Annotated in this window: 101 protein-coding genes (1 of these 101 only partly in view); 48 read left to right on the top strand and 53 right to left on the bottom strand. The window is 73.3% G+C overall.

Annotated features, from left to right (window positions below):
* Positions 1-168 precede the first annotated feature (168 nt).
* Positions 169-1,269 (bottom strand): calcium:cation antiporter, encoded by a 1,101-nt coding sequence (locus ACZ4NB_RS22355; RefSeq protein WP_467664016.1) that lies wholly within the window; start codon positions 1,267-1,269, stop codon positions 169-171.
* Positions 1,270-1,355: 86 nt separating this feature from the next.
* Complete coding sequence (locus tag ACZ4NB_RS22350) at positions 1,356-2,099, bottom strand: hypothetical protein (RefSeq protein ID WP_467664014.1); 744 nt, start codon at positions 2,097-2,099, stop codon at positions 1,356-1,358.
* 145 nt (positions 2,100-2,244) lie between these two features.
* Between ACZ4NB_RS22350 and ggt the strand changes: the two genes are divergently transcribed.
* Both ggt and ACZ4NB_RS22340 read left to right on the top strand, forming a co-directional pair.
* A complete protein-coding gene (ggt, locus tag ACZ4NB_RS22345) occupies positions 2,245-4,077 on the top strand; it encodes a gamma-glutamyltransferase (protein ID WP_467664012.1) in 1,833 nt (610 codons plus the stop codon).
* A gap of 173 nt (positions 4,078-4,250) precedes the next feature.
* Entirely contained in the window at positions 4,251-5,732 is a 1,482-nt protein-coding gene (locus ACZ4NB_RS22340) for an amidase (protein WP_467664010.1), read from the top strand.
* A gap of 15 nt (positions 5,733-5,747) precedes the next feature.
* Here ACZ4NB_RS22340 and ACZ4NB_RS22335 read toward each other — a convergent pair whose 3' ends face one another.
* The 3 genes from ACZ4NB_RS22335 to ACZ4NB_RS22325 all read right to left on the bottom strand — a co-directional run bounded on the left by ACZ4NB_RS22335 (position 5,748) and on the right by ACZ4NB_RS22325 (position 8,156).
* Positions 5,748-6,302 carry an isochorismatase family protein gene (locus ACZ4NB_RS22335; protein ID WP_467664008.1) on the bottom strand — a complete coding sequence of 185 codons (555 nt, stop codon included), beginning with the start codon at positions 6,300-6,302 and terminating at the stop codon, positions 5,748-5,750.
* Between the two features lie 79 nt (positions 6,303-6,381).
* Positions 6,382-7,728, bottom strand: a complete 1,347-nt coding sequence (locus ACZ4NB_RS22330) for an MFS transporter (protein ID WP_467664006.1) — start codon at positions 7,726-7,728, stop codon at positions 6,382-6,384.
* Complete coding sequence (locus tag ACZ4NB_RS22325) at positions 7,725-8,156, bottom strand: MarR family winged helix-turn-helix transcriptional regulator (protein ID WP_467664004.1); 432 nt, start codon at positions 8,154-8,156, stop codon at positions 7,725-7,727. The genes ACZ4NB_RS22330 and ACZ4NB_RS22325 overlap by 4 nt, the downstream gene beginning before the upstream one ends.
* A gap of 184 nt (positions 8,157-8,340) precedes the next feature.
* On the opposite strand from ACZ4NB_RS22325, the gene ACZ4NB_RS22320 reads away from it, so the two are divergent.
* Together ACZ4NB_RS22320 and ACZ4NB_RS22315 are read left to right on the top strand one after the other, a co-directional pair.
* Positions 8,341-9,183 (top strand): nitrilase-related carbon-nitrogen hydrolase, encoded by an 843-nt coding sequence (locus ACZ4NB_RS22320; protein ID WP_467664003.1) that lies wholly within the window; start codon positions 8,341-8,343, stop codon positions 9,181-9,183.
* The gene (locus tag ACZ4NB_RS22315) at positions 9,180-10,502 is read left to right on the top strand and encodes an aspartate aminotransferase family protein (protein ID WP_467664002.1); all 1,323 of its coding nucleotides are present in this window, start codon (positions 9,180-9,182) and stop codon (positions 10,500-10,502) included. The genes ACZ4NB_RS22320 and ACZ4NB_RS22315 overlap by 4 nt, the downstream gene beginning before the upstream one ends.
* Before the next feature lie 204 nt (positions 10,503-10,706).
* Here the strand turns inward: ACZ4NB_RS22315 and ACZ4NB_RS22310 are convergent, their stop codons facing one another.
* Complete coding sequence (locus ACZ4NB_RS22310) at positions 10,707-11,591, bottom strand: ABC transporter substrate-binding protein (RefSeq protein ID WP_467664000.1); 885 nt, start codon at positions 11,589-11,591, stop codon at positions 10,707-10,709.
* A gap of 299 nt (positions 11,592-11,890) precedes the next feature.
* On the opposite strand from ACZ4NB_RS22310, the gene hydA reads away from it, so the two are divergent.
* On the top strand, positions 11,891-13,300 hold the full coding sequence (gene hydA / locus ACZ4NB_RS22305; RefSeq protein ID WP_467663998.1) for a dihydropyrimidinase: 1,410 nt from the start codon (positions 11,891-11,893) through the stop codon (positions 13,298-13,300).
* Positions 13,301-13,311: 11 nt separating this feature from the next.
* A complete protein-coding gene (locus tag ACZ4NB_RS22300; RefSeq protein WP_467663996.1) occupies positions 13,312-14,313 on the top strand; it encodes a TIGR03842 family LLM class F420-dependent oxidoreductase in 1,002 nt (333 codons plus the stop codon).
* Between the two features lie 130 nt (positions 14,314-14,443).
* Here the strand turns inward: ACZ4NB_RS22300 and ACZ4NB_RS22295 are convergent, their stop codons facing one another.
* The 13 genes from ACZ4NB_RS22295 to ACZ4NB_RS22235 form a co-directional block, all read right to left on the bottom strand.
* The gene (locus tag ACZ4NB_RS22295; protein ID WP_467663994.1) at positions 14,444-15,190 is read right to left on the bottom strand and encodes a hypothetical protein; all 747 of its coding nucleotides are present in this window, start codon (positions 15,188-15,190) and stop codon (positions 14,444-14,446) included.
* Positions 15,191-15,463: 273 nt separating this feature from the next.
* Positions 15,464-16,327, bottom strand: a complete 864-nt coding sequence (locus tag ACZ4NB_RS22290) for a class I SAM-dependent methyltransferase (protein WP_467663992.1) — start codon at positions 16,325-16,327, stop codon at positions 15,464-15,466.
* Positions 16,321-17,112, bottom strand: coding sequence for an alpha/beta fold hydrolase (locus ACZ4NB_RS22285; RefSeq protein WP_467663990.1), 792 nt, complete (start codon positions 17,110-17,112; stop codon positions 16,321-16,323). The genes ACZ4NB_RS22290 and ACZ4NB_RS22285 overlap by 7 nt, the downstream gene beginning before the upstream one ends.
* A complete protein-coding gene (locus tag ACZ4NB_RS22280; protein WP_467663988.1) occupies positions 17,109-17,771 on the bottom strand; it encodes a LysR substrate-binding domain-containing protein in 663 nt (220 codons plus the stop codon). The genes ACZ4NB_RS22285 and ACZ4NB_RS22280 overlap by 4 nt, the downstream gene beginning before the upstream one ends.
* Entirely contained in the window at positions 17,755-18,513 is a 759-nt protein-coding gene (locus ACZ4NB_RS22275) for a DUF6182 family protein (protein ID WP_467663986.1), read from the bottom strand. Before ACZ4NB_RS22275 ends, ACZ4NB_RS22280 begins: the two co-directional genes overlap by 17 nt.
* Complete coding sequence (locus ACZ4NB_RS22270; RefSeq protein ID WP_467663984.1) at positions 18,510-19,637, bottom strand: hypothetical protein; 1,128 nt, start codon at positions 19,635-19,637, stop codon at positions 18,510-18,512. The genes ACZ4NB_RS22275 and ACZ4NB_RS22270 overlap by 4 nt, the downstream gene beginning before the upstream one ends.
* On the bottom strand, positions 19,634-21,091 hold the full coding sequence (locus tag ACZ4NB_RS22265) for an FAD-dependent oxidoreductase (RefSeq protein ID WP_467663982.1): 1,458 nt from the start codon (positions 21,089-21,091) through the stop codon (positions 19,634-19,636). The genes ACZ4NB_RS22270 and ACZ4NB_RS22265 overlap by 4 nt, the downstream gene beginning before the upstream one ends.
* Positions 21,088-21,945, bottom strand: a complete 858-nt coding sequence (locus ACZ4NB_RS22260; RefSeq protein ID WP_467663980.1) for an SAM-dependent methyltransferase — start codon at positions 21,943-21,945, stop codon at positions 21,088-21,090. Before ACZ4NB_RS22260 ends, ACZ4NB_RS22265 begins: the two co-directional genes overlap by 4 nt.
* A complete protein-coding gene (locus ACZ4NB_RS22255) occupies positions 21,942-23,639 on the bottom strand; it encodes a GH3 family acyl-acid amido synthetase (protein ID WP_467663978.1) in 1,698 nt (565 codons plus the stop codon). The genes ACZ4NB_RS22260 and ACZ4NB_RS22255 overlap by 4 nt, the downstream gene beginning before the upstream one ends.
* Positions 23,636-24,265, bottom strand: coding sequence for a hypothetical protein (locus ACZ4NB_RS22250; protein WP_467663977.1), 630 nt, complete (start codon positions 24,263-24,265; stop codon positions 23,636-23,638). Before ACZ4NB_RS22250 ends, ACZ4NB_RS22255 begins: the two co-directional genes overlap by 4 nt.
* Positions 24,262-25,767, bottom strand: a complete 1,506-nt coding sequence (locus tag ACZ4NB_RS22245) for a class I adenylate-forming enzyme family protein (RefSeq protein WP_467663975.1) — start codon at positions 25,765-25,767, stop codon at positions 24,262-24,264. The genes ACZ4NB_RS22250 and ACZ4NB_RS22245 overlap by 4 nt, the downstream gene beginning before the upstream one ends.
* The gene (locus ACZ4NB_RS22240) at positions 25,764-26,654 is read right to left on the bottom strand and encodes a holo-ACP synthase (RefSeq protein ID WP_467663973.1); all 891 of its coding nucleotides are present in this window, start codon (positions 26,652-26,654) and stop codon (positions 25,764-25,766) included. The genes ACZ4NB_RS22245 and ACZ4NB_RS22240 overlap by 4 nt, the downstream gene beginning before the upstream one ends.
* Positions 26,648-27,715, bottom strand: coding sequence for a ketoacyl-ACP synthase III family protein (locus ACZ4NB_RS22235; protein WP_467663972.1), 1,068 nt, complete (start codon positions 27,713-27,715; stop codon positions 26,648-26,650). Before ACZ4NB_RS22235 ends, ACZ4NB_RS22240 begins: the two co-directional genes overlap by 7 nt.
* A gap of 333 nt (positions 27,716-28,048) precedes the next feature.
* On the opposite strand from ACZ4NB_RS22235, the gene ACZ4NB_RS22230 reads away from it, so the two are divergent.
* From ACZ4NB_RS22230 to ACZ4NB_RS22215, 4 genes are read left to right on the top strand one after another with little or no spacing between them, the layout of a single operon-like run.
* Complete coding sequence (locus tag ACZ4NB_RS22230) at positions 28,049-28,486, top strand: nuclear transport factor 2 family protein (protein WP_467663971.1); 438 nt, start codon at positions 28,049-28,051, stop codon at positions 28,484-28,486.
* Positions 28,483-28,965 carry a hypothetical protein gene (locus ACZ4NB_RS22225; protein WP_467663969.1) on the top strand — a complete coding sequence of 161 codons (483 nt, stop codon included), beginning with the start codon at positions 28,483-28,485 and terminating at the stop codon, positions 28,963-28,965. Before ACZ4NB_RS22230 ends, ACZ4NB_RS22225 begins: the two co-directional genes overlap by 4 nt.
* Positions 28,966-29,012: 47 nt before the next feature.
* The gene (gene fabG, locus ACZ4NB_RS22220; protein WP_467663967.1) at positions 29,013-29,753 is read left to right on the top strand and encodes a 3-oxoacyl-[acyl-carrier-protein] reductase; all 741 of its coding nucleotides are present in this window, start codon (positions 29,013-29,015) and stop codon (positions 29,751-29,753) included.
* Positions 29,750-29,893, top strand: a complete 144-nt coding sequence (locus tag ACZ4NB_RS22215) for a hypothetical protein (protein WP_467663965.1) — start codon at positions 29,750-29,752, stop codon at positions 29,891-29,893. The genes fabG and ACZ4NB_RS22215 overlap by 4 nt, the downstream gene beginning before the upstream one ends.
* A gap of 157 nt (positions 29,894-30,050) precedes the next feature.
* On the opposite strand, the gene ACZ4NB_RS22210 is transcribed toward ACZ4NB_RS22215, so the two are convergent.
* The 6 genes from ACZ4NB_RS22210 to ACZ4NB_RS22185 form a co-directional block, all read right to left on the bottom strand.
* Positions 30,051-30,650, bottom strand: coding sequence for an RNA polymerase sigma factor (locus ACZ4NB_RS22210; RefSeq protein WP_467663963.1), 600 nt, complete (start codon positions 30,648-30,650; stop codon positions 30,051-30,053).
* 83 nt (positions 30,651-30,733) lie between these two features.
* Complete coding sequence (locus ACZ4NB_RS22205) at positions 30,734-31,903, bottom strand: beta-ketoacyl synthase N-terminal-like domain-containing protein (protein WP_467663961.1); 1,170 nt, start codon at positions 31,901-31,903, stop codon at positions 30,734-30,736.
* Positions 31,900-33,132, bottom strand: coding sequence for a beta-ketoacyl-[acyl-carrier-protein] synthase family protein (locus tag ACZ4NB_RS22200; protein ID WP_467663959.1), 1,233 nt, complete (start codon positions 33,130-33,132; stop codon positions 31,900-31,902). The genes ACZ4NB_RS22205 and ACZ4NB_RS22200 overlap by 4 nt, the downstream gene beginning before the upstream one ends.
* Positions 33,129-33,401, bottom strand: coding sequence for an acyl carrier protein (locus ACZ4NB_RS22195; RefSeq protein WP_467663957.1), 273 nt, complete (start codon positions 33,399-33,401; stop codon positions 33,129-33,131). The genes ACZ4NB_RS22200 and ACZ4NB_RS22195 overlap by 4 nt, the downstream gene beginning before the upstream one ends.
* Positions 33,402-33,435: 34 nt before the next feature.
* Positions 33,436-34,683: an NAD(P)/FAD-dependent oxidoreductase gene (locus ACZ4NB_RS22190; RefSeq protein ID WP_467663955.1), complete on the bottom strand. Its 1,248-nt coding sequence runs from the start codon at positions 34,681-34,683 to the stop codon at positions 33,436-33,438.
* Positions 34,680-35,558 carry an alpha/beta fold hydrolase gene (locus ACZ4NB_RS22185; protein ID WP_467663954.1) on the bottom strand — a complete coding sequence of 293 codons (879 nt, stop codon included), beginning with the start codon at positions 35,556-35,558 and terminating at the stop codon, positions 34,680-34,682. Before ACZ4NB_RS22185 ends, ACZ4NB_RS22190 begins: the two co-directional genes overlap by 4 nt.
* Positions 35,559-36,172: 614 nt before the next feature.
* Here ACZ4NB_RS22185 and ACZ4NB_RS22180 point away from each other — a divergent pair.
* The 9 genes from ACZ4NB_RS22180 to lpdA all read left to right on the top strand — a co-directional run bounded on the left by ACZ4NB_RS22180 (position 36,173) and on the right by lpdA (position 45,836).
* Positions 36,173-37,375 carry a macrolide family glycosyltransferase gene (locus ACZ4NB_RS22180; RefSeq protein WP_467663952.1) on the top strand — a complete coding sequence of 401 codons (1,203 nt, stop codon included), beginning with the start codon at positions 36,173-36,175 and terminating at the stop codon, positions 37,373-37,375.
* A 46-nt stretch (positions 37,376-37,421) separates the two neighbouring features.
* Positions 37,422-38,420, top strand: coding sequence for an NAD-dependent epimerase/dehydratase family protein (locus tag ACZ4NB_RS22175; protein ID WP_467663950.1), 999 nt, complete (start codon positions 37,422-37,424; stop codon positions 38,418-38,420).
* 14 nt (positions 38,421-38,434) lie between these two features.
* Entirely contained in the window at positions 38,435-39,388 is a 954-nt protein-coding gene (locus ACZ4NB_RS22170; RefSeq protein ID WP_467663948.1) for a 3-oxoacyl-ACP synthase III family protein, read from the top strand.
* A gap of 3 nt (positions 39,389-39,391) precedes the next feature.
* Positions 39,392-40,660 carry a type III PLP-dependent enzyme gene (locus tag ACZ4NB_RS22165; RefSeq protein WP_467663947.1) on the top strand — a complete coding sequence of 423 codons (1,269 nt, stop codon included), beginning with the start codon at positions 39,392-39,394 and terminating at the stop codon, positions 40,658-40,660.
* Between the two features lie 72 nt (positions 40,661-40,732).
* On the top strand, positions 40,733-40,984 hold the full coding sequence (locus tag ACZ4NB_RS22160; RefSeq protein ID WP_384436271.1) for an acyl carrier protein: 252 nt from the start codon (positions 40,733-40,735) through the stop codon (positions 40,982-40,984).
* Positions 40,984-41,823 carry a hypothetical protein gene (locus ACZ4NB_RS22155; protein WP_467663945.1) on the top strand — a complete coding sequence of 280 codons (840 nt, stop codon included), beginning with the start codon at positions 40,984-40,986 and terminating at the stop codon, positions 41,821-41,823. Before ACZ4NB_RS22160 ends, ACZ4NB_RS22155 begins: the two co-directional genes overlap by 1 nt.
* A complete protein-coding gene (locus ACZ4NB_RS22150; protein WP_467663943.1) occupies positions 41,807-43,099 on the top strand; it encodes an MFS transporter in 1,293 nt (430 codons plus the stop codon). Before ACZ4NB_RS22155 ends, ACZ4NB_RS22150 begins: the two co-directional genes overlap by 17 nt.
* A 42-nt stretch (positions 43,100-43,141) precedes the next feature.
* A complete protein-coding gene (locus ACZ4NB_RS22145) occupies positions 43,142-44,374 on the top strand; it encodes an MFS transporter (RefSeq protein WP_467663941.1) in 1,233 nt (410 codons plus the stop codon).
* Positions 44,375-44,432: 58 nt separating this feature from the next.
* Entirely contained in the window at positions 44,433-45,836 is a 1,404-nt protein-coding gene (gene lpdA, locus ACZ4NB_RS22140; protein WP_467663940.1) for a dihydrolipoyl dehydrogenase, read from the top strand.
* 78 nt (positions 45,837-45,914) lie between these two features.
* Here lpdA and ACZ4NB_RS22135 read toward each other — a convergent pair whose 3' ends face one another.
* Complete coding sequence (locus tag ACZ4NB_RS22135; protein WP_467663938.1) at positions 45,915-46,688, bottom strand: SIR2 family NAD-dependent protein deacylase; 774 nt, start codon at positions 46,686-46,688, stop codon at positions 45,915-45,917.
* 191 nt (positions 46,689-46,879) lie between these two features.
* Between ACZ4NB_RS22135 and ACZ4NB_RS22130 the strand changes: the two genes are divergently transcribed.
* The 7 genes from ACZ4NB_RS22130 (at position 46,880) to ACZ4NB_RS22100 (ending at position 55,264) form a co-directional block, all read left to right on the top strand.
* A complete protein-coding gene (locus ACZ4NB_RS22130) occupies positions 46,880-48,733 on the top strand; it encodes a gamma-glutamyltransferase family protein (protein ID WP_467663936.1) in 1,854 nt (617 codons plus the stop codon).
* Positions 48,734-48,862: 129 nt separating this feature from the next.
* Positions 48,863-49,759, top strand: a complete 897-nt coding sequence (locus ACZ4NB_RS22125; RefSeq protein ID WP_467663934.1) for an inositol monophosphatase family protein — start codon at positions 48,863-48,865, stop codon at positions 49,757-49,759.
* Positions 49,760-49,799: 40 nt separating this feature from the next.
* Positions 49,800-51,221: a phytoene desaturase family protein gene (locus tag ACZ4NB_RS22120; RefSeq protein ID WP_467663932.1), complete on the top strand. Its 1,422-nt coding sequence runs from the start codon at positions 49,800-49,802 to the stop codon at positions 51,219-51,221.
* Positions 51,222-51,400: 179 nt separating this feature from the next.
* The gene (locus ACZ4NB_RS22115; RefSeq protein WP_467663930.1) at positions 51,401-51,940 is read left to right on the top strand and encodes an O-acetyl-ADP-ribose deacetylase; all 540 of its coding nucleotides are present in this window, start codon (positions 51,401-51,403) and stop codon (positions 51,938-51,940) included.
* Between the two features lie 123 nt (positions 51,941-52,063).
* Positions 52,064-53,068, top strand: coding sequence for a prolyl aminopeptidase (gene pip, locus ACZ4NB_RS22110; protein ID WP_467663928.1), 1,005 nt, complete (start codon positions 52,064-52,066; stop codon positions 53,066-53,068).
* Positions 53,069-53,158: 90 nt separating this feature from the next.
* The gene (locus ACZ4NB_RS22105) at positions 53,159-54,631 is read left to right on the top strand and encodes an AlkA N-terminal domain-containing protein (RefSeq protein ID WP_467663926.1); all 1,473 of its coding nucleotides are present in this window, start codon (positions 53,159-53,161) and stop codon (positions 54,629-54,631) included.
* A gap of 9 nt (positions 54,632-54,640) precedes the next feature.
* A complete protein-coding gene (locus ACZ4NB_RS22100; protein ID WP_467663924.1) occupies positions 54,641-55,264 on the top strand; it encodes a methylated-DNA--[protein]-cysteine S-methyltransferase in 624 nt (207 codons plus the stop codon).
* Here ACZ4NB_RS22100 and ACZ4NB_RS22095 read toward each other — a convergent pair.
* Complete coding sequence (locus ACZ4NB_RS22095) at positions 55,242-55,901, bottom strand: TetR/AcrR family transcriptional regulator (RefSeq protein ID WP_467663922.1); 660 nt, start codon at positions 55,899-55,901, stop codon at positions 55,242-55,244. The two genes, ACZ4NB_RS22100 and ACZ4NB_RS22095, sit on opposite strands and share 23 nt — an antisense overlap.
* A 118-nt stretch (positions 55,902-56,019) precedes the next feature.
* Between ACZ4NB_RS22095 and ACZ4NB_RS22090 the strand changes: the two genes are divergently transcribed.
* Positions 56,020-56,655, top strand: a complete 636-nt coding sequence (locus ACZ4NB_RS22090; protein WP_467663920.1) for an NAD(P)-dependent oxidoreductase — start codon at positions 56,020-56,022, stop codon at positions 56,653-56,655.
* Positions 56,656-56,673: 18 nt separating this feature from the next.
* On the opposite strand, the gene ACZ4NB_RS22085 is transcribed toward ACZ4NB_RS22090, so the two are convergent.
* Both ACZ4NB_RS22085 and ACZ4NB_RS22080 read right to left on the bottom strand, forming a co-directional pair.
* A complete protein-coding gene (locus ACZ4NB_RS22085) occupies positions 56,674-57,513 on the bottom strand; it encodes a nucleotidyltransferase domain-containing protein (RefSeq protein ID WP_467664039.1) in 840 nt (279 codons plus the stop codon).
* A 108-nt stretch (positions 57,514-57,621) separates the two neighbouring features.
* Positions 57,622-58,125 (bottom strand): NUDIX domain-containing protein, encoded by a 504-nt coding sequence (locus tag ACZ4NB_RS22080; RefSeq protein ID WP_467664037.1) that lies wholly within the window; start codon positions 58,123-58,125, stop codon positions 57,622-57,624.
* 193 nt (positions 58,126-58,318) lie between these two features.
* Between ACZ4NB_RS22080 and ACZ4NB_RS22075 the strand changes: the two genes are divergently transcribed.
* Positions 58,319-59,443, top strand: coding sequence for a glycerate kinase (locus tag ACZ4NB_RS22075; RefSeq protein WP_467663918.1), 1,125 nt, complete (start codon positions 58,319-58,321; stop codon positions 59,441-59,443).
* Positions 59,444-59,535: 92 nt separating this feature from the next.
* On the opposite strand, the gene pssA is transcribed toward ACZ4NB_RS22075, so the two are convergent.
* From pssA to ACZ4NB_RS22025, 10 genes are all read right to left on the bottom strand, one after another.
* A complete protein-coding gene (gene pssA / locus ACZ4NB_RS22070) occupies positions 59,536-60,405 on the bottom strand; it encodes a CDP-diacylglycerol--serine O-phosphatidyltransferase (RefSeq protein WP_467663916.1) in 870 nt (289 codons plus the stop codon).
* A complete protein-coding gene (locus tag ACZ4NB_RS22065; RefSeq protein ID WP_030079423.1) occupies positions 60,392-61,039 on the bottom strand; it encodes a phosphatidylserine decarboxylase in 648 nt (215 codons plus the stop codon). The genes pssA and ACZ4NB_RS22065 overlap by 14 nt, the downstream gene beginning before the upstream one ends.
* Before the next feature lie 170 nt (positions 61,040-61,209).
* On the bottom strand, positions 61,210-62,415 hold the full coding sequence (locus ACZ4NB_RS22060; protein WP_467663914.1) for an acyl-CoA dehydrogenase family protein: 1,206 nt from the start codon (positions 62,413-62,415) through the stop codon (positions 61,210-61,212).
* Positions 62,416-62,420: 5 nt separating this feature from the next.
* The gene (locus ACZ4NB_RS22055) at positions 62,421-62,945 is read right to left on the bottom strand and encodes a MaoC family dehydratase (RefSeq protein WP_399148918.1); all 525 of its coding nucleotides are present in this window, start codon (positions 62,943-62,945) and stop codon (positions 62,421-62,423) included.
* Between the two features lie 5 nt (positions 62,946-62,950).
* Positions 62,951-63,922, bottom strand: coding sequence for an HpcH/HpaI aldolase/citrate lyase family protein (locus tag ACZ4NB_RS22050; RefSeq protein ID WP_393489907.1), 972 nt, complete (start codon positions 63,920-63,922; stop codon positions 62,951-62,953).
* A complete protein-coding gene (locus tag ACZ4NB_RS22045; protein WP_467663912.1) occupies positions 63,919-65,931 on the bottom strand; it encodes a protein meaA in 2,013 nt (670 codons plus the stop codon). Before ACZ4NB_RS22045 ends, ACZ4NB_RS22050 begins: the two co-directional genes overlap by 4 nt.
* Positions 65,932-66,009: 78 nt before the next feature.
* Positions 66,010-67,347: a crotonyl-CoA carboxylase/reductase gene (ccrA, locus tag ACZ4NB_RS22040; protein WP_467663910.1), complete on the bottom strand. Its 1,338-nt coding sequence runs from the start codon at positions 67,345-67,347 to the stop codon at positions 66,010-66,012.
* A 452-nt stretch (positions 67,348-67,799) separates the two neighbouring features.
* Entirely contained in the window at positions 67,800-70,289 is a 2,490-nt protein-coding gene (locus ACZ4NB_RS22035; protein WP_467663908.1) for a hypothetical protein, read from the bottom strand.
* 49 nt (positions 70,290-70,338) lie between these two features.
* Positions 70,339-71,142 carry a TetR family transcriptional regulator gene (locus ACZ4NB_RS22030; protein WP_393489920.1) on the bottom strand — a complete coding sequence of 268 codons (804 nt, stop codon included), beginning with the start codon at positions 71,140-71,142 and terminating at the stop codon, positions 70,339-70,341.
* A 136-nt stretch (positions 71,143-71,278) separates the two neighbouring features.
* A complete protein-coding gene (locus ACZ4NB_RS22025) occupies positions 71,279-73,099 on the bottom strand; it encodes a 3-hydroxyacyl-CoA dehydrogenase family protein (protein WP_467663906.1) in 1,821 nt (606 codons plus the stop codon).
* Between the two features lie 394 nt (positions 73,100-73,493).
* On the opposite strand from ACZ4NB_RS22025, the gene ACZ4NB_RS22020 reads away from it, so the two are divergent.
* The gene (locus tag ACZ4NB_RS22020; protein WP_467663905.1) at positions 73,494-74,189 is read left to right on the top strand and encodes a HEAT repeat domain-containing protein; all 696 of its coding nucleotides are present in this window, start codon (positions 73,494-73,496) and stop codon (positions 74,187-74,189) included.
* Here ACZ4NB_RS22020 and ACZ4NB_RS22015 read toward each other — a convergent pair.
* Positions 74,156-74,695 carry a GNAT family N-acetyltransferase gene (locus tag ACZ4NB_RS22015; RefSeq protein ID WP_467664035.1) on the bottom strand — a complete coding sequence of 180 codons (540 nt, stop codon included), beginning with the start codon at positions 74,693-74,695 and terminating at the stop codon, positions 74,156-74,158. The genes ACZ4NB_RS22020 and ACZ4NB_RS22015 overlap by 34 nt on opposite strands.
* A 190-nt stretch (positions 74,696-74,885) precedes the next feature.
* On the opposite strand from ACZ4NB_RS22015, the gene ACZ4NB_RS22010 reads away from it, so the two are divergent.
* Entirely contained in the window at positions 74,886-75,677 is a 792-nt protein-coding gene (locus ACZ4NB_RS22010) for an SDR family NAD(P)-dependent oxidoreductase (protein ID WP_467663903.1), read from the top strand.
* A gap of 89 nt (positions 75,678-75,766) precedes the next feature.
* On the top strand, positions 75,767-76,126 hold the full coding sequence (locus ACZ4NB_RS22005) for a MerR family transcriptional regulator (protein WP_467663901.1): 360 nt from the start codon (positions 75,767-75,769) through the stop codon (positions 76,124-76,126).
* 80 nt (positions 76,127-76,206) lie between these two features.
* On the opposite strand, the gene ACZ4NB_RS22000 is transcribed toward ACZ4NB_RS22005, so the two are convergent.
* Positions 76,207-77,244 carry an Rv2578c family radical SAM protein gene (locus ACZ4NB_RS22000; RefSeq protein ID WP_467663899.1) on the bottom strand — a complete coding sequence of 346 codons (1,038 nt, stop codon included), beginning with the start codon at positions 77,242-77,244 and terminating at the stop codon, positions 76,207-76,209.
* A 159-nt stretch (positions 77,245-77,403) separates the two neighbouring features.
* On the opposite strand from ACZ4NB_RS22000, the gene ACZ4NB_RS21995 reads away from it, so the two are divergent.
* Both ACZ4NB_RS21995 and ACZ4NB_RS21990 read left to right on the top strand, forming a co-directional pair.
* The gene (locus ACZ4NB_RS21995; protein ID WP_467663897.1) at positions 77,404-77,847 is read left to right on the top strand and encodes an SRPBCC family protein; all 444 of its coding nucleotides are present in this window, start codon (positions 77,404-77,406) and stop codon (positions 77,845-77,847) included.
* A gap of 304 nt (positions 77,848-78,151) precedes the next feature.
* On the top strand, positions 78,152-80,596 hold the full coding sequence (locus ACZ4NB_RS21990; RefSeq protein WP_467663895.1) for an MFS transporter: 2,445 nt from the start codon (positions 78,152-78,154) through the stop codon (positions 80,594-80,596).
* Between the two features lie 54 nt (positions 80,597-80,650).
* Here ACZ4NB_RS21990 and ACZ4NB_RS21985 read toward each other — a convergent pair whose 3' ends face one another.
* The 3 genes from ACZ4NB_RS21985 to ACZ4NB_RS21975 form a co-directional block, all read right to left on the bottom strand.
* Positions 80,651-81,526: a class I SAM-dependent methyltransferase gene (locus ACZ4NB_RS21985; protein WP_467663893.1), complete on the bottom strand. Its 876-nt coding sequence runs from the start codon at positions 81,524-81,526 to the stop codon at positions 80,651-80,653.
* A 96-nt stretch (positions 81,527-81,622) separates the two neighbouring features.
* Positions 81,623-82,498: a serine hydrolase gene (locus tag ACZ4NB_RS21980; protein ID WP_467663891.1), complete on the bottom strand. Its 876-nt coding sequence runs from the start codon at positions 82,496-82,498 to the stop codon at positions 81,623-81,625.
* Between the two features lie 133 nt (positions 82,499-82,631).
* Positions 82,632-83,510: a PucR family transcriptional regulator gene (locus ACZ4NB_RS21975; protein ID WP_467663889.1), complete on the bottom strand. Its 879-nt coding sequence runs from the start codon at positions 83,508-83,510 to the stop codon at positions 82,632-82,634.
* 358 nt (positions 83,511-83,868) lie between these two features.
* On the opposite strand from ACZ4NB_RS21975, the gene ACZ4NB_RS21970 reads away from it, so the two are divergent.
* The 5 genes from ACZ4NB_RS21970 to ACZ4NB_RS21950 all read left to right on the top strand — a co-directional run bounded on the left by ACZ4NB_RS21970 (position 83,869) and on the right by ACZ4NB_RS21950 (position 91,044).
* Positions 83,869-84,702 (top strand): M55 family metallopeptidase, encoded by an 834-nt coding sequence (locus tag ACZ4NB_RS21970; RefSeq protein WP_467663887.1) that lies wholly within the window; start codon positions 83,869-83,871, stop codon positions 84,700-84,702.
* Position 84,703: 1 nt separating this feature from the next.
* On the top strand, positions 84,704-86,059 hold the full coding sequence (locus ACZ4NB_RS21965) for a M20/M25/M40 family metallo-hydrolase (protein ID WP_467664033.1): 1,356 nt from the start codon (positions 84,704-84,706) through the stop codon (positions 86,057-86,059).
* A 43-nt stretch (positions 86,060-86,102) separates the two neighbouring features.
* The gene (locus ACZ4NB_RS21960) at positions 86,103-88,130 is read left to right on the top strand and encodes a prolyl oligopeptidase family serine peptidase (RefSeq protein ID WP_467663886.1); all 2,028 of its coding nucleotides are present in this window, start codon (positions 86,103-86,105) and stop codon (positions 88,128-88,130) included.
* On the top strand, positions 88,127-89,059 hold the full coding sequence (locus tag ACZ4NB_RS21955; RefSeq protein ID WP_467663884.1) for a S66 peptidase family protein: 933 nt from the start codon (positions 88,127-88,129) through the stop codon (positions 89,057-89,059). Before ACZ4NB_RS21960 ends, ACZ4NB_RS21955 begins: the two co-directional genes overlap by 4 nt.
* A gap of 158 nt (positions 89,060-89,217) precedes the next feature.
* Entirely contained in the window at positions 89,218-91,044 is a 1,827-nt protein-coding gene (locus ACZ4NB_RS21950) for a CocE/NonD family hydrolase (protein WP_467663882.1), read from the top strand.
* 18 nt (positions 91,045-91,062) lie between these two features.
* Here the strand turns inward: ACZ4NB_RS21950 and ACZ4NB_RS21945 are convergent, their stop codons facing one another.
* Together ACZ4NB_RS21945 and ACZ4NB_RS21940 are read right to left on the bottom strand one after the other, a co-directional pair.
* Positions 91,063-91,257, bottom strand: a complete 195-nt coding sequence (locus ACZ4NB_RS21945; RefSeq protein ID WP_467663880.1) for a ferredoxin — start codon at positions 91,255-91,257, stop codon at positions 91,063-91,065.
* Positions 91,258-91,292: 35 nt separating this feature from the next.
* Entirely contained in the window at positions 91,293-92,483 is a 1,191-nt protein-coding gene (locus ACZ4NB_RS21940) for a cytochrome P450 (RefSeq protein WP_467663878.1), read from the bottom strand.
* 357 nt (positions 92,484-92,840) lie between these two features.
* Here ACZ4NB_RS21940 and ACZ4NB_RS21935 point away from each other — a divergent pair, with 357 nt between their 5' ends.
* Together ACZ4NB_RS21935 and ACZ4NB_RS21930 are read left to right on the top strand one after the other, a co-directional pair.
* Complete coding sequence (locus ACZ4NB_RS21935) at positions 92,841-93,410, top strand: GNAT family N-acetyltransferase (protein ID WP_467663876.1); 570 nt, start codon at positions 92,841-92,843, stop codon at positions 93,408-93,410.
* Between the two features lie 13 nt (positions 93,411-93,423).
* Positions 93,424-93,819, top strand: coding sequence for a glyoxalase superfamily protein (locus ACZ4NB_RS21930; protein WP_467663874.1), 396 nt, complete (start codon positions 93,424-93,426; stop codon positions 93,817-93,819).
* Here ACZ4NB_RS21930 and ACZ4NB_RS21925 read toward each other — a convergent pair.
* On the bottom strand, positions 93,773-94,138 hold the full coding sequence (locus ACZ4NB_RS21925) for a DUF6204 family protein (RefSeq protein WP_467663872.1): 366 nt from the start codon (positions 94,136-94,138) through the stop codon (positions 93,773-93,775). The genes ACZ4NB_RS21930 and ACZ4NB_RS21925 overlap by 47 nt on opposite strands.
* A 118-nt stretch (positions 94,139-94,256) precedes the next feature.
* On the opposite strand from ACZ4NB_RS21925, the gene ACZ4NB_RS21920 reads away from it, so the two are divergent.
* Positions 94,257-95,165: an arginase family protein gene (locus ACZ4NB_RS21920; RefSeq protein ID WP_467663870.1), complete on the top strand. Its 909-nt coding sequence runs from the start codon at positions 94,257-94,259 to the stop codon at positions 95,163-95,165.
* Between the two features lie 108 nt (positions 95,166-95,273).
* Complete coding sequence (locus tag ACZ4NB_RS21915; RefSeq protein ID WP_467663869.1) at positions 95,274-97,349, top strand: DUF5107 domain-containing protein; 2,076 nt, start codon at positions 95,274-95,276, stop codon at positions 97,347-97,349.
* On the opposite strand, the gene ACZ4NB_RS21910 is transcribed toward ACZ4NB_RS21915, so the two are convergent.
* Positions 97,350-98,678 carry an aldehyde dehydrogenase family protein gene (locus tag ACZ4NB_RS21910; protein ID WP_467663867.1) on the bottom strand — a complete coding sequence of 443 codons (1,329 nt, stop codon included), beginning with the start codon at positions 98,676-98,678 and terminating at the stop codon, positions 97,350-97,352.
* Positions 98,679-98,742: 64 nt separating this feature from the next.
* Here ACZ4NB_RS21910 and ACZ4NB_RS21905 point away from each other — a divergent pair, with 64 nt between their 5' ends.
* Both ACZ4NB_RS21905 and ACZ4NB_RS21900 read left to right on the top strand, forming a co-directional pair.
* Positions 98,743-99,396, top strand: a complete 654-nt coding sequence (locus ACZ4NB_RS21905) for a TetR/AcrR family transcriptional regulator (RefSeq protein WP_467663865.1) — start codon at positions 98,743-98,745, stop codon at positions 99,394-99,396.
* An 87-nt stretch (positions 99,397-99,483) separates the two neighbouring features.
* Complete coding sequence (locus ACZ4NB_RS21900; RefSeq protein ID WP_467663863.1) at positions 99,484-100,407, top strand: NADP-dependent oxidoreductase; 924 nt, start codon at positions 99,484-99,486, stop codon at positions 100,405-100,407.
* Positions 100,408-100,447: 40 nt separating this feature from the next.
* On the opposite strand, the gene ACZ4NB_RS21895 is transcribed toward ACZ4NB_RS21900, so the two are convergent.
* The 3 genes from ACZ4NB_RS21895 to ACZ4NB_RS21885 all read right to left on the bottom strand — a co-directional run bounded on the left by ACZ4NB_RS21895 (position 100,448) and on the right by ACZ4NB_RS21885 (position 103,323).
* Positions 100,448-100,813, bottom strand: a complete 366-nt coding sequence (locus tag ACZ4NB_RS21895) for a VOC family protein (RefSeq protein WP_467663861.1) — start codon at positions 100,811-100,813, stop codon at positions 100,448-100,450.
* Positions 100,814-100,915: 102 nt separating this feature from the next.
* On the bottom strand, positions 100,916-101,731 hold the full coding sequence (locus tag ACZ4NB_RS21890) for a class I SAM-dependent methyltransferase (protein WP_467663859.1): 816 nt from the start codon (positions 101,729-101,731) through the stop codon (positions 100,916-100,918).
* A 77-nt stretch (positions 101,732-101,808) separates the two neighbouring features.
* Entirely contained in the window at positions 101,809-103,323 is a 1,515-nt protein-coding gene (locus ACZ4NB_RS21885) for a phosphatase PAP2 family protein (RefSeq protein WP_467663858.1), read from the bottom strand.
* Positions 103,324-103,371: 48 nt separating this feature from the next.
* Here ACZ4NB_RS21885 and ACZ4NB_RS21880 point away from each other — a divergent pair, with 48 nt between their 5' ends.
* From ACZ4NB_RS21880 to ACZ4NB_RS21870, 3 genes are all read left to right on the top strand, one after another.
* Complete coding sequence (locus ACZ4NB_RS21880) at positions 103,372-103,815, top strand: GNAT family N-acetyltransferase (protein ID WP_467663856.1); 444 nt, start codon at positions 103,372-103,374, stop codon at positions 103,813-103,815.
* 115 nt (positions 103,816-103,930) lie between these two features.
* Positions 103,931-105,133 carry an aminotransferase class I/II-fold pyridoxal phosphate-dependent enzyme gene (locus ACZ4NB_RS21875; protein WP_467663854.1) on the top strand — a complete coding sequence of 401 codons (1,203 nt, stop codon included), beginning with the start codon at positions 103,931-103,933 and terminating at the stop codon, positions 105,131-105,133.
* A gap of 75 nt (positions 105,134-105,208) precedes the next feature.
* Positions 105,209-106,450, top strand: coding sequence for an MBL fold metallo-hydrolase (locus tag ACZ4NB_RS21870; protein ID WP_467663852.1), 1,242 nt, complete (start codon positions 105,209-105,211; stop codon positions 106,448-106,450).
* Here the strand turns inward: ACZ4NB_RS21870 and ACZ4NB_RS21865 are convergent.
* Both ACZ4NB_RS21865 and ACZ4NB_RS21860 read right to left on the bottom strand, forming a co-directional pair.
* A complete protein-coding gene (locus ACZ4NB_RS21865; protein WP_467664031.1) occupies positions 106,427-107,113 on the bottom strand; it encodes a DedA family protein in 687 nt (228 codons plus the stop codon). The genes ACZ4NB_RS21870 and ACZ4NB_RS21865 overlap by 24 nt on opposite strands.
* Before the next feature lie 275 nt (positions 107,114-107,388).
* The gene (locus ACZ4NB_RS21860; RefSeq protein ID WP_467664029.1) at positions 107,389-108,369 is read right to left on the bottom strand and encodes an alpha/beta hydrolase; all 981 of its coding nucleotides are present in this window, start codon (positions 108,367-108,369) and stop codon (positions 107,389-107,391) included.
* A 253-nt stretch (positions 108,370-108,622) separates the two neighbouring features.
* On the opposite strand from ACZ4NB_RS21860, the gene ACZ4NB_RS21855 reads away from it, so the two are divergent.
* Positions 108,623-108,789: the 5' portion of an AfsR/SARP family transcriptional regulator gene (locus tag ACZ4NB_RS21855; RefSeq protein ID WP_467663850.1), read on the top strand. The gene runs 2,761 nt beyond the window's last position; 167 of the gene's 2,928 nt are visible here — the first part of the coding sequence; the start codon lies at positions 108,623-108,625; its stop codon lies beyond the right edge, outside the window.

The following is a 108,789-nucleotide window of genomic DNA, read 5'->3' as shown; positions in this document are numbered from 1 at the left end:
CGTGGCTGAACTTCTACAACACTCGACGCCGACACACCGCGCTCGCAGGACAGCCCCCGATCAGCCGACTGTCACCAAGGTCATGACTGAGTACACCTAGGGCCTGTCCGCCCCGGATGCCCCGGACACTCCTGGCGACGGTCGACGACCCGGGAGGCGTTTTGCGCTCTACGGGCTCAGCGCCAGGACGATGTAGGCGGCCAGCAGCGTGAGGTGCACACCGCCCTGGAGCGGAGTGGCGCGGCCGGGGACCACCGTCAGGGTGCCGACCGTCACGGTCAGCGCGAGCAGCACCAGATGGCTGGCGCCCAGGCCCAGGACCAGCGGCCCCGGCAGCCGGGCCGTGGCGAGGGCGACCGCGGGGATGGTCAGGCCGATGCTGGCCATCGCCGAGCCCAGGCCCAGGTTCAGGCTCGTCTGGACGCGGTCGCGGCGGGCCGCGCGGACCGCCGCGATGGTCTCCGGCAGCAGCACCAGCAGCGCGATGACGATGCCCACGACCGACGCCGGCAGCCCGGCGGCGATCACCGCGGACTCGATGGTCGGCGACACCGCCTTCGCCAGCCCGACCACCGAGATCAGCGCCAGCGCCAGCAGCCCCAGGCTCGTCCACGCCGCCCGCGCCGACGGCGGGTGGGCGTGCTCCTCGGTGTCGATCACCTGGCCGGACGAGGTCACCGGCAGGAAGTAGTCCCGGTGCCGGACGGTCTGGGTCGCCACGAACAGCCCGTAGAGGATCAGTGCGGACAGCGCGGCGAAGACCAGCTGCGGAGTGGAGAACTGCGGGCCCGGAGCGCTGGTGGTGAACGTCGGCAGCGCCAGGCTCAGCCCGGCCACCGTCGCGACCGTCGCCAGCGCCGCGCCGGTGCCCTCGGCGTTGAAGACGGCCACCCTCCGTTTGAGCGAGGCGACCAGCAAGGACAGCCCGACGATGCCGTTGCAGGTGATCATCACCGCCGCGAAGACGGTGTCCCGGGCGAGCGTCGCGCTCTTCTCGCCGCCGTCGGCCATCAGTGTGACGATCAGTGCCACCTCGATGATGGTCACCGCGACGGCGAGCACCAGCGACCCGAACGGCTCACCCACGCGGAGTGCGATCACCTCGGCGTGGTGCACCGCGGCCAGCACCGCCGCGGCCAGGAAGCACGACACCAGGGCGACCACACCGCCCGGCAGCGACCGCCCCCAGGTCAGGATCAGCAGGGCCACCGCCAGCACCGGCAGCACATCGCTCCAGTGCTGGGCGGTCGAACGGAGGCCGGCGATCATGCTGTCGAGCCTGGCAGATCAGCGGGTCGGCCGCCCGTCCGCTCGGCCGGTCGGCCGTACCCAGGCCGCCCGGGGGTGGCTCGGCCTCAGGCCGCGGCCCGGTGGCTCTTCGCCTCGGCGGGCGTGGTCGCGGCCTTGGTGACGTCGGCGACCAGCTCGACCACGTCCGGCCCGTATGCCTGCGAGTTGACCACCTTCAGCAGCAGGCAGAACTGGCCGTCGACGCCGTGCTTACGGGCCAGCCGGGTCCGGTTGCGCACCAGGTGGCGGACCGCGGCCCGGTGGGTGACCGGGCGCTGGCCGGCCGCCAGGAACACCGGGCGGCCGCCCTCACCCGCCGTCAGACGGGCCAGCAGGACGTACTCCACCGCGCCGGGCTCCATCCGGTACGTCGAGCCGCCGACCGAGAAGGTTCCGCGGCCCGCACCGGACTCGTCGCCCGGGTGCACCGCGAGGCCCGGCAGCAGATTGGACAGATGGGCGGCCAGCCGGCGGTGCGCGGTGGGGTCGCCGACGCAGAACTCGGTGCGCGCCCCGAAGCCCTGGAGGCCGGTGTCGTGCGGGGCGACCTCGGGGTGCGCACCGCAGGTCTCCACCACCGCGGCCAGCCCCAGCAGCGCCAGGGCGTCATGGCGCGGGATGCTCCAGTGGGCCGAGGAGCTGTCCCGATGGGTCACCAGCACGCACTCCGAGCCTTCCGGCAGCCCGAAGAAGCTCTGTTCACGGGCGAGCTTCCGGCGGGCCGCCGCCGAATACCCGGCCCAGCCGGCCGCCAGGCCCAGGGCGAGGGCGGCGACCGCGACGGACAGGAGCAGCAGGGTGTCATCCATGGCCGGGGAGCGTAGCGGCTCACCGGCAGTACGTTCGAGGCCGGGGCCGGTAGCACCCGAAATACCCCCTGTCGGCGCGCTGTTCGCCCGAGTAGGCTCCGGCCCCTGCCGTCCCCTCGCGCACACCGTGGAGGAAAGCCCGCTTATGACCAGATTCCGCCGTCTCACCGTCCTGGGAGCAGCCGCCGCGCTGACCGGCTCCCTGGTGGCGGTCCCGGCCGTCGCCCAGTCCGCACCGCCGCGCCCGGCCCCCTCGGACCGGGACGGCGCCACCACCGCCACACCGGAGAAGACACCGGTCGCCGTCGGCGACGGAGGCGCGGTCTCCAGCGTCGACCCGGACGCCTCGGCCGCCGGCATATCGGTGCTCAAGAAGGGCGGCAACGCCGTCGACGCCGCGGTCGCCACCGCCGCCGCCCTCGGCGTCACCGAGCCGTACTCCGCGGGCATCGGTGGCGGCGGCTACTTCGTCTACTACGACGCCAAATCCAAGACGGTGCGCACCCTCGACGGCCGGGAGACCGCACCGCGCTCCGCCGGCAAGGACCTCTTCCTGGAGAACGGCAAGCCCATCCCGTTCGACGACGCCGTCACCAGCGGGCTGGGCGTCGGCACCCCCGGCACCCCCGCCACCTGGGACGCCGCGCTGGACAAGTGGGGCAGCCGGTCGCTGCACGACGTACTGGGCCCGGCCCGCCGGCTGGCCTCCCACGGCTTCACCGTCGATGCCACCTTCCGCCGGCAGACCGCCGACAACGAGGCGCGCTTCAGGGACTTCCCGGCGACCGCCGACCTGTTCCTGCCCGGCGGCAAGCTGCCGGTGGTCGGCTCGACCCTGAAGAACCCCGATCTCGCCCGCACCTACGGGGAGTTGGCCGAGCGGGGCGTGGGCGCGCTCTACAAGGGCGAGCTGGCCCGGGACATCGTCCGCACCGTCCGCAAGCCACCGGTGCGCTCCGGAGCCACCCGCAAGGTGCGGCCCGGCGACCTCACCGCGAACGACCTGCGGACCTACGAGGTGCTCGGCCAGGCACCCACCCGCACGGCCTACCGCGGCCTCGACGTCTACGGCATGGCCCCCTCGTCCTCCGGCGGCACCAGCGTCGCCGAGGCGCTGAACATCCTGGAGCGGACCGACCTGTCCCGGCTGAGCGAGCAGCGGTATCTGCACCGCTACATCGAGGCCAGCCGGATCGCCTTCGCCGACCGCGGCCGCTGGGTCGGCGACCCGGCCCAGGAGGACGTCCCCACCAAGGGCCTGACCTCGCAGCGGTTCGCCGATGCCCGCGCCTGCCTGATCACCGACGACAAGGCGCTGACCAGCCCGCTCGCGCCCGGCGACCCGCGCCACCCCGAGCGCTGCGCCGCCGGCGGCAAGGCCGCCCCGACGACGTACGAGGGTCCGAACACCACCCATCTGACCGTCGCCGACAAGTGGGGCAACGTCGTCGCCTACACCCTGACGATCGAGCAGACCGGCGGCAGCGGCATCGTGGTCCCCGGCCGGGGCTTCCTGCTCAACAACGAGCTGACGGACTTCTCCTTCGCGCCCGCCGACCCCGCGGTCCACGACCCCAACCTGCCGGGGCCGGGCAAGCGGCCGCGCTCGTCGATGTCGCCGACGATCGTGCTTCGGCACGGCCGGCCGGTGCTGGCGCTCGGCTCGCCCGGCGGCTCGACCATCATCACGACCGTGCTGCAGACGTTGCTGAACCACCTGGACCGCGGTATGCCGCTGGTCGACGCGATCGCCGCACCCCGCGCCAGCCAGCGCAACGCGGCGACCACCGAACTCGAACCCGCCCTGTGGAACAGCCCGCTCCGCCGGCAACTGGAGGCGATCGGACACGCGTTCAAGCAGAATCCGGAGATCGGCGCGGCGACCGGTGTCCAGCGGCTGCCGGACGGCCGCTGGCTGGCCGCGGCCGAGAAGGTGCGCCGCGGCGGCGGCTCGGCGATGGTCGTCCACCGGTCGTAACACTCCCGGAACGGGTGCCGGACGCCACGCCACCGGCACCCGACCGGCCGCAGTGTGCCGTCCGTGTGTCGTCGATGTGACGTGCCGCGCGGCGCCGTTGATGGCCACGGCGGCGGCGATTAGCCTGATGGGGCCGTTCGTTCGAATGGGCGGTCCCATGGAGGGCGCGCAGCGTGAGCGTTGACGAGAGCCAGGACAGGGAGGCCGGGCCGGCCCCGGCACGGGATGCCGGAGCGGGCGGGTGGGAGGGCCTCGCCGAGCAGGCGCGTGCGCTCGCTCAAGGCCGGGCCACCTCGACCGCGTTGGTGCGGCGGTCGCTGGAGCGCATCGCGGCCACCCAGGACACCGTCAACGCCTTCAAGCGGGTACGGGCCGAGGCGGCGATGGCGGAGGCCGCGGAGGCGGACCGCCGGCTGGCGGCCGGGGAACGGCTGCCGCTGCTCGGGGTGCCCGTCGCGGTCAAGGACGACACCGATGTGGCGGGCGAGCCCACCGCGTTCGGCTGCGCCGGCGCGTTCCCGGTCAAGGAGCGCGACGCCGAGGTCGTCCGGCGGCTGCGCGCGGCCGGCGCGATCATCGTCGGCAAGACCAACGCCTGCGAGCTGGGACAGTGGCCGTTCACCGAGGGCCCGGCCTTCGGCGAGACCCGCAACCCCTGGAACCTCGCCCACACCCCGGGCGGCTCGTCCGGCGGCTCGGCGGCCGCGGTCGCGGCCGGGCTGGTGCCCGCCGCGCTCGGCACCGACGGCGCCGGCTCGGTCCGGATCCCCGCCGCCTGGTCCCATCTCGTCGGCATCAAACCCCAGCGCGGCCGCATCTCCACATGGCCGGAGGCCGAGTCCTTCCAGGGGATCACCGGCATCGGCCCGCTGGCCCGTACGGTCGAGGACGCGGCGCTGCTGCTGGACGTGGCCAGCGGCAACCACGCGGGGGATCTGCACCGGCCGCCCCCGGTCGCGGCGCGCCAGGCGGCCGGCCGCGACCCGGGGCGGCTGCGGATCGCGCTGTCCTGGAAGCCGGCCACGACGTTCACGGCCAAGCCGCTGCACCCCGACGTACGCGCCGCGGTGACCGGCGTGGCCCGCACGCTGGCCCGCCTCGGCCACTTCGTCGAGGAGGCGGAGCCCGACTACGGGCTGGTCGGGCTGGCCTTCGTCCCGCGCGCCACCGTCGGGGTGGGGGAGTGGGCGGCCCGGGTGCCCGACCGCAGCCTGCTGGACCGCCGTACGCGGGGCGCGGCGCGGATGGGAAAGCTGCTCGGCGGGCCGGTGCTCCGTCGGGCTCGTTTGGTGGAGAAGCGCCAACAGCGGCGCATCGGCGCCCTGTTCGGCCCCTACGACGTGCTGCTGACGCCGACCACCGCCACCCCGCCGCCGCGGATCGGCACGCTGGCCAAGCTCGGCGGCTGGCGCACCGATCAGGCCATGATCGCCGCCTGCCCGTACGCCTGGCCGTGGAACGTCCTGGGCTGGCCGGGCGTGAGCGTGCCCGCCGGCTTCAGCGCGGACGGCCTGCCCCTGGGAGCCCAACTCCTCGGCCCGGCCCATGGGGAGCCACGGCTGATCTCGCTGGCCGCCCAGCTCCAGGACGATCTGCGCTGGCACGAGCGGCGCCCGACCGGACACCCGGCGCCGCTCGGCGGCGTACCGCGCTGAGGCGGGCGCGGCGCCTCAGCCGAGGAGCTTGATGATCGTCTCGGTGGTGTCGGTCTCGCCGAGCCGCGGGAAGATCTTCTCCAGGCTGTTGCGGTGCGCCGCCTCGTCCAGGTCGGTCACCGCGTCGGTGGCGATCGTGACGTGGTAGCCGTGCTCGTGCGCGGCGCGGGCGCTGGACTCCACGCCGATGCTGGTGGCGATGCCGGCGAGGACGATCTGGGTCACGCCGCGCCGGCGCAGCTCCAGATCCAGGTTCGTCCCGTAGAAGGCGCCCCACTGCTGCTTGGTGACGGTGATGTCGCCGGGCTGCCGGTCGAGCTCGGGCACCAGCTCGGCCCAGTCGGCCGGCGGGGTGCCGCCGCGCAGCGCGGATTCCGTACGTCCCGGTGCGCCGCCCGTGACGTTCACCAGGACGACCGGCAGCGCGCGGGCCCGGAACGCGGCGGCCAGCCGCGCGCCGCGCTCGACGACCTCGGCGGAGGGCAGCGGAGCGGTGGGCAGACCGGCGATGCCCTTCTGAAGGTCGATCAGGACCAGGGCGGTGCGGGGGTCGAGGGTGGTGGCGGACATAGGTGCTCCCTGTCGTGGTGACGAGTGGTGATCAGCGGTGGTGCGAGTGCGCGCGCTGTTCGCGGGCCGGCTTGCCGGTCTACGCCGGCCGGCGGGGTCGTAGGGCGCGGTCGGCGAGGGTCAGGGCGAGCAGCGGCAGGGCCAGCACGACGCCGACCAGGGCGATCTCGTGCAGTCCGGAGTCCGAGGCGCGCTGCCCGTACAGCAGCCCGATCAGGCCGGCGGCGGCGATCGCGCCCAGGTACTGGGCGCTGCGCTGGAGCCCGGCGGCCGCGCCCACGCCGTCGGGCGGTGCCTGGGCGTAGACGGCGGCCTGATTGCCGGTGGCCGCCAGGCCCTGGGGGATGCCGAAGAGTGCTCCGGCACACAGCAGCGCGATCAGCGGACTGCCGCCCGTCAGCAGCAGGAAGACCGCGCTGCCGGCGGCCAGACACAGTGCGGCGACGGTCAGCGGGGCGCGGACGCCCTTCGTCCGGGCGCCGGCCAGCGAGCAGCACGCGGCCGCGCCGGACATCGGCAGCATGACCAGCCCGGCGTGGAACGGCGAGTAGCCGTGGGCCTGCTCCAGCCATTGGCTGAAGCCGTAGAGCACGCAGTAGATGACCAGATACGTCAGGCCGTGCCGCAGGTAGGTGCGGACCAGCGGGCCGGCGAAGACGGTGCTGCCCGGCGGGTCGAGGGCGCCGGCGCGGCCGCCGGGGGAGGGTGCGGCGCGCCCGATGCCCTTCTCGCCGTGTCCCGCGCCCGCCTCGGCGCGCCCTGGTTTCCGGTCGGCCGGAAGCCAGGCGAGCGCGCCGGCCAGCGCGAGCAGCGCCAGCGGGATGTTGACCGCGAAGACCGCCCGCCAGCCCGCGGTCGCCGCCAGCAGCCCGCCGAGCGTGGGCCCGATGGCGGCGCTGCCCAGCGCGGCGAGCGAGAGCCGCCCGAGGACGTGGCGGGGTGTGGGCTGCCCCGTCCGGCGCGACTCGGCGCGCAGGATCGCCATGGCCGCGGGGTAGGCGGCCGCGGTGCCGATCCCGAGGACGACCCGGGAGACGATCAGCAGCGCGAAGCCGGGCGCGAGGGCGCCGATGAGCCCCGCGGCGCAGACGGCCACGGCGCCGGCGACGAAGACCCGGCGCGGTCCGGCCCGGTCGGCGAGCCGCCCCATCGACGGCTGGCCCACCGCGCTGGCGAGGTACATCGCGGAGATCAGCCAGGCGGTGTCGGCGGCGCCGACGTGGAAGTCCCGCCCGATGGCCACCAGGGCGGTGGCGATCATCGTCGAGTTGACGGGGTTCAGCAGCGAGCCGAGCAGCAGCGGTGTCATCAGACGGGCGCCGAAGGCGCGGCCGGGAGCGGCGGGCCGGTCCGGGCCGTCCGGGTCTTCCGGCCCGGCAGGCGCCGTCCGGCCCGTGGCCGCCGCCGCGGCAGCCGGGTCGCTCATTCCGGCATCAGCCGCCGGATCAGCGCGGTCGCCGCCGCCAGGGTCTGCTGCTCCTCGGGGCTCAGCCGGGTGGCGATGGCCACCGCGAGCCAGTTCTGCTTGGCCTGCCGTACGGCGGCGAGCATCCGAAGACCCTCGTCGGTGAGGGCGAAGACCACCTGGCGGCCGTCGGTCGGATGCGGGCTGCGGGCGAGTATCCCGCGCTCCTCCAGCGCGCCGACGGTCAGCCGCATGGACTGCGGACGCACCAGCTCGGCGCGGGCCAGCGCCGCGATGGTGGCCGGTCCGCCGGTGTCGATCCGGGAGATCACCGAGCGCTGGGTCGGTGTCAGTTCACCCTGTGGTGAGGCGGCGCGCAGATGGCGCATCAGCTGTGCGACGGTCGCGCCGAGATCCGTCGCCAGGCGTTCCTGGTCCTTTTCCGGCATATCTCCACCGTAGATATCGACAGGGAAACTTGCAAGTTTTCCTGTCTTGGTCGTTCTGATTCCCTGGGCGCGCCACGGGGGAGATGGTCTTGCCACGGTGCGTGACGAGGCTTACGGTCACCTCCACACGCGTAGATCCCTCCCGCGTGGGCTGCAGGCAGACGCATCGACAAAGGAGCAGCTCATGGCCGATGTTGTGCGTGCCGCACTGGTTCAGGCGACCTGGACCGGCGACACCGAATCGATGATCGCGAAGCATGAGGAGTACGCCAGAGCGGCGGCCGCGCAGGGCGCGCAGGTGATCGGGTTCCAGGAGGTCTTCAACGCTCCGTACTTCTGCCAGGTACAGGACCCGGAGCACTACCGCTGGGCCGAGCCGGTGCCCGACGGCCCGACCGTGCGGCGGATGCAGGACCTCGCCCGTGAGACCGGCATGGTCATCGTCGTCCCGGTCTTCGAGATCGAGCAGGCCGGCTTCTACTACAACACCGCCGTCGTGATCGACGCCGACGGCACGGTCCTGGGCAAGTACCGCAAGCACCACATCCCGCAGGTCAAGGGCTTCTGGGAGAAGTACTACTTCAAGCCGGGCAACGCCGGCTGGCCGGTCTTCGACACCGCCGTCGGCAAGATCGGCGTCTATATCTGCTACGACCGCCATTTCCCGGAAGGCTGGCGGCAGTTGGGCCTCAACGGCGCCCAGCTGGTCTACAACCCCTCCGCCACCCACCGCGGGCTGTCGGCCTACCTGTGGAAGCTGGAGCAGCCCGCGGCCGCCGTCGCCAACGAGTACTTCATCGCGGCGATCAACCGGGTCGGCGTCGAGGAGTACGGCGACAACGACTTCTACGGCACCAGCTACTTCGTCGACCCGCGCGGCCGGTTCGTCGGCGAGGTCGCCAGCGACACCAAGGAGGAACTCCTCGTCCGCGACCTCGACTTCGGCCTGATCGACGAGGTCCGCCAGCAATGGGCGTTCTACCGCGACCGCCGTCCCGACGCCTACGACGGGCTGGTGCGGCCATGACCCGGACCCCTCAGGACACCGCGGACCTCTACGCCCGCCACCAGGCCGTGCTGCCCTCCTGGCTCAGCCTCTACTACGAGCGGCCCGTCGAACTCACCCACGGCGAGGGCCGGTACGTCTGGGACGCCGAGGGCAACCGCTACCTCGACTTCTTCGGCGGCATCCTCACCACCATGACGGCGCACGCGCTGCCCGAGGTCACCAAGGCCGTCAGCGAGCAGGCCGGCCGCATCATCCACACCTCGACGCTCTACCTCTCCCGCCCCATGGTCGAGCTGGCGGAGCGGATCGCCGCGGTCTCCGGCATCCCCGACGCCCGGGTCTTCTTCACCACCTCCGGTACGGAGGCCAACGACGCGGCCCTGCTGCTGGCCACCACGCACCGCCGCTCCAACCAGATCCTGGCCATGCGCAACAGCTACCACGGCCGTTCCTTCTCCACCGTCGGCATCACCGGCAACACCAGCTGGTCGCCGACCAGCCTCTCTCCGCTCCAGACGCTCTACGTGCACGGCGGGGTGCGCAGCCGCGGCCCGTACGCGGAGCTCGGCGACGCCGACTACATCGCGGCCTGCGTCGCCGACCTGGAGGACATGCTCCAGCAGACCGCGGGCGGCGTCGCCGCGCTGATCGCCGAGCCGATCCAGGGCGTCGGCGGCTTCACCCTGCCGCCCGACGGCCTCTACGCCGCCTTCCGCGAGGTGCTGGCACGGCACGGCATCCTGTGGATCAGCGACGAGGTGCAGACCGGCTGGGGCCGCACCGGCGAGCACTTCTGGGGCTGGCAGGCGCACGCCGCGAGCGGGCCGCCGGACCTGCTCACCTTCGCCAAGGGCATCGGCAACGGCATGTCCATCGGCGGAGTGGTGGCCCGCGCCGAGGTCATGAACTCGCTCACCGCGAACTCCATCTCCACCTTCGGCGGCAGCCCCGTCACCATGGCCGCCGGCCTCGCCAACCTCAACTACCTGCTCGAACACGACCTCCAGGGCAACGCCCGGCGGGTCGGCGGACTGCTCATCGAGCGGCTGCGGGCGGTCACCGCCGGTCTCGACGCCGTACGCGAGGTGCGCGGCCGCGGCCTGATGATCGGCGTCGAACTGGTCCGCCCCGGCACCGACGAACGCTCACCGGAGGCCGCCTCGCTGGTCGTCGAGGCCGCCCGCGAGCGCGGACTGCTGATCGGCAAGGGCGGCCAGGGCGGGGCCTCGCTGCGGATCGCGCCCCCGATGACGCTGACCGTCGCGGAGGCGGAGGAGGGCGCCGAGCTGCTGGGGGAGGCGCTGCGGGCGGCGCAGGAAACGCTCGCCGGGGCGTAGCCGGCGGCCGGGATGCGCGGGCGGGGCGGTCGCCGCCGCTCCGCCTGACCGGTGTGCGCCCAGGGCGAGGGGCACTTCGTGGCGGAAGGCCGAGGTGGGGGGTGGCATCGAAGCGGATATGCGGATATGCGGATGTGGATGCAGACGCTGGGGCTGCTGGGGCTGCCGCGGATGATGCGGCTGCGAAGGATGCAGACGAGGTCCTCAGCCGTGCGTCGCGGCCTCGCGCACCGTGTCGGCGACCAGCGTGAAGAACCGGGTGTGCGCCCGGCGGCTGCACGGAGCCTCCGGATTCCACGGCAGCAGCCGCGCCCCGGCCTCGATCGCCCGCCAGTGCTCGTCGGCCCGCAGCTCCTCGGGCCGGGCGGCGTTCGCCCGTACGTCCATGAGCACGATGTCCGGGGCCAGCTCCGCGGCCTCCGCCCAGCCGACCGTGGACCAGTTCACGCCGGCGCCCGCCGCCGGCTCCAGCAGGCCGACGCCGTGCTCGGCCAGCGCCCGCAGATCCGGCCAGGAGCTGGGCCGGGCCAGGTGCACCCGCTCCGGCCCCGCGGGCGACAGCGCCAGCACCCGGGGCCGTACCGCGCCCCGGGTCGCCTGCCGCAGCGCGTCCTCGGCGGCATCCAACTCCCTTGCCGCGCCGAGCGGTTCGCCCCGGCCCAGCGAGCCGGCCAGCGCCGCGAACCGCTCGCGCACCTCGGCCAGGCTCCGGCCCGGACCGACCGCGACCGTGGCGAGGGGGACATGCGCCTCCAGCTCCAGTGCGGTCTTCTGCTCCAGCCCGTAGACCTGCTCACCGTCGTAGGTCACCGCCACCACGAGGTCCGGCTCCGCCTCCAGCAGGGAGTCGGGGTGCAGTGCGGCACCCGAGCCGAGGTAGGGGATCTCCGACAGCGGCAGCTCGCCGCTCTTGGCGGGGTCGGGGGCGGCGCCGTCGTGCTGGGACCCGAAGAGTCCCACCGGGCGTATGCCGTGGTCCCACATCGTCGCCCCCGCCTGTATGTACGCGACGATCCGTAGCGGCCGGCTCCCGGCCACCACCAGGCGCCCCCGGTCGTCGGAGAACTCCCACGGCGTGTTCCGCTCCATGGCCTGCTGCCTTTCTGTATCGTTCCCGGGTCGTCCTGTCGTTCGTCCTGATGAAGTGGCGCCCGCGAGGATTGCCCGCCGGCGTCGGCGGATATCTGCCCATCCCGCCACCCCCGCACCCCTCGGGTGCGGCCCGCGCGTTGAACCGGCCGACTGATCGTCGGCGCAACACGAACGTCCTCGCCGATCTCCGGTCACGGTATTGCCACGGTGGGTGACATGCTTCTACGGTGTCTCCTTCTCGACCGGAATCTACGGGTGTAGACCAGCTGTGACGTGGTGTCAGGTAGGGAGCTGAGATGGTGAGCCGTACGGTCGTACAGGGCGGACTGGTGATCACCGCCGCCGACGAGATGCACGCCGATGTCCTGGTGGAGGACGGCCGGGTCGCCGCGCTGGCCGCCCATGGCAGTCCGTCAGCGGACGGCTGGCGGCAGTCCGCCGACCGCGTCATCGACGCCACCGGCAAGTACGTCATCCCGGGCGGCGTCGACGCCCACACCCATCTGGACTTCCCCTTCGGCGGGACGGCCTCCTCCGACACCTTCGAGACCGGCTCCCGCGCGGCCGCCTGGGGCGGCACCACCACCCTGATCGACTTCGCGGTGCAGTCCCGCGGGATGTCGCTGCGCGCCGGCCTGGACACCTGGCACGCCAAGTCCGACGCCCAGTGCGCCATCGACTACGCGTTCCACATGATCCTGTCGGACGTCAACGAGCACACCCTCAAGGAGATGGACCTCCTGGTGGCGGAGGGCGTCACCTCCTTCAAGCTGTTCACCGCCTACCCCGGGGTCTTCTACAGCGACGACGGACAGATCCTGCGCGCGATGCAACGCTCCGCCGGCAACGGCGGGTTGGTGATGATGCACGCCGAGAACGGCCTGGCCATCGACGTCCTGGTCGAACAGGCGCTGGCCGAGGGCCGGACCGATCCGCGCTACCACGGCGAGGTCCGCCATGTGCTGCTGGAGGCGGAGGCGACCCACCGCACCATCCAGCTGGCCCGGGTCGCCGGCGCCCCGCTCTACGTCGTCCACGTCTCCGCCGAAGAGGCCGTCGCCGAGATCGCCCAGGCCCGCGACAAGGGCCTCAACGTCTTCGGCGAGACCTGTCCGCAGTATCTGTTCCTGTCCACCGACAACCTCGCCGAGCCGGACTTCGAGGGCGCCAAGTACGTCTGCTCCACACCGCTGCGGCCCCGCGAGCACCAGGCGGCGCTGTGGCGCGGGCTGCGCACCGACGACCTCCAGGTCGTCTCCACCGACCACTGCCCCTTCTGCTTCCGGGGGCAGAAGGAGCTGGGCCGCGGCGACTTCTCCAAGATCCCCAACGGGATGCCCGGCATCGAGAACCGGATGGACCTGCTGCACCAGGGCGTCGTGGAGGGCCGGATCAGCCGCCGGCGCTGGATCGATATCGCCTGCGCCGCCCCGGCCCGGATGTTCGGCCTGTACCCGAAGAAGGGCACCATCGCCCCCGGCGCCGACGCGGACCTCGTCGTCTACGACCCCACCGCCGAGCAGACCGTCTCCGCCGAGACCCACCACATGAACGTCGACTACTCGGCGTACGAGGGCAAACGGCTCACCGGGCAGGTCGAGACCGTGCTCTCGCGGGGCGAACTCGTCATCGACCGGCGGGAGTTCACCGGGCGTGCTGGGCACGGCCAGTACATCCCGCGTGGCACCTGCCAGTACCTCATTTAAGGAGCGCCGCCGTGGACTTCGGAGTTGTCCTGCAGGCCGACCCGCCCGCCTCCGCCGTCGTGGCCCTGATGCGCCGCGCCGAGCGCAACGGCTTCCGCTACGGCTGGACCTTCGACTCGGCCGTGCTGTGGCAGGAGCCGTTCGTCATCTACAGCCGGGTGCTGGAGCACACCGAGCGCCTGATCGTCGGCCCGATGGTCACCAACCCCTCCACCCGCACCCTTGAGGTCACCGCCTCCACCTTCGCCACCCTCAACGAGATGTACGGCAACCGCACGGTCTGCGGGATCGGCCGCGGCGACTCCGCGATGCGGGTGGCCGGCCGGCCGCCCAACACCCTCGCCCGGCTGGGCGAGGCCATCGGCGTCATCCGCGATCTGGCCGAGGGCCGGGAGGCGGAGGTCGGCGGCCACCGGATCAAGATCCCCTGGATCAAGGGCGGTCGGCTCCCGGTCTGGATGGCCGCCTACGGCCCCAAGGCGCTCGCCATGGCGGGTCGGCTGGCCGACGGCTTCATCCTCCAGCTCGCCGACCCCTTCCTCACCGAGTGGATGGTCAAAGCGGTACGGCAGGCCGCGGTGGACGCCGGACGCGACCCGGCCGCTATCACGATCTGCGTCGCGGCCCCTGCCTACGTGGGCGACGACCTCGTCCACGCCCGGGAGCAGTGCCGCTGGTTCGGCGGCATGGTCGGCAACCACGTCGCCGACCTCGTCGCCCGCTACGGCGAGCACTCCGGCATGGTCCCCGACGAGCTGACCGACTACATCAAGGCCCGCAAGGGCTACGACTACTCCCACCACGGCCGCGCGGACAACCCCGACACCGCCTTCGTCCCCGACGCCATCGTCGACCGCTTCTGCCTGCTGGGCCCCGCCACCGCCCACATCGACAAACTGCAGGCCCTCCGCGACCTCGGCGTCGACCAGTTCGCGGTCTACGCCATGCACGACGCCAGAGAATCCACCATCGACGCCTATGGAACAGACATCATTCCGGCGTTCGCTGATTGAACGGGCCGGGGCGGACCGTGCGCGCTCAGCCTCCGGCGGTCTCGTCGAGGGCGGGCAGGGGCTCGCCGACGGCGCGCGGCGTGCCCCTGAAGGGACACGCCGCTGAAGCAGTCGGTCGTCGCTCGCGGGGCTAGGCCAGGTCGAACGCCTTCGCGCCCGACAGCAGCGGGATCAGGGCGTAACGGCCGTCTCCCGGACCGCAGTTGGGTCGGCTGTCCGGGGTGGTGGAGATGTTCGTGCCCGCGAGGAAGCGTCCGTCGCTGCTCGGTACCACCGTCGAGAAGTGGTTGGCGGCCCCGTCCCAGTAGTACATGCACTGGTGCAGGTTCACGTAGCGCCCCGTGGTCAGGTCGAGGGTCTTGACTCCCGACAGGATGGGGACGAGTTGGTAGTTGCCGTCTCCCGGACCGCAGTTGGGTCGGCTGTCCGGGGTGGTGGAGATGTTCGTGCCCGCGAGGAAGCGTCCGTCGCTGCTCGGTACCACCGTCGAGAAGTGGTTGGTGGCCGAGGGCGAGTAGTACATGCACTGGTGCACGTTCAGGTAGCGTCCACCTCGCAGGTCGAGGGCCCTGACTCCCGACAGGATCGGGACGAGATGGTAGTTGCCGTCCCCGGCGCCGCAGGTCGGGCGGGTGTCCGGGGTGGTTGAGGCGTTGCTCCCCGCGAGGAAGCGTCCGTCGCTGCTCGGCACCACCGTGGTGAAGTGGTTGGTGGCCGCGGCCGAGTAGTACATGCACTGGTGCAGGTTGAGATACCTGGCGGCGACTCGGCCGGGGCCCTGGGCGTGGGCCGTGCCCGGTGCGAGCAGCAGGGCCGCGGTGCCTAAGGTGGCGGCGAGGGCAGCCAGCCACGCCTTGAAGGGACTTTTCTTACGCACGATGTTCCCCCTCTCCAGTGCTCCTTCCGCTGAGGAGCAGGGAAAGCAGAGCATGGGGCGGTGCGCATCGACTGACATCCCTCCTTTAATCCACCCAAAGGTGGGTAGTGACTGCGATCACTGGAGGCCGGTCGCCGCGCTAGTGGCTCGTCCACCAAGCGGTACCTGCGCTGGTGCCTGTGACTATCAGGGTGATCAGCCAGACCGGGACGCGTTGGATGGTCAAGTGAACGCCACCGCAGCGGAGTTCGAACCCCTCGCCGCCGAGGACGGTCAGGGGTTCCCGGCGGCCTTCGGTGCGGTGCCGACAGTGATGACGTTGCCCTCGCTGATGTAGCCGAGTGGGGCGTTGAGGGGGTTGGTCGCGTCGTCGGGGTCCAGGAAGGGCTGCCAGTCGCCGTCGTGGGCGGCGTCGGTGGCCTGTTGGGCGATGCGGGCGCAGGCGAGGCCGTAGAAGCGGCGGACGGCCGGGTCCATGGGGGCGTAGTGCTCCATCACGATGGTGCGCTGTCGCACCGCTTGTAGTCCCGCCTCGGTCAGCCATCGGTAGAGGTCGCGCGCCCGGAGGAGTTGGCGGGCGTATCCGGGGGCGCGCGCGGCCGTGCGGAAGAAGTCGGTGAAGAGGAAGGGGTCGGCCCCGGGGCGTGCGGTGATCAGGCTTGCGTCGAGGTCCTTGACGGCGACGACCCCGCCCGGGCGGACGACTCGGCGGAACTCCCGCAGGGCGCGGAGCAGTTCGCCGTCGTTCAGGTACTGGGTGGTGTTCGCGCACCAGACGGCGTCGAACGTGGCGTCCTCGTAGGGGAGGTCGAGGACGTCGCCCTGGCGGACGTCGGCCGGGGGGCCGGCCCCGCGCTCGCGCATCCGGGCGGCGGCTCGGGAGGCGTTCTCCTCGGCCAGGTCGATGGCCGACAGCCGGCCGGTGGGGCCGACGCGCTCGGCCAGCAGGGGGAGGAAGGAGCCGCTGCCGCAGCCCGCGTCCAGTACGTGCCAGCCCGCTTCGACGCCCGCCTCGTCCAGGGCCTGGCGGTAGTAGGGAGCGCAGGCCGCGAAGTGTGCCTCGACGATGTCGTTGCGGGTGAAACCCAGGCCGGTGGAGGAGGTGTAGCCCCAGGACTCGTGGTCGTCGCTCAGCATGCGTCCGCTCCGTTCCGCTCCGCCGCGCCGACGGTGTCGAGCAGCTCCACGAGGGCGTCCGTGGTGCGCTGCGGTGCCTCCACCGGAGGTAGATGGCCGACTCGGGGGACGGTGACGAGCCGTCCGTGCGGCAGAGTCGAGGCCAGGTGGCGTGCCTCGCCGAGGGAGACCAGCTCGTCCTCCTCGCCGGCGACGACCAGGGCGGGTACGTCGATCGTCCGCAGGTCGTCCATGGCGCCCGGACGGGCCGCGATGGCGCGCTGCGCCCAGGCGACGGCCTCCGGGGCGGCGGCCGCGGCCAGCGACACCACCCGTGCGACCGTGTCCGGCGATACGGAGCGGGTGGTGGCCCCGAGGAGCATCGGCGTGGTGCGGGCGACGAGGCGGTCCCGCTGGGAGTCGTCGAGGATCAGCTCGGCGAAGCCCCTCCGCTGGGCGGCGCCCTCCGGGCTGTCCGCGGTGCCCCTGGTGGACAGCAGGCCCAGGCCGAGGACCCGGGCGCGGTGGCGGCGAAGGAAGGCCATCGCCACATAGCCGCCCATGGAGGCGCCGACCACGACGGCGCGGGACATCCCCCGCTGGTCCATCCGGTGGGCGAGGTCGTCGGCCACCAGGTCGAGCGAGGGCGGGTCCGTACCCAGGGGCGTGCCGCCGAAGCCCCGCTGGTCGTAGGTGAGTACGGGGTGCCCGCGTGCGCGGAGCCGGCGCGCCTGGGCGTCCCACATCGAGGAGTCGAGGGGGAGGGCGTGCAGGAGGACGACGGGGGGCCTGTTCGTGGGGGTCATGGTTGGCTGCTCCGTTCGGCGTCGGTGATGAACTGCCGGATGGGGGAGGGGAGTTGGGCGTCGCGGCGCCAGGCCAGGGACACCGGGGCCGGGGGCAGGTCGTGGAGCGGGACGGTGCGGATGTGCGGGGGAAGGACGTCCTTGAGCGAGTGGAACGACAGGTGCACGGCGGTCGAGTGGGCGAGGAGGTCCACCATCTCCGCCACGGTGGTCATGGGGTGGACGCGGCGGACCGGGTGGCCGCCGGGGGTGCGGGGCGGTACGACCTGGTCCCAGACGTACGGGGGGAAGTCGCCCGGGCAGCTGAAGGTGTCGTAGTCGGCGGCCTCCTCCACCGACACGGTCGCGCGGGTCGCCAGGGGGTGGTGCGCGCCGAGGATCAGGGCCCGGTCGTCGAAGAGCACGGGCCTGCTGAAGGCGAGGTCCGGTTCGTGCAGCGGGTACTTGACGATCAGGAGGTCCATCTCGCCGGCGCGCAGCGGGCCGAACGGGTCGGCCACCTCGTAGGGGACGAACTCCACGTTCCGCCGGTCGTGGCCCGCCGCGGCGATCAGTTCGGCGGCCAGCCGCGGTGAGCCGTGCACGCCGAGGCGGATGGGGTGGAGGGGGTGGGCGGCGTGGTGGGTGGGGGCGGTGGTGGTGCTAGGGGGAGGGGGCATGGCGGGTCTCCTCGGTCAGGCCGGCGTGAGCCTGGAGCTCGTCCGGACGATGGGTGTCGGTGTCGATCCGCAGGGCCGCGAACGGCTCGCCCACGCCGGTCAGCCGCGGTACCGCCCGTACGGTCAGCCGGTCTCCGCCGGCGATCAGGCCGTCCATGACCGCCTCGGCGAGCAGATGGTTGAGCTGGACGAGCACCGTGGCGACGGTGGCCTTGGCGGTGGCCACGTACACATCGCGGTGGAGCGGCGCCCGGCCGTCCGGGGCGGCGGTGGGGACAGCGACGGTCGTCGGTCGCCAGGAGGTCAGCGGCTGGGGGCCGTCGAAGGTCTTGAGCAACCGGCGGAGGGTGGCCGTGGCCGCGTCCGGGGCGGGGCGGGTCCAGGCGACCGCGCCGTCGTCGCCGATGTGGCCGAAGGGGAAGCGTTGTCGGAGGTTGTCCGGGCGGCCGGACAGGTAGACGGTGCGGGTGAACGAGCGCCGCCAGGCGGCGATCTCGTCCGCCGTCAGGCCGAGCGCGAAGCGGCAGGTCTCCCGCACCCAGCTCCGCAGGTCGAAGCGGCTGACGACGGAGACGACCAGGGCGTCGCCGGCACCGTCCGGCCCGCCCAGGGCGGCGATCCGGCCCTTCGCCGCGCGCAGCGCCCGCGGGCTGGACAGGTCCAGGCGTCCGGAGAGCTCGGGCCGGGCCGTGCGCAGGCGCTGTGCGGCATTGTCGAGGAGGAGTTCGGGGGAGAGGGTCATAGGTACACCGTGGAGAGGAGTGCGCGGTCCGGGGCGGGGCGTCTCCTGCCGAGCAGGGACGAGGTCAGCCGGTAGGGGTCGACATAGGTGTGGTCGCGGCGGTGGCGGGCCAGGGCGGCCGGCACGTCGGGCGGGCCGTCGCTCCGCTCGGCCGCCTCCGACCGGTCGAGCAGCCGCTCGGCACGCAGCAGGCACTGCCGCAGGAGGTCGTGGCGGAACGACTGCGCCTGCCCCGGGCCCAGGGTCGCGATGAAGTACAGCCGCAGGCCCAGGCGCCGTACCGCGGGGGCGTGGTCGTCGCCCATCGCGCGCAGCAGCGCCGGCACCGTGTAGGCGTGCCAGCCGCCGTGCCGGGCCGAGGCGATCTTTCCGTCGAGGGGGACCCGGCCGACCGGCACCCGGTGGACGGTCCGGCCCGGGCCGGTGAGCACCCGTTGCAACAGCTGGTAGTCGGGGTCGAGTTCGCGGTCGTAGAGCAGGACGACCTCGTCGTACCGGGGGACCAGCGGCAGCAGCTCGCGCAGTGCGCAGGCCAGGTAGTTGGGGCGTCCGTCGGGGGAGACGATCTGGCGCAGCGGCAGGCCGAACCGGGTGGCGTCGAGGTAGACGGGGCCGCCGCAGTCCCGCTGGTCCAGCCCCGTGCCCTCCGAGACCAGCCGGCCGATCATCTCGTCGAGTCCGAGGCCGGGCGGCTGGTGCCGCTCCAGCCCCGGGTCGTGCAGTCCGAGCCGGGCGTAGTGGCCGGCCCACAGGCGCAGGATGCGCGCACTGGCGGGGTGCACCCAGCCGCCGTTCTCCACGGCCTCCTCATAGGGGCGCAGGTCCTCGGCGGAGGGGCGGTGGTCCTCGGCCCGGTAGCGGACGTAGAGCTGCCCGATCTCCTCCTCGGCGAGCGTCGAGTAGTCGGTGTCGCCGCCCGTGCGGTCCAGGAACTCCCAGAAGCCCAGGGTCTGTTCGGTGGGGTGGTAGGTGGTGTGGCTGTAGCGGTAGGTCACCTCGGCCAGCTGCGCGGTGGCCCGGTACATCACATCGGTCCACAGCAGCCCCTTGAGGTGGCTGGGGGTCAGCGGTTTGGCGGGGGTGACGGTGACCGGCGCCAGGAGCACGGTCGGACGGCGGGTCACCGCTGTGCTCCTCGGCCGGTGGCCAGGGCGTCCAGCAGTTCCTCCCGGGTCGGCGGCAGCGGTCCGGCCGGTCCGTCGAGGGGGCGGGCCCGGCGCACCCGTGCCCGGAAGGCGGGGTCGTCGAAGACCTCGGCGGGGGTGGCGAGGGTCATCAGCATGCGGGTGAGCCCGCGCCACACGGTGGGGTCGGAGGCGGCCGCGGCCGCGATCGACGCCATGGAGGGTCGGCCGGCAGCGTCCGCGGTGCCCTGTCGGGGCGGTGGTGTTCCGTCGGCCGCCGCCCGCCACAGCCCGATACGCGCCAGGCCGTCCTGGGCCGCCTGTGCGTACCAGGGGCCGAACAGCTCCTCGACGAGGTGCGCGGCCCGCTCGCTCTGTGCCGCGCCGACGGCCGGCTGGGCGTCCAGCAGGTCCGCCAGGGCGAAGGCATGGGCGAAGGCGAGGGAGACGCCGCGTCCGTAGAGCGGGTCGGTGACACAGGCGGCGTCCCCGACGGGGAACAGCCCGGCCACCGGCCGCTGCCGGGCGGTGGCGGTGCCGCGCAGGATGTTCGGTGCGAAGGTGTGGGCGCGCACCGGAGTGATCGGCACGGCGACGCCGTCGGCCAACCAGGGCCCCAGGTACGGGGACAGCCGGGCGGCGGCGGTGAAGGCGTCGGGTGTGGGCAGCCCCCGCGTCGCCGGGTCCCCGGTGAGCAGTCCCAGCGAGACGGCGAACACCGCGCCGTCGGCGGGGTGCAGTACGGCGGCGTAGTGGCTGTGGATGCCGCCGGCCGCGTTGCCCCGGTTGAGCGGTCCGGGGCGCCCGGAGCCGGTCAGCCGGTAGAAGCGGGTGACGACGCGTACCGCCGTCGGGCTGGTGCGGTCCTCGGCCAGGGGGACGCCGGCCGCGTCGAGCCAGGACCGGGACGCGGCCTTGCGGCCGGAGGCGTCGACGACCACCCGGGCGGGCAGGTGCGCTCCCCGGTCGGTGACCACACCGGCGACGGCGCACCCGGAGGGAGCCAGGAGCAGACCGCGGACCGCGGTTCCGTAGACGATCTCGATGCCGGGGGTGTCGCGCACCGCGCGGTGCAGTACCAGTTCCAGTACGGGGCGGCGCATGGCGAGCGCGACCAGCCGATCGTCGGCCGGTTCCCGGACGCGCCCCGGTGCCGTGCGGGGCGCGGCGGCGGTGACATCGAGCGTATGGCCGCCCTCCTCCCGTAGGGCGTCGAGCAGGCCCGGCAGGCGCTCGGCCAGCACCCGCATGCCGAGGGAGGTCAGGACGTGGGAGTGGGCGCTCTGCGGCACGGTGGGCCGCTGCCAGGTCTCGGCGGCCTTGCCGGCCGGTCCTTCCGGCGGCGGGCCGGACCGCTCCAGGATCCGTACGCGGTAGCCGCGCTCGCGCAGTGCCAGTGCGGTGGCGAGGCCGGCGATACCGGCCCCCGCTATGAGCACGGCGTCCGTGGTCACCGCCGCCGCCCGTGGACGAAGAACACCCGGCGGACGTCCTCGACGTCCCGTTCGGGCACCGGGTCCGGCCATCGGCCGAAGTCCGCCTCCGGCTCTCCCGGTTGTACCGCGCGGACCTCGTACCCGTAGCGGTCGAAGAGCGCCTCGGGCTCGTCGCTGCCGAAGAGCCAGGGGCAGCCCCACCCCGCGAAGACGTTCAGCAGCCCCTGCATATGGGGCAGGGTCAGGGCCGCCGCGTTGACGATGTCGGCGGCGATGCGGCTGCCGGGTGCGGTGACGGCGGCGACCCGCTCCAGCATGCGGTGGGTGTCCGGCTCGGGGATGTAGTAGAGCAGCCCCTCCAGCAGCCAGGTGGACGGCCGGGCCGGGTCGTAGCCGGCCGCGACGAGGCGGCTCTCCCAGTCCTCGGCGGTGAGGTCCACGGCGACGGTGCGGTGGTCGACCCGCGGCGCGACGCCCCGGAGCCGTTCCTCCTTGAACGCCAGCACGGCCGGCCGGTCGACCTCGAAGTAGCGCAGGTGGTCGGGCCACGGCAGTCGGTAGGCCCGGGAGTCCATACCGGCCGGGGCCAGCACGATCTGGGTCATCTCCGGTTCCCGCGCGGCCGTTTGGAGGAAGTCGTCGAAGAAGCGGGTGCGGATCGCGTTGTAGTCGGGGGTGCTGGGAAGGCTGCGCGGCCGGTCGGGCGGGAAGGTCGCGGCACGGACCTCGGCGAGCAGTGCGTCGCCCGCCTCGCCCACGAGCCGGGCGGCGTAGGGGTCCTCGTAGAGCCGGTCCGGGCGGCGGGTCTCCGCGGCGCGCAGGGCCGCGGTGAGCAGAGCGGTGCGCTCGACGGCGTTCAGCAGGTCGGTCATGCCGGTTCTTCCCCGTCCGTCGTGGTGTGGGTCAGGCGCTGCCAGAGGGCGTCGTCCTGCCGGAACATCCGGTCCTTGACCTGGGTCGGGCGGATGCCGCCGGCGACGGCCGTGTGCCAGTCGCGGTGGAAGGCGTCGCGGTCGAGGTGGCGCAGCACGGGGGCGTCGAGCCGGCCGCCGGCCCGCGCCCGCCCGTAGTCCGCGGACTCCGCGGTGAGGCCCTGGTCGAGCAGGGCGGCGAAGCGCGCGTCCTCCGCCGCGCTCCAGGGTGTGGTGGCGGCCAGCGCGAAGGTGTAGCGCACCGCCGCCCCCGTCGAGGGTTCCACCCGGCAGGCGACATTGCGCAGTCGCAGGCCGGTGGCCCCCAGCGCGCGGTGCAGCGCACGGACGACCTGGGCGTCGCGCAGCCGCTCCCCGGCCGCGTCGGAGCGGGTGTTGCGGCCGGCGTACTCCAGACGCGGCACCCCGCCCACCCGGTCGACCACGCGCACCACGTCACCGCCCGCGTAGCGGTACAGACCTCCGACGTGGCTGAAGACCACGTGGTAGTCGCGGCCCGCTTCGAGTTCGTGCGGCAGCAGGGTCTCGGTGCCGGGCAGCAGGTCGTCGTCGGCGGGCACGAACTCGTAGACCGACGCGGACACCACCAGGCTCCCCGCCGAGCCGTGCCGGTCCAGTGCCACGCCCGTCGGCCCCTCCGACGCGGCCACCGGCGCCGGCAGCGCGGTGACGCCGGCCCCGAACTCCTCCCGCAGCGCGGGCATGTAGAGCGACGCCACACCGGTCGTCCAGCAGAACAGCGCGCGCAGCCGCGGCCACACCTGGGCCGGTCGCACCACGCCGAAGTAGTCCGCCAGCCGCTCCAGTTCGCGGGCGCGCTCCGGATCGGGAGCCCGGTGCGGCACCCCGCCCAGGGTGCCGTCGCGCACCTCCCGCACGATCCGGGGCCACCACAGGTTCAGCTGGTACGGGACGGCGGCGATCATCGCCGGGTTGATGCCGATCAGGCAGCGCAGATCGCTCTGCACCGCGAGCCGGAGCCGCAGATACGCCTTCTGGAGATGGTCGTCGGGAGCGACGTCGACCGGCAGGGTCGCCCAGGGCGCCCCGGTGCCGGGTTCGGCCGAGAGCGGTTCGCCGAACATCTCGCCGAAGTCCACCTGGCTGGCGCCCACATGCGGCCGCCCGTCCGCCGTGGTGGGCGGCGCCGCCAGCGGGTCGTGCTTGAGGTTGAGCACGGCGTCCGGGCGGCTCAGCACCTCCGGGAAGTGCTCCAGGAGCGGTGCCCAGGCCGCGTAGTAGAACGGGAAGAAGGTCGTGCGCATGAAGCGCCGGGTGACCGGGATCTTCTTGTGCGCTCCGGTGCTGCCGCTGCTGGTGAAGTACACGACGGGCGGGTCCGCCGACAGCACATCGGTCTCGCCCGCCGCCATGCGGTCGATGTACGGGGCGTGCGCGGAGTAGTCCTGGAGGGGAACGGCCCTGCGGAACTCGTCGATCGTCCGTATGCCGGCGAATCCGTGGCGCTTGCCGAACTCGGTGCCGGCGTTGAAGTCCAACAGGTCGGCAAGGACCCGCTGCTGCTCCTGCCGCATGGCGGCGAACGACGCCGACAGGCGGTCGCGTTCCTGGAACACCCGCGCCCGGTACCGTTCGGTGTGGCCCGGGGTGCCCCATGATCCGGCCGCGCTCACCGGGACAGCACCTCCAGCACCTGCTGCGCGGTCCCCGCCACGCTGTCCTGCTCGTCGAGCATCTCCACGGGCAACTGCCGCACCTCTTCCAGCATCAGTTTCCGAAGCTGCTTCTGATAGCTCTCGAAGCCGTCCCACTCGGGGCGCTTCCCGAAGTACTCCAGGGGGTTGAGCCGCGCCCCGTTCGCGCTGCGCCGCCATGCGGACTCCGGCGCGACATCGAGGTAGAGCACTCCGCGCGGCTGCGGGAAGGACCGCCACCACGAGAACAGCGGACCGGCCCGCACGCCGGCCAGCCGGCACTTCGCCAGGATCTTGTAGTAGTAGGAGTCCATCAGGAGCGGGGTGCCGGGGTCCTGGGCCGTCATCTGGTCCCTGAGATGCACCACGGCGGTCTGCAGCAGACTGGCCAGGAAGTCCGCCGAGTACGCTCCGCCCAGTCCGGGCAGCACGTCCTCGACCACATTGCGGCGCAACTGGGTGATCAGCGCATGCCTCTCGGCGGTGAGTTCCCTGTCCGTGGACAGCGTCCGCCACTCCGGCTGCCGCCGCGCGACCTCGGCCAGGACCGACGACTTCCCGGCCCCGTCCGGCCCCAGCAGGACGAAGAACTGGCGATCCGTCATGACGGCCTCCGCTCCGCCAGAGCCCTGAGGCGGGCGCGGTCGACCTTGCCGTTGCCGTTGAGCGGCAGTTCCGGCAGCCGCACACAGCGGCGCGGGACCTTGAACGGCTCGATCTGCTCCCGCATCCGCTCCAGCACCTCCTCCTTGGTCAGGTCGGTGACGGCGGCGAGTACGGAGGGGCGGCCGTCCTCCGGTGGCAGTACGGCGGCGGCGGTGACCTCCGGGATGCGCAGGGCGGCGGCCTCCACCTCGGTGCAGCTGACCCGGAACCCCCGCTCCTTGTACAGGTCGTCGCGGCGGCCGGAGAAGTAGAGGTAGCCGTCCGCGTCGAGGTGCCCGTAGTCGCCGGTGCGCAGTTCGGGGAAGAGCCCCTCGCGCCGCCAGAAGCGCTGGGCGGTCAGTTCCGGGCGGCGCCAGTAGCCGGCCATGACGTGCGGGCCGCGGACGGCGATCTGCCCGATCTCGCCCGGCGGGAGTTCGACGCCCTCGTCGTCGAGGATGACGATCTCCGTGCCGCGCAGCGCCCGGCCGCAGGAGCCGGGCCGTTTCAGATCGCCGTCCGGCTCCATGATCGCTGCGCGTTTGCACTCGGTCAGCCCGTACATGACCTGGATGCGCAGTGCGGGCAGGTGCGCGCGCAGATCGGCCATGGTGCGGGCGGGCAGCGCCGCGCCGGTGTTCGTCAGCAGCCGCAGCCTGGGCAGCGGCGACCCCGGGGCCCGTTTGGCGAGCCAGGCGAGGGTGCCGGAGACCGAGGGCACGCCCGCCAGCACCGTGGCGCCGCTGCGCTGGAGGCCGCGCAGCAGCGGCGGGCCGGCCTCGGCGGTGGTCGCCAGCCGCAGCGCCGCGCCGCTGAGGGCGGCCAGGAAGAGCTGGTAGAGCCCGTAGTCGAAGGACAGCGGCAGTGGGCAGTAGACGATGTCGTCGGAGCGCAGGTGCAGTTCGGCCTGGATGGCCCGCATCGCGAACAGCATCTGCTGGTGCGTGCCGACCACGGCCTTCGGCAGCGAGGTGGTGCCGGACGTGTAGATCAGGCAGGCCGGGTCGGTGGTGAGGGTGCCCGGGTCCGGCAGGCCGTCGGGGGCGTCGCCGGACCGCAGCTCCGCCGCGCGCAGGCACGACACCCCGCGCTCGTGCGCCGTCTGCGCCGCCGCCTCGTCGTCGGTGACCAGGAGGGCAGCCTCGGCGTCGTCGAGGACGTGGATCAGCGGCGCGCCGCGGACGTCCTCGTGGAGCACGCTGAAGACCGCGCCCAGGCGGGAGGCGCCGTACACCGCGGCGGCCACCGCATGCCCGTCCGCGGCGGAGACCAGGACCCGCGAGCCCCGCCGCACGCCGTGGGCGCCAAGGACGCTGGCGGCCGAGGTGCTGGCCGCGGCGAGTTCCCGGTAGGTGAGGGTGGTCTCCTGCCAGACGACGGCGGGTGCGTCGGGGTGGTTCCGGGCGGCGGCGTCGAGGGTGTCGTGGAGGTGGACCGGCGCGGGGGTCCGTGCCGTCGTCATCGCTGCTCCTTCCGGGAGGACGCCGCACCCATCGGCACGACGGTGGTGGCGGTCGCCCGGCAGACGAGTTGGGGGGCCGCGAGCAACCGGGCGGCGCTGGGCCGGTCGGCGCCGCCGGCGGCGATCACCCGGTGCGCCTCCAGGGCGACGACGCGGCGCAGCCGGGTCCGCCGGACCAGGCGCGCGGTCGCCTCCAGGTAGTCGCCAGGGTGGACGGGGGCGGTGAAGCGGATGTCGGAGTACTCCGACAGCAGCCCCTCGTCGCCGTCCGTCCGCACGGTGATCTCGGTGAGCAGATCGCCGAACAGCTGCATGATCCGGGCGCCGTCGATCAGGCCGCCCCCGTAGTGGGCGTCGTGCTGGGCCATCCGCACCCGCAGGAACGCGGTGACGGGGGCCTCTTCGGCGGACGTCCCGGCCGGGGGGACCTCGGGTGTCGTGGACTGCGGTGACATGCCCTCTTCCTCGTACGGGTGGGGGACGGCCCGCGGGGGCGCGGGGGGCGGGGGAGGCGGGTGCTGGGTCGCCACGGCGGTGGCCACGACGAGTTCGTCCTTGTGGGCGATGGAGACCCTCATTTCCTGGAGGCGGAGCCGGTCGGCGACCCGCGCGGCCGCACCGGACAGCTGGGCCGAGGGCGCTCCGTCCGCGGAGCGCCGTACGGTGACGTGGTGGGGGCGCACTCCGGACCCGAAGCCGACGCCCAGCGCCTTGACCACCGCTTCCTTGGCCGCGAACCGGCCGGCGAGGAACTCCCGGGCCCGGGTGGGGCCGCAGACCGCCGCATGGTCGAGCTCCTCCGCGGCGAAGGCGTAGGCCCGGAACCAGGGGCGTCGCAGCAGCCGGTCGAGTTCCCCGATCCGCAGTACGTCGACGCCGGTCAGCACGGTGCCGCTCCGTCCCCGGCGGGGCCGTCCGGTCCGGTGCCGCGGCCCAGCACGGTGCACGACCAGGTGAATCCGCCCCCGCCGGTGAGGAGCAGCGCCACCTCCCCGGCGGCGAGGAGCGCCTCGCGCTGCACCACCGCGAGGTTGGCGAGGAGGTCGCCGCTGCCCAGGTGGCCGGTGCGGGCGCCCGGCCGGTGCACGGCGGCGTGCGGCAACTGCCGCTCCAGGACGGGCAGATAGGTGCGTTCCAGGGTCGCCGGGCCGAGCCGGGGGAGCAGCACATGCCGCACCCGGCGGTCGCCCGGCGCCAGGCCCGCCTGGGCGAGGGCGGAGGTGATCAGTCCGCCGATGGCGACCGGCGCCCGTTCGGCGAACCGGTCCATGCCGCCCGCCGCGGCGAACGCCTTCTTCGTACGCCGGACGTCGACCGGGCGGCTGTGCTCCAAGGGCGCCGGGCTGAACGGGTCGTCACCGCGGTACATGCTCTCCATGTCGGGGGCGGCGCGGACGGTCTGGGCCAGCAGCCGCAGACCGCGGCCGGAGCGGGTGAGCACCGCGGCCGTGGCGCCGTCCCCGTAGGCGACGTGCGAGTCGCTGGTCCAGCGGTCGAAGCCGGGCCGCTGGAAGCGGTCCGAGGTGGTCACCAGCGCGACCCCGGCCGACGGGTCGGCGCACAGGTGCAGGGCGGCCTCGTGCAGGGCCATGGCGCCGCCGTGGCACATCTGCGCGATGCCGACCGGTACCGCGTTGACCGCGCCGACCCCGTCGGCCACGTAGTGGGCCGGTGACCAGAAGTCGTGCCCCTGGTGGTAGGTCCAGCTGTGGAACAGCACATCGACGTCCGCGGGTGCCACCCCGGCCTGCCGCAGGGCGCGCCGGCCGGCCAGTACGGCCATCTCGGGGGCCGCGTGCTCGACGGCGACCGGCACCTCCACCACACCGGACTGCGCCGATTCCGCCGGAGTCAGCACGCCGTCGGACACCTGGGACGCGGCGGACTGCCGGGTGGGGGGCAGCCAGCAGACGGCCGCATCGATCGTCACGTTCTCGCCGAACCGCATGAGTGGGCTCCTCGTGCTCCGGTCGTTCCGCGGAGGGTGGCGTGGGCGCTTCTGACGGAACGCCGCGGCGTCCGCGGAGTTCCGTCAGAAGCGCCCCGGCCATTCGGGGATTCGCTGCGTCACTTACGTCACTACAGACCCGGCGGACCCATCGGTGGATACACCCCCGGCCGCACGTTCCGGTGCGCGTGGTGACTTCGGGCCCGCGGTTCGCCGTTTCTCCCGCGGCGGGATTCCGGATGTATCCGGGTGACCGCCCGGCGGCTCTGTGTCAGAGGAAAGCCGCTCGGCGGGCCCTTTCGGCCCGCCGCACCAAGGGGAAAGGACCGTCGAATGGCGCGCACAGCTGCCGAAGTATGGAAGATCTGGCTGGAAATGTGGAACGAGGACCCGAGGGCCGCACTCAGGATTGTGGGCGACGACTTCCGCGTCCATCTGCCGTCCAAAGCGGCGGTATTCGACACCTCCGCCATTCGTGACGGAGCGGCGCTGGCCGAATGGGTGGCCGGATTCCGGTCCAAGTTCGCGAGCCTGCGCTACGAGACGGACTTCGGCCCCATTCAGGACGGCGAACTGGCCGTCTGGCGCTGGTACGGGACCGCGGAGTGCCTCGGCCGCACGGGCTGGCCCTCCGACGTGCCCGGCGGGACCATCCACTGGTCCGGGGTGGACATCCTGCGGATCGTCGACGGCCAGGTCACCGAGGCATGGACGCAGGGCGTGGAGACCGACCAGGTGCCCGGCACCTCCGCGCCCCGGGAGCAGCGGTGAACGAACGGGATGCCGCACGACCGCCGCGGGCGGCCGCCGACCTCTGGGAGCAGTGGCTGGGCATCTGGAACGGCCACTACGACAACGCCGCGCGCATCGTCGCCGACCAGGTGACGCTGCACCTGCCGCGCTACGGGATGCCGGACCCCGCCGGCATCCCGGACCGTGAGCGGCTGGTCGCCTGGATCGACGCCTTCCGGTCCTCCTACGACCGGGCCCGGTTCCGCACCGTGCTGGGGCCGTTCACCGACGACGGCCACCTCATCGGCCGCTGGCGGTTCACCGGAGACTGGCGGTCGGGACGCCCCGAGGGCGCGACGGCCGCGCCCGGCACCACCGTGGAGCAGCAGGGGGTCGACATCCTGCGCCTCGACGCGGCGGGACGGATCGCCGAGTACTGGCTCTCCGACGATCTGCTGGACGTCTATGTGCAGCTCGGGGCGCCGCTGCCGGTACACCGGACGGCGCCGGCCGAGTGAGGGCACCGGCCGCGAGGGACAACCGCACCTGCGCAAAGGAGGGAACCATGCCGGACAACCGGCGCCCCGTCGCCCTGGTCACCGGTGGTACGCGCGGCATCGGCCGGGCGGTCGCCCGCCGGCTCGCCGCGGACGGGTACGACATCGCCTACTGCGGGCGCGGCGAATCCGCCGGCAGCACCGCGGAGTTGCTGACCGAACACGGCGCGGCCCACTTCTACCAGGCGTGCGACGTGGCGGACGGCGACGAGGTCGGGCGCTTTGTGAAGCGGGTCGCGCGGGAGCTGGGACCGATCGACGTGCTGGTGAACTCGGCCGGCGTGGTCCGGGACCGGAACCTGGTCATGATGCCGTTCGAGGACTGGACCGAGGTCATCGACACGAACCTGACCGGCACTTTCCATTTCTGCCGGGCGGTGGGATTCCAGATGGTGCGCCGCCGTACGGGCGCGATCGTCAATATGTCGTCGGTGTCCGGTGTGCACGGCCACGCCGGACAGGCCAATTACGCGGCGTCGAAAGGCGGCGTCAACGCCCTCAGCCGTTCGCTCGCCAAGGAGCTGGCCCGCTACGGCGTACGGGTCAATGCCGTGGCACCCGGATTCATCGAGAGCGATATGACCGACGAACTCACCGAGCAGGCGAAAGAGCGCGCACTGGCCGGTATTCCGATGGCGCGATTCGGAACGACCGAGGAGGTCGCCGACCTGACCGCGTTCCTGGTATCGGACCGGGCCGCCTACATCACGGGGCAGGTCCTGCAGATTGACGGCGGCATAAGTTTGTGAGGGCGCCGGACCCGGGCACCCCGGAGGAGCCCGACGACGCGGATGCCCACGGATGCCCCGACGCGGCGTACGAGCCGGCGGACGAGGTGCCGGAGTACCTGGTCGAGCGCGTCGCCAACTGGCCGATATCCGGCGGGTAGCCGGTGCCGGGCCCCGCTCGGCCCCTCCGCCGGCCACCCCGCACCACGAGAGCGGGCCGCGCCTTCGGCCACTCCCGCACCCGGCGGTGGTGGCCGAAGGCGCGGCCCGGCAGCAGGCTGACGGCCCGCGGTGCGCCCGCAGTCGGGGCGGCCCGGTTCACCCCGTGCCGGGCTCCGCGGACGCCGCGGCCAGCTGCTTGGTCAGCCGTTGCAGCGCCCGCGCCCGCAGCGGGCCGACCGAGCCGCGGGCCACGCCCAGCCGGCGGCTCACCTCGTCGTAGCTGCACTCCTCGTCGGCGCTGAGCATGCCCAGCAGTGCCTGGTCCCGGGCCGAGAGCCGGCCGAGGGCGTCGAGCACCTCGTCCCGGCGCTCGTTGGACAGCACCGCGCTCTCCGGGCCGGAGTCCGGGGCGGTGGGCCGGTCGAACACCTCCGGTCCGCCCACCGGCACATAACGCAGGGCGCGTTCGCGCTGCTTGAGGCTCTCGCGCTTGGCGCAGGTGGTGAGCCAGGCGGCGAAGCGCTCGGGCGACTGCAGGGTGTGCAGCCCCTGGTAGGCGCGCAGCCAGGTCTGCTGGAAGACCTCCTCGCAGTCCGTCCTGCTCACCCGGTGCGAGCGGGCCACCGCCCACACCAGGGGCGAGAAGCGTCGCACCAGCGCCACCCAGGCCGCCTGACTCCCCTCGCGGCAGGATTCGATGAGGTCGGCGGTGGCGAGGGTGGTGGCGTCGGACCGCTCCGTCAGCGACGGTGACATGGAATGTCCTTTCGCAAGAGGTGGTGAATCGCTGGGGGAGCGGAGCCGCCGCCCGAAATGCCGTGCTGTGTCGGGCAGTTGCCTCACCTGGGATCCGTGCGGACCGGGCGGTCCGCGGGCCCGCGCACCACGAGGCAGCCGACCGAGCCGTCGTGGCCCAGCGCGGTGATCAGCGCCGCCTCACCGGGGTGGGCGCCGCGCTGCCGCCAGGTCTCCACCAGCGCGGCGAGCTGGAGGGGGACCGTCGCGCTGAAGGTCTCGCCCACCGCCTGGCGGACGTCCACGGCCGGCGGGAGGGCGGACGTCCCCAGCGCGTCGCGCAGGGCGCGCAGTTCGAGGCGGTCGGCGCCGACCTGCCCCGTCGCCCCCGGCGCCACGCACCGTACGTCGGCCGCCGCGACCCCGCTGCGCTCCAGGGCCCTGCGGATACACCCGGCCAGGGCGGCGGCCAGGCGCCCGCGAGGCGCGAAGCCCACTTCGGCCGCGAGCACCCGGGCAAGGACCGGGCGGCCCCCGGCGCGGGCCCGCTCCTCCGGCTCGACGACCAGCGCGGCGGCGCCCTCCCCCAGCGGGAAGTCCGGCCGCAGCGCGCCGGAGCGCTGCCAGCCCCAGCCGCTCTGCGCGCTGAGTTCCTCCGCACCGGCCACCAGCAGGCACGCGGCCTGCCCCTGCCGGATGGCGTTGCGCGCATAGCGCAGCGCCTGGACGCCGGCGAGCGCACCGCCGGCGACGGTGGCGTTCACACCGTGCAGCCCGTTGCGGATGGCGACCTGGCCGGCGGCGCAGTTCATCACGGTGTTGGGGAAGAGGCTGGGGTTGACGAGGTAGGGGCGGTCGGCCTGGAGGGTCCGCAGCGAGTACTCGCCGGAGCTGCGCACCGAACCGGTCGCCGTGCCCATCACCACGCCCGCACCCGGGCTGACCGTCCCGGGGTACGACGCCAGCGCCATATCGCACGCCACCAGGGCGAGCCGGGTCGTACGGTCCAGGTTGCGCAGGCCCTTGCGGCCGAGCAGCTCCTCGTACGGCAGCGGCGGGACGGCCCGCACGGGCCGTGGCGGCAGGGTCTCGCCGCCGAGGTCCGGCAGTTCCCCGGCGGCCGCGGTGCCGGCGGTCCCGGAGAGGGCGGCGGTCAGCGCCGCGCTGCCGACGCCGGCCGGGGAGAGGGCCGCGGCGGAGGTCACGGCCAGCGTGGCCAGGGCCGGGGCGGGCTCGTCGGCGGAGCGCGGGAGCCGGGCGGTGTCGGTGCTCATGCTGCCTTCCCCAGGATGACGATGGCGTTGTTGCCGCCGAAGGCGAAACCGTGGTTCTGGACCACCTGAGGTGCGGCCGGCCGGGCCGTGCCGGGCACCGGGTCGAGACCGGGACCCAGCTCCGGGTCCACCCGTTCGACGTTGGCCGTCGGCGGCAGGAAGCCGTCGTACAGGGCCCGGCAGCAGATCAGCGCCCCGAAGCCGCTGGCCGCCCCCATGGTGTGGCCGATCATCGACTTGATCGAGCTGATCGGCGGCATGCCGGTCCCGAACACCTCGCGCACCGCGGCGACTTCGGTGGCGTCGTTGGTGCGGGTGCCGGTGCCGTGGGCGCAGATGTAGTCGATCTGCTCGGGGGCGACACCGGCGTTGGTGTGGGCCTGGCGGATGCAGCGGGCGATGGTGGCGGCGTTGGGGTGCACCATGTGGTCGGCGTCGCAGTTGAGGCCGTAGCCGAGGACCTCGGCGTAGATCCGGGCGCCGCGTGCGACCGCCCGTTCGTACGGCTCCACCAGCAGGGCGACGCCGCCCTCGGCGGTGAGGATGCCGGCCCGTCCGGCGTCGAAGGGGCGGCAGACCTCCTCGGCGAGCGCACCGAGCCGGTAGAACCCGGCGTGCGCCCAGCGGTTCACCGAGTCCGCGCCGCCGGCGAACATGTAGTCGGCCTCGCCCTGCGCGACCATGTCGCAGGCGTAGCCGAGCGCGTAGTTGCTGGCCGAGCAGGCGGTGGCGAGGGTCAGCGCCTCGCCCTCCAGACCGAGTTCGGTGTTGACGGCGGCGGCGATCCGGCCCGCCGGAACCGCCTGGACCACGGCGGGGGCCAGGGACTTCAGCCCGTCGCCGCGCCACTGGCCGACCAGCTGCTCGACGGCGGCCGACTCGCCACTGGTGGTGCCCATGACCGAGCCCGCCCGGGCGCGGGCCAGGTCCTGGGGTCCGAGGCCCGCGTCGCGCGCCGCCAGCCGGGCCGCGGAGGCGGCGAACTGGCTGCTGCGGCCCCACCGTTCGGGATCGATCCGGGACAGCCACTCCCGCGGCCGGAAGCCGGTGACCTCGCCGGCGTTGCGGTGGGGGAAGCCTGTGGCGTCGAAACCGCTGATCGGGCCGGTGGTGCACCGGCCGGCCCGGATGGTGGCGGTGAAGTCGTCGGCACCGATACCGGCACTGCTCACCGCCCCCAGCCCGGTGATCACCACGCGCCGGCCCGGCCGGTTCGCGGACCGGGTCACTGATCCGCACCCTTTCGGTTGCGGGCGAAGACGTCCCGTACTCCGCTGAGGTTGACCATCTCAGGCAGCTGGTCCTGCGGGATCTCGACGTCCAGGTCCTGTTCGATCCGCGCGAGGATCTCGATGGCCAGCAGGGAGTCGGCCTCGTGGTCGTTGACGAAGTGGCTGGTCTCCGTCAGCTCCTCGGGCTCCAGCTCCAGCACGTCGATGACGATCTCGCGCAGCTGCCGGGCCTGCTCTTCGGTCACGTCGGGGTGGGACGTGGTCATGGTTGCTCCTCGGGGTTCGGGGGGTTCGGCGGGTTCACGCGCTGCGGTGCCGCAGGTTCACGGCGGCGGCCCGGCCGAGGGCCGTGGGGCTGAGGAAGCGCGCCGGGCCGATCAGCCGGGACGCGAACAGGTGCATATGGCGGGCCATCGACTCGTCCCGGGCGGCGGCGGAGAACATCAGCCGCTCGAAGGGGTTGAAGGGGCGGGCCTTGGCGTAGTCGGCGGCGAGGAACTGGTGGCCGCGCAGCTGCCGACGATGGCGTCGGCGGTAGGTGTCGAGCGCCAGGTCCATGGCCTCCCGGCTGCCCGAGACGGCGGCCGCGCGGGCGGCGGTGGCGAGCCACTGCGCCGACTGCAGCGCCCAGCCGCAGCCGACCCCCCACAGCGGGTCTCCGGTGAGGGCCGCGTCGCCGATCAGGGCGAGACCGGGCGCGGTCACCTGCCGGCTGACAAGGGGGTAGTTGGTGGTGCCGACGATCTTCGAGACGCGTTCGGCGCCGCTCAGGTCGGGGGCCTCGGGCAGCCGGCCGACGAAGTCGAGGAAGCTGCCTTCGAGGTCCGCTCGGAAGGCGGGCAGCCGCTTCTTGTCGGGGATGAGGGCGATGACGGTGATCCCGTCGTCGTTCGGCATCGCATAGGCGACATCCGGGTCGAGGAACCAGCAGTGCGACTCCTCGCGCGCCATCCGCACCCCGCGGAACTGCGCGAAGTAGCTGAACCGGTTGTTCCTGTGCGCCTGTTCGCGGACTCCGGCCAGCCGGGCGACGGTGGAGTCCTTGCCGTCCGCCCCCACCACGAGGCGCGCCCGGATCTCCTGCTCGCCCTCGGCGGAGGCGGTGCGCACGCCCGCGGCGCGGGAGCCGTCGCGCAGCAGAGCGGTGACGGTGTGCCCCGACAGGAGGTCGACGCCGGGCTGGTCGGCGGCGTAGGAGCGCAGCAGCGGGTCGAGCGTGCTGCGCCGCACGTTGTAGCCGTGCGCCAGAGGGACGCCGTCCCGGCCGGGGCGCGGCTCGATCCAGCCCCAACGGGTGTACCAGCGCGCCTGGTTGGCGATGGCGCCGGCCTCGCGCAGCAGCGGGGAGACGCCCAGGTCGTCGAGCACCTGGTAGGCGCACGGCTGGAGGTAGTGCGTGCACAGGACCTTGTGCGCCTCGGGGGAGGAGCGCCGTTCGAGCAGCGCCACCCGCGCGCCGGCCCGGGCCAGGAGGACCGCGGCGGTGCACCCCGCGAGGCTGGCACCGCTGATGGCTACGTCGTATTCCCTTACCTGTGGGGAGGTCACGCTGTCCTCATCTCCTCGGCTGAGTGGGGAAGTCGGAGCATCGGAAGGAAGTCGGTGATCTGCGCGGCCACCTGGGCCGGCTGCTGGGTCTGGCAGAAGTGGCCGAGGTGCGGGGCCCGGTGGACGGTGATGTCGCGGGCCCGGCGGCGCAGCACTTCGAGGTCGTCGCCCGGGGCGGCGGTGTCGTCCAGTCCGCCGACCACGAGCAGCGGTGCCGTGATCCGGTCCACGGGCAGGTCGGGCAGCCGGGCCAGCTCCAGGTAGAACTGCAGGAAGCCCTCCGGCTCGACCCGCTCCAGCACCTTGTCGGCCATGATGCGCAGCAGCTCGCCGTTCACCGTGCGGCCCCGGGTGTGGAGTTGGACCTTGAGGCCCTCGGTGATGGTGCGCCGGAAACGGGTTCTGGCCTCGGCGAAGAACTCGGGGGTCAGCGACCGGTCGCCGACCCGCCACACGGGCGCCACCAGGGCGGCCGGGACGTCGCGGTAGGGGTGGTCGGGGTGGCGGGCGAGCAGCTGGAGCAGGGCGCAGGCGCCGAAGGAGTGCGCGACGACGAGGTCCGGGGGCCGGTCCAGGGTGTCGAACGCGCGCGCCAGCCAGGTGGCGGCGTCCCCGTGGCGCGGCCAGGTATGCGCGGAGCCGGCCCGCCAGGGCAGCGAGAGCGCGGATGCCCGCACCGTCCGCGGCAGATGCTCCAGCAGCGGCCGCCAGCTGTCCCAGCCCTCCTCGAAGCCGTGGACGAGCACCACATGAGGCGCCGGCGCCGCCCCGGCGTCCGGGTCCTCCCGCCGTTCCCACACGGCCAGTTCCGTGCCGTCGGCGTGGACGGTGCGCGCCTGCCGCCACCGGGCGGCGGCCGGCGGTCGGTGCCTCACGACGAGCGGAGCGCGGCCCGTGGGGACGCACCGCGAGTTCTCTTCGAGGCGGCTGCCGCAGAACGGCGCAACGTGCTGGGCGCGGACTGCCGTGCGCTTTCCACAGGAATTCGGCAAAGCATTCTGCATCTGGAATACATAGCCCCCACAAAACCCTTCCCCGTATGCGGTCAACCCGAATAACCGAGGCCCCGCGCCGCGAGGGAGGCGAGCGGATGTGGATACGCAAAAACACGTCCGTGAGTTCGCAGAATGAATCCCCCGAGGCGAATGCAGCTTCACAAGGCGGCGCTGCACTGTCAAGGTGACGAAACCCATAGGTCAGGTTGCTGCCATCCGGTGGCCCAGGGGCTTTTACCGGGGTTCGAGATCGCCGCAGGCGGCGCCGGGGCCGCCCGGCGCCAGCGGCCCCGGCGCCCCGCCCGCCGGAAAGAATCGGCGCTCCGGGTGTATCCAAAGGGACTTGTGAATGCCCTGTAGGGATGCAGGCTCTTCCCTCACCGATTTTCTCGCGAAGCGCTCTGGGCGCCAAAGGAAGGCCATGGCATCCACCGTTTTGAACGTTTCACGATGAACTACCGCGCAGTAACGACGAGTTCGCGAGGAGCCCGCAATTGACTTCGAAGTCGCACATCGCCTTCACGAATATCGGATTGCACGGCCATGTGCTCCCGACGCTGCCGGTCGCCCGTGAACTCGTCGCCCGGGGCCACCGGGTGAGCTACGCGGTGCCGGAGCGGTTCGCCCCCCTGGTCGAGGCGACCGGGGCCCGCCCGGTCCCGTACCGCTCGGCCTGGCCCGCCGACGACGACGCGACGAAATCGCTGACCGGCTTCACCGCGATCGTCTCCGCCATGCTCGACGAGGCCGAGTCCGCACTGCCCCAGCTCTCCCGGGCCTTCGACGCCGACCGCCCGGACGCCCTCGTCTACGACGTGTTCGCGTACGGCGCCCGCGTCCTCGGCCTGCGCTGGGGCATCCCCACCCTCAACTTCTGGCCGTTCGCCGTGCCTTACGAGGGCAAGGACAACGGCATCGCGGCGGTCTACCGCGGCCTGCTCGACGACCCGGACGCCCACCGCCTGCGGGACCGCTTCTCCCGGTGGCTGGCCGGCAACGGCGTCGACATGACGGTGGCGGACTTCGGGCTCGTGCCCGAGCAGGGCATCGCCTCGATCACCCGGACCCTGCAACCGCACGCCGACAAGGTCGACGAACCCCGCTTCTCCTTCGTCGGACCGTGCTTCGGGCCGCGCGGCGACACCACCGCCTGGACCCCGCCCGCCGCCGGGCGCACCGTGCTGGTCTCCCTCGGCTCGACGTTCACCAACCGGCCGGACATCTACCGGCAGCTGGTGGCCGCGTTCGCCGGCTCCGACTGGCATGTCGTGCTCCAGACCGGCAAGTTCGTCGCCGCCGAGGCGCTCGGCCCGATCCCGGACAACGTGGAAGTCCACGAGTGGCTGCCCCAGCTCGACGTCCTCGCCCACACCGACGCCTTCGTCACCCACGCCGGGATGGGCGGCACCGTCGAGGCGCTCAGCCACGGGGTGCCGATGCTCACCCTCCCGCAGGGCGCCGACCAGTTCTTCATCTCCGACCGGCTCGTCGAACTCGGCGTCGCCCGGCGCCTGCACGAGGACGAGCTGACCGGGGGCACCGTCCGCACGGCCCTGGAGGAGTTGCTCGCCCGCCCCGGGCTCACCACCCGGCTGGACCGGCTGCGCGCGGAGATCCGCGCCTCCGGCGGCGCATCCGCCGCGGCCGACCTCGTCGAGCACCGCCTGCGCCGAGGGCCGCAGCAGCCGCAGACCTGACCTCGCCCGGCCACACCTGGCCCCTCTCCTGACGAACGGGGAAGACGTGACACTCAACATCGCGATCATCGGTGCCGCGGGATTCGTCGGCACCAACCTCGCACTCGCCGCCGAAGAGCGCGGACACCGCCTGACTCTGGTCGACGTCAGCGACCGCCTCGGACGGCTGGACGCCGCCGGCCTCATGGAGCGCGCCGACTGCCACTTCCTGGACCTGGCACAGCCGGGCGCCCGGATACCCGACTGCGACGTCATGATCAGCCTCGCGGCCCTGCCGCAGGTGGACTTCTCGCTCCACCACCCGGAGCGCACCTTCACCAACAACATCGGCATCATGTCCGCCGTCCTGGAAGCGGCCCGGCTGCGCCGGATCCCGCTGCTCTTCGCCTCCTCCATCGAGGTCTACGGAGGCAACGACGGCGATCTGCTGACCGAGTCCAGCGCACTGCGGCCGCTGTCCCCCTACGCCGCCTCGAAGATCGCCTGCGAGAGCCTCACCGAGTCCTACCAGCACGTCTACGACACCGTGTCGACGACCGTGCGGCTGACCAACCTCTACGGACCGTGGCAGGCCCCGGACCGCATCATCCCCCGCATCACCGCCCAGGCGCTGCTCGGCATCGAGTCGGAGGCGGTCACCGGCCGGCTGCGGGACTTCCTCGCCGTCCAGGACGCCGTGGGCGTGCTGCTCGACCTCGCCGAGAACGGGCCCTGGGGCGAGACGTTCAACCTCGCCGCCGGCCGCCACACCCCGCTGGAGGAGGCGGCGGAGGCGGTGATCGGCACCGCGGGCCGCGGCTCCTTCGTGACCCGGGACGTCCCCCAGGCCGACGGCCGCGGCAGCTCCCTGGTGGCCACCTCCGCCCGCCTGACCGAGGCCACCGGATGGAAGCCCACCACGGACCTGTGGGACGGAGTGGGCCTGACGACGGACTGGTACCGCGACCACCGCGGCTGGTGGGCGCCCTTCGAGGACCAGGTCCGCGCCGACCGGAGCGGCCCGGAGTTCCTCCTCGACCACGCCTTCCCGTTCTGGGCCAACTGACGAGGACACCACACATGACGGACTCCCTCGTCACACTGGAAGACATCGCCGCGCACACACCCGAGCGCACGGTGACGGTGCGGGACCTGGCGGAACCCCTCGGGCTCAACCCGTCGAAGGTGCGCCTGTTCACCACCATGCAGGGCCTGAAGGAGCTGCGCCACGACCCCGGGGCCGACCTCTTCCAACTGGTGCTGCCCGCGGCCCGCCGGGTCCTCGACGCCCTGCCGTCGAAGGAGCGGGTGAGGTACCTGCTCTTCGGCCACGCCACCCAGCAGATCGCCCCGCACGGCATCTGCCCCGCGCGGGTCCTGCGCAGGGAACTCGGGCTGGACCACGCCGTCGCCTTCGCCGTCACCCAGCAGAACTGCGCGACCGGCATGGCCGCCATCGACATCGCCGGAGAGCTGCTCCGGTCGGACGGCGACCCGGACGCCAGGGCCCTGGTGGTCACCGGCGAGAAGTCCTTCACCCCCGGTGTCCAGCTCGTCCCGGACACCGCGCTGATGGGGGAGGCCGCGGCGGCCTGCCTGGTGGCCGTCGACGGCCCCGGAGACCCCGTGCGCTCGTATGTGACGCGGACGCTGGGCGCGTACGCCAACGGTGTCCGCCTCGGCAAGGAGAAGGCCGCCGAGCTGGGGCAGATCTACCCCGACCGGTTCGCGGACGTGATGCGCAAGGCCGTCGCCGACGCCGGCCTGACCCTGGACGACATCGACCTGCTGATCCCGCACAACGTCAACATGATGTCCTGGCGCCAGACGATCAAGGCGATGGGCTTCCCCCGGGAGCGGACCTACCTCGACAACATCCCCCGCTTCAGCCACTGCTTCGCCTCCGACGTGCTGCTGAACTACACCACCCTCAAGGCCGAGGGGCGCCTGGTCCCCGGCCGCCACTACCTCATGGCCTCCGTCGGCGTCGGCACGACCTTCGCCGCCATGGTCTTCACCCACCGGGGGAGCTGACCGATGGCGCAGACATCAGCGACGGTGCAGGGCCTCGCCGTCACGGACCTCGCCGAGGAGTTCGGCACCCCCTTCTTCCTCTACGACGCGGACCGCCTCGAACGCGACTATCGGGAGGTGCGCCGGCTGCTCCACCCCGGCGCGGACCTGTTCTTCTCCCTCAAGGCCAACCCGAACGTCAGCGTGTGCGCCGTGCTCGGCGCACTGGGCTCCGGCGCCGAGGTCTCCTCACTGGCGGAACTCACCACCGCGCTGTGGGCCGGTATCGCACCGCAGGACGTCATCTTCCTGGGGCCCGGCAAGACCCCGCGCGAGATCGAGGCATGTGTACGCACCGATCTGCGGGCCGTCGTCTGCGAGTCGCCGGCGGAACTGACCCGGCTGGAGCGGGCGGCACGGGACGCGGGCCGCACCGACGTGCCGGTGCTGCTGCGCATCAACCCCGACTTCACCACCAAGGGGTCGGGGCTCTCGATGGGCGGCAGGCCCCGCCAGTTCGGCATGGACGCAAGCCTGCTGCGCGAGCAGCGGCACCGGCTGCGGGAACTGCGCCACCTGCGGATACGCGGCTTCCACGCCTATATGGGGACCCGCTTCCTGCGGCACGAGGACATCGTCCACAACACCCGGGAGATCCTGCGGCTGGCGGCGGAGCTCGCCGCCGAACTGGACCTGCCCTGCGAACTCGTCGACATCGGCGGCGGGTTCGGGGTGGCCTACTTCGACAACGAGACCGACCTGGACCTGCCGGCCCTCGCGGCCGGTGCCGACGACGTCATCGGCGGCTTCCTCCAGGCGCACCCCGGCTCCCGGGTCATCTGCGAACTGGGCCGCTACCTCACCGCGCGGTGCGGCACCTACGTCAGCCGGGTCCTGGACGTCAAGGAGTCGATGGGCACCCGCTTCGCCGTCACGGACGGCGGTACCCACCACCACATGGCCGCCGTCGGCGTGGGCAGCTTCGTCAAACGCAACTTCCCCCTGCGCGCGCTGACCCGGCCCGCCGGGGGCGAGCAGCCCTACACGGTCACCGGCCCGCTGTGCACACCCAACGACGTGCTCGGCAAGAACGTCCTCCTGCCCCCGCTCGAACCCGGCGACCTGATCGGGGTCGAGCGGTCCGGGGCCTACGGCCCCTCCGCCTCCCCCGGGCTGTTCCTCAGCCACGGATTCCCCGCCGAGGTCATGGTCCGCGCCGGCCGCGCCCATCTGGTGCGGGTCCGCGACACGGTGGAGGACCTGCTGAGCCGGCAACGGCTCGTCCCCATGTGACCCCGGCCCGCCGGAGCAGCCCGGCCGGCCGCCCGAGAAACCCCGCCCACCACCGAGAACGCAGGAGATGTGATGGACCGCCAGCAGATGGTCGGCACCATTCAGTCCGCCCTCAGCGGCGTCCTGGAGCGTGACGTGCCCGGAGTGTCGGAGGAGACGAGGTTCTTCGACGACCTCCACCTGGACTCCACGTCGATCCTGGAGTTGCTGATGGCCCTTGAGGAGGAGGTCGGCTTCACCGTCGACCCCGAGGAGATCGACATGGACGACTTCGTGTCCGTGGCGACCTTCATCGACTACCTGGAAAGGGTGCAGACCACGTGATGCCCGGCCTGGAAGGCGCCGCCGCCGTCCTCGACCCGCCGCCCCGGCAGTACGAGGAGAACCCGCACAGCCAGGCGTTCTACCGCGATCTGCTGGCCGCGTACGACCAGAGCGCCGACCCGGAGCAGTTCGCCGCCGGACCGCAGTACACCCACCGGCAGCTGACCGACCTGCTGGCCGGCCACCCGTCGCTGCGCGGGCGCCTGGCGGACCTCGTCGTCGTGGCGCACGCGCTGCCCGACTCCCAGCCGTACGGGGTGACCGCCTCCTACGCGGGGCTGCTCTTCGGCGACGACTCGCACGGGTTCGCCGTCTCCGAGCAGGGGCTGTCCGCGCCCTTCACCGCGCTGCGCATCCTGACCGGCTTCTGGCGCAGCGGCCGCACCCGGCGGCCCGTCCTGCTGGTACTGGAGCAGACCACGCTCCCGGCGCGCGACCCCGCCGTGCACGGCGAGCGCCCGCTCGTGGACTCCGGCGCCCTGCTGGCCTTCGGCGGCGAAGGGCGCCTGGGGCCGCGGGACGCCGACGACGTCCACCTGGAGCTGACCCGCGAGGAGCTGACGGCCCGGCTCAACGCCCTGGTGGACCAGGACCCCCAGGGGACGCTGGTGGTGCTGGGCCCCTCGGCCGTCCGGCGCCTCGGCCCGGTCCTCCGCGGGCCACACCGCCACGAGGCGGCGCCCGGCACCTACGCCACCGGCGTCTGGGTGGCGCTCGCCGACAACTGGCCTGACTGGCAGGCCCGTTACCGCCGGATCGCGTTGTGTGATCTCGAACTCACCACGGATCAGGGGTGCCTGGCCGTCCTATACGGTGATCCCGATGCATCGGGGGGTTGAGGGCGTGACCGCTGGGGGAGCCGCGAGCGCACCGCCGCACACCCCGCCCGCCCGCCTCCCGGAGCGCACCGCCGGCCCCCTGCTCGTCGGACTCTTCGCCGCGGCCTACTGCGGGGTCTACATCGCGCTGGTCACGCCGGTGACCGTCACGCTCGCGGTCAAGGCCCAGCAGATCGCGCCGCACGACAAGCAGGCGGTGCTCTCGCTGGCCCTGGGGATCGGGTCCGTACTGGCGATCCTGGGCAATCCGCTGTTCGGCAGGCTGAGCGACCGGACCACCTCGCGGTTCGGGATGCGCCGGCCCTGGCTGGTGGGCGGGCTCGCCGGCGGGCTGGCGGGCCTGCTGGTCTGCGCGACGACCCAGGACGTCGCCACCCTGGTGGCCGGCTGGTGCCTGACCCAGCTGGGGTTCAACGCGGTGCTCGCGGCGCTGATCGCCGTACTGCCCGACCAGATACCCGAACACCGGCGCGGTGCGGTCTCCGGCGTCCTGGGGCTGTGCCTGTCGGTCGCCCTGGTGGTCGGCAGCTTCCTGGCGCAGGCCGTCTCCTCGTCGGTCGTGCTGATGTTCATGGTGCCGGCCGGGGTGGGCGCGCTGACGGTGCTCGCGCTGGTCGCCGTACTGCGCGACCGCCGTCTCACCGAGCGCCCGCCCTTCGGGGTGCGGGAGCTGGCGCGGAGCTACTGGGTCGACCCCCGGCGCCACCCCGACTTCGGGTGGGCCTGGCTGAGCCGCTGCCTGATGTTCATGGGGACGTCCGTGCTCAGCGCCTACAAGACGTTCTACCTCTCCGACCATCTGGGATACGCCGCCGCGCAGGTGCCGCGGCTGGTGTTCTGGGCCCTGCTCACCCAGACCGCCGTCACCGTGGTCGGCAGCCAGGTCAGCGGCTGGCTCTCCGACCGTGTGCAGCGGCGCAAGCCCTTCGTGGCGGGGGCGGCGGTGCTGTACGGGCTCGGTCTGCTGGTGATCTCACTGGCCGACTCCTTCGGGCTGTTCCTCCTGGGCATGGCCATCACCGGCATCGGCTTCGGGACCTATCTCTCCGTCGACCTCGCGCTGGTCACCGATGTCCTGCCGAGCCGTGCGACGGCCGGCCGGGACCTCGGCGTCTTCAACATCGCCACCGCGCTGCCGCAGTCCCTGGCCCCCACGCTCGCGCCCGCCGTCCTGGCCGTCGGCGGGGGCGGGAACTATGCCCTGCTGTTCCTGCTCGCCGCCCTGTGCGCGGTGGCCGGAGCGGCAGCACTTCAGCCCGTGCGGGCGGTCCGGTGAAAGGTCCGCCGCGCGGGTCGCACCTGATCCCAAGGAGTACTCGTGACAACCTCTCCCCCCACCACGGCGCAAGGGGCACCCGCCGACGCCAGGCGCTTTCCCGTGTGGCTGGTGTGCCTGTGCGTGGCGTCCTTCACCGCCGGCACGGACAACTTCGTCATCGCCGGTGTGCTCAAGGACATCGCCCAGGGCCTGCATGTCTCGGAAGCCGTGGCGGGGCAGCTGATCACCGTCTTCTCGCTGACCTACGCGTTATCGGCGCCCTTCGTGGCCCTGCGGACCGCGCGCTACCCGCGGCGGCGGGTGCTGATGACGGCGCTGGCCGTCTTCGCCGCGGCGAACGTGGGGGCCGCCCTCGCGCCCACGTACGGCGTGCTGGTGGTCTTCCGGATCCTCACCGCCCTGGCCGGCGCGTCGATCATGCCCGCGGCGTTCTCCACCGCCGCCGCGCTGGCGCCTAAGGGGGCCGTGGGCCGCTATCTGGGCTCCGTCACCTTCGGGCAGTCCGTCGCCCTGGTCGTCGGCGTCCCGGTCGGCACCGCGATCGCCGGCGCCTTCGGCTGGCGCGCCACGATGATCTTCGTCGGCGCCCTGGCACTGGTGGTGATCGCCGGAGTCGCGGCCTTCCTGCCCGCGCTGCCCGGCGTCCCGGCCATCCCGCTGCGCCGCCGGCTCGCCCCGCTGGGGCACCGCCCGGTGCTGCTGGGCCTGGTGGGCACCGTCGTCGGCGCCACCGGCAACTTCATGACCTTCAGCTATATCGCGGTCATCGCCGACGACCTCGGCCGCTCCGGCCCCGGCCAACTGGCCTTCCTGGTCTCCCTCATGGGCATCGCCAGCGCCTGCGGCGCCCTGATCGGCGGGCGCGCCGCCGACTCCTGGGGAGCCGGCCGCACCATCGTGCTCGCCCTGTCCCTCCAGGTCTCCTCGACCCTGCTGCTCGCGGTCTTCGGCTGGGCGTGGCCGGGCAGCGTGTCCGTCGTCGCGGTGGCCCTGCTGCTGGCCGGCTGGGGCGTCTTCGGCGGCGCGCTCAACCCGCCCCTGCAGACCCGGCTGCTGTCGCTCGCGGGCGACGCCGGCAACGAGGTGGTGGCGCTCAACAGCAGCTGCCTGTTCCTGGGCATCTCGCTCAGCGGCGGGCTGGGCGGACTGGTCCTCGCCGGCCTCGGGCCGGTCGCGGTGCTCGCCGCCGCCGGCGCGGTGGGAGCGGTATCCGTCCTGATCCTGTCGTGGTCGATCTATGGGGACAAGGCGACCGGGAGCCAGAATGCCTGAGAGGTCTTCAGGTCAGGACTCCGGCGCCCCGGCCGGGATGGGAAACAAGGAGCTGTCGATGGTTGACCACTATGACGTCGTCGTGCTGGGCGCCGGCCCCGGGGGCTATGTCGCGGCCATCCGGGCGGCCCAGTTGGGCCTGCGCGTCGCCGTCGTCGAGGAGAAGTACTGGGGAGGCGTCTGCCTCAACATCGGGTGCATCCCCACCAAGGCCCTGCTGCGCAACGCCGAGTTGGCCCATATCTTCACCCGCGAGGCGAAGACGTTCGGGATCAAGGCCGACGGCGAGGTGCGCTTCGACTACGGCGAGGCATTCCGGCGCAGCCGCCGCGTGGCCGACGGCCGCGTCAAGGGCGTGCACTACCTCATGAAGAAGAACAAGATCACCGAATACGACGGCCGCGGCACCTTCGTGGACGCCACCCGCCTCCAGGTGGCCCACGCCGACGGCACCACCAGCACCGTCGGCTTCGACCACTGCATCATCGCCACCGGCGCCACCCCGCGGATGCTGCCCGGCACCGGCCGCACCGACCGGGTGGTCTCCTACCAGGAGCAGATCCTCGACGAGACGCTGCCGGAGAGCATGGTGATCGTCGGCGCCGGTGCGATCGGCGTCGAATTCGCCTACGTCCTGCACAACTACGGCGTGCGGGTCACCCTCGTGGAGTTCCTCGACCGCATCGCCCCCCTGGAGGACGAGGAGGTCTCGGCGGAGCTGGCCCGCCAGTACCGCAAGCTCGGCATCGGGGTCATGGCCGCCACCCGCGTCGAGTCCATCGACGACACAGGGCCCCAGGTCCAGGTGCACGTCCGCACGAAGGACGGCGCACAGCAGACCCTTGAGGCCGGCAAGGTGCTGGTGGCCATCGGCTTCCAGCCGAACGTCACGGGCTACGGCCTGGAGAACACCGGCGTCCGGCTCGCCGACGGGGGCGCCGTAGCGGTGGACGAACGGTGCCGCACATCGGTACCGGGCATCTACGCCATCGGCGACGTCACCGCCAAGCTGATGCTCGCGCACGCGGCGGAGGCGATGGGGGTGGTGGCGGCGGAGACCATCGCCGGCGCGGAGACCATGGAGCTGGACTTCCCCATGATTCCCCGCGCCACCTACTGCCAGCCGCAGATCGCCAGCTTCGGCTGGACGGAGGCGCAGGCCCGGGAGAAGGGCTTCGACGTACAGGTCGCGAAGTTCCCCTTCGCCGCCAACGGCAAGGCCCACGGCCTGGGCGACGCCACGGGCTTTGTGAAGATCCTCAGCGACGCCCGGCACGGCGAACTCCTCGGCGCGCACATGGTGGGCCCCGACGTCACCGAGCTGCTGCCGGAGCTGACCCTGGCCCAGCAGTGGGACCTCACCGTGCACGAGGTCGCCCGCAACGTCCACGCCCACCCCACCCTGTCCGAAGCGGTCAAGGAAGCGGTGCACGGCCTGGCCGGACACATGATCAACTTCTAGGGCGCACCGCGGGGCGCCGGGAGCGGACGGGCAGCGCAGCGCCGCCCGCCCCGGCCCCCGCCGCGCAGCGGGCCCGGCTCAGGCGGGCTCCGCCAGTTCCGCCAGCAGCCGGGGCAGCGCGCTGCCGATCGGCTCGCGGATCACCTCGGCGGCCAGCTCGTCGTACGGCGTCGGTTCGGCGTTGACGATGATCAGCCGCGCGCCGTGCTCGGCGGCCACTCCGGCGAGCGAGGCGGCCGGCTGGACCTGGAGCGTGCTGCCGACCGCGAGGAAGACCTCGGCGGCCTTGGCCACGCCCAGTGCCGTACCGAGCACCTGCGGATCGAGCCGCTCGCCGAACATCACCGTCGCCGACTTCAGGATCCCGCCGCAGGTCAGGCACGGCGGATCGGGCTCGCCGGCGGCCACCCGCGCCAGTGCCCGGCGCATCGAGGACCGGGCGTGACAGCGGGTGCAGACCACCGCCCGCACCGTGCCGTGCAGTTCGAGCACCTTGCGCTCGGGCATCCCCGCGAGCTGATGCAGCCCGTCGACGTTCTGCGTGATCACCCGCACCGGCGTACCGGACCGCTCCAGCCGGGCCACCGCCTCATGCGCGACGTTCGGCTTCGCCCGGAAGGCCGGGCTCTCCTGCCGCATCCGCCACGACCGCCGCCGGATCTCCGGGTCGCTCATGTACGCGTCGTAGGTGACCAGCTTCTCGGCCTCCGGGTCGCGCCGCCACAGCCCGTTCGGCCCGCGGTAGTCCGGAATCCCGGAGTCCGTGGAGATCCCGGCGCCGCTCAGGATCGCGACGAGGGGGCGGCGGGACGCCGGGACGGAGCGGTCGTGCGACGCATCGGTGCCGGTCATGCTGCGAGCGTACGCAGCCGGCCGGCCGCCGTCGCGTCATTTGTGGGCCTGCCCGGGGGCGGACGCGCACGGGCATGGGCAGCGGGGGACCAGGGGAGGGGTAGGTAGCCGTCCAGCCATCCCAGGCCCGTCGTGTCACCCCACACCCCCCGGGGACCCCAGGTGCCACCCCACTAGGAACAGGAGCCGCCGTGTTCACCACCCGCCCCACCCTGCAGGGCACCTTCGGGATGGCCGCCACCACGCACTGGCTGGCGTCCCAGTCGGCGATGGCCGTGCTGGAGGACGGCGGCAACGCCTATGACGCGGCCGTGGCGGCCGGGTTCGTCCTGCACGTGGTCGAGCCGCATCTGAACGGTCCCGCCGGTGAGGTGCCGATCATCCTGGCCCCCGCGGACGGCCCGGTACGGGTGCTCTGCGGCCAGGGACCGGCACCGGCCGGGGCGAGCGTGGCGCACTACACCTCGCTCGGACTCGACCTGGTACCCGGTACGGGGCCGCTCGCCGCCGCCGTCCCCGGGGCCTTCGACGCCTGGATGGTGCTGCTGCGCGACCACGGCACCAAGACCCTGGCCGAGGTGCTCCGGTACGCCGTCGGATACGCCGAGCATGGCCACCCGGCCGTCGAGCGGATCGGCGAGACCGTCGAGACGGTCCGGGAGCTCTTCGAGACGGAGTGGACCTCCTCCGCCGAGATCTACCTCCCCGGCGGCACCTCCGTCGCCCCGGGCGGACTGCTCAGGAACCGTCCGCTGGCGGCCACCTGGCGCCGGCTGACCGCGGAGGCCGAGGCCGCCGCGGCCGGCCGGGAGGCGCAGATCGACGCCGCCCGCCGCATCTGGCGCGAGGGCTTCATCGGCGAGGCGCTCGCCGCGTTCGCGGCCCGCCCGGCCATGGACACCTCCGGTGAACGGCACGCCGGCACGCTCACCGGAGACGACCTGGCCGCCTACCGCGCCACCTACGAAGCGCCCGTCACCTACGACTGGAACGGATGGACCGTCGCCAAGGCGGGCGGCTGGTCCCAGGGCCCCGCATTCCTCCAGCAACTGGCCCTGCTGCCCGAGGAGTTGCCCCCGTACGGCAGCTCCGGCTACGTGCATCTGCTCATCGAGGGCGGAAAGCTGGCGATGGCGGACCGGGAGGCCTGGTACGGGGACGCCGCGCGGGTGCCGCTCGACGCCCTGCTGAGCGACGGGTACAACGCCGCGCGGCGGACGCTGATCGGCGAGCACGCCTCGTTCGAGCTGCGCCCCGGCAGCCCCGACGGGCGCGCGCCCCGGCTGGGCAGGCACGCGGCGGCGGTCGCGGCCGGTGCGGACGGCGGCGGCGCCCGGGCGGTCGCCGGGAGCGGCGCGGGCGAACCGACCGTCGCCCGCGCGGACCGCCCCGCCCAGGCCCCCGCGCAGGTGGCGCCCGAGGTCGACCGCAGCGGTGCCACCCGGGGCGACACCTGCCATATCGACGTCGTCGACCGCTGGGGCAACCTGGTCTCCGCCACCCCCTCCGGCGGCTGGCTGCAGTCCAGCCCCGTGGTCCCGGCCCTCGGCTTTCCGCTCGGCACCCGGCTCCAGATGGCCTGGCTGGAGGAGGGCCTGCCCAACTCCCTCACCCCGGGCCGGCGGCCCCGCACCACCCTCTCGCCGTCCCTCGCACTGCGCGACGGGGTCCCGGTGATGGCCTTCGGCACACCGGGCGGCGATCAGCAGGACCAGTGGCAGGTGCACTTCTTCCTGGCCGTGGCGCTGCGCGGCCGGGTGCGCGGCGGGCCCGACCTCCAGGGCGCCGTCGACGCGCCGAACTGGCACCAGGACTCCTTCCCCGCCTCGTTCTTCCCGCGCGGGATGCGGCCGGGGAGCGTGACGGTGGAGTCCCGGATCGGTGACGAGGTCATCGACGGGCTGCGACGGCGTGGGCATCTGGTCACGGTGGGTGACGCATGGTCCGAGGGCCGGCTGTGCGCGGTGGCGCGCGACCCGGAGAGCGGGGTGCTGTCCGCGGCGGCCAATCCCCGGGGGATGCAGGGGTACGCGGTCGGGCGCTGAGGCACCGGGCGGGCTGCGCACGGACCGTGGCCGCGCCGCCGCCCGCGCCCCCTCGCCGTGCCCTCCGCAACACCGGGAGTTCACCTGCGATCCAGTCGGCGTGTCAGTGGCTCGTGTTTCCATGGACACATGATCGAAGCACTTCGTACCCAAGACGCGGGAGACACCACGAACATCACGGATGTCACCACGACGCCCTTCTCGCCGGAGTTGACCGCACTGGACCTGGCCGCCGTCGAGGCCGCCGTCCGCCGCGCCGCGGCCGACGAGATCATGCCGCGCTTCCGTCAGCTCGCCGCCGAGGACATCGTCGAGAAGAACGGCCCGCACGACCTCGTCACGGTCGCCGACCGGCGCGCCGAGGAGCACCTCACCGCCGCCCTCACGGCCCTGCTGCCCGGCTCCCGGGTCGTCGGGGAGGAGGCGGTGCACGCCGACCCCGCCGTGCTCGACGCGCTGCACGGCGACGCCCCCGTCTGGATAGTCGACCCGGTCGACGGCACCCGCCAGTTCGTGCACGGCGACCCCGGCTTCGCCACACTCGTCGCGCTCGCCCACCGCGGCGAGGTGCTGGCCTCCTGGACGTACGCCCCCGCGCTCGGTCTGATGGCCGTCGCCCGCCGCGGCGCCGGCGCCCGGCTCAACGGCGTACCGCTGCGCGCCGGCAGCCCGTCCCCGGACGCCGTCCTCGATGTCGCCACCTCCCACTACGACTTCACCGACGACGACCAGAAGCGGGTGCTGGCCGCGCTGGAGACCGGTGGCATCGCCCCGCGGCCGTGCGGTTCGGCGGGCCTGGAGTATCTGTACATAGCCCGCGGCGAGCTCGACGCCACGGCCTTCAGCTGGGAGAACGCCTGGGACCACGCGGCCGGACTGCTGCTGGTCCATGAGGCCGGCGGCGCCAGCGGCACGGTCGCCGGGCAGCCGTTCCGTATCGGGGGCGGCAACGCACTGCCCTTCACGGCGGCGCGTGACGCCGAAACCGCGCGGCGTATCCTCGGACTGCTGGCAGCCGCCAACTGATCCTCACCGACGAGGGTCGGACACGAGGGGAGTGGCGCAGGTGCCGAGGATGCTCGATGCCGTGGTGATCGGGGCGGGACCCAACGGCCTGACGGCGGCCGTCGAACTGGCCCGCCGTGGCATGTCCGTTGAGGTCTTCGAGGCTCGCGACACCATCGGCGGCGGCGCCCGTACCGAGGAGCTGACCCTCCCCGGTTTCCGCCACGACCCCTGTTCCGCCGTGCATCCGACCGGCGTGGGCTCACCGGCCTTCGCCAGGATGCCGCTGGAGCGCCACGGCCTCGAATGGCTGCACCCGGAACTCCCGATGGCGCATCCGTTCCCGGACGGTACGGCCGCCGTGCTCGCCCACTCCGTCGGCGAGACCGCGATGTCCTTCGGCCCGCGCGACGCCGGCACCTACCGCAGGCTCGTCGCGCCGTTCATCGGCAAGTGGGAGGCCATGGCGCATGACTTCCTGCGCACCCAGTGGCTCGGCCTGCCCTCCGACCCGCTGACCTACGCCCGCTTCGGCCTGCTCGCCGCGCAGCCGGTCACCCTCCTCAACCGCCGCTTCCAGGACGAGAAGGCGCGCGGGCTGATGGCCGGTCTCGCGGCGCACGCCATCGCCCCGCTCGGCGGCATCGGCACCTCCGGCATCGCCCTGATGTTCGCGCTCGCCGCGCACGCCAAGGGCTGGCCGGTGGCGCGCGGCGGCTCCCAGGCCATCTCCGACGCGCTCGCCGGGCTGCTGCGCGCCCACGGCGGAGCGATCCACACCGACTTCGAGGTCAAGCGCCTGGACGACCTGCCGCCCGCCCGCGCGTATGTCTTCGACACCTCCCCGACCGCTCTGGCCCGGATCGCCGGTCTGGGCAACGCCTACCGCCACGTCACCTACGGCCCCAGCGTCTTCAAGATCGATTACGCGCTCTCCGGCCCGGTGCCGTGGACGGCCAAGGAGGCCCAGCGCGCCGGCACCGTCCACATCGGCCCCACCAGCGGCGAGATCTCCGCCGCGCTGGACGCCGCCGGCCGCGGCCAGGACCCGTCCGTCCCCTTCCTGATCACCGCTCAGCCCAGCCTGATCGACCCCACCCGAGCCCCCGAGGGCAAGCATGTCTTCTGGGCGTACGGCCATGTCCCCAACGGCTGGGAGGGCGACGCGACCGAGGTCGTCGAGCGGCAGATCGAGCGCTTCGCCCCCGGCTTCCGCGACCTCGTCCTGGCCCGCGCGGTCGCCGGACCGCCGCAACTCGCCGCCCGCAACGCCAATTACGTCGGCGGCGACACCGCCACCGGCTCCGCGGCCGGCCTGCGCCTGCTGATCCGCCCGAAGTTCGCCCGCGTGCCCTACGAAACCGCCCACCCCGCCGTCTTCCTCTGCTCGCAGGCCACCCCGCCCGGCCCCGGAGTCCATGGGATGTCGGGCCATTACGCGGCGAAGACCGTATGGCGCCGGTTGCGTGCGGCCCGTCGGTAGGCCGCGGTGGCGCTTGGGGCGCCGGTTGCGTGCGGCTCGTCGGTAGGCCGCGGTGGCGCTTGGGGCGCCGGTTGCGTGCGGCTCGTCGGTAGGCCGCGGTGGCGCTTGGGGCGCCGGTTGCGTGCGGCTCGTCGGCAATCCGAGGCTCGTGCGCGGCCGAAGCCCTACGCTCGGACCCCATGAGCACCAAGAGCACCTCCCTGACCCTCGTTCAGGGCGATATCACCGAACAGGCCGTTGACGCCGTGGTCAACGCCGCCAACTCCTCGCTCCTCGGTGGCGGGGGAGTGGACGGCGCGATCCACCGGCGCGGCGGCCCGGAGATCCTGGACGAGTGCCGCTCCCTGCGTGCCGCGCGGTACGGGCGCGGTCTGCCCACCGGCCAGGCCGTCGCGACCACGGCCGGGCGGCTGCCCGCGCGCTGGGTGATCCACACCGTCGGCCCGGTGTACTCCGACAGCGAGGACCGCACCGCCCTGCTCGCCTCCTGCTACTCGCAATCGCTCCAGGTGGCCGCGGGCCTCGGCGCCCGTACCGTCGCCTTCCCCGCCATCTCCACCGGCGTCTACCGCTGGCCGGTGGAGGACGCCGCCCGGACCGCCGTCGCCACCGTCCGCGCCGCGGTCGCCGCGTCCCCGGACGCCTTCGACGAGATCCGCTTCGTCGTCTTCGACGACCGCGCCCGCGAGGTCTACGAGGCGGCCCTGGGCGAGTCCTGACGACCACTCACCGCCGGGAGCGCAGGGAGCGGCAGCAGGCCGGTACGGTCTTCCCGCCGCCCATGCGCTCCCGCCGGCATCGCCTCCTACCGGCGTGCATCGACGACATGACACCCTGTCGGCATGGCCGACGTGCAGGTTCCCACGCCCTCCGAAGAGACGCTCCGTGAGCTGTATCCGCCGATCGAGCCCCACGACACCGGCCTGCTCGACGTCGGCGACGGCAACCTCGTGTACTGGGAGGTCTGCGGCAATCCGGAAGGCCGGCCCGCACTGGTCGTCCACGGCGGTCCGGGTTCGGGGTGCACCACCACGGCACGCCGGTACTTCGATCCGGACCGCTATCGGGTCGTCCTCTTCGACCAGCGCGGCTGCGGGCGCAGCACCCCGCACGCGAGCGATCCGGCCACGGACATGCGGCACAACACGACGGACCACCTCCTCGCCGACATGGAGCGGCTGCGCCACCACCTGGGCATCGATCGCTGGCTGCTGTTCGGCGGGTCCTGGGGCTCGACGCTGATCCTGGCGTACGCCGAGCGCCACCCCGAGCGGGTGTCGGAGATCGTCATCCCCGGCGTCACCACGACCCGGCGCTCGGAGATCGACTGGCTCTACCGGGGCGTCGGCCGGTTCTTCCCCGAGCAGTGGGAACGCTTGCTGGCCGGTGCGCCCGGGACGGACCGGGACGGCGACGTCGTCGCTGCGTACGCGCGCCTGACGGCGGACCCCGACCCGGCCGTACGGGAGCGGGCCACCGCCGACTGGTGCGCCTGGGAGGACGCGGTGCTCTCCCTGGAGCCGTCCGGCTCGGCCCACCCCTTCGGCGACCGGCCGTCGAGGGCCCGCCTCGACCTGGTGCGGATCTGCTCGCACTACTTCTCGCACGGCGCCTGGCTGGAGGAGGGCGCCCTGCTGCGCGACGCCGGGCGGCTGGCGGGCATCCCCGGTGTGCTCGTCCACGGCCGCCAGGACCTGAGCTCGCCCCTGCACACCGCCTGGGAACTGGCCCGCGCCTGGCCCACCGCCCGGCTGATCGTGCTCCACGATGCGGGGCACAAGGGGAGCGGGACGATGCGGCACGAGGTGATCGCGGCGCTGGACCGCTTCGCGGCGAACGGAACCTGAGGCCGGGTGACCCGGGCCCCTCCTGGTCACCCGACGTTGATGTCGGATTCTCGCCAGCCGCGACCCGCCCCACTGGGCAATCCTGGGGGCATGCACACCGACACCGAGCGCTGTCTGCGCGCCGTGCAGTCCAAGGACGCCCGCTTCGACGGCTGGTTCTACACGGCGGTGCTCACCACCCGGATCTACTGCCGCCCCAGCTGCCCCGTGGTGCCGCCCAAGCCCGAGAACATGCGTTTCTACCCCAGCGCCGCCGCCGCTCAGCAGGCCGGGTTCCGGGCCTGCAAGCGGTGCCGCCCGGACGCCAGCCCCGGGTCCCCGCAGTGGGACGAGCGGGCCGATCTCACCGCCCGCGCCATGCGGCTGATCGCCGACGGCATCGTCGACCGCGAGGGCGTCCCCGGCCTCGCGGCCCGGCTCGGCTACAGCACCCGGCAGATCGAGCGGCAGCTGCTGGCCGAGCTGGGCGCCGGGCCGCTCGCCCTGGCCCGCGCCCAGCGCGCCCAGACCGCCCGGCTCCTGGTGGAGACCACCGCGCTGCCGATGGCCGAGGTCGCCTTCGCCGCCGGCTTCGCCAGTATCCGCACCTTCAACGAGACGGTGCGGGAGGTCTTCGCGCTCTCCCCGACCGAACTGCGGCAGCGCGCCCGGCCCGGCTCGCGTGCGGCGGTCCCCGGCACGCTCGCGCTGCGACTGCCCTTCCGGGCGCCGCTGAACCCCGACAACCTCTTCGGGCACCTCGCGGCCACCGCGGTCCCGGGTGTCGAGGAGTGGCGGGACGGCGCCTACCGCCGCACCCTGAGCCTCCCCTACGGGCACGGCATCGTCGCGCTCGCGCCCCGGCCGGACCATATCGACTGCCGGCTGGCCCTCACCGACCTGCGCGATCTGGCCGGCGCCATCGCCCGCTGCCGCCGGCTGCTCGACCTCGACGCGGACCCGGAAGCCGTCGACGGACTGCTGGGCGAGGACCCGCAGCTGGCACCGCTGGTCGCCAAGGCGCCCGGCCGCCGGGTCCCGCGCACCGTCGACGCCGCCGAGTTCGCCGTCCGCGCGGTCCTCGGCCAGCAGATCTCCACCGCGGCCGCCCGTACCCACGCCGGACGGCTGGTCCGCGCACACGGTGAGCGGGTCGACGACCCGGGCGGCGGCCTGACCCACCTCTTCCCGTCCGCCGCCGCGCTCGCCGCACTCGACCCGGAGTCGCTGGCCATGCCCCGCACCCGCCGCGCCACGCTCACCGGCCTCATCGCCGCCCTCGCCTCCGGAGCGCTGCACCTCGGCGTCGGCAGCGACCGGGACGAGGCGCGCGCCCGGCTCGCCGCGCTGCCCGGCATCGGCCCCTGGACCGTCGAGTGCATCGCCATGCGCGGCCTCGGCGACCCCGACGCCTTCACCCCGACCGACCTCGGACTGCGCCGTGCGGCCGCCGGCCTCGGCCTGCCGCACACCCCGGCGGCCCTGGTGCGGCACTCCGCCGTCTGGCGCCCCTGGCGCGCCTACGCCGTGCAGTACCTCTGGGCGACCGACGACCACCCCATCAACCACCTCCCGACGAACTGAGCCGCAGCCATGACCGTCCACGCACCCGCACCCCGCGACGACACCGCACCCCTCACCCACACCGTTCTGACCGGCACCCCGGTGGGCCCCCTCACCCTCGTCGCCGCCGGGGCGGCGCTGACCGGCCTGTACATGACCGACCAGCGGCATCGCCCGCCCCAGGAGACCTTCGGACGTCCGGCTGACCCCGGCGACCCGCCGTTCGCCACCGCCATCACCCAGCTCCGGGCCTATTTCCGCGGTGAGTCGACCACCTTCGACCTGCCGCTCGCGCTGCGCGGCACACCGTTCCAGCGCCGCGTCTGGGCGGCGCTGCGCACCATCCCGTACGGCGAGACGCTCTCGTACGGGCAGCTCGCCGAGCTGATCGGGGCACCGTCGGCGGCCCGCGCGGTCGGCCTGGCCAACGGGCGCAACCCGATCGGCATCATCGTCCCCTGCCACCGCGTCGTCGGCGCCGACGGCAGCCTGACCGGCTACGGCGGCGGCCTGGACCGCAAGCGCCGGCTGCTCGCCTTCGAACGGTCGGCGGAGCCGGACACGCTGTTCCCGGCGGAGGCGTGCGGCACCCGAGCCCTGCGCGGCGCCCCCGGGAGGCGAGGCGACGGCCCTAGGACGCGGCCCGTGGCGTGAGTCCGTCGAGCAGCGCCCGTGCGGTCTGCGCCGCGAACTCCTCCTCGGACTCGGGCAGCAGTGCGCCGGCCGGTGCCTCGGTGCCGAAGAACAGGTCGAGAAAGGCCCGGTGGAAGCAGGCCCCGATGAGCAGCGTGGCGGCCGCGTGCGGATCGATGGCCGACGAGACCCGGCCCAGCTCCTGCTCGGCCCGCAGGTAGCCGGCCAGCTGCTGGCTGGCGTTCTGCGGGCCGGCAGTGCCCAGCTCGTCCAGCTTGCGGCGGTGGGTCGCCAGCAGCTCCGGACTGGCGAAGAGCGACGCCGCCATCGGGAAGGCGCGCCGGTAGAAGCGGACGGCCGCCAGCGCCACCTCCTGGAGGTGCCCGGACGGGCCGCGCTCGTCGCCCACGACGTCCGGCAGCTGCTCCAGCGCCGTGGAGAACCGCGGGGCGCGCTCGTGCAGCACCCGGACGAAGATCTCCTCCTTGCTGCGGAAGTGCTTGTACAGCGCCGCCTCGGAGCACCCGGCCTCCCGGGCGATCTGCTTCGTCGTCGTGCGGGTCAGCCCCACGGTCGCCATCAGGGCGGCGGCGGCGTCGAGGATGCGGGCGCGCGTGCGGGCGCCTCCGGTCAGGGGAGCGGCGGCGTCGTGGGGCATGCCGCGATCCTACATTGACAGGTGAGTGGGTACTCACTCACACTGCGTGGTGAGTGAGTACCCACTCACCTGTGTGCATTCCCGCACCCACCCGACCTCCACTCATCCCGGGAGAGGCATGAAGCTCACCGTTCTCGGCGCGTCCGGCGGCGTCGGCCGGCAGCTCGTCCGCCAGGCGCTGGCCGACGGACACGAGGTGACCGCCGCGCTGCGCAGCCCGGAGAAGCTCACCGAGCGGCACGACCACCTGACCGTCGTCCGCGCCGACGCGCTCGACGCCGCGTCCGTCCAGGCGGCGGTCGACGGCGCCGACGCGGTGCTCTCCGGTATGGGCCAGGTCGGCCGGCACGACCCGCTGCGGCCCGCCTCCACCTCGGCCCGCGCGGTGGTCGAGGCGATGAAGGCGACCGGCGTACGGCGGGTGCTCATGATCAGCGCTGGCCCGCTCAACCGCGCCGGTACCGGCCAGCCGTTCCTGAGCCACCGGGTGTTCGGGCCCCTGCTGTGGGCGGTCCTCAAGGAGCTGTACACCGACCTGGAGCGCATGGAGGCCGTACTGCGCGGCAGCGGCCTCGACTGGACCGCGGTCCGCCCGCCCCGCCTGCTCGACAAGCCGGGCGAGGGCCGCTACCGCCATGCCGTCGAAGCCGGGCCGGCCGGGGCCTCCATCGCCCGCGCCGACGTGGCCCGCGCCATGCTCGATTTCCTCGCCGATCCGCAGACCTACGGCCACACGGTCGGCGTCAGCCGCTGAGCCACGGCCGGGCAGCGCTCAGTCCGCCGTTGACGCGGCGGGCGCGCCCGGGCCGTCCACCACCGCCCGCACCTCCGCCACCAGCCGCTCCGCCTCCGCCAGCGCGCGGCGCAGCTCGTCCCCCGTGGGCCCGAGCCGGGACAGCACGGCGGCGGCGCGGTCACCGAAGCCGGCCGGGGTCTGCGGCAGCGCCGCGGCCGCCGCCAGCGCGCCCTTCTCGTTGAGGCACCAGACGCCGTGGTGCGCGTGCAGCGCCTGGACGAGGTGGCCGACGGCGCGGGACAGGCACAGCGCCGCGTGCAGCACGTCCCGGGTCGCGTACGACCGGCCCGCCATCGCCGTCGAGAACCCGGCGTCCCAGACCGCGGCACCGGTCAGCGCCGTGCGCAGCGCCGGCGGGTAGTCCCGGGCCGCCTCCTTCAGCCGGGCCAGCTCCCCGTCGGTGTCGGCGAGCACCCGGCCCAGCGCCGCCTCCCCCGGGTAGGCGGGCGACCAGAAGCCGAGCGGATGACCGGCCTGGACCCCGATTTCGAAGCGGCCCGCGCGGCACTCCTCCCACACCCGCCACACCCGGTCGACGTCTCGCAGGATCCAGTCCATACGGCGCCCGTCGGGCAGTACGAGCCAGGCGCCGCCGTTGACCCACGCGCCCCAGGCCCCCGGCGCATGGACCTCGACGGGCCCGCCGGTCAGCTCCGCGGCCAGGGTCTCCAGTGCCGCCAGATCCGGCTCGCCCCGGTAGTAGAGCCCCAGATCCCAGTCGGAGTCGGGCCGGTGCGTCCCCCGCGCCCGACTGCCCCCGAGCATCACCCCGACCACTCCGGGCACCCGGGCGACCTTGGCGGCGATCGCTCCCACGGCGTCTTCCACGGCGTCTTCCACGGTGTCTTCCACGGCGTTGTCCACGAGGGCACCCTAGGCCCGCGGGCGGCCGCCGATCATGTCATTTTCCGGGCACCGCAGGCATCATCCCGTCATGCCGCCGGCGACCAAAGGCGGTACCCCGTCCTCCAGCTCCGCCGGTCCGCGGCCGTCCGCGAGGGCCTTGAGGGCGGCGCCGATGCGCAGCGCCATCGCCCGGTTCACCAGGGTCTGGGCCTCGTCCCAATGGACCAGCCGCCACGACAGCAGCTCCTCCTCCTGCAGCCGGATGGCGGCGAGCCGGCCGGCGTCCAGCACTCCGCCGTCGAAGAGGTACGACACCAACGGCGGCCGCCCCTCCCCGCGCACCCAGTCGACGGCGAGCAGCGGGCCCAGCTCCACGTCCAGGCCGATCTCCTCGGCGGTCTCGCGGCGCGCGGCCTGGCGGGGCGACTCGCCGCGGTCCGACTCCACCGTCCCGCCGGGCAGGATCCAGGTGTCGCGATAGTTGGGCTCCACGAGCAGAATGCGGCCTTCCGCGTCACGGAAGATCGCTCCCGCCCCCGCGAGAACACGGGGCAGACCGGCAAGGTACGTGGCGTAATCCATGGTCGTCACGGCGCGAGCCTAGAGCCTGCCCGGCCGATCTTCGAGGGCGCACTTGGGCGCTTTCGGGAGCGCCTACGACCTATGTGCCCTGTTCGCCGGGCCGCTCGCCGGATAAGGTCGCAGCGGCGCGACTGCCAGTTCGAAAGCAAGGGGAAACACGGTGGCGGACGCAGCAAGGACACACACAGCACATGTGCTGATCGCCGCGGACAAGTTCAAGGGTTCACTCACGGCCGTAGAGGTCGCCGAGCACGTCACGGCCGGTCTGCGGCGCGTGGTCCCCGATCTGGACGTGGCGGCCGTCCCGGTCGCGGACGGCGGCGACGGCACGACACAGGCGGCCCTCGCCGCTGGATTCGCGCCCCACAGGGTGCGGGTGACCGGCCCCACCGGCGCGCCGGTGACGGCCACCTTCGCGCTGCGCGACGACGGCACCGCGGTGGTGGAGATGGCGGAGGCGTCCGGCCTCCAGCACCTGCCCGGGGGCGCCTTCGCCCCCCTGACGGCGACCACGTACGGCACCGGGGAGCTGCTGCTGGCGGCCCTGGACGCGGGCGCGACCACGATCGTCTTCGGCGTCGGCGGCAGCGCCACGACCGACGGCGGCGCGGGCATGCTCGCGGCGCTGGGCGCCCGCTTCCTCGACGCGGACGGCGAGCCGGTCGCCCCCGGCGGCGGCCCGCTGCGCGATCTGGCCACGGCCGACCTGTCGGGCCTGGACCCCCGGCTGGCCAAGACCGAGATCGTGCTCGCCAGCGACGTCGACAACCCGCTGACGGGTCCCAAGGGCGCCCCGGCGGTCTACGGCCCGCAGAAGGGCGCCGGCCCGGACGACGTGGCCGTGCTCGACGCCGCCCTCGCGCACTACGCCGAGGTGCTGGAGCGCGCGGTCGGCCCCAAGGCCGCCGAGTGCGCCCTGGCGCCCGGCGCGGGCGCGGCCGGCGGCATCGGCTACGGCGCGCTGGTGGGGCTGGACGCGGCGTTCCGGCCGGGCATCGAGGTGATGCTCGATGTGCTGGGCTTCGCCCCGGCCCTGGCGAGGGCCACGTTCGTGATCACCGGCGAGGGCTCGCTGGACGAGCAGACGCTGCACGGCAAGGCACCGGCAGGTGTCGCCGCCGCGGCCCGGGCGGCCGGCCTGGACGTGGTCGCGGTCTGCGGCCGGCTCCAACTGCCGCAGGAGGCCCTGAGCCGGGCCGGTATCCAGCGCGCCTACGCCCTGACGGACCTGGAGTCCGACCCGGCCCGCTGTATGGCCGAGGCGGGCCCGCTGCTGGAGCGGGCCGCGGCGAGCCTGGCCCGCGACTTCCTGGTCTGAGGCCGGTCCCGGCGCACCCCGCGGAACGCCGAGAGCCCCGAGCGAATCGTTCGCTCGGGGCTCTCGGCGTTCCGCGGGGTGCCGCGTCTGCGCTAGGGCAGCTGCGCGGCGCGCGACTCGGCGCGCGACTCGCGGCGGTTGTCGCGGAAGGTGTTGACCCTCCGGGCCGTCGCGAACAGCGGGATCATCGCGCCCAGGACCACCTGGAGGGAGCAGCCGGTCTGCAGCAGCAGCTGGCCGCCGGGGGCGTCCAGCGCCCAGGCCGCGAGCATGCCCATGCTGAGCACGATCCAGCTGAGCATCGCCACCGCGAGGCGGCCGCGCGGCTTGGGGTACTCGACCCGGCTCACCATCAGCCAGGCCACCCCGATGATCGCCAGCAGCGTCGGCAGGAACGGCAGCTCCAGCAGCACGATGGCGACGACGGTCAGGGCGCCGAACGGGCTCGGCATGCCCTGGAAGATCCCGTCGCGCAGGGTGACGCAGGAGAACCGCGCCAGCCGCAGCACCACCGCCAGCAGTACCACCACCGCCGCGACGACGGACACCCGCTGGTTGGCCTGGTTGGCGTCCGAGGCGACCATGCCCCAGGTCACGACGAAGTACGCGGGCGCCAGCCCGAAGCTGATCAGGTCGGAGAGGTTGTCGAGCTCGGCCCCCATCGCCGAGGCCCGCAGCTTGCGCGCCACCAGTCCGTCGAAGAGGTCGAAGACCGACGCGAGCAGCATCAGGATCACGGCCATGGCCGCGCTGTGCCGGGCCATCCCGCCGTCCTCGGTCCCCGTGAGGTGCGGGATGAGGACGCCGGTGGTGGTGAAGTACACGGCCATGAAGCCGCAGATGGCGTTGCCGAGGGTCAGGGTGTCCGCTATTGACAGCCGCGTGGACAGCGGCATGTCGTCCTCGTCCCCGTCGGTCTCGGGCGCCCAGCCCGCCTGAGTCTCGGGATCAATCACGGTCAAGGCGTGTCACCCCCGCGGTGGTCGCCTGGCCGACCTCGACCGCCACCTCGACGCCCTCCGGGAGGTAGACGTCGACGCGCGAGCCGAAGCGGATCAGACCGATCCGCTCGCCCTGCTCCACCTTGGTGCCCTCGGGCACATAGGGGACGATACGGCGGGCCACCGCGCCGGCGATCTGCACCATCTCGATGTCGCCGAGCTCGGTGTCGAAGTGCCAGACGACCCGCTCGTTGTTCTCGCTCTCCTTGTTGAACGCCGGAACGAATCCACCGGGGATGTGCTCCACGGACGTCACCGTGCCGGCCAGCGGCGCGCGGTTGACGTGGACGTTCAGCGGGCTCATGAAGATCGCGACGCGGGTGCGCCCGTCCTTCCACGGCATGATGCTCTGCACCACGCCGTCGGCCGGGGAGATGACACGACCCTGAGCGATCTCCCGCTCGGGGTCGCGGAAGAACCACAGCATGCCCGCCGCCAGAGCGGTGGTGGGCACGGCAACGGCGGCCCAGCGACCCGACCGGCGGGACCGGGCGAGGCTGACCGCTGCCGTGGCAACGGTCGGCAGGAGCCACGGCGACGCTCCGCGCGCGAGGCGGACGCGACCGCGTTGTGCAGAGGATTGGCTGTGGGGCATGAATGACCTTCGTAGCGGAGGATGCCGCGTATGGATATGGGGGACGGCGGCTTTCCAAGGATGCTATCGGTTGCGAGCGGCAACTGGCCAAGAGCCAGAGCCAATCCGTGGCCGAAGTAGGATGACGGGGTGTGATCTTCGTCTAGGGTAAATCGGCCCAAACCGGGCGTTCACCCCTGGATTCGGTACTCCTCCAGTAGCCGGCGACCAATGATCATTTTCTGGATCTCGGCGGTACCTTCACCGATCAGGAGCATCGGGGCCTCGCGGTAGAGGCGCTCGATCTCGTACTCCTTCGAGAAGCCGTACCCGCCATGGATGCGGAACGCGTCTTCCACTACCTCCTTGCAGTACTCGGAGGCCAGGTACTTCGCCATGCCCGCTTCGAGGTCGTTTCGCTGGCCCGAGTCCTTTTTGCGAGCGGCGTTAACCATCATCGCATGGGCCGCTTCGACCTTTGTCGCCATTTCTGCCAATTTGAACTGAATGGCCTGATGCTGGGCGATCGGCTTGCCGAAGGTGTGTCGCTGCTGCGCGTAGGAAACGCCCAGCTCGAAGGCGCGCTGGGCGACGCCGCAGCCCCGTGCCGCGACATTGACCCGGCCGACCTCGACGCCGTCCATCATGTGATAGAAGCCACGTCCGGTCTGGCCGCCGAGCACCCGATCGGCGGGAATGCGCAGCCCGTCCATGATCAGTTCGGTGGTGTCGACGCCCTTGTAGCCCATTTTGTCGATCTTGCCCGGGATGGTCAGGCCGGGGCGCACCTCGCCGAATCCGGCCTCCTTCTCCACGAGGAAGGTCGTCATCGACTTGTGCGGGGCGGTGCCCTCCGGGTGGCCCTCGTCCGTACGGCACAGCACCGCCACGAGGGTGGACGAACCGCCGTTGGTGAGCCACATCTTCTGGCCGTTGAGGACGTAATCGTCGCCGTCCCGCACGCCCTTGGAGGAGATGGCCGACACGTCCGAGCCCAGCGCCGGCTCCGACATCGAGAAGGCGCCCCGGATTTCACCGGCCGCCATCTTCGGCAGGAAGTAGTCCTTCTGCTCCTGCGTGCCGTGCTGCTTGAGCATGTACGCCACGATGAAATGGGTGTTGATGATGCCGGAGACGCTCATCCACCCGCGGGCGATCTCCTCGACGGTCAGCGCGTAGGTGAGCAGCGACTCGCCCAGCCCGCCGTACTCCTCCGGAATCATCAGGCCGAACACGCCGAGTTCCTTCAGCCCCTCGACGATCTGCGTCGGGTACTCGTCGCGGTGTTCGAGCTCGGTGGCGACCGGCAGGATCTCCTTGTCCACGAAGCCGCGGACGGTGGAGAGAATTTCCCGCTGGATGTCAGTCAGGCCCTCGGTCTGCGCAAGACGGGTCATGATGGCTACTTCTCCTTCTTGGCCGGCGGGGCCTTGAGCTCCGGGCGGCCGGGCTGCTCGCCGCCGCGCTCCTTGATGTAGGTGGCGGTGGGGACCATCACCTTGCGCCGGAAGACGCAGACCAGGGTCCCGTCCTGCTTGTAGCCCTTGGTCTCGACGTACACGATGCCGCGGTCGGACTTGGACCTCGACGGCGTCTTGTCCAGCACCGTGGTCTCGCCGTAGATCGTGTCGCCGTGGAAGGTCGGCGCCACGTGCTTCAGCGACTCGATCTCCAGATTGGCGATGGCCTTTCCGGAGACGTCCGGCACCGACATGCCCAGCAGCAGCGAGTAGATGTAATTGCCGACGACGACGTTCTTTCCGAAGTCGGTGGTCTGCTCCGCGTAGTTGCTGTCCATGTGCAGCGGGTGGTGGTTCATCGTGAGCAGACAGAAGAGGTGGTCGTCGTATTCGGTGACGGTCTTCCCCGGCCAGTGCTTGTACACATCGCCGATGGTGAACTCTTCATAGGTACGGCCGAACTGCATCGCGCTTATGCCTCCGGGGCCTCGAACTTGGACGTACGGATCATGCCGGCGGCCCGGCCCTTGCCGGCGATCACCAGCGCCATCTTCCGGCTCGCCTCGTCGATCATCTCGTCGCCGAGCATCGCGGAACCCTTGGCTCCGCCCGCCTCCGAGGTGTGCCACTCGTAGGCGTCCAGGATCAGCTCGGCGTGGTCGTAGTCCTCCTGGGAGGGGGAGAACACCTCATTGGCGGCCTCGACCTGACCCGGGTGCAGTACCCACTTGCCGTCGAAGCCGAGCGCGGCGGCGCGGCCGGCCACCTCGCGATAGCCGTCAATGTTCTTGATCTGAAGGTACGGGCCATCGATCGCCTGCAGATCGTAGGTCCGAGCCGCCATCAGAATGCGCATCAGAATGTAGTGATAGGCGTCCGCGCCATAGCCGGGCGGCTGCTCGCCGACCACCAGGGACTTCATGTTGATGGACGCCATGAAGTCGGCCGGTCCGAAGATGATGGTCTCCAGGCGCGGCGAGGCGCCGGCGATCGCATCGACGTTCACCAGGCCCTTGGCGTTCTCGATCTGCGCCTCGATGCCGATCCGGCCGACCTCGAAGCCCATGGTCTTCTCGATCTGCGTCAGCAGCAGGTCCAGCGCCACGATCTGCTGGGCGTCCTGGACCTTCGGCAGCATGATGCAGTCGAGGTTCTGCCCCGCGCCCTCGACGACCGTGATGACATCGCGGTACGTCCAGTGCGTCGTCCAGTCGTTGACCCGTACGACCCGTGTCTTGCCGGTCCAGTCGCCGCCGTTCAGCGCGTCGACGATGGTGTGCCGCGCGCCCTCCTTGGCGAGCGGGGCGCAGGCGTCCTCCAGGTCCAGGAACACCTGGTCCGCGGGCAGGCCCTGGGCCTTCTCCAGGAAGCGCGGATTGCTGCCGGGGACCGCCAGGCACGAGCGGCGCGGCCGCAGTCGGCTGACAGGCGCTGGCGCTGTCATGCGGGGACCTCCAGGGGGTCGAGCTGGTTCGCTTTGCGGATCTCGTCGACGATACGGCCGATGATCTCCGTGATACCGAAGTCCTTCGGAGTGAAGACGGCCGCCACTCCGGCTTCCTTGAGCGCGGTGGCGTCGGCGGAGGGGATGATGCCGCCGACGATGACCGGCATGTCGTCCACGCCGGTGCGGCGCAGCCGGGCCAGTACGTCCGGCACCAGCTCGGCGTGCGAGCCGGACAGGATCGACAGGCCGACGCAGTGCACGTCCTCGGCGACCGCCGCCGAGACGATCTGCTCCGGTGTGAGCCGGATGCCCTGGTAGATCACCTCGAAGCCGGCGTCCCTGGCCCGTACGGCGATCTGCTCGGCGCCGTTGCTGTGCCCGTCCAGGCCGGGCTTGCCGACCAGCAGCCGCAGCTTGCCGCTGCCGAGCTCGGCCGCGGTCTTGGCGACCTTCTCGCGGACCGCCGCCAGCGGGCTGCCCTCCTCGGCGGCGACCGCCAGGGGGGCGCTGGAGACGCCCGTGGGCGCCCGGAACTCGCCGAAGACGTCCCGCAGGGCCCAGGCCCACTCGCCGGTCGTCACACCGGCGCGGGCGCACTCCAGGGTGGCCGCGAAGAGGTTGGCGTCACCGGCCGCGGTCTTCTTCAGGGCCGACAGCGCCTCCTGGGCGCGCACCTCGTCGCGGTTGTCCCGCCAGTCGTGCAGGGCCTGCACGACCCGTGCCTCGTTGGCCGGGTCGACGGTCATGATCGCGGTGTCGAGGTCCGCGGTGAGCGGGTTGGGCTCGGTGGACTCGAAGCAGTTGACGCCGACGATCTTCTCCTCGCCCGCCTCGATCCGGGCCCGCCGCTCGGCGTGCGCGGAGACCAGCTGCGACTTGAGGTAGCCGGACTCCACCGCGGCCATCGCGCCGCCCATCTCCTGGATCCGCTCGATCTCCGCGAGGCAGTCGGTGACCAGGGCGTCGACCTTGGCCTCGATGACATGCGAGCCGGCGAAGATGTCCTCGTACTCCAGCAGGTCGCTCTCGTGCGCCAGGACCTGCTGGATGCGCAGCGACCACTGCTGGTCCCAGGGGCGCGGCAGCCCCAGTGCCTCGTTCCAGGCCGGGAGCTGCACGGCGCGGGCGCGGGCGTCCTTGGAGAGGGTGACGGCCAGCATCTCCAGCACGATCCGCTGGACGTTGTTCTCCGGCTGCGCCTCGGTCAGCCCGAGCGAGTTGACCTGGACGCCGTAGCGGAAGCGGCGCTGCTTGGGGTTGTCGATGCCGTAGCGCTCGCGGGTGATGCGGTCCCAGATGCGGCCGAAGGCGCGCATCTTGCACATCTCCTCGACGAACCGGACGCCGGCGTTCACGAAGAACGAGATACGGGCCACGACGTCGCCGAACTTCTCCGCCGGGACCTGCCCGGAGTCGCGCACCGCGTCCAGCACCGCGATGGCGGTGGACATCGCGTACGCGATCTCCTGCACCGGAGTCGCCCCGGCCTCCTGCAGGTGGTAGCTGCAGATGTTGATCGGGTTCCACTTGGGGATGTTCGCCACCGTGTACGTGATCATGTCGGTGGTCAGTCGCAGGGAGGGTCCCGGCGGGAAGACGTGCGTCCCGCGCGAGAGGTACTCCTTGACGATGTCGTTCTGGGTGGTCCCCGACAGCTTGGTGATGTCGGCACCCTGCTCCTCGGCGACCACCTGGTACAGCGCCAGCAGCCACATCGCCGTCGCGTTGATGGTCATCGAGGTGTTCATCTGGTCCAGCGGGATGTCCTGGAACAGCCGCCGCATGTCGCCCAGGTGCGACACCGGGACCCCGACCCGGCCGACCTCGCCGCGGGCGAGGATGTGGTCGGGGTCGTAGCCGGTCTGCGTCGGAAGGTCGAACGCGACCGACAGCCCGGTCTGCCCCTTGGCGAGGTTGCGCCGGTACAGCTCATTGGACGCCTCGGCGGTGGAATGCCCGGCGTAGGTCCGCATCAGCCACGGACGATCCTTCTGACGCTCAGTCATATCAGGCCCGAATCTTCGAGGTTCGAAACGTCCGAGGTGTCTCAGGCGTTCCGGCCGGTGTCTGTGGTTCCGTGCCGCTTACGCGTCGCGGAACCGGTTGATGGCGTCCAGGTGCTTGGCGCGCATCTCCTCGTCGCGCACACCCATACCCTCTTCGGGCGCCAGGGCCAGCACGCCGACCTTCCCCTGGTGCAGATTGCGGTGCACGTCGTACGCCGCCTGCCCGGTCTCCTCAAGGGTGTAGGTCTTCGACAGCGTCGGGTGGATCTTGCCCTTGGCGATCAGCCGGTTGGCCTCCCACGCCTCGCGGTAGTTCGCGAAGTGCGAGCCGACGATCCGCTTCAGCGACATCCACAGGTAGCGGTTGTCGTACTCGTGGTTGTAGCCGGAGGTCGAGGCGCAGGTGACGACGGTGCCGCCCTTCCGGGTGACGTACACCGACGCGCCGAAGGTCTCCCGGCCCGGGTGCTCGAAGACGATGTCCACGTCCTCGCCGCCGGTCAGCTCCCGGATCCGCTTGCCGAAGCGCTTCCACTCCCGCGGGTCCTGGTTGTGCTCGTCCTTCCAGAACTTGTAGCCCTCGGCGCTGCGGTCGATGATCGCCTCGGCGCCCATCTTCCGGCAGATCTCCGCCTTCTGCTCACTGGAGACGACACAGATCGGGTTGGCGCCGCCGGCCAGCGCGAACTGGGTGGCGTACGACCCGAGGCCGCCGCTCGCGCCCCAGATCAGCACGTTGTCGCCCTGCTTCATCCCGGCACCGTTGCGGGACACCAGCTGGCGGTAGGCGGTCGAGTTGACCAGGCCGGGCGCCGCCGCCTCCTCCCAGCTCAGGTGCTGGGGCTTGGGCATCAGCTGGTTGGACTTGACCAGGGCGATCTCGGCCAGGCCGCCGAAGTTGGTCTCGAAGCCCCAGATGCGCTGCTCGGGGTCGAGCATGGTGTCGTTGTGGCCGTCGGAGGACTCCAGCTCGACGGACAGGCAGTGCGCCACGACCTCGTCGCCGGGGTTCCAGGCGTTGACGCCGGGACCGGTGCGCAGCACGACACCGGCCAGGTCGGAGCCGATGACGTGGTACGGCAGGTCGTGCCGCTTGGCGAGCGGGGAGAGGCGGCCGTAGCGCTCCAGGAACCCGAACGTCGACAGCGGCTCGAAGATCGAGGTCCACACCGAGTTGTAGTTCACGGAGGAGGCCATCACGGCCACCAGGGCCTCACCGGGGCCCAGCTCCGGCACCGGCACGTCGTCGACGTGCAGCGACTTGCGGGGGTCCTTCTCCCTGGTGGTGAGGCCGTCGAACATCTCGACCTCGTCCTTGTGCACGGTCACCGCGCGGTAGGACTCGGGGATGGGCAGCGCGGCGAAGTCGGCGCTGGTGGTGTCAGGCGCGAGGATTGCGTCCAGGATTTCGTTCACGGGGTGCCTCCGGCGAAGTCCGTTGAGGGAACGGCTTGAGGGAACGTCGGGGGTGGAGCGGAGGTGGTGCCGTCGGTTCGGCCGGGGTGGCGCCGTCTCCGCCGTCTCTGCGGGGGTCGCAGAGCCGCCGGTCGCGGTGCCTGGCAGCGCTTGTGTGCGCGAGTCCAGCCGTAGCTGGGAATTCGCCTGTGACGCAGGCGTCCGGGCGGACAGCCGCGTAGGGCTGGTGGGACAGCCGGCGCGCGTGGGTTCGCTACGCGCCGGCCGCCCGGACACCCTCAACGTATGACACCGCGTGCCAGTCGACAAGACACTGAGTGCCAGGAATTTCTCTCAGATGTCATCCGGGCGGCACGCATGAGCAACGGATGGCCCGATCGGAGGCGTGCCGGCCACTCACGGAAACCATGCTTGTACCCGGCGTCAACGTGGAGGTGGTTAGGCCATTCGGGTCACGTGTCCGGTCGGCCCCGGGACCTCAGGCGCTCACGGACCCCCGGCCACAGCTGGGCGGCGGAGTGCAGTGCGAGCAGCAGCGCCGCGACGACGCCGGAGCCCGCCGCCCCCGCCCGGGCGTCGGCGGCGAGCAGGGCCGCGGCGGGCAGCGTGTGGAAGCGGTGCAGGAAGACCGCGGCCAGATCGCCCAGCCGGCTGCCCCGACTCTGCTGCCACACCCGCCGGGCCGCCCACGCCGTGCCACCGGCCAGCGCCAGCTGCGCCAGCCACAGGGCGACGGGGCCGCCGTGCACCAGCGCCCCGGCCAGACACCCCAGCGCCCACAGAGCGCCGCAGGCGGGCAGCGCCAGCAGCCGCAGCAGGACGGGGCGGATGTGCCGTGCCGCGGACTCCACGGGTGGTTCGGGCGCCGTGGGCGGCGGCGTCTTCTGCGCGCCGCGGTCCGGCCGCGCCGGGGAGGCCCCTTCGTCCCCGTGGTCCGGCGGCAGCTTCAGCCACGGCGGTCTGCTCGCCAGCAGCCGGGCCCGCAGCAGCGGCAGGTTGTGCGCGTCGGCTTCGCTGAGCGCCTCCCTGAGCAGCTGCTCCGCCGCCCCCGGCCGCCCGTCCTCGATCTCCGCCTCGGACAGCTGCGCCAGCGCCTCGATCGTCGCCCGTACGTCGTTCGACCGGCGCGCCGCCGCCAGACCGCGGCGCAGCAGCTGATGCTGGTGCGCGCGGTGGTGCCGGTGGGCGGCGCAGCGGGCCGACTTCAGCCAGGCGTACGCGGCGACCGCGTGCTCGCCGCTGAGGTCCGCCGCGGCCACCGCCATCTGGTACGACCGCGCCGCGTCCTGGACGTGTTCGAGCCGCTCCTCGGCGTCGGCCCGGGCCAGCAGCGAGGTGGCCAGCCGGCGCCGGTCGCCGCGCAGCGCCCAGCCGCGCACGGCCCGCCCGTAGTGGTGCGCCGCGGCCGCGTGGTCGCCGCGCTCCGCCGCCTGCTCGCCGAGGTCGTCGTCCAGCTCCGGCGAGCGCACCCCGGCCCGGATACGGGCCAGGTGGCCCGCCTCGGCGCACGACTGGGCCTCCCACCACAGCTCCAGGGCGCGGTACTGCCGCCGCATCGTCCGCAGCAGCTCCGCCTCCCGGCGGTGGTCCGCCCGGCGCTGCGCCGCGACGGCCCCCTGCCGCAGCACGAACAGCGCGTCCACGGTGCGGCTGCGCCGCAGCAGATACGCCACCAGGTGATCCACGACCGGCTCGACCCCCGCGTGCCGGCCGTGGTCCACCGCATCCGCCAGCGCCGCCGCCAGTGCGCCGCGCTCCCGGTCGAACCACGGATCGTCGGCGGTGGCGGCGCGCCGGGCGTAGTGCGCCATCAGACGGTCCAGCGCCGCGGTGCGCGCCGACTCGGGCTCCTGGCACGACAGTTCGTCCACGTACAGCCGCAGCAGGTCGTGGAAGCGGACCCGGCCCTCGGAGCCGGTGGCACGCAGCAGCTGCGCCCGGGTCAGCCGGCGCAGCATCCGGTCGGCCTCCGCCGCCGAGACGCCGGCCAGCGCACCGGCGGACTCGGCGTCGATCTCGGTGCCGGGGTGCAGCCCCAGGTAGCGCAGCATGCGCGCGTCCGGGTCGGCCAGCGCCTGGTAGGAGGCCGCGAACGCCTGCCGTACCGGGTCGAGTTCGGCGAGTCGCTCACCGGGCGGACGTAACGCCGCCAGCACCCGCCGTGCGCTGTCGTCGCCGTTGCGCAGCCGGCCCGCCACGACGTCGAGCGCCAGGGGCAAGTGGCCGCAGAGCGCGGCGATTTCGTCCAGGTGCGCCTGGGGGACCGGCTCGGTCGCCGCGGCCTCCAGCAGCGCGGCGGAGTCCTGCGGGCTGAGCGTGTCCAGCCGCAGCACGGCGATCCCGGCGTCCTCGGGGACCGAGCGGACGGTCACCAGGAGGCGGTGCCGGCTGTCGGGCGGTATCAGCGGGCCGATGTGCTCGTCGGGCGAGGCGTCGTCGAGCAGGATGAGCAGCGCCTCGTCCGCCTCGCGCAGCCGGCTGCGGAACTGGCCGAGCAGACCGGTCCGGTGGGGCTGGAGTTGGTCGCCGGGGATGCCGAAGGAGCGCAGCCAGGTGCCCACCAGCTCCTCGACGCTCATCCGGCCCTCGGCGCCGTGTGCGCGGGCGTCCTCGTACAGCACCCCGCCGGGGAACCACTTGTGCGCCTCATGGGCGGCGGCCGCCATCAGCGCCGACTTGCCGACGCCGCCCTCCCCGGTGACCGCTATCGCGGTGGGCGATCCGGCGGGGCCGTCGGGCGCCAGGAGGGCGAGGAGTTCGGCGAGCGGGGCCTCGCGGCCGAGCAGGGCGGCGGGCCGGGGCGGCAGCGCGCTGAGCGAGCGGACGGGGGAGGGGGTGGCGTAGATCTGCACGACGCCGCCCTGGATGACGTCGCGGGTCTGCCCGCCACTGACGATGTTGTGGGTGGCCGGAGCCGGCCCCGCCTCGCTCGCGTCCGCCACGTCCATGTGGATAGCACGAGCGAGCCGGGTCCGTCAGGCCGTTACGGGATCACTTCCGGTCCTTGATCGCCTTGCGGATCGTGCGCATGACCTCGTCCAGCGGGGCGTCCGTGCGGGCCACCGCGACCAGCACCTCGCCCTCCCGCGAGACGGCCGCCGCGGGCTGCTCCCCCGTGGTGGTGCGGCCGGCGCCGATACCGGCGCCGAAGGTCTCGCGGACGATCTCGAAGGCGTGGTCCAGCTGCGCCTCGACATCGCCCTCCGCGCCGGCCCGCAGCCAGCGGCGCAGCACATGGTTGTGCGCGGTCACCACGGCGGACGCGGCGACCTCGGCCAGCAGCGGGTCGTCGTCGCCCTCGCGGTGGGCGCCCTCGTCGAAGTGCCCCAGGAGATAGCGGGTGAACAGCCGCTCGTAGCGGGCCACCGAGGCGATCTCGGCTTCCCGGAGGGTGGGTACCTCGCGGGTCAGTCGGTAACGGGCCACCGACACGGCCGGCGAGGCCGCGTACATCCGCATGACCTCCTTGATGCCGCGGCAGACCGTGTCGAGGGGGTTCTCGTGCGGCGGGGCGGCGTCCAGGACGGCCTCGGCGCGTACGAGGGTGTCGTCGTGGTCGGGGAAGATCGCCTCTTCCTTCGAACGGAAGTGACGGAAGAAGGTGCGCCGGGCGACGCCCGCGGCCGCCGCGATCTCGTCGACCGTGGTCGCCTCATAGCCCTTGGTCGCGAACAGCTCCATGGCCGCCGCCGACAGTTCGCGGCGCATTTTGAGCCGTTGCGCGGCCGCCCGGCGGGTGCCGGGAGTGCTGGTCTCGGGGGTCTCGGAGGGCTGCGTGCGAGCGGGCTGGGACATGTGGGGACGGTACTGCATATTTACGCGACCTGCGGCATGAGGCGCCGCCTCCGCCCTTGTGAGCGGGGGCGGACCGCCGTCGGGCTCCAGCAGTCCACCCCAGCCTCCCGCTCCCGGGCGGGGGCGCCGCCACGCGTCAGCGCCGGGCGTACTCACGGAAGCCGCGGCCGGTCTTGCGGCCGAGGCAGCCCGCGGCGACGAGGTGCTCCAGCAGCGGAGCCGGGGCGAGTCCCGGGTCGCGGAACTCGGCGTGCAGCACCTTCTCGATGGCCAGGGACACGTCCAGACCGACCACGTCGAGGAGTTCGAACGGGCCCATCGGGTAGCCGCCGCCGAGCTTCATGGCGGCGTCGATGTCGTCCAGGGACGCGTAGTGCTCCTCGACCATCTTGATCGCGTTGTTCAGGTACGGGAACAGCAGCGCGTTCACGATGAAGCCGGCCCGGTCGCCGCAGTCCACCGGGTGCTTGCGGACCTTGGCGGACACCGCCCGCACCGTGGCGTGCACGTCGTCGGCGGTCAGGACCGTACGGACGATCTCGACCAGCTTCATGGCCGGCGCCGGGTTGAAGAAGTGCATCCCGATGACGTCCTGCGGGCGCGAGGTGGCACGGGCGCAGGCGACGACGGGCAGCGAGGAGGTCGTGGTGGCCAGGACGGCGCCCGGCTTGCAGACCTTGTCCAGCGCCTTGAACAGCTCCTGCTTGACCGTCAGGTCCTCGGCCACCGCCTCGACCGCCAGGTCCACGTCGGCGAACGCGTCGAGCGAGCCGGCCGGGGTGATCGCCGACAGCGCGGCGTCCCGGGCCTCGGCGGTCAGCCGGCCCTTGTCCACCGAGCGGCCCAGCGACTTGGCGATCCGGGCCTTGGCCTTCTCGGCCTTCTCCAGGCTGCGGGCGGCCAGCACGACCGAGTAGCCGGCCTTGGCGAACACCTCGGCGATGCCGCTGGCCATCGTCCCGGAGCCGGCGACGCCGACGCTGGAGACCGCGCGCCCGGCGGCGTCCCCGCCGGCCGCCGCCGGGCTCTCGGCGTCCGGAACCACGGTGGGGCTGCCCGGAGCCTCGTATGTGTAGAAGCCGCGCCCCGCCTTGCGGCCGGTCAGCCCCGCCTCGGCCAGCTGGCCCAGGATCGGCGCGGGGGCGTGCAGACGGTCGTGGGACTCGGCGTACATCGCCTCCAGGACCGTACGGGCGGTGTCCACGCCGATCAGGTCGAGCAGCGCGAGCGGGCCCATGGGCAGCCCGCAGCCGAGCCGCATCGCGGCGTCGATGTCCTCGCGGGTCGCGTACTTCGACTCGTACATCGCCGCGGCCTGGTTCAGATAGCCGAAGAGCAGCCCGTCGGCGACGAAACCGGGCCGGTCGCCGACCGGGATCGGGTCCTTGCCCAGGTCGCGGGCGAGCTGGGTGACGGCCGCGACGGCGGTCGGCGCGGTGAGCACCGAGGAGACCACCTCGACCAGCTTCATGGCCGGTGCGGGGTTGAAGAAGTGCAGGCCCAGCACCCGCTCGGGGCGCTGCGAGTCGGCGGCCAGCCGCGTCACGGACAGCGCGTTGGTGCCGGTGGCCAGGATGGCGTCGGGACGCACCACGGCGTCCAGCTCGGCGAAGACCTGCCGCTTGAGCTCGTAGTCCTCGGGGACCACCTCGATGACGAGGTCGGCGTCCGCGGCGGCCTGGAGGTCGGTGAAGGTGCGGAAGCGGGCCAGGATGTCCTGGCGCTCCCGCTCCGTGATCCGCTCGCGCCGCACCGCGCGGGCGGTGGCCGCTTCGAGCGTGGCGACGGCGTGCCGGGCCGCGGCCTCGTCGGTGTCGATACCGACGACCTCGCGGCCGGCCCGGGTCAGCACCTCGGCGATACCGGTGCCCATGGTGCCCAGGCCGACGACGGCCACGGTGGAAAGGGACGGTGGGGAGGCTTCAGTTGAGAGATCAGGGGTGGACTGAGGGCCCATCGCGAGACTCCTGAGGGTGTTCCCCTGAGAGCAGGGGAGAAGTGACGACTGAGGGGTGTCCGCGCGGACGCGAGGCGTAGCGAAACGCAGCGGCGGGAATTACGGCGGTGGGCCGAGAGAGCCGCAGCGCTGCTGGCAGCGCCGGCGGTGCCGGAGGTGCGGCGGGCCCTGTCCCGGGGCCGTGCCATGTACTCCGTACTGGTGTCGTGCTGTGCGGTGCCGAACCGACTTCACTCTGTGGCGGCTGCGTCACCAGGCCGCCTGAGCAGTGGTGCTGCTCGTTCCAGCAGGTTAACCGGTGGGTAACCGAAGCGCCAGGGGTAGTCCGGGTCATTAGGCTGTGGTGCAGGCCACGTCGCAGGGGCCGGGCGGCCCGGCGGGAGGGGAGCGACAAATGGAAGAGGAATTCCACGAGTTGACGGACCGGGTGCGGGCCGAACTCCGCTCCCCACAGGATCTGGTCGCCTACGAGCGGTTACTGGGGCTGGCCCGCAAGAACACCCCCGCCGGGCGGGAGGAACTGGCCCGGATGCTGGTCGCCGTCGAACGCCCCCTGTGGGCCAGGGAGATCGCCGCCTTCATCCTCGGCTGCGCCGGGGACAAGCGCGCCTTCGAGACGCTCGTGCTGCTGCTGAACTACCGCGACCCGGTGCGCTGCGCCACCGCCGCGCACGCCCTGAGCCGGCTCGGCGACCCGCGCACCGCCCGCGCCGCGGCCGCGCTCGCCACCAACCCGCTGCGCACCGCCTACGCCCTGCACCCGGTCCGGCTGCTCGCCGAGCTCCGTGCGCCGCAGTCCGTACCGGCGCTGATCGTGACCCTGGAGCGGCTGCTGACCCCGCACACCCCCTATTGGCGGGTGGCGCTCGCCTGTGTGGAGGGCCTGGGTGCGCTGGGCGACCGGCGCGCCGTCCCCGCGCTGGCCGCCGCCGTCGCCCACCCCCGGCTCGCGGCGGCAGCGGCGGCTTCGCTGGCGCGACTGGGGGTCCATGAGGTGCCCGGGCAGGACGGGCCCGAGGAGAAGGGGGACGGCGGCCGGGCCGGGGCCGACGGCGCTCAGCGCGGGCCCGGCCCCAGCGGGCGCCAGTAGCGCACCTCGGGGACGCTGCTGCCGGCCACCTCGTACGCCTCCTCCGCCCCGTCCGGCACGAAGCCGGCCCGTTCGTAGAACCGCCGGGCGCGGGCGTTGTCGCGCAGCACCCACAGGTACAGCGCGCTGAATCCGCCGGCGCGGGCGCGCGCCGTCCCGGCGTGCAGCAGGGACCGTCCGACGCCGGTGCCGATCGCGACCGGAGACAGGTAGAGGGCGTACACCTCGCCCGCCGGCCGACCGGCCTCGGGTGCGGCGGCCGGTCCCGGGGCGAGTTCGGGGTCCCGGGCCGGCCCCACGCTGATCCAGCCGACGATCCCGCCGTCGCGCTCGGCCACCAGGTCGGACACCTCCGGGGGGCGGCGGCCGAACCACGAGCGCCGTCGTTCGGCGTCCTCGGCCACGCTCATCGCGTCCAGATACGCCTGCGGCATCAGCCCCCGGTAGGCGGCCTGCCAACCGCGGACCCGTACGGCCGCGACCGCGTCGATATCGGCCTCGGTCATCTCCCGTATCGGTAACGGGTGCGCTGCCTGCGCACCGGCCCCGCCCGACGGCCCGTCCAGTTCCCCGTTCATGGACCCATCCATGCGGGAGAGCCTAGGAGGCCGGTCAAAGGGTTTTTGGCTCAGGAACGCGCGGCCGGCGGACGGCCGCTTGACCTTGCCCCAGACGTCAAGGTTCGAGACTCCCGGCATGGAACGCACTACGCACACCGGGTCGACCGTGCCCGGGACGGACCGCAGGGTCGTGATCATCACCGGGGCCGGTACGGGGATCGGGCGGGCCGCCGCCCGCGCCTTCGCGGCGGAGGGGGCGCGCGTGCTGGCGGTGGGGCGCCGGGCCGAGCCGCTGGCGGAGACGGCGGCGGGGGCCGGACACGAGGGCGGCGAGATCGTCCCGTACGCCGCGGACATCACCGCGGACGGCGCACCCGAAGCCCTCGTGCGCCATGCCGTCGACACCTACGGCCGACTCGACGTCCTGGTCAACAACGCGGCGGTGGTCGGCAGCGGGGCGCTCGGCAGCTACACCAAGGAGGGCATGGCGCCGCAGCTGGCGACGAACCTCGTGGCGCCCGTACTGCTGACCCAGGAAGCGGTGCCCCACCTGGAACGGACCGGCGGTGTCGTGGTCAACATCAGCACCTCGGTCGGCCAGCGGGGGTGGCCGGGCAACTCGGTCTACGCGGCGACCAAGACCGGACTCGAACTCCTCACCCGCAGCTGGGCGGTGGAGCTCGCACCGCGCGGCGTACGGGTCGTCGCGGTCGCCCCCGGCGCGATCGACACCCCGATCGCGCTGCACCAGGGCTGGACGCCCGAGCAGCGGACGGCCATACGGAAGTGGCAGATCGAGCACACGCCCATGGCGCGGGTCGGCCGCCCCGAGGAAGTGGCCTGGGCGGTCACCCGGCTCGCCGCGCCGTCCGCGTCGTTCGTGACCGGGGTGGTCCTCCCGGTCGACGGGGGAGCGGTGGTGGGCTGATCCGGGAACTGGCGTCCCCCGCCGGGAGTTCACTCGGCAGACAGGAGGGGCCGGCCGCTGTCGGCGGTCGTGGACGGGAGGGGGAGCCGGTGCGGATCGGCGAGCTGGCGGAGCTCACGGGGGCGTCGACGCGCGCGCTGCGCAACTATGAGCGCGAGGGGCTGATCGCCTCGGAGAGGGCGGCCAACGGCTATCGCGTCTACGACGCGCGCGCGGCCGTACGGGTGCGCAACATACGGCATCTCCTGGCGGCCGGGCTGACCCTCGCCGACGTCCGGTGCTTCGGCCCTTGCCTGGACGGGGACATGACCACCGCCCCGCCGTCTCCCGTGGGCCTGCGCATCGCCCGCGAGCGGCTCGCCGCCATCGACGAGCGGATCGCCGCCCAGATGGAGGCGCGCGACCGCTTGGCGCGGGCCCTGGAGGCGGTCCCGGCCGCCTCGGCCTAGGACCTGTCCGGGTGCCGCCCCGGCATCCGGCCGGGGCGGAGCGCAGGGCGCACCGCGTCCCTGGGGGGCGGGCCGAGGCTTCAGAGCAGCGTCAACTGGACGGGTTCGGAAGGGGCGTGGGGCGGGTGCCCGCCCGGTGCGGGAGCCGGGGGCGGGGGCGCGATCCGGCGGTGCTCGCCGGCGCGGGCCGGCCCGATTCCGTACTCGGCGGCGAGTTCATGGACCTGGCGGGTGATCCGGCGCTGGTACCACTTGGGCGCGTAGGCGCCGTCTGCGTACATCGTCTCGTAGCGCCGTACGAGCCGCGGGTGGTGCTGTCCCAGCCAGGCCGTGAACCATTCGCGGGCGCCCGGCCGCAGATGGAGGACGAGCGGGGTGACGGACCCGGCGCCGGCCTCCGCGATGGCCCGGACCGTGGCGCGGAGCTGTTCCGGCGAGTCCCCGAGGAAGGGGATGACCGGCGCCATCAGCACCCCGCACGGGATGCCGTGCGCGGTGAGCGTGCGCACCACGTCCAGTCGGCGCTCCGGCGCGGGCGTGCCGGGCTCGACCGTGCGCCACAGCTCGCGGTCCAGGAAGCCGACGGAGACGGAGATGCCGACGTCGGTGACCGCGGCGGCCTGCCGCAGCAGCGGCAGATCGCGCAGGATCAGCGTGCCCTTGGTGAGGATCGAGAAGGGGTTGGCGTGGTCGCGCAGCGCCTGGAGGATGCCGGGCATCAGGCCGTAGCGGCCCTCCGCGCGCTGGTAGCAGTCGACGTTCGTGCCCATGGCTATGTGGTCGCCGCGCCAGCGGCGCCCGGCCAGCTCGCGGCGCAGCAGGTCCGGGGCGTTGACCTTCACGACGATCTGCGAGTCGAAGCCGAGCCCGGTGTCCAGGTCGAGGTAGCTGTGCGTCTTGCGCGCGAAGCAGTAGACGCAGGCGTGGCTGCAGCCGCGGTAGGGGTTCACGGTCCATTCGAACGGCATCCGGGAGGCGCCCGGGACGCGGTTGACGATCGAGCGGGCGCGCACCTCATGGAAGGTGATGCCGCGGAACTCGGGGGTGTCGATCGTGCGGCTGACGACGTCCGTGCCGAACAGGGCGGATCGGCCATCGCCCAGATTGTCCCAGCGCATCGGGCCTCCTTCTGCGTGCTGCCGAGCCCCCCGGTTCGCCATAATAGAACAGGTGTTCCCTTGTGGTTCGTCGACCCGGATTTTGGGCGTGCCCCCCAGTGGTGGTTGGCTTGGCGGCGCATCGCAGGACCGGCAGCCGACTACTGGAGGAAGACACACATGGGTCAGGTCGAGGCCACCACGCAGCGCGAGATCGCGGCGGACCCGGAGGACGTGTTCGACGCGCTCGCCGACTACACCGGCACGCGCCAGCAGCTGCTGCCCGAGCACTTCAGCGAGTACGAGGTCCGCGAGGGCGGCGACGGCAAGGGCACCCTCGTCCACTGGAAGCTCCAGGCCACGAGCAAGCGGGTGCGCGACTGCCTGCTGGAGGTCGACGAGCCCACCGACGGCCAGCTCGTCGAGAAGGACCGCAACTCCTCCATGGTGACGACATGGGTCGTCACGCCGGCCGGCGAGAAGCGCGCCAAGGTCGTCGTCACCACCACCTGGCAGGGCGCCGGCGGTATCGGCGGCTTCTTCGAGCGGACCTTCGCCCCCAAGGGCCTCGGCCGGATCTACGACGCCATCCTCGCCAACCTCGCCACCCGTATGGAGAAGTGACCCCGAGCGCGGCACGACGGCCGCACGCAGGGGTGGCGTGGAGCAGGAGTGATCCGTAGTCACTTCCGTCACCCTGAATGCGTGTCGTCACGCTCACCGGTTCGGGTGGTTTCCGGTGGGCCGAAGTGTCCGGCCCACCGGATCGGTTCCGTCCGGAAAGCCCTGATGGGAGCCCAAGAGGCGTCCGGGGCAAGGCACTTGACGTCCGTTCCCGCCCCGCACGCACCCTTTCGCCGCGCTTGAACGCTGTTGTCGCCCAATGCGAGAAATTGGGCGGCAGCAGGCGTGACGAGGGGAGCAGCACGTGGGCGGGACCACCCTGAGCGAGCGGACCGACGCGTCCGCTCCCGGCACGGCGCCGGTGCCGCTCGGCCCCCGCCGGGTCCGCACGGTCCTCGCCGGTCTGCTGCTGACGCTGCTGCTCGCCGCCCTCGGCCCGGCCGTCGTCGCCACCGCGCTCCCGAAGATCGCCGGTGAACTGCCCGGCCAGGGCCGGATGTCCTGGGTGGTGACCTCCTACCTCCTCGCGGCGGCGATCGCCCTGCCCCTCCACGGCAGACTCGGCGACCTCTTCGGCCGCAAGCCCGTCCTCCTCCTCGCGATCCTCGTCTTCACCGCCGGCTCGGCGCTGGCCGGCTGGTCGCGCACCATGGACGAACTGATCGCCTTCCGGGCCGTGCAGGGCATCGGCGGCGGTGGGCTCATGATCGGCGTCCGGGCGATCACCGCCGAGGTCGTCCCGGCGCGGGCCCGCCGGCGCTCCATGGGCCTGCTCGGCGCCGCCTTCGGGCTCGCCACCGCGGCCGGGCCGCTGGTCGGCGGCCTCTGCGCCGACCACGCCTCCTGGCGCTGGTGTTTCTACGCCAACGTCCCCTGCGGCGTGCTGACGCTCCTGGTGCTCGCCCTCGCCCTGAAGCTGCCCCGGCCCGCCGGCCGCCGCCGGCCCGACCTCGCCGGCGCGCTGCTGCTCGCCGCCTGCTCCCTCTGCCTTGTGCTGCTGGCCAGTTGGGGCGGCACCGAGTACGCCTGGCACTCGCGGACCGTCCTCGGCCTCGCCGCCGGTGCGCTCGGCACCGCCCTGTTGTTCCTCGCCGTGGAGTACTTCGCCGCCGAACCGCTGGTCCCGCTGCGGCTCTTCCGCGACTCGATCTTCCGCGTCACCGGCCTGGTCGGCGCCGCCGTCGGCCTCGCGCTCTTCGGCGCCGCCGACTGGCTTCCGGCCTTCCTCCGGGCGACCGACGGGGCCTCGGCCACCGGGTCCGGGCTGCTGATGCTGCCGCTGACGTGCGGCATCGTGCTCGCCTCGGCCGGCTCCGCCCGGCTCATCGGCCGCACCGGCCACTACAGGGCCTTCCCCGTCCTGGGCTGCGCGCTGGCCGCGGCGGGGATGTGGCTGCTGTCGCGGACGCGGCCGGACGCCCCGCGCGAGGTGTGCCTCTGGACGGGCGTCCTCGGCCTCGGCATCGGCCTGGTCGTGCCGGTGCTGGTGCTCGCCGTACGCAGCTCCGTGCGCAGCTCCGTACGCGGCCGCGCCGCCGCGACCGGCCCCGACCACTGCTTCCGGCAGCTCGGCGGCAGCGTCGGCGCGGCCCTCTTCGGCGCCCTCCTCGCCGACCGGCTCCTGCGCCGGCTCGACGACCGGCCGCCGGGGCCGAACCCGCTGCCCGACCCGGAGTCGATCACCCCGCACCTCGTGCGCGCGCTGCCCGCCTGGCTGCGCGACGGCCAGCTGGCCGCCTCCGCGCACGCCGTGCCGCGGATCTTCTTCTACCTGGTGCCGGTGCTCGTCCTGGGCCTTGTGCTCGCCTTCTTCCTGAAAGAGAAACCGCTGGTGTCTCACGCCTCTCCTGCCCCGCAGACCTCCCCGACCCCGCACGCCCCGTACGGCGAACCGACCGCCCCCGCCGCGGTCCCGCCGGCCCGCCCCGCCGCCGACGCGGCGGTCGCCGCCCCGTACACCCGGCCCCGCGCCCACGCCGCGGCGGGCCACCCCGGCGTCCCGGTGTGCGGCACCGTCCAGCACCACGACGGCTCCATCGTGCCGCGCGCCGCGCTCACCCTCATCGATGTCGACGGTCGGCAGATCGGCCGCGGCGCCACCGGCGAGGACGGGCGATACGCGCTCGCCACACCGGGCGCCGGTTCGTATGTGCTGGTCGCGGCCGCCGGAGGACACCAGCCGCAGGCGGTCATCGTCACCGTCGGCGAGCGGCCGGTCGAGCTGGACGTGGTACTCGGCGGCGCCGGGCGGCTGGCCGGTGCCGTCACCACCGCCGACGGCACGCCCGTACGCGACGCCATGGTCACCCTCACCGACGTACGGGGCGAGGTCGTCGCGGCCACCCGCTCCGGGCGTGAAGGGGCCTATGTCATGGGCGAGTTGGTGGCTGGTGAGTACACCCTCGCCGCCAGCGCCCCGGCGTTCCGGCCGACCGCGCTCCCGGTCACCGTGCAGGCGTCGCGCGAGACCCGCCAGGACGTCGAGCTCGCCGGTGGCGCGGTACTGCGCGGGACCGTACGGGCCGGGGGCGGCCGCCCCGTCGAGGACGCCCGGGTCACCCTCCTGGACACCGCCGGAAATGTCGTCGACACCGCGACGACCGGCGCCGACGGGCTGTTCCGCTTCGTGGACCTGTCGGCCGGCGAGTACACCGTGATCGCCGCCGGGTACCCGCCGGTGGCCACCGTCCTGCAGATGGCCGGCGGCGGTCGGACCGAACGCGACCTGCAGTTGGGACACGAGGACTGAGCACGCGCCCCGGGGCGGCGGCCGGTGGGCCTGGGTGCGGGCCCACCACCGCGGTCAGCGCGGAGCGTCCGGCGCGGCTCGCCCAGCGGGTGGCGGCGGCCGGAGCGGGGCGGCGTCGGCGGCGAAGCGCAGCCGGGTGATCAGGGGCCGGTCGCCGCGGAGCAGGGGCACGGCCGCGGCGCGGGGCGCGAGGTAGCCGAGGAGGCCGCGGCCCGCGGCGAGCGGAACGTCGGCCACGTCGCCGACCGCGGGGTGGGCGCCGCGGAGCCGGTCCCGCTCGTGCGCGTCCATGCCCCAGGCCATCGGGGGCAGGCGGTGGCCGCCGGGCCCCTTCCCGCCGGTGCGGGTGCGGGTGGCGAAGCGCCGCGAGACCGAGTCGAAGAGCAGCGTGCCGCCCGGGAACGCGTCGGCGCAGGCGGCGATCAGCTCGGTCACCTCCGCGGGCCGCAGGTACATCAGCAGCCCCTGGGCCGTCACCAGGACCCCGCGCGAGGTGTCGATGCCCGCCGTCCATCGGCTGTCGCGGACGTCGCCGGCGACGAGCCGCTGCCGGGCACCGTGGGGCAGTACCCGCTCGCGCAGCTCCAGCAGGTCGGCCAGGTCGACGGTGACCCATCGGGCGCGGCCGTTGTCCACCCGCCAGAACTGGGTCTCCAGGCCCTCGCCGAGCGCGATCACGGTGCCGTCCGGGTGGCCGGCGAGGAATTCCCGCACCACCTGGTCGAAGGCGAGGGCGCGCAGGGCCAGGGCCTGCGCCACCCAGGGGCGGGCGGCGCCCAGCCGCTCCCGGAAGGGGAAGTCCAGCTCGGCGACGAGTCCCACGGCGCGGGGGTCGGGCAGCACGGTGTCGGGGCGGGCGGCCTCGGTGGCCCGATGGTAGAGGGTCCACAACGCCGTTTCGGGAACTCCCGTGAGGTCTGCCTTGATCATGCGGCGTTGATATCGCCGCCCGGCCCGCCCGTGGGGGACATCGGGGCACCCGGTCACCCTGGGGAGTGCAAAGTCGTATCGCGGGTACCGGGGCCGTCAGCGTGACAGATCGCGGTGTATGACGCGGGCGGCGCTCTCCACGGCGTCCACGCCGTCGCCCATGGTGCGGTTTCCGGTGGACAGCACGGCCATGCCGTAGTCGTGGGCGCCGCCGGTGAAGGCGCCGACGCTGTTCACCCGCCAGCCGTCGGTCTTGCGCGGCAGCCAGCCGTTCTTGACGTGGACGGTCGCCGTGGCCGGGGCGCCGGCGGGCGCTCCCCAGCGCTGTTCGGGGACGACATGTCCCATCAGGCCGAGCGCATAGCCGCGGGAGGCCGGGGTGAGCACCGGGCTGTCCGTCGTCAGCAGCTGCATCAGGGTGAGCTGGTCGGCGGCGGTGATCTGGGTGAGGCCCCAGGCGCCGCCCGTCCCGGGGACGGTGTGCCGCATACCGGCCAGGGTCAGGAAGTGCTGGACGCCGGCGGGGCGGATCTGCCGCCACAGCGCGTTGGTCGAGGCGTTGTCCGACTTGGTGATCATGGCGGTGGTCAGCCGCACCTCGCGCGGGGTGAGGTGGCGGTGCGCCTCCTCGGCCTGCCGCAGCAGCGCCCCGAGCACGGTCACCTTCACCACGCTCGCCGAGTCGAAGTGCGCACCGGCCTGGAAGTCGCAGCGGGTCCTGGTGCGCCGGTCGTAGACGGCCAGCGCCGCGGCGCCCTCGTGGCCGTCGAGGGCGACGGCTATGTCATGGGACAGCGCGGGGGCCAGGCCCGGCTTCTGCGAGGTGCACACGACCTTGGCGCCGTCCACCGGGGTGCTGGCGGTGCCGGCCGCCGCCGGGGTCGCCGTGGTGAGCACCGTGAGCAGCGACCCGGCAGCCACGACGGCGGCCAGCCCGCGGCGCGCGCAGGTCGATATGCGTGATCTGTGCATGGGGGTGGACGATACGGGGCGGCTGCGCGGCGCCTCCGGGCAGATGGGAGGGATTGTCCGATTTTGGCGGTGTGGGTCGGCGTGTGACATTCGCCAAATCGGACACGGGGGAGTGCGGAGTCCTCGGCGCTCTCTAGGGGCGCGGCAGTGGACGGCGGGCCCCGGTCGCGGCTCGTCGGCGGGCCGCGACCGCGCGGCGGTGGTGGGCGACCGACAGCAGCCGGCGGCTGCGGAGCGCCATCTCGATCTCGAAGCGGGCCAGCGGGTCGCGGAGCCGGGCGCCGAAGAGCCGCTCCAGCTGGCGCATCCGGTAGCGCACGGTCTGCGGATGGATGCCGAGCGCCTTGGCGATCTCCGGGGCGCCCATCCCGCCGAGCCAGGCCAGCAGGGTGGCTTCCAGGCGCTCGCACCGCTCCGGGGACAGGCCCGCCAGCGGGCGCAGGCGGCGCGCGACGAGCGTACGGGCCAGCGACTCGTCCTGGAGCAGGACGAGGGAGGAGAGGTGGTCGTCGACGAACATCACTCCGGCGTCGGGGCCGTCGTGCGCCGATGCCAGGGCCAGCAGGCGGGTCGCGGACCCTACGGAGGCGGCGGCGTCGTGCGCCGGTACCGCATGGCCGACCGCGGCGGCGCGGTGCCGCAGCACGCCCTTGAGCCGGGCGCGGCCGCCGCTGTCGTCGGCGAGCGTGCCGGGGATCAGCAGGCCCGGCGCCTCGCCGGGCGCGCTGACGAGGCAGTCGCCCAGTGCGGATGCCACGAGGTGGATGTCGGTGCCGGTCCGCAGCATGACCGCCCGGACGGTGCCGGGCAGCGGGCGGCCGTTGCGCAGCACCTCCTCGATCAGCCGGGTGACCTGCGTACGAGTGTCGTGTTCCAGGCAGTCCCGGAAGCGTGGATTGCGGTCGCAAAGTGATTGCGTGATCAGATCGGTGAGGATCGCGAGCTGATCGTGGTCGTCTGCCTGTGTGTCGCCGGGCTGCGCTAACCAGGCGCCGTTGAGTGCGTTGCTCATCGTTCTGCCTCTGTTTCATCCTGTGGGAGGCCGGTCCGGGCTGTTCTACCTCACCTGGCAAGTGCCGACGGCAGCTGACAGATGTCCGTCGGAACTCCGTCCGAATGCTGGCGGAAGACCTTCCGCTTTGCGACAGAAACTGTGTGGGTCGAGGCGCCCCGCGAACGTTCCGGCGCGTCTGCTCCGTCCGGAGGGCGCCGTTGCGGCCAACTGGCCGGTCCTGGAGGGTGCCGGACGGGGCGTCATACCGAAGGCCCTGGTTAGGGTGGGGAATCCGTTCGCCGCCTCGAAACTGTTGTTGACGAGTGATGTCGGGAATCGTGCGTACCGCCGCCCAGCCGCGAGAGGACTGGTGAATGTGAAGATCCTCATCTCCGCCGACATGGAGGGCGCCACCGGCGTCACCTGGCCCGCCGACGTGCTGCCCGGCACTCCGCAGTGGGAGCGCTGCCGGCGGATGTTCACCTCCGACGTGAACGCGGCGATCGCCGGGTTCTTCGACGGCGGCGCCGACGACGTGCTGGTCAACGAGGCGCACTGGTCGATGCGCAATCTGCTGCTGGAACAGCTCGACGAGCGCGCCCAGATGCTCACCGGCAAGCACAAGTCGCTCAGCATGGTCGAGGGCGTACAGCACGGCGATGTCGACGGCATCGCCTTCGTCGGCTACCACACCGCGGCCGGCACCGAAGGCGTCCTCGCGCACACCTACCTCGCCAACACGCTCACCGGCGTCTGGGTCGACGGCACCCGGGCGAGCGAGGGCTATCTGAACTCCCTCGTGGTCGCCGAGTACGGCGTGCCGGTGGTGCTGGTCACCGGCGACGACCGCACCTGCCAGGACGCGCTGGGCTACGCCCCGCAGGCGCCCGGTGTGGCGGTCAAGGACTATGTGTCGCGCTATGCGGCGGTCTGCCGGCCACCGGCCCGCACGGCGGCCGACATCCGGGCCGGGGCGCGCAAGGGGGCGGCGCTCGCGGTGCGCCACGAACCGGTCCGGCGCGGACCGCACCGCTTCGAGCTGGAGTTCGACGCCGAGCATCTGGTGGTCGTCGCGACCTGTGTGCCCGGCGTGGAGCGCAGCGGGGAACGGCGCGTGGCGTATACCAGTCAGAACATGTACGAAGCCATCCGGTGCTTCAAGACGGTCACCACCGTCGTGTCGTCGGCCGTGGAGGAAGCGTATGGCTGAGATGGACCTCATGGTGGACCCCGCGGCCGAGCCCGCCCCGGGCGTCGACCAGCAGGCGCTGGACGAGGTGGTGCGCTTCACCTCGGACCTGATCCGGATCGACACCGGCAACGCGGGCGACGGCGCCTGCCGGGAGCGCCCGGCCGCCGAGTACGTCGCCGAGCGGCTGGCCGCGGCCGGGCTGGAGCCGGCGCTGCTGGAGCGCACCAAGGGCCGGACGAACGTCGTCGCCCGCATCGAGGGCACCGACCCCGCGGCCGACGCCCTGCTGGTCCACGGCCATCTGGACGTGGTGCCCGCCGAGCCCTCCGACTGGAGCGTGCACCCCTTCTCGGGGGAGGTCCGCGACGGCGTGGTCTGGGGGCGGGGCGCCGTCGACATGAAGAACATGGACGCGATGGTGCTGTCCGTCGTACGGCACTGGGCGCGCAGCGGAGTGCGGCCGCGGCGCGACATCGTGCTGGCCTTCACCGCCGACGAGGAGGCCAGCGCGGCCGACGGCTCGGGCTTCCTGGCCGACCGGCACGCCGATCTCCTCGCCGACTGCACCGAAGGCATCAGCGAGTCCGGGGCGTTCACCTTCCACGCCGGCGGCGGGATGCAGCTGTACCCGATCGCGGCCGGCGAGCGCGGGACGGCCTGGCTGAAGCTGACCGCCCAGGGTCGCGCGGGGCACGGCTCGAAGGTCAACCCCGACAACGCCGTCACCCGGATCGCCGCCGCCGTGGCCCGGATCGGCGAGCACTCCTGGCCGGTCCGGCTCACCCCGACCGTCCGCGCCGCGCTGCGCGAACTCGCCGCGCTGCGCGGCGTCGACATGGACGACGAGGCGCCCGGCTTCGACGTCGACGCGCTGCTGGACCGGCTCGGCCCGTGCGCCAAGCTCGTCGCGCCGACGGTCCGCAACAGCGCCAACCCCACGATGCTGACGGCCGGTTACAAGGTCAACGTGATCCCCGGGTCCGCCGTCGCCTACGTGGACGGCAGGGTCGTCCCCGGTGGTGAGGCGGAGTTCCGCACCACCATGGACGAGCTGACCGGGCCCGACGTGAGCTGGGAGTACCACCACGGCGAGGTCGCCCTGCAGGCCCCGGTCGACTCCCCGACCTATGCCGCGATGCGCGCCGCGATCGAGCGCTTCGACCCGGACGGCCATGTCGTTCCGTACTGCATGTCCGGCGGCACGGACGCCAAGCAGTTCTCCCGGCTGGGCATCACCGGCTACGGCTTCTCACCGCTGAAACTGCCCGAGGGATTCGACTACCAGGCGCTCTTCCACGGCGTGGACGAGCGGGTACCGGTCGAGGGACTGCACTTCGGAGTCCGGGTGCTGGACCACTTCCTGCGCCTGGCCTGACCGGACGGGACCTGCCCGACCGGCCCACGAGAGGAACTGCTGCATGGTGACCACCGCTCCCTACGGCACCTGGGCGTCCCCCATGGACGCCCGCACCGTCGCCGCACACGACGGCCGCCCGGCCTTCGTCGGTGTGGTCGGCGACGAGGTGTGGTGGACGGAGCCGCGGCCCGACGAGGGCGGCCGGCGGGCGCTGGTCCGCCGGCTGGCGGACGGCACCCGGCAGCCGGTGCTGCCGGCGCCCTGGAACGTCCGCAGCCGGGTGCTGGAGTACGGCGGCCAGCCCTGGGCCGGCACCGTCACCGACCGCGGCCCGCTGGTCGTCTTCAGCGACTTCGCCGACCAGCGGCTCTACGTCCACGAGCCGGACGGCGGCGCCGCACCCCGCCCGCTCACCCCGCTCTCCGCCGTCGGCGACGGACTGCGCTGGGTCGATCCGGTGCTGCGCCCGGAGCTGGGCGAGGTGTGGTGCGTCCTGGAGGAGTTCACCGGCGACCGGCCGACGGATGTCCGCCGGGTGGTCGCGGCCGTGCCGCTCGACGGCTCGGCGGCCGAAGACCGCGCCGTCGTAAGGGAGTTGAGCGACGACCGGCACCGGTTCGTCACCGGCCCGCGGATCTCCCCGGACGGGCGGCGGGCCGCCTGGATCGCCTGGGACCACCCGCAGATGCCCTGGGACGGCACCGTGGTGATGGTCGCCCGGATCACCGAGGGGGGCACGTTCGAGGACATCCGGCCGCTCGTCGGCGACCTCGGCACCGACGCCCGGGGCGACGAGGGCGGCGGTGAGTCCGTCGCCCAGATCGAGTGGGCCGCCGACGGCTCGCTGCTGTTCGTCTCGGACCTCAGCGGTTGGTGGGAACTCCAGCGCATCGACCCCGAACCGGCCGGCGACGGCGTGGTCGCCTCCCGCGCGCTGTGCCCCGCCCGGGAGGAGGAGTTCGGCGGCCCGCTGTGGAACGTCGGACAGCGCTGGTTCCTGCCCCTGGACAACGGCACCGTCGCGGTCGTCCACGGCCGTGGCGCGACCTCCCTGGGCATCCTCGACCCGGTCAGCGGCGAACTCGTCGACGCCGCGGGGCCCTGGACGGAGTGGGCGCCCACCCTCGCCGTGCACGGCACCCGCGTCGTCGGCATCGCGGCCGGCCCGCACCGCTCCTACGAGATCGTCGAGCTGGACACCTGCACCGGACGGGCCCGCGCGATCGCCTGCCGGCATGTCGACGTACTGGACCCGGCCTACTACTCCCGGCCGCACAGCCGCACCTTCACCGGACCCGGCGGGCGGGACGTCCACGCCCACATCCATCCGCCGCACAGCCCCGACCACACCGCCCCCGAGGGCGAGCTGCCGCCCTTCGTGGTCTGGGCGCACGGCGGCCCCACCGGCCGCGCCCCGCTGGTGCTCGACCTGGAGATCGCCTACTTCACCTCCCGCGGCATCGGCGTCGCCGAGGTCAACTACGGCGGTTCGACGGGCTACGGCCGCGCCTACCGCGAGCGGCTGCGCGGCCAGTGGGGCGTGGTCGACGTCGAGGACTGCGCGGCCGTCGCCCGGGCCCTGGCCGACGAGGGCACCGCCGACCCCGCCCGGCTGGCGATCCGCGGCGGCAGCGCCGGCGGCTGGACCACCGCCGCCTCGCTGACCACCACCGACCTCTACGCCTGCGGCACCATCAGCTATCCGATCCTCGACCTCACCGGCTGGGCCGGCGGCGAGACCCATGACTTCGAGTCGCAGTATCTGGAGTCGCTGGTCGGTCCGCTCGCCGAGGTGCCCGAGCGCTACCGCGAGCGCTCGCCGCTGCACCGCGCGGACCGGATCGCCGCACCGTTCCTGCTGCTCCAGGGCCTGGACGACGTGATCTGCCCGCCCGCCCAGTGCGAACGCTTCCTCGCCGCGGTCGCCGGGCGCGGCATACCGCACGCCTACCTGGCGTTCCCCGGCGAGGGGCACGGCTTCCGCCGCGCGGACACCATCATCCGCGCCGTGGAGGCCGAACTCTCCCTGTACGCCCAGGCGTTCGGCTTCACCCGCGGCGACATCCCGGCACTGGAGCTGCGCGGATGACCGTGGCGGCGCTGCGCCGGCCCCCGCGGCTGCGGGCCGGCGACCGGGTGGCGGTGGTCGCGCCCAGCGGCCCCATCGTGGCCGACCGGCTGGACCGCGGGCTGGACGTGCTGCGCGGCTGGGACCTCGATCCGGTCGCCGCGCCCCACGTCCTGGGCACCCACGGCACGCTGGGATATCTCGCGGCCGGTGACGAGGACCGGGCCCGCGACCTCCAGGCCGCCTGGTGCGATCCGTCCGTCAAGGCGGTGTTCGCGGCCCGCGGCGGCTACGGCGCACAGCGGATGGTCGACCTGCTGGACTGGTCCGCCCTCCGGGCCGCGGCCCCCAAACCGCTGATCGGCTTCAGCGATGTGACGGTGCTGCACGAGGCATTCGCGGTGCGCGCCGGTGTCGCGACGCTGCACGGCCCGGCCGTCGCCGGCGAGGTCTTCCTCAAGGACGACCCCACCCGCGAGCACCTCCGGCGCACGCTCTTCGCGCCCGAGACCGTCCGCACGCTGGCCTCGGCCACGGCCCGGCCGCTGGTGGCGGGCCGGGCCCGCGGGGTCACCGTCGGCGGCTGTCTGGCCATGCTCGCCAGCGAGCTGGGCACCCGCCGGGCCAGGCGCGGCGCCTCGGGCGGACTGCTGCTGCTGGAGGACGTGGGCGAGCCGCCGTACCGGATCGACCGTGCGCTCACCCAACTCCTGCGGGCCGGCTGGCTGGACGGCGTCGCCGGGGTCGTGCTCGGCTCCTGGGCGCGCTGCGGACCGTACGAGCGGGTGCGCGAGGTGCTGCGGGACCGGCTGGGCGGGCTCGGGGTGCCGGTGGTCGAGGAGTTCGGCTTCGGCCACGGGGAGTCCGCCCTGACCGTTCCGCTGGGCGTCGCCGCGGAGCTGGACGCGACGGCCGGCACGCTGCGCTTCACGGGTCCGGCGCTGGTCTGACGCGGCGGCCGCCGGCCCCCGTCCGCCCGGCGGAGGTCTGCGAACTGATGTCCTGTCAGAAACGCGGGCCATGAGCGTTGACGTGACCGTTACTCGTGTCACAACATAGGCGCGCCGTTACCGACTGGTTGGTACGACATGTCCTTGTGGAGGTCCTGGTGCCCAGCGAGTCCCGAGCACTCTCCCGCTCCCTGCTCCGCACGTCCCTCGCCCTGCTGACCGGCACCGCCCTCGCTGCGCCGCTCGTCCTCTCCGGCCCCGCGGCCGCGGTCGTCGCCGCCGACCCGTACACCGTCACCGAACTGAAGCTCACGGTCCGGGCCGGCGACCGCAGATGCACCCTGGACACCGATGTCTACCGCCCGGCCGGAGTCGACGCCGCACACCCCGCGCCCGCCGTGCTGACCACCAACGGCTTCGGCGGCAGCAAGGCGGACGGCAGCACCGACGCCATCGCCAGGGCGTTCGCCTCGCGCGGCTATGTGGCGCTGGCCTACTCCGGCCTCGGCTTCGGCAAGACCGGCTGCCCGATCTCCCTCGACGACCCCCGGGTCGACGGCCGGACGGCGAGCCGGCTGCTCGACATGCTGGCCGGCACTCGCAAGGCCGACGACGGGACCCGCGTCGACTACGTCGCCAAGGACGGCAACAGCGATCCGCGGGTCGGCATGATCGGCGGGTCCTACGGCGGGGCGATCCAGATGGCTACCGCGGCCGTCGACCACCGCGTCGACGCCCTGGTCCCGCTCATCACCTGGAACGACCTCTCCTACTCCCTCGACCCCAACAACGCCGGCCGCGCCGAGGGAGCCGGCCGGCCGCTGCCCGGCGCCTACAAGTGGCAGTGGACCAACGGGTTCTTCCTGCTGGGGGAGGCGCAGGGGCTCCTCCACCCGAATCTGGACACGTCGCGGATCGGCGGCGCGGGCTGTCTGCACTTCGTCGAGCGGGCCTGCGGCACCAAGCGGCTGCTGGACTCGGGGACGTACCCGGCCGAGCAGACCCAAGCCGTGCTCGCCTACGCGCGCAGCGTCTCCCCGGTCTCGTATCTGAAGTCGGTCACGGCGCCGACGCTGCTGATCCAGGGGCAGGCGGACACCCTGTTCAACCTCAACGAGGCCACCGCCTCCTACCGGACGCTCACCGAACAGGGCACCCCGGCCAAGATGATCTGGCAGTCGTGGGGCCACAGCGGCGGGATGCGGAAGCCGGCGGCGGGCGAACTCAACCTGGCCGAGGGCAACCTGCGCGGCAGCTACGTCGGGCGGCGGATCCTCGCCTGGTTCGACCGCTATCTGCACCATCACAAGAAGACCGACACCGGGCCGGCGTTCGCCTACTACCGGGACTGGGTGACCGAGGGGCCCGCCTACGCCACCTCGTCGAGCGTCCCGTCGGGCGGCGGCCGGCGGCTGTACCTCTCCGGGGACGGCGCGCTCGTCGACGACCGCAGCAAGGTGGTGCCCGGCAGCCGTACGTACCGCAACCTGCCGATGGCCACCAGCCACTCGGAGAGCTCGCTGTCCAGCATGCTGGGGCTGCCGGACACGGCGCCGTCCGACCTCGGGGGCACCCATCTGACCTGGACGTCCGCCCCGGTGGGGGGCAGTCCGGTGGACGTGGTGGGCGCGCCCAGGGTGACACTCAAGGTGGACTCGCCGGCGGCGGAGCGGGCCCAGGAGTCCCCGGACGCCGCCGACCGGCTGGTGCTCTTCGCCAAGCTCTACGACATCGCGCCGGACGGCACCAAGACCCTGGTGAACCGGTTGGTGGCCCCGGCGCGGGTGCCCGATGTGACCCGGAGCTTCTCCGTCGAACTCCCGGCGATCGTGCACCGCTACGAGCCGGGGCACCGGCTGGGCTTCGTCATCGCCGCGAGCGACGACGCCTACGCGGGCAACCGGGGGGAGAAGCCGGTGACCGTCACCAGCACGCCCCAGGACACCGGTGTCCTCGAACTCCCCGTCACCCGAGAGCTGCGGTAGTGGATCCGTACGGCGGGCTCAGTCGTCCGAGACCGTGATGGCCTGCACGGGGCAGGCGCGGGCACCCTCGTGCGCCATCGGGTCGCCCGCGCCGTCCTCGCTGCCGGGCTGCACGGTGCCGTAGCCGTCGTCGTCCTGGCCGAACACTCCCGGCGCGGTCAGGGCGCACTGACCGGAGCCGATACAGACTTCGCTGTCGATGGTGATCCGCATGCCGGACCCCTTTCCTTCCGTCTCCGTCCTGGCTGTTACCAGGTCAGCGGCAGTTCGATCAGGCCTTGCACAGTATCGTCACCGGGCTTGAAGGGGACCTCGTCGGCCGGTACGGCGAGTCGCAGATCCGGGAGCCTGGTGAACAGGGCGCGCAGCGAGATCTCCAGCTCCGCACGGGCCAGGTTCTGGCCCAGGCACTGGTGGCTGCCGAAGCCGAAGGCGAGGTGGTGGCGGGCCGAACGGTCCAGGTCCAGCCGGTCGGGTGACGGATAGACGGAGTCGTCGCGGTTGATCAGGGAGACGGGCAGCAGGATCCCGTCGTCGGCGCGGATGAGTGCTCCGCCGATCTCGATGTCCTCCTTCGCCACCCGCAGCATCCCGTCGGTGACGGACAGGAACCGCAGCAGCTCCTCGACGGCGGCCGGCATCAGGTCCTGCTCGGCACGCAGTTGCGCCAGTTGCCCGGGGTGTTCCAGGAGGGTGAAGGCGGCGAGCGAGATCATGTTGGCGGTGGTCTCGTGACCGGCCATCAGCAGGACCATGACCAGCCGGACCAACTCGTCGTGTTCGAGGGCGCCGGCCCGCAGCCGGTCCTCGATCAGCTCGTCCAGCAGCCCTTCGCCCGGTTCCCGCTCCTTCTGGGCGATCAGCCCGGCCAAATACTCCTCCAGTTCCACCCGGGCGGCCGTCGCCTCCTCGGTGGTACGGCCCCGCAGGATCGCTCGCGATGCCTCCTCGAAGAACTTGTGGTCGGAGTAGGGCACACCGAGCAGTGAGCAGATCACCATCGAGGGGACCGGCAGGGCGAACGCGGAGACCAGTTCCGCGGGCGGCCCTTCGGCGAGCATCCGGTCGATCAGCTCGTCGACGACCCGCTGGATCTCCGGGCGCAGTGCGGCGACCCGCTTGTTGGTGAAGCTGGGGATCAGCATCCGGCGCTGGGAGCCGTGCTCGGGGTCGTCCACCCCGATCAGGGGTGTGCGGACCTGGCGGAGCGCGGTGAAGCGTTCGGCCGGCACCGGGAAGGCCGGGTTCTGCCAGTCGGACGACACGCGGGCGTCGCCCAGCAGAGCCCGGGCCTCGGCGTGGCCGGTCACCGCCCAGACCGTGCGGCCGTCGTAGAAGGTGACGCGGTGGACGGGGCCCTGCTCGCGCAGCGGTCGGTAGGCGGCGGGCGGGTGGTAGGGGCAGGTGCGGTTCTGGAAATAGGGGATGGTTTTGGACATGGGGTTCCTCCAGGCGGGGCGCATCGAGGCGTTCGCGCCGCTCGCTGAACAGCAGTCAAACGGCGGTCCGCCCTGCTCACCGCGCCGATGTCCACTACCTGTCGGGTACACCTATCCGGTGCGCGGGCCGTGCGGTTCGGCACGTGCGCGGCTGTGTCCGGTTCCCGTCGTTCGTCCGGTGAGGGTCACTGGCCTTCCCGCGCACCGACTTCCAGGACGCCTGGCAGCTGGAGCTGCTGCCCGGCATGCCGCACGACCCGGCGGCCTGGCGCGGCGTGCTGCGGGGCGCGTCCTTCCCCGAGGTCGGGCGCGCCGACCGGGGGGACCTCCCGGCGGCCGGGCGCGTACGATCTGCCGATGACGATCAGCGACCCCTACCTGGCCCGAGGCCCGCGGGTGGGCATCCGGCACTTCACCGCCGCCGACCGGGAAGAGTTCACCGCCGCCGCACGCCAGAGCGCCCGGATACACCACCCGTGGCTCTTCCCGCCGGTCGCCGACGACGCTTACGACGCCTATCTGCAAAGGCTCCAGGAGCCGTCCCGCGAGGGCCTGTTGATCTGCGAGCTCGCCGGCGGGCGGATCGCGGGCTATGTCACGATCAACAACATCGTGCACGGCGCGTTCCGCTGCGGCGCGCTCGGCTACGGCGCCTTCGCCCACGCGGCGGGCCGCGGACTGATGGGCGAGGGACTGCGGCTGGTGCTCCACCACGCCTTCGAGCGGCTGGACCTGCACCGTCTGGAGGTCAACGTCCAGCCCGCCAACGAACGGTCGATCGCCCTGGTCAAACGGGCCGGCTTCCGCCTGGAGGGCTTCTCCCCGGACTTCCTGTTCATCGACGGCGCCTGGCGCGACCACGAGCGCTGGGCGATCACCAGCGAGATGCTGCCCGATGCCGAGCAGGTGCCCGACGAGCAGGTGTGATTCGCTGTCCGGCATGGACATCGTCTTCCGCCGCACCGTCCCGGTCTTCCGGATCTTCGACGTGACCAAGGCCCATGAGTTCTACGTCGACTACCTCGGCTGCACCGTCGACTGGGAGCACCGCTTCGAGCCCGGCATGCCGCTGTACACCCAGGTCTCGCGCGGCGACCTGGTGCTGCACCTGTCCGAGCACCACGGCGACGCCACGCCCGGCTCGACGGTCTACACCGAGCTGAGCGGGGTCCGCGCGCTGCACGCCGAGCTGGCGGCCAAGGACTATCTGTATCTGCGCCCCGGACTGGAGCACGACGAGATCGGCACCTGCCTGACCCTGACCGACCCCTTCGGCAACCGGCTGCGGTTCAACGAGCCGGGTCCGGACGAGGCCGGTCCCGGCCCTTGCGGTTGATCTTCATGGTGTCCATGTCGGTGGCCGTGGACCGCAGTTCGCGAAAGCCCAGGCCGGCCGCCCGCAGCGCGGTCCCGGCCCGGTCCTCGGCGAGCGCGGCCGCCATCTCCTCGCCGTCCGCCGCGTCGGAGACGATGACGTAGCGGTAGGTGAAGGAGGTCAGCGTGGCGTCGTAGGCCAGCGATCCCTCGGGGGTGAACCGGAGCTGCGCAAGACCGTGGTCGGCCGCCTCCGAGAGCAGCTTCGCCCGTGCCTCCTGCGTCAGACCGTCCCATCTGCCGCGGACGATCACTCGGTAGGTGTGCTGGGCGGTGCTCATTGGTGTCCTCTTCCGTCCGCCTGCGCGGCTGTTGGTGACCGGTTCGGACCGACAGGGTATTTCGGCTGATCTTCCGAGGTCGCTCCATTTTCCCGGGCTTCTGTGTGACGATTTCGCCATGCGCCGCACGGTAGTGATCGATGCCCCCTCCAACCTGGGACTGCGCCCGCCCGCGCCCGGAACCGTCCCCGGCTGCCACAAGCTCGCCGGCGCGCTGCGCGAACAGGGGCTGCTGCGCCGGCTCGGCGCGCTGGAGGGCGGGGTGGTGGTGCCGCCGCGGTACGACCTGGGGGACTGGCGGGAGGGTGTGGACGGGGACTTCAACGCCGCCGCCATCGCCGCGTACACCGTCAAGTTGGCGGAGCGGGTCGAGGGGCATGTTCGCGGTGGGGACTTCCCGGTGGTGCTCGGCGGGGACTGCAGCATCCTGCTCGGCGCGGTGCTCGCGCTGCGGCGGCTGGGGCGCTACGGCGTGGCCTATCTGGACGGGCACGGCGACTTCCGGCATCCGGGGAACGTGGCGCTGTCGGGACCGCTGGGGGCCGCGGCCGGCGAGGGCGTCGCGCAGATCACCGGACGGGGCCAGGCGGACCTCACGGACATCGACGGGCTGCGGCCGTATGTGCGCGACGAGGACGTGAGCCTGCTGGGCATCCGCGACGCGGACGAGGACCAGGAGGAGCTGACGGGGCTGGGCATCAGCCACACCCCGGTCGGCGAGATCCGGCGGCGCGGCGCGGCGGCCGTGGCGCGGGAGGCCCTCGTCCACCTCCAGAAGCCGCCGCTCGACGGCTTCTGGATCCACCTCGACGCCGATGTCCTCGACCCGTCCGTCATGCCCGCCGTCGACAGCCCCGATCCGGGCGGTCTGCTGACCGGCGAACTCGCCGAGCTGCTCGGCCCGTTGGCCGCGTCGCCGCGCTGCGCCGGCATCAACGTCACCATCTACGACCCGGACCGCGACCCCGAGGGGGCCGGCGCCGCCCTGCTCACCGGCCTCCTTGAAGGGATCTTTGCGCAACCCTGACCTCGGCCGGCCGCAAGAAGACCTGTTCAGACCGGCGATCGCGAGGTTCCATGGGCAATCGGAGGCCGCCGCAGCCGAGGCGGCCCGGTCCAGCATTGCGAGGCAGCCGTGGCCACGACTGTGCGACGCACCACCCTGACCCTTCCCGCCTCCCCTCTCGGCCCGGACAACCCCCTCCCGGCGCTCGACGGCGGCCAGGACCCGCACCGCGTCGAGATCCCCCAAGACGCCGGCCTGCCCGCCGACATGGCCCGTCAGATCGGCTATCAGCCGCTGCGCTCGATCCTGCCGACCCGTATGCGTGACGGATACGGCCGCAACCGCCGCAGCACCGACCTCGACGCGCTGGTCGTCGAGAACGACCGGCTGCGCGCCACCGTCCTGCCCGGCCTCGGCGGGCGGGTGTACTCCCTGCACCACAAGCCCACCGACCGCGAACTGCTCTACCGCAACCCGGTGTGGCAGCCCGCCGCCTTCGCGCTCAACGGAGCCTGGTTCTCCGGCGGCATCGAATGGAACATCGGCGCCACCGGCCACACCACCCTCTCCTGCGCCCCGCTGCACGCCGCCCGCGTCCCGGCGCCGGACGGCGGGGAGATGCTGCGCCTGTGGGAGTGGGAGCGGCTGCGCGATCTGCCCTTCCAGGTGGACCTGTGGCTGCCGGAGGGCTCCGACTTCCTGTACGTGGGCGTGCGGATCCGCAACCCGCACCACCACACGGTCCCGGTCTACTGGTGGTCCAACACCGCGGTCCCCGAGGCGGCGGGCGGCCGGGTGCTGGCGCCCGCCGACGCGGCCTGGCACTTCGGCTACGAGCGGGTGCTGCGCCGGGTGCCGGTCCCGCACTCCGGCGGCGCGGACCGGACCTACCCGCTGCGCAGCGAGTTCCCGGCGGACTACTTCTACGAGGTGCCCGACGGCGCCCGCCGCTGGGTCACCGCGCTCGACGAGGACGGCCGCGGCCTGGTGCAGACCTCCACGGACGCGCTGCGCGGCCGCAAGCTCTTCCTGTGGGGGGCCGGGCGGGCCGGGCGGCGCTGGCAGCGGTGGCTCACCGAGCCCGGTACCGGCGGCTACGCGGAGATCCAGGCCGGACTGGCCCGTACCCAGCTGGAACACCTCCCGCTCGACGGGGGAGGGGAGTTCACCTGGCTGGAGGCGTACGGACCGCTGGCCGCCGACCCCGCGGCGGTGCACGGCGCCGACTGGGCGGCGGCCCGCGGCGAGGTCGCCGCCCGGCTGGAGGAGGCCCTGCCGCGCGCCGACGTCGACGCCGCCTACGCCGCCTGGCTGCCGTACGCGGACCTGGACCCCAAGGAGTCGCTGGCCGACGGGTCGGGCTGGGGCGCGCTGGAGGCCGCCCGGGCCGGCCTCGACCTGCCCGGTACGCCGTTCGCCGCGGCCACCCTGGGCCCGGACCAGGAGCCGTGGCTGACGCTGCTGCGCACCGGCGACCTGCCGGCCGGGGGGCCGGTGCCCGGACCGGCGCTGACCGCACCGGCCTGGCGCGATCTGCTGGAGTCCGCACCGCCGGGCCCGGCCACCGACTACCACCTGGGCCTCGCCCAGTGGCAGGCCGGCGACCGCGCCCAGGCCGTCCGCAGCTGGGAGCGGGCGGCCGGGTACGGCGGTGGCGCGCTGCCGCTGTACTGCCTGGCCGTCGCGGAGCGGGCGGCGGGCGAACCGGCCCGCGCGGCCGACCGGTTCGCCCAGGCCCGCGCCGCGGCGGAACAGGCTGCCGCGGCGAACGGTCCCCAGGCGCGCGCCTGGTGTGCGGTGCGCACCGCGCTCGCCCGGGAGGAGGTGCCGGCGCTGCTCGCGGCCGGCCGTACCGAGGAGGCCGCCCGGCTGCTGTCCGCGCTGCCCCCGGCCGAACTGGCCGACGGCCGCTTCCGGTTGCTGACCGCACAGGTGGCGCTCGCCCAGGGGCGGCCGGCCGCGGCCCGCGAGATCTTCGACGCCGGCTTCGAGATCGCCGATCTGCGGGAGGGCGACGAGACGCTGAGCGACACCTGGTACGCCGTCGCCGAGCAACTGGTCGCGGCCGGCGGGCCGGTCACCGAGGCGGTACGCGCCACGGCCCGGTCCGCCCATCCGCTCCCGGAGCGCTACGAATACCGGATGCGGCCGGTGGCGGCACCGGGTTCGCCCGGTGCGGACGAGCCGGATCCCGCCGGGGGCTGATCACCCCAGCGGCTTGTCCAGCACCGCCTTGGTGTGGCTGAAGGTGTCGAGCGAGTACTCGCCGTGGTAGCGCCCCATGCCGCTCTCGCCGACCCCGCCGAACGGCAGGTCGGGCGCGGTGAGATGGGCGACCGGCAGGCCGAAGGCGAGGGCGCCCGAGGAGGTCTCGGCCAGCAGCCGGTGCTTGGTGTCGTCGGAGTCGGTGAACGCGTACAGCGCCAGCGGCTTGTCGCGCTCGTTGATGAAGGCGATCGCCGCGTCCAGGTCGGGCACCGGCACGATCGGCAGGACCGGGCCGAAGATCTCCTCCTGCATGACGGGGGCGTCGGGGGAGACATCGGCGAGGACGGTGGGCGCCAGATAGCGGGCGGCGCGGTCGTGGGTGCCGCCGGTGACCGTGCGGCCGCTGCCGAGCAGCGCGGTCAGCCGGTCGAAGTGCCGCTCGTTGACGATCCGTCCGTACTCGGGCGCGGCGGCCGGGTCGGTCCCGTAGAGCTCGCGTACGGCCTCGGCCAGGTGCGGCTCGACGGCGCGGGCGGTGTCGCCGATGGCCAGGACGTAGTCGGGGGCGACGCAGGTCTGGCCGGCGTTGAGGAACTTGCCGGCCGCCAGCCGCCGGGCGGCCGCGGCCAGGTCCGTGCCCGGGTCCAGGACGACCGGGCTCTTGCCGCCCAACTCCAGTGTGACGGGCGTCAGATGCCGGGCGGCGGCGGCCATCACGATCCGGCCGACCGCTCCGTTGCCGGTGTAGAAGATGTGGTCGAAGCGCTGGGCCAGCAGGGCGGTGGTCTCCGGGACCGCGCCCTCGACGACGGTCACCGCTTCGGCGTCCAGATAGCGCGGCAGCAGCCGGGCGAGCGCGGCGGAGGTCGCGGGGGCGAGTTCGCTGGGCTTGACGACGGCGCAGTTGCCCGCGGCCAGCGCGCCGACGAGCGGGGCGAGCGCCAGCTGGAGCGGGTAGTTCCAGGGGGCGATCACCAGGACGACGCCGAGCGGCTCGCGGACCACTCGCGCGCTCGCCGGGAGCAGCCGCTCGGGCAGCTCCGCCGGGCGGGGCGCCAGCCAGTCGTCGAGCCGGTCGAGGGTGTGGTCGATCTCGTTGACGGTGAAGCCGATCTCGGTGCGGTGGGCCTCCTGGGGGCCCTTGCCGAGGTCGGCGGCGAGCGCGGCGAGGAGGTCGTCGCGGTGGTCGGTGAGCAGCGTGCGCAGCGCCGTCAGCTGGCCGCGCCGCCAGTCCGGCGCGGCGGTGCGGCGGGTGGCGAAGGTGGTGCGCAGCCGGTCGACGACGGCGGCGGCGTCCAGGTCGGGGGCGGAGGCGTGGGATGTCATACCGCCGAGGCTACACGAAACGAAAACATTTCGTTTCGCAATTGGAGGTCGGTAGACTCCCGGTGTGGGCGAACGTACCGAGAGCAACCAGACCGCAGCCGGGCCGACGCGCGGCCGGGGGCGCCCGCGGGACGCCGGACGCGACCGGGCCCTGCTGGAGGCCACCGTCCAGGTCCTCCAGGAGAGCGGCTACGGCGGGCTGACCACGGCGGCCGTCGCCAAGCGGGCCGGTGTCTCCACCGCGACCCTCTACCGCCGCTGGCGCTCCAAGGAGGACCTGGTCGTGGGCACCGCCGTCCGCTGGGCGAGCGACCTCGGCCCGCAGCCGGACACCGGCAGCCTCGAAGGCGACCTGGCCGCGCTGCTGCGGGACAAGGCCGAGACGCTGGAGGGCCCCGGCGGCCGGCTGCTGCACGTCCTGATCGGCGAGTCCGCGCACAACGAGGCGCTGGCCCGGGTGCTGGACACCGCGATCATCCAGCCGGTCCGCGACCGGGCCGCCACCGTGGTGGACCGCGCGGTCGCCCGAGGGGACATCCTGCCGCTGGCGGACGCCCATGTGCTCGCCGACCTGGTCGTGGGCTCGATGGTCAGCCGCCTGTTCCTGACGCCCGACGCGGCGCACCGCTCCGGCACGGACGGCCCCTCCTCCGGCGAGGCGGCGATCCGCGAGCTGCTGCCGTTCCTGCTGCGCTCGCTGGGGGCGCGGTCCGGCTGACGGGGCTCGACGCCGCTTCGTAGGCCGATCCGGTGATCGTCGGCGCCCGCCGGAATGTTCCCCGGCCGTCCGGCGTTGGGGCGGACCATGAAAGCAATCAGCGCCGGCAGCTACGGCGGCCCCGAAGTCCTCGCCTACTCCGACCTGCCCGACCCGAAGGTGGCTCCGGACTCGGTACTGATCCGGGTCAGGGCGGCCGGGGTCAACCCCGTCGACTGGAAGATCGTCGCCGGTTATCTGGACCCGATCATGAACAGCCACTTCCCGCTCATCCCCGGCTGGGACGTGGCGGGGGTCGTCGAGGCGGTCGGCGCCGACGCCACCGAGTACGCGATCGGGGACGAGGTCATGGGCTATGTCCGCAAGGACGAGGTCCAGCACGGCACGTTCGCCGAGCTGGTCTCCGCGCCGGTGCGCACCCTGACGCGCAAGCCCGCCGCGCTCGACTGGCAGCAGGCCGCCGGGCTGCCGCTCGCCGGACTGACGGCCTATCAGTCGATCAAGCGGGTCGGCACGAAGGCCGGCGAGACCGCCCTGGTGCACGCGGCCGCCGGCGGCGTCGGGTCGCTCGCCGTGCAGATCCTGGTCGCCCAGGGCACCCGCGTCATCGGCACGGCGAGCGAGTCCAACCACGACTTCCTGCGGTCCCTGGGCGCCGAGCCGGTCACCTACGGCGACGGCCTCGCCGAACGGGTGCGGGGGCTGGCGCCCGAAGGCGTCGACGTGGCCCTGGACTTCGTCGGCGGCGGCGCCGTGGACGTCTCGCAGGAGCTGCTCAAGGACCGCGGCCGGGTGGTGTCCATCGCCGACGGCGAGGTCAGGGCGAAGGGCGGCCACATGGTGTGGGTGCGCCCGAACGCCGACGATCTGGCCGCGCTCGGCGCGCTCGCGGACTCCGGGAAGCTGACCGTTCCGGTCGACGCGGTCTTCCCGCTGTCCGAGGCCGCCGAGGCGTTCCGCCGGAGCATGGCCGGCCGGTCCCGCGGCAAGATCGTCCTTGAGGTGTCCTGACGGCTTGGCCGGACACGCCCCGGCGCGGTGCGGAGGCCGCTCAGGTCTCCGCGCCCTCGCCGCCCTTGCGGTCGACGTACTCGAAGATCGATCCGTCCGGGTGGCGGGCGACGAGGTTGCGGCCGATGGGGGTCGGCAGCGGGCCGGCGATGATGTCCGCGCCGACCGCCGTCAGATCGGCCAGCGCCTCGTCCACGTCCTTGACGGCGAGGGTCGCGGTGATCTTCCGCAGCACTGACAACTCCGCCTCGGGCCCGCTCATCAGGAAGAAGCACCCGACGGCCGCGACCGCCACCCCGCCGCGTTGGAAGCGGATCGCCTCGGCGCCGGTCAGCCGTTCGTAGACGCCGATCGCGGCATTGAGATCACCGACGCACACCCGCAATGAGGTCCCCAGAATGTCCATACGGGCAACCCTAGTTGGGCGGCCCGCCGGTACGCGATCACTTGGCCCTCATCCGTCCGCCTGCTCGCCGCGGAGCGCAAGAGCCGTGCGGTGCCCGCCCGTTCAGGCGCGGCACAGGATCTCGCCGTGCAGCACGGCGAACCAGCCGTCCTCCTCGGCGCCCCAGGTCCGCCAGGCCGCCGCGATCCGCCGCAGTTCCTCTTCGGTGGCATGCCCGTTGTCCACCGCGATCCGGGCGTACGCGGAGTCGACCGTACGGTCCGCCCACAGCCCGCTCCACCAGGACCGCTCGTCCGGGGTCCGGTAGCACCAGGTGCCGGCGGTGGCGGTGACGGCGTCCGGCGCGAAACCCGCCTGCCGGGCCCAGGCGTGCAGCCGGCGTCCGGCGTCTGGCTCGCCCCCGTTGGCGCGGGCCACCCGCAGATACAGCCGCTGCCAGTCGGCCATCCCCGCGACCTCCGGGTACCACGTCATGGCGGAGTAGTCCGCATCGCGGACGGCGACGATCCCGCCGGGCTTGGTCACCCGGCGCATCTCGCGCAGCGCCCGGACGGGATCGCCCACGTGCTGCAGGACCTGATGGGCGTGCACCACGCAGAAGGTGTCGTCGGGGTAGTCCAGTGCGTGGACATCGCCGACCTCGAAGCGGACGTTCGTCAGGCCCCGCCCGGCGGCGGTCTCGCGCGCCTGCGCCAGCACATCGGGCGCCCGCTCCAGTCCGGTGACCCGCCCCTGCGGCACCAGCTCCGCCAGATCGGCGGTGATGGTGCCCGGGCCGCAGCCGACGTCCAGGATCCGCATATGCGGCCTCAGTGAACCCAGCAGGTATCCGGCCGAGTTGGCGGCGGTGCGCCAGGTGTGGGAGCGCAGTACGGACTCGTGGTGGCCGTGGGTGTAGACGGCGGATTCCTGCGGCATGGCCGACTCTCCTTCGCATGTTCCGGCGGATGCGTCCACCGTACGCGGGAATCTCGCATCATGAGAGTGGCGTCTTACTATTCGGGCAGCGAGGGGTGGGCGGCGATCGGCCGGTCGGGCAGCAGCCGATAGACCGTCAGCGCCTCGCGCTCCTTCTGGAGCATCAACTCGTCCGCACTGGAGGTCACTTCGCCGTCGAACGCGACGGTTCCGCCCTGCGGCAGCCCGGAGAGCCGCAGCCGCGACAGCCGTGCCTCGCCGAGCACCGGCGTGCTGCGCGGGGAGCCGGTCAGGGCGGCGAGCAGCAGCCGGGTGCGGGCCAGGCGGCCGCCGTGCACCACCCGTACGTCGAGCACCCCGTCCGCCAGGTCGTGCCGGCGCACCGGCGACAACCCCAGCCCCCGGTACTGGCAGTTGCCCGCGAACACCATCCATACGGCGCGCCGCTCGCCGTTGATCCGCAGAGTCAGCGGCTCGGCAGTGCGCAGCACCTCCCACGCCGCGAGGACCCCGGCCGGCCAGGCGCCGATCCGGCCGGCCCACCGCTCCCGGATGCGCACCAGCTCCGGATACACGCCGACCGAGAAGGTGTTGAGGAAGTACCGCCCCTCCCCGTGCGGACCGGCCCCGAACCGCGCCAGGTCCACCGCGACCGCCTCCCCGCTCTCCACGGCGCGCGCCGCCTCCGCATGCGTCTCGATCCCCAGGTCGTAGGCGAAGTGGTTCAGGGTCCCGCCGGGCAGCACCGCCAGCGGCAGCTCGTAGCGCCTCGCGACCGCCGCCGCGGCGTTGACGCTGCCGTCCCCGCCGAGCACCCCCAGCGCGCCGCCCAGCTCCCGGGCCCGCTCCGCGGCTTTGGTGAGCGCCTCGTCCAGCGGCTGCCCGTCCGGCCCCCCGCACACCGTCACCTCGGCGTGCGGCAGCACCCCGTGCACCTCCCCGACCCGGTCCGGGCGGGGGCCGGTGCGCTGCCCCGACCCCTGGTTCACCACCACGACCAGGCCGCGGCCGCCGGGCAGCGCGGGCGCCGTCGCCCGCGGCCGGGCGGGCGGCGCCAGCTGGGCGCGGGTCGGCGCGATGCCCCGCACCGCGAACGCCGCGCCCGCGCCCAGCGCCGCCCCGGCCAGCACATCACCCGGATAGTGCACGCCCGTGTAGACGCGGGAGAACGCCACCGACGCGGCGAGCGGCGCCAGCGCCAGACCCCACCACTTGTTCTCGAACGCCACCCCGGACGCGAAGGCCACCGCCGAGGCCGCGTGCCCGGACGGGAAGGAGGAGGTGAGGGGCTGACGGGTCAGCTGCCGCATCACCGGCACCGCGTCCAGCAGCGGGCGCCGGCGCCGTACGGAGCGCTTGCCGAGCGTGTTCACCGTTGCCGACGCCACGGCCAGCGAGGCCACTCCGCGCAGCGCGGCACGGCGGGCCGGCCGCCCGCCCAGCGCGGCCGCACCGGCCGCCAGGCCGAACCACAGCAGTCCGTGGTCGGCGCTGCGGGTCAGCCGGGGCAGCACCCGCTGGGCCCCCGGCCACTCGCGTGCCGCGATGAGAGCGAAGGTCCGACGGTCGAGACGGCTCAGTAGCGATCGCATGGGCCTCCTTGTACCCCGCGGGGCGCGAAACCGTGCTTCGATGCCCCGATGATCCGAATACGGCGGGACACCGACCTCGACGCCTGCGTGGACCTGCTGGCCCGGGTGCACAGCCACAGCGGCTATCCGCACCACTGGCCGCGGGACCCGGCACGCTGGCTGACCCCCGACGGGCTGACCGCGGCCTGGGTCGCCGAGACGGCCGGCCGGGTCGTCGGCCATGTGGCGCTGTGCGGACGCGAGGTCGGCCGGCTCTGCGTCGCCCCCGCCGCCCGGGGCGCGGGCCTCGGCGGCCGGCTGCTGCGGGCCGCCGAGGAGGAGGCGGCCGCCCGCGGACTGCGCCCCGTATTGGAGGTCAAGACCACCGACACCGCGGCCATCGCCCTCTACGAGCGCGCGGGCTGGGTCCGCCGCGCCACCGAGCAGCAGGACTGGGGCGCGGGCGAGATGGTGGCCGTACACCGCTACGAGAGGGCGCGCTCGGGGCATTAGGCCGCCGCTGACGTGTCGCCCCCGGGAGCCACCCCAAGGATCTGCAAAGGTGGTCGGGGCCGCCCCTCATGTGAGGGGCCCACGATCGACCCGCCGTCGTGGAGTGGAGGTACGGATGCAGCGGACCGCCCCGGATCCGCGGCCGGATCCGCCGGTGGGCCTGCCGGTCCTCCCGGACCTCGCCGCACACCTCTCCGCGGCCGCCGACCGCACCGAACCCGAACCGCCGGGCGGCGCCGCCCCCCTGCGCACCGCGGCCTGCGGCTACTGGGCGCGCCGCGGCCTGGCCACCGACCCCGGCCAGGTGCTCGCCGCACCCGGGCTGCCCGCCCTGCTCCTCGCGCTGTACGCCGCGGCCGACGGCGGGGTGGTGCTGCCGCGACCCTGCTCCGAGGCGTACGCACCACCCGCCCGGCTGCTCGGGCGGCAGGTGCACCTGGCGCCCGTACCGGCGGAGTCGGGCGGGGTGCCCGACCCGTTCGCGCTGCTGGAGACCGTCCGCCGGGCCCGGATGCACGGGGACGCACCGCGCGTCCTGGTCCTGTCCGTCGCCGACGACCCGACCGGCACCTGCCCGGCCCCCGAACAGCTGCACGAGGTCTGCGAGGCGGCGGCCGGGGAGGGGATGTGGGTCCTCAGCGACGAGAGCCGCCGCGATCTGCTGCACGATCCGCACGACACCGTGCTGCTCAGCCCCGCCGAGATACTGCCCGACGAGGTCGTGGTGCTGACCGACCTGGGCGCCACGCTCGTGCCCGCCTCCTGGCCCGCCGCGCTGGCCCGCTTCCCGGCCACCGACCGCGGCGCCGTCCTGCGGGCCGCCACGCTGGACGCGCTCACCGCGCTCCGTACGCCGCTGCCGGGCCCGGTCGGCTGCGTCGTCATCCACGCACTCGGCGAGCCCGACGCGGTGCGCGCCAGAACGGCCGCGGCCGCCCGGGTCTACGGCGTGCTCGCCGCGGCCCTGCACCACCTCGTCACCGAGGCCGGTGCGGTCTGCCGGCCGCCGCGCTCCGGCAGCCACCTCTACGCCGACCTCGAACCGCTGCGCCGCCCCCTCGCCGCCCGCGGCATCGTCGAATCCACCGCCCTGGAGCGGAAGTTGGCGCCCTGGGGGGCGCTGGGCGGGCACCGCTTCGGCGACGACCCGGGCGCCCTGCGGGTCCGGCTGGGCGCCGAGGCCCTGCTGGGCGCCGAACGGGAGCTGCGGCAACGCGTCCTGGACGCGCCGGATCCGCTGGACCTCCCGCACATCACCGAGGCGCTGACCGCGCTGTCGCGCGCCCTGGCCGCCCTCACGGCGTCCGCGGCGGGCTGATCCGCCCGCCTCGCCCGCGCCGCCCGCGCCCCGCCCCGCACCCGTCATGGTTCCGTCCACCGAAAGGGCCCCTCGATGACCGAGCAGACCGAGCGCTCCCTCGCCGAGCAGTCCTCCGGCACCGAGCGACTCCCGCACGCCCAGTCCGGCGGTGCCGGCGACGGAGGCGGCGAAGCCGGCGCGGGCAGCGGCAGGGACCGGGGCGACGGCGCGGCGGGCGGGGGAGCCGACCGCGGCGGGAGCCCGGCCGCCGACGCGGGAACCGCCACCGCCACCGCCGACGCGGGCCCGGCCGCCGTCGCCGCGCCGGTCCTGCCGCCCGCCACCCCGCCCCCGCTGACCGAGCCCCGCCCGCTGGGGGAACCCCGCAGCTGGCCGAGGGACTTCACCGACCGGCTGACCGCACCCCTGCCCGGAGTGCGGGCGCTGGCCAGGATCGCCCGGGAGGGCAAGCTGCGCCCGCCTCCCGAGACGCTCCCGGAGATCCAGCAACTGCCCTTCGAACCGGGTCCGATGCCGGCCGCCACGGCCACCACCATCGCCCTGACCTGGGCCGGGCACGCCAGTTGGGTCATCCGGATCGCCGGTCTGACGGTACTGACCGACCCGGTCTGGTCCCGCAAGATCCTCGGCACCCCCGCCCGGGTCACCCCCGTAGGCGTCCGCTGGGAGGACCTGCCACCGGTCGACGCCGTCCTGATCAGCCACAACCACTACGACCACCTCGACGCGCCGACCCTCAAGCGGCTGCCGCGCCACACCCCGCTGCTGCTCCCCGCCGGACTGGCGCGCTGGGCCCGCCGGCGCGGCTTCACCCAGGTCACCGACCTGGACTGGTGGGAGGCGGTCGAACTGCCCGCCCCCGGCGGCCCCGTACGCCTGGACTTCGTCCCCGCCCACCACTGGAGCAAGCGGACCCTGACCGACACCTGCCGCTCCCTGTGGGGCGGCTGGCTGCTCACCGCCCCCGACGGGCGGCGGATCCACTTCGCGGGGGACACCGGCTACGGCCACTGGTTCGAGGAGATCGGCCGCCGCTACCCCGGCATCGACCTGGCGCTGCTGCCCATCGGCGCCTACGACCCGCGCTGGATGCTCCGCCCGGTGCACACCGACCCGGAGGAGGCGGTGCGCGCCTGCCAGGACCTGGGCGCCCGGTCGCTGGTCCCGATGCACTGGTCGACCTTCCTGCTCTCCGGCGAGCCGCCCCTGGAACCGCTGCACCGGGTGCGCGCCGCCTGGGCCGCCACCGGCCGGCCCCGCGAGGAGCTGTGGGATCTGCCGGTCGGTGCCTCACGGGTGCTGGCCGAGCGCTGAACGGGCCGTGCGGCCCGGCTCTAGCCGCCCCCGCCCCCCGCCCCCGTCCTCGTCGCCGCGCCCGTCCCCGGCCGGTCTGACGCGCCGCCAGACGGCCGGCACCGCGGCGATGGCCATCGTCAGCGCGACCGCCATCGCCACGCCCTGCCACGGCTCGCTGAACAGCGAACCGCTCAGCAGCCCGATGAGCTGGTACGTCGCCGCCCAGGCCAGACACGCCGGTGCGGCGCCCCGGACGAACCGCCGCAGCGGCATCGCCGCGAGCAGACACGCCAGCATGACCGGGATCCGCCCGGCCGGCACCAGCCGGGACAGCACCAGCACCAGGACCCCGTGCTCGTGCAACTTGCGCTGCGCCAGCTCCAGCCGCTCGGGCGCGGCACGGGCGCGCAGCCGCGACAGCCGGCGCGAGCCGTTGCGCGAGCGACTGCCGCGCGACCCGAGGCAGTACAGCAGCACATCGCCGAGGAACGCGGCGCACGACGCCACCGCGAAGACCATCAGCCAGGAGAACGGCGAGGCGTGGTGGAAGGCGACCACCGCCGCCGAGCTGACCACCGCCCCGGTCGGCACCACGGGCACCAGCGCCCCCAGCATCACCAGCAGGAACAGCGAGGGATAGCCCACCGCCTGCTGCGTCGACTCCGGCGGCACGCTCCGCAGCAGCGCAGCGGCAGATGCCAGCGCGAGCCCCGCCTGCGCCGCCCGCCGCGCGTCCAGATGGCCCGGCCCGAGGAACGGCCCCCAGCCGCCCACCAGCAGCAGGGCCACATCGCACGGACCGACCTCCTCCGCCAGCTCCTCGAACAGGCCGGTGTCGCCCGCGACGGCCCGCAACGGCCCGTCGGCCCCGCCCAGGACCCGGCCCGGCGCCGGGCGGCCGCCCCCGACGGTGTCCCACCACCGGACCAGGGGTGACCGCCCGCGCGTGGCGCCCCCTACGCCTTGCGGAGCCGGTCGAGGATGCCGTCGAGGTCGCGGGTGAACATCTCGGGGCGGATGAAGTGCCCGCCGGGCTGCTCGTGCGACTCGTGCCGGATGCCGGCCGCGTCGAGCGCGGCCCGGAACTCCCGCTGTCCGGCGAGTACCTCGGTCTCGTTGAGCAGGTCGAAGGGGTCCACCGGGTTGGGGCTGGTACCGGCGACCAGGAAGACCCGCTTGTCGCGGTAGCGCTCGATGTGCTCGATCGGGTTGTCGGCGCTGACCTTGGCCTCGTCCCACGGCTCGCCGTAGATCGTGCCGCCGGCGAGGTCCAGGGCCGCGGAGGACAGATTGGCCCAGTGTGCGACGGCGCCGAGGTCGCGGCGCAGGCTGGGCGGGCCGGAGTGGGCGCTCACCGAGGCGAAGTGGCCGTAGTACTTGGCCGCGTACTTCAGCGCGCCGAAGCCGCCCATCGAGAACCCGGCGACGGCGCGGCCGTCGAACTCGGCGTACGTCCGGAAGTTCGCCTCGACCCACGGCAGCAGCTGGGCGATGTGGAAGGTCTCCCAGTTGCGGGGGCCGGTGTGGGAGCTGACCGGGTTGGAGTACCAGCCCGCGTGGCCGCCGTCGGGCATCACGACGAGGATCGGCTTGCCGGCGGTCAGATCGCGGATGCCCGCGCGGTCCCAGGTCATGAAGTCCTGGTCGGTACCGCCGCCGTGGAACAGGTACAGCACGGGGTAGGTGCGTCCGCTGGAGTGGTAGTCGTCGGGGAGCAGGACGTTGACGGCGGGTTCCCAGCCGATCGCGTCGGTCGCGAAGCGGTAGTACCACATGCGGGGGTCGTCCTCCCGGCGGTCCACGACGCGCAGCCCGCCGGCCGCACCGGCCGGCGAGGCCGCGGCAAGGACGCTCGCGCCGCCGAGAGCCACTGCCGCGGAGACCCCGCCGACGGCCCTCAGGACACTTCTGCGGGTGGGGCGGTGCTCGCTCAACATGACCTCCAGGTCGGGAAGTGACACTTACGCACGGCGTACCGTCCGCCGCCGCGGAGATCTCCGCCGAGGGAACGGCGCGACGCCCGGCGTGTCACGGGCGCACCCCGTGCCGCGCCCGGTGCCTGCCCGCCGCGCCGTTCCCCCTGCTTCCCCGCGGTCCTCTGCGGTGACTTGCCAACCCTGGCGGGAGACGCTGAAATGCCGATGAAATCGCGGTGATGCCGACGAAGGCGCGGGGGCGGAGGGTGTGGCTGTGGACGGGGGATCCGCCCAGCGGCTTCGGATCGAGGTGCTCGGCCCGGTGCGTGCCTGGCGTGACGGGACGCCGCTGGACCTGGGGCCGATCCGGCGGCAGGCGGTGCTGGCCGCGCTGGTGCTGCGTGCGGGCACGCTGGTCAGCCATGAGCAGCTGCTCGCCGA

This window comes from Streptomyces sp. NPDC026575 (assembly GCF_055567415.1).
Note: the sequence above shows the minus strand (reverse complement) of the source record. Positions and strands in the feature narration are given on the sequence as shown.

Excerpts from the sequence above, each read along its gene's own strand:
- ACZ4NB_RS22355 (WP_467664016.1), bottom strand. The coding sequence starts at position 1,269 with ATGATCGCCGGCCTCCGTTCGACCGCCCAGCACTGGAGCGATGTGCTG.
- ACZ4NB_RS22350 (WP_467664014.1), bottom strand. The coding sequence starts at position 2,099 with ATGGATGACACCCTGCTGCTCCTGTCCGTCGCGGTCGCCGCCCTCGCC.
- ggt (WP_467664012.1), top strand. The coding sequence starts at position 2,245 with ATGACCAGATTCCGCCGTCTCACCGTCCTGGGAGCAGCCGCCGCGCTG.
- ACZ4NB_RS22335 (WP_467664008.1), bottom strand. The coding sequence starts at position 6,302 with ATGTCCGCCACCACCCTCGACCCCCGCACCGCCCTGGTCCTGATCGAC.
- ACZ4NB_RS22330 (WP_467664006.1), bottom strand. The coding sequence starts at position 7,728 with ATGAGCGACCCGGCTGCCGCGGCGGCGGCCACGGGCCGGACGGCGCCT.
- ACZ4NB_RS22325 (WP_467664004.1), bottom strand. The coding sequence starts at position 8,156 with ATGCCGGAAAAGGACCAGGAACGCCTGGCGACGGATCTCGGCGCGACC.
- ACZ4NB_RS22320 (WP_467664003.1), top strand. The coding sequence starts at position 8,341 with ATGGCCGATGTTGTGCGTGCCGCACTGGTTCAGGCGACCTGGACCGGC.
- ACZ4NB_RS22315 (WP_467664002.1), top strand. The coding sequence starts at position 9,180 with ATGACCCGGACCCCTCAGGACACCGCGGACCTCTACGCCCGCCACCAG.
- ACZ4NB_RS22310 (WP_467664000.1), bottom strand. The coding sequence starts at position 11,591 with ATGGAGCGGAACACGCCGTGGGAGTTCTCCGACGACCGGGGGCGCCTG.
- hydA (WP_467663998.1), top strand. The coding sequence starts at position 11,891 with ATGGTGAGCCGTACGGTCGTACAGGGCGGACTGGTGATCACCGCCGCC.
- ACZ4NB_RS22290 (WP_467663992.1), bottom strand. The coding sequence starts at position 16,327 with ATGCTGAGCGACGACCACGAGTCCTGGGGCTACACCTCCTCCACCGGC.
- ACZ4NB_RS22285 (WP_467663990.1), bottom strand. The coding sequence starts at position 17,112 with ATGACCCCCACGAACAGGCCCCCCGTCGTCCTCCTGCACGCCCTCCCC.
- ACZ4NB_RS22280 (WP_467663988.1), bottom strand. The coding sequence starts at position 17,771 with ATGCCCCCTCCCCCTAGCACCACCACCGCCCCCACCCACCACGCCGCC.
- ACZ4NB_RS22275 (WP_467663986.1), bottom strand. The coding sequence starts at position 18,513 with ATGACCCTCTCCCCCGAACTCCTCCTCGACAATGCCGCACAGCGCCTG.
- ACZ4NB_RS22260 (WP_467663980.1), bottom strand. The coding sequence starts at position 21,945 with ATGACCGACCTGCTGAACGCCGTCGAGCGCACCGCTCTGCTCACCGCG.
- ACZ4NB_RS22250 (WP_467663977.1), bottom strand. The coding sequence starts at position 24,265 with ATGACGGATCGCCAGTTCTTCGTCCTGCTGGGGCCGGACGGGGCCGGG.
- ACZ4NB_RS22245 (WP_467663975.1), bottom strand. The coding sequence starts at position 25,767 with ATGACGACGGCACGGACCCCCGCGCCGGTCCACCTCCACGACACCCTC.
- ACZ4NB_RS22235 (WP_467663972.1), bottom strand. The coding sequence starts at position 27,715 with ATGCGGTTCGGCGAGAACGTGACGATCGATGCGGCCGTCTGCTGGCTG.
- ACZ4NB_RS22230 (WP_467663971.1), top strand. The coding sequence starts at position 28,049 with ATGGCGCGCACAGCTGCCGAAGTATGGAAGATCTGGCTGGAAATGTGG.
- fabG (WP_467663967.1), top strand. The coding sequence starts at position 29,013 with ATGCCGGACAACCGGCGCCCCGTCGCCCTGGTCACCGGTGGTACGCGC.
- ACZ4NB_RS22210 (WP_467663963.1), bottom strand. The coding sequence starts at position 30,650 with ATGTCACCGTCGCTGACGGAGCGGTCCGACGCCACCACCCTCGCCACC.
- ACZ4NB_RS22205 (WP_467663961.1), bottom strand. The coding sequence starts at position 31,903 with ATGAGCACCGACACCGCCCGGCTCCCGCGCTCCGCCGACGAGCCCGCC.
- ACZ4NB_RS22195 (WP_467663957.1), bottom strand. The coding sequence starts at position 33,401 with ATGACCACGTCCCACCCCGACGTGACCGAAGAGCAGGCCCGGCAGCTG.
- ACZ4NB_RS22170 (WP_467663948.1), top strand. The coding sequence starts at position 38,435 with ATGACGGACTCCCTCGTCACACTGGAAGACATCGCCGCGCACACACCC.
- ACZ4NB_RS22165 (WP_467663947.1), top strand. The coding sequence starts at position 39,392 with ATGGCGCAGACATCAGCGACGGTGCAGGGCCTCGCCGTCACGGACCTC.
- ACZ4NB_RS22160 (WP_384436271.1), top strand. The coding sequence starts at position 40,733 with ATGGACCGCCAGCAGATGGTCGGCACCATTCAGTCCGCCCTCAGCGGC.
- ACZ4NB_RS22155 (WP_467663945.1), top strand. The coding sequence starts at position 40,984 with ATGCCCGGCCTGGAAGGCGCCGCCGCCGTCCTCGACCCGCCGCCCCGG.
- ACZ4NB_RS22150 (WP_467663943.1), top strand. The coding sequence starts at position 41,807 with ATGCATCGGGGGGTTGAGGGCGTGACCGCTGGGGGAGCCGCGAGCGCA.
- lpdA (WP_467663940.1), top strand. The coding sequence starts at position 44,433 with ATGGTTGACCACTATGACGTCGTCGTGCTGGGCGCCGGCCCCGGGGGC.
- ACZ4NB_RS22135 (WP_467663938.1), bottom strand. The coding sequence starts at position 46,688 with ATGACCGGCACCGATGCGTCGCACGACCGCTCCGTCCCGGCGTCCCGC.
- ACZ4NB_RS22125 (WP_467663934.1), top strand. The coding sequence starts at position 48,863 with ATGATCGAAGCACTTCGTACCCAAGACGCGGGAGACACCACGAACATC.
- ACZ4NB_RS22115 (WP_467663930.1), top strand. The coding sequence starts at position 51,401 with ATGAGCACCAAGAGCACCTCCCTGACCCTCGTTCAGGGCGATATCACC.
- pip (WP_467663928.1), top strand. The coding sequence starts at position 52,064 with ATGGCCGACGTGCAGGTTCCCACGCCCTCCGAAGAGACGCTCCGTGAG.
- ACZ4NB_RS22105 (WP_467663926.1), top strand. The coding sequence starts at position 53,159 with ATGCACACCGACACCGAGCGCTGTCTGCGCGCCGTGCAGTCCAAGGAC.
- ACZ4NB_RS22100 (WP_467663924.1), top strand. The coding sequence starts at position 54,641 with ATGACCGTCCACGCACCCGCACCCCGCGACGACACCGCACCCCTCACC.
- ACZ4NB_RS22095 (WP_467663922.1), bottom strand. The coding sequence starts at position 55,901 with ATGCCCCACGACGCCGCCGCTCCCCTGACCGGAGGCGCCCGCACGCGC.
- ACZ4NB_RS22090 (WP_467663920.1), top strand. The coding sequence starts at position 56,020 with ATGAAGCTCACCGTTCTCGGCGCGTCCGGCGGCGTCGGCCGGCAGCTC.
- ACZ4NB_RS22080 (WP_467664037.1), bottom strand. The coding sequence starts at position 58,125 with ATGGATTACGCCACGTACCTTGCCGGTCTGCCCCGTGTTCTCGCGGGG.
- ACZ4NB_RS22065 (WP_030079423.1), bottom strand. The coding sequence starts at position 61,039 with ATGCCCCACAGCCAATCCTCTGCACAACGCGGTCGCGTCCGCCTCGCG.
- ACZ4NB_RS22060 (WP_467663914.1), bottom strand. The coding sequence starts at position 62,415 with ATGACCCGTCTTGCGCAGACCGAGGGCCTGACTGACATCCAGCGGGAA.
- ACZ4NB_RS22055 (WP_399148918.1), bottom strand. The coding sequence starts at position 62,945 with ATGCAGTTCGGCCGTACCTATGAAGAGTTCACCATCGGCGATGTGTAC.
- ACZ4NB_RS22050 (WP_393489907.1), bottom strand. The coding sequence starts at position 63,922 with ATGACAGCGCCAGCGCCTGTCAGCCGACTGCGGCCGCGCCGCTCGTGC.
- ACZ4NB_RS22045 (WP_467663912.1), bottom strand. The coding sequence starts at position 65,931 with ATGACTGAGCGTCAGAAGGATCGTCCGTGGCTGATGCGGACCTACGCC.
- ACZ4NB_RS22030 (WP_393489920.1), bottom strand. The coding sequence starts at position 71,142 with ATGTCCCAGCCCGCTCGCACGCAGCCCTCCGAGACCCCCGAGACCAGC.
- ACZ4NB_RS22025 (WP_467663906.1), bottom strand. The coding sequence starts at position 73,099 with ATGGGCCCTCAGTCCACCCCTGATCTCTCAACTGAAGCCTCCCCACCG.
- ACZ4NB_RS22020 (WP_467663905.1), top strand. The coding sequence starts at position 73,494 with ATGGAAGAGGAATTCCACGAGTTGACGGACCGGGTGCGGGCCGAACTC.
- ACZ4NB_RS22015 (WP_467664035.1), bottom strand. The coding sequence starts at position 74,695 with ATGACCGAGGCCGATATCGACGCGGTCGCGGCCGTACGGGTCCGCGGT.
- ACZ4NB_RS22010 (WP_467663903.1), top strand. The coding sequence starts at position 74,886 with ATGGAACGCACTACGCACACCGGGTCGACCGTGCCCGGGACGGACCGC.
- ACZ4NB_RS22000 (WP_467663899.1), bottom strand. The coding sequence starts at position 77,244 with ATGCGCTGGGACAATCTGGGCGATGGCCGATCCGCCCTGTTCGGCACG.
- ACZ4NB_RS21995 (WP_467663897.1), top strand. The coding sequence starts at position 77,404 with ATGGGTCAGGTCGAGGCCACCACGCAGCGCGAGATCGCGGCGGACCCG.
- ACZ4NB_RS21985 (WP_467663893.1), bottom strand. The coding sequence starts at position 81,526 with ATGATCAAGGCAGACCTCACGGGAGTTCCCGAAACGGCGTTGTGGACC.
- ACZ4NB_RS21980 (WP_467663891.1), bottom strand. The coding sequence starts at position 82,498 with ATGCACAGATCACGCATATCGACCTGCGCGCGCCGCGGGCTGGCCGCC.
- ACZ4NB_RS21975 (WP_467663889.1), bottom strand. The coding sequence starts at position 83,510 with ATGAGCAACGCACTCAACGGCGCCTGGTTAGCGCAGCCCGGCGACACA.
- ACZ4NB_RS21965 (WP_467664033.1), top strand. The coding sequence starts at position 84,704 with ATGGACCTCATGGTGGACCCCGCGGCCGAGCCCGCCCCGGGCGTCGAC.
- ACZ4NB_RS21960 (WP_467663886.1), top strand. The coding sequence starts at position 86,103 with ATGGTGACCACCGCTCCCTACGGCACCTGGGCGTCCCCCATGGACGCC.
- ACZ4NB_RS21955 (WP_467663884.1), top strand. The coding sequence starts at position 88,127 with ATGACCGTGGCGGCGCTGCGCCGGCCCCCGCGGCTGCGGGCCGGCGAC.
- ACZ4NB_RS21945 (WP_467663880.1), bottom strand. The coding sequence starts at position 91,257 with ATGCGGATCACCATCGACAGCGAAGTCTGTATCGGCTCCGGTCAGTGC.
- ACZ4NB_RS21940 (WP_467663878.1), bottom strand. The coding sequence starts at position 92,483 with ATGTCCAAAACCATCCCCTATTTCCAGAACCGCACCTGCCCCTACCAC.
- ACZ4NB_RS21935 (WP_467663876.1), top strand. The coding sequence starts at position 92,841 with ATGACGATCAGCGACCCCTACCTGGCCCGAGGCCCGCGGGTGGGCATC.
- ACZ4NB_RS21930 (WP_467663874.1), top strand. The coding sequence starts at position 93,424 with ATGGACATCGTCTTCCGCCGCACCGTCCCGGTCTTCCGGATCTTCGAC.
- ACZ4NB_RS21925 (WP_467663872.1), bottom strand. The coding sequence starts at position 94,138 with ATGAGCACCGCCCAGCACACCTACCGAGTGATCGTCCGCGGCAGATGG.
- ACZ4NB_RS21920 (WP_467663870.1), top strand. The coding sequence starts at position 94,257 with ATGCGCCGCACGGTAGTGATCGATGCCCCCTCCAACCTGGGACTGCGC.
- ACZ4NB_RS21910 (WP_467663867.1), bottom strand. The coding sequence starts at position 98,678 with ATGACATCCCACGCCTCCGCCCCCGACCTGGACGCCGCCGCCGTCGTC.
- ACZ4NB_RS21900 (WP_467663863.1), top strand. The coding sequence starts at position 99,484 with ATGAAAGCAATCAGCGCCGGCAGCTACGGCGGCCCCGAAGTCCTCGCC.
- ACZ4NB_RS21895 (WP_467663861.1), bottom strand. The coding sequence starts at position 100,813 with ATGGACATTCTGGGGACCTCATTGCGGGTGTGCGTCGGTGATCTCAAT.
- ACZ4NB_RS21890 (WP_467663859.1), bottom strand. The coding sequence starts at position 101,731 with ATGCCGCAGGAATCCGCCGTCTACACCCACGGCCACCACGAGTCCGTA.
- ACZ4NB_RS21885 (WP_467663858.1), bottom strand. The coding sequence starts at position 103,323 with ATGCGATCGCTACTGAGCCGTCTCGACCGTCGGACCTTCGCTCTCATC.
- ACZ4NB_RS21880 (WP_467663856.1), top strand. The coding sequence starts at position 103,372 with ATGATCCGAATACGGCGGGACACCGACCTCGACGCCTGCGTGGACCTG.
- ACZ4NB_RS21875 (WP_467663854.1), top strand. The coding sequence starts at position 103,931 with ATGCAGCGGACCGCCCCGGATCCGCGGCCGGATCCGCCGGTGGGCCTG.
- ACZ4NB_RS21870 (WP_467663852.1), top strand. The coding sequence starts at position 105,209 with ATGACCGAGCAGACCGAGCGCTCCCTCGCCGAGCAGTCCTCCGGCACC.
- ACZ4NB_RS21860 (WP_467664029.1), bottom strand. The coding sequence starts at position 108,369 with ATGTTGAGCGAGCACCGCCCCACCCGCAGAAGTGTCCTGAGGGCCGTC.